Below are 111,641 nucleotides of genomic sequence, written 5' to 3'. Positions count from 1 at the left end.
CTCCAGAACGAAAATCCAGAGGCCGCAAGGGAAAGGCCGCCGCGCAACGACTCTGCCATGGCCGCAAACGTAGATTCGCAATCTCCGCCCCAGTGCACCGGCATGGTCTGGCCGCCGGCAGTTGCGGAACGGGCGAACACTACGGCTTCACCTTCGCCCAGTTCTTTCTTCAGCAGATCAAAGACCGCGCGGTTGTACAGCTGGGAGTAGTAGTTGTGCATCTTCTGCGGATCAGAGCCGTCGTGCCAGGCAACATCGGTGGGAATGCGCTCGCCGAAGTCCGTTTTGAAGGAGTCAACCCCCTGGTCCAGCAGCACCCGCAGCTTGTCCTGATACCAGCGCACCGCATCGGCGTTGGTGAAGTCCACAAGACCCATGCCCGCCTGCCACATGTCCCACTGCCACACCGAACCATCCGGACGCTTCACCAGGTAGCCCAGATCGGCACCCTCACGGAAGAGATGTGAACGTTGGGCGATGTAGGGGTTGATCCACACACAGACCTTGAGTCCACGATCATGCAGGCGTTGAAGCATTCCCTCAGGGTCAGGGAACGTGGCCGGATCCCAGATGAAGTCGCTCCAATGGAAGGAACGCATCCAATGGCTGTCAAAATGGAACACCGATAACGGAAGTTTCCGCTGCTCCATTCCGTCAATGAACGAGGTCACTGTTTTCTCGTCATAGTCCGTGGTGAATGACGTGGACAGCCACAAACCGTAGGACCATGCCGGGATTCGGGACGGCCGGCCCGTCAGTTCGGTGTACCGGCGGATGATGTCCTTGGGGGAGGGCCCATGGATGATGTAGTACTGCAGCCTCTGGCCCTCCACGCTGAACTGGGTCCTGGAGACCACCTCCGAGCCAACTTCGAACGAAACCAACTCCGGGTGGTTCACGAACACGCCATAGCCGTCATTGGTCATGAAGAATGGGACGTTCTTGTAGGCAAGATCGCTGGACGTTCCGCCATCCTCATTCCAGATATCCACGGATTGACCGTTCTTGACGAAGGCGCCGAAGCGCTCGCCCAATCCATAAATGTTGGTCCCAACACCCAGACTGAGTTGCTCATGGACGAAGGTCCGCCCCTGATCGTCCGTAATGACCCCTACACTTCTGGGCGTGGAACTGGTCAGTAAGCGGCCGTCGCCGAAGAAATCGACGCCCCAGTCCCCACGGGTGTTGATTGTGGCCGTGAGGCCTCCCGAGGTGATGTGCGCGGAGTCTTCATCGACCCGGAAGGTTGGTGCGGCGCCGTCGTGCTTGACCTCGAACCTGGGCCCCTTGTCCAAACCGCCTTGGAAATGCTCAATGGTCACCCCGATCACGTCGGGCATCGGGGCGTCGAAAGTGACGGTGATCTGGGGAAGGTTCAACGCGTCCCCGCGGGTGGCGATGCGCTTGGTAGGGGCGTAAACCGTCAAGGCATCTTCATTGACCACCACATCAGAGACGTCTTGCGGGCGCAGGGCGGAAAAGCCCTTGCGGTAGAGCCAATATCCGTCAGTGAATTTCATGGTGACTCAGTTTCCGTTCTTTTGTGGCGAGTGCGGGTTTTGGGTAGTCGGGCCGCATTTCAGGACCAGGACTCCGTAGGGAGGAAGCGTCAGTTCCGCCTCGTGGCTGGTGCCTGTGAGCATGTCTATGGAGGGTCCGTTGGCTCTCATGTGTTGGTTGAGTTCTATGTGGCGGCTCCCGTCCCCATGGTTGAGCAGGAAAAGGTAGTCGCCGCGCTGGACGAGTTCGACGTCGGCCGGCAGTTTCCCGGCCACCACAGAGGCGATTCCTGCATCCCGTAGCGCGCCCTCGACCACCACATCCACGGCGTCCTCGGGCAGGTCGGCTCCGGCATACCAGCTCCACCCCTTGCCGTGGTTGTTACGCACCACCGCCGGCTGGTCGGACAATGGGCCGGCGGCGAAGGACGCCACGGGTGAGGCGCTGCCTGAGTGGATGCGGAGGTCCTCGGACCAGCTGAGCGCCTCTGCGTCCATCGCGACGCCCTGGCCGAATGCCAGGCGCACCGGGCTGGCTAACGGGCGCCACTCTTCCCCTGTCACTCCCAGCAGGTCCGCGAGCACTGCCGGGTGGCGGCCGTTCCGAAGATGGCCGTTGGCATCGGCCACTCCACTAAAGGGACCTACGACGGCGGTGCCCCCCGCGCGTACCCACGCGTCCAGTGCTTCAGCGTCCTTTTCGGTCAGCAGGAACAGGCTCGGTGCCAGCACCAGATCGTAACGTCCCAGGCGGCTTGAGGGGTGGATGACTTCCACGCAGTGCCCGCGCCGGAGCAGGGGCCGGTAATACGCGAGCATCTGGTCCATGACACCCAGCCGGTTGCTGGGGCGGTCCGGTGATTCCGAAGCCCACCAACTGTCCCAGTCGAACAAGACTGCAATCCGGGCGTGAGCAGGGGTGCCTGCCAGAAGGCGAAGCTCTTGAAGGTCTGAACCCAGGGTACAAACTTCGCGGAACACCCTGGTGTCTGCTCCCGCAAGGGGAACCATGGCGGAGTGGAAGCGTTCGGCTCCGAAGGCGGACTGGCGGAATTGGAAGTAGCACACGGCATCGGAGCCCCGTGCGACAGCTGCCAGTGAGTCCACGCGGAGGGCGCCCGGGTCCTTGGGCACGTTGTGACCGCGCCAACTGACCGCCGAGGTTGCCGACTCCATCAGCATCCACGGCGCACCCCCGGCCAGGCCCCGGCAAAGATCGTGGGTGAGCGCTGCGGTTTCCCAAGATTGCGGCTCTGCCGGATCAACGTAGTGGTTGTTGCCAATGAAGTCTGTTTCCTGCGCAAAACGAAAGTAGTCAGCACCCCGGAAGAAGCCCATCAGGTTGGTGGTGACCGGCTGCTCGGCATGGTTTCGGATCACATCACGTTCCGCCACGAACAACTCGAGGAGAGCCTCTGAGGTGAACCGGTGGAAGTCGAGGACCTGGGTGGGATTATGCATGTACGGCGCGGCACGCGGCGGAAGGATCTCTTCCCAACTGCCGTAGCCCTGACTCCAGAAAGCCGTCCCCCACGCCGAGTTGACGGCGTCGAGGGATCCGTAGCGGCGCAGCAGCCATGACCTGAACGCCACGGCCGTTTCGTCGTCGTAACTGATTTGACCCAGCTCGTTGCCTACATGCCACATGGCGACGGCTGGGTGGGCCGCATAGCGCGCGGCGAGCCGGGAGGTGACGGCCAACGCCGCTGCACGGTATGCGGAGGATGACGGCGAAAACTGGTTCCTGGAGCCGTACCAGAGCGTGGTGCCGTCCGCGGCGGTGGGGAGCGAATCAGGGTGTTGGTGGCCCAGCCATGGGGGCGGGGAAGCGGTGGGTGTTGCCAGGCAAACACGGATTCCGTTGTCAGCCAGCAAGTCCAGGAGACGGTCCAGCCAGCCGAAGTTCCACTGCCCTTCTTCGGGCTGGAGCCGGGCCCAGCTGAACACCCCAACGGTCACTATGTTGATGCCTGCCCGCTTCATGAGGGCTATGTCTTCCGGCCAGGTCTCTTCCGGCCATTGTTCGGGGTTGTAGTCCGCGCCGAAGAGCAGGCCGGTCCCATCAGTCACGTTTTTCAGGCCGTGGCTACGGAGTTGCATTGTTTTCCTTGGTTAAATGGTGGCTATGGATAATCGAAGGGCTTCAACAAGTGCGACCATCACCGATGTCGCCCGGGAGGCCGGGGTATCCACCAGCACGGTGTCTTATGTGATGAGTGGTAAGCGGACTATTTCGAAAGAAACACGCGACGTCGTTGAGGCCGCCATGGCGCGGTTGAATTACAGTCCCCGGTCCAGCGCCCGGGCCTTGGCCTCAAGCCGGTCCAACGTTTTGGGATTGGTGGTTCCGCTCCGGCCGGACGTGAACGTTGGCGTGGTGATGCAGTTCGTGACCGCCGTGGTAACCACTGCCCGGACCTTCAACCAGGATGTCCTGCTGTTGACGCAGGACGACCCCGGAAGCATCGAACGAGTCACTTCGCAATCGATGGTGGACGGGTTGTTGATGATGGACATCGAAGCCCGCGATCCCCGTATTCCCGTCCTGGCCCGTTTGCAGAAGCCAGCGGTCCTGATCGGCATGCCGGACGAGCCGCGGGGGCTGAGCTGTGTGGACTTCGATTTCTCCGGCGCATCCCGGCTGGCGGTCCGCCATCTCTGGGACCTGGGGCACCGAAGCATCGCGTTCATCGGCTCACCGCCTGCCTCCCTGAAACGCCACGCCACGTATGCAGACCGCGCCTTGCAGGGGTTCACCGACGCCGCAAACAGTTTTGGCGCCACCGGCCGGGCCGTGGCATGTGAGGCGGATTCCCCGCAGCTGGCAGAGTCCCTGGACGCCATCTTCACCGGAAAACATCCGGCCACTGCGCTGGTGGTGCACAACGAGGCCCTGCTTCCCATGCTCCGGGAAGAGCTTTCACTCCGGGGCCTGGCCATTCCCAAGGACATCTCAGTGGTTGTCATTGCGCCGGCAGATGTAGCCAAAGCGGCAGCCCGCCCGTGGACCGCCGTATCCATTCCGGCCATGGACATTGGGCGGTCCGCAGTGGAAATGGTGATGGATCGGCTGAGCCGTGACAAGCCCGCAGAACTGAGGCTTATTGCGCCATCCTTGACGCCGGGCGAGACAACGGCCGAAGCTCCCTGAACCCCAGTCATCCCTTGACCGCACCGATCATGACGCCCTTGGTGAAGTGCTTCTGAACAAACGGATAAACAAGCAGGATCGGCACCATGGCCAGCACAATGACGGCCATTTGAAGTGCCGGCGAAGCAGCTGCGCCCTGTCCCACGTCGATCTGCCCAGGCACCGTCACGCCCTGAAGGACGTAGGAACGCAGCACCACCTGGAGCGGATTCATGGCGCTGTCGTTGATGTAGAGGACGGCGTTGAAGAAAGCGTTCCAATAGCCAACCCCATAGAAGAGGGCAATGACGGCGGTGACAGCTTTGGACATGGGCAGCACAATCTGCGTGAGCGTCCGCCAGTCGCTGGCGCCGTCCATGCGCGCGCTGTCCAGGATGCCGCGGTCAATGCCCATGAAGAACCCGCGGAGGATGATGATGTTGAAAACGGAGATACAGCTGGGCAGGATCAGCGCCCAGTATGTGTTGATCAGGCCCAGGCTGGACACCAGCAGATAGGCCGGAATGATTCCCGCGCTGAAGAACATGGTGATCAGCAGCGTGAACAGGATGGGTGTGTGTGCGAACGAGCCCGGACGCGACAACCCATAGGCGCACAGCACCGAAACCACCATGCTCAATGCCGTTCCCGTCGCTGTGACGCCCACACTGACCAGGACGGCCCTGGTGACCACCCCGCCGCTGAGGATCTGTTGATACGCGGCAAAGGTGATTTCCCCCGGGATCAACACCAAACCACCGGCTTGCGTGATGGTGGCCTGGGAAGAAACGCTGGTCAGCACAATGGTGTACAGGGGCCCCAGCACGGCCAGGACCACAGCGCCGAGGATCAGGAACTTCCCGGCCTTCGCCACTACGCCGGGTTCCTCCTCCCAGGCTGCGCGTTGGGAGGTGCTGTCCGGTTTTCTGGTATTTCTGACCAGGATGCTCATTTTGAATACACACCGCTCTCGCCAAATATGTGGGCGACTTTGTTTGCCGCAAGGATCAGGGCCAGGCTGATAACGCCTTTGATGAGGCCGGCCGCGGCTGCATAACTCCAATCGCCGTTCTGCACGCCGGTGTAGTAGACGAACGTGTCCAGTACCTCCGCTGCTTCGGCACCTACGGCGTCCCGTTGAAGGATGAGCTGCTCAAAGCCCACGGACAGGGAATCTCCCAGCCTCAGGATCAACAGCAGGACGATCACGCTTCGGAGCCCCGGCAGGGTGACGTGCCACATGCGCTTCCACGGGCCGGCGCCGTCCACTGCAGCCGCCTCGTATTGGGCGGGATCAATGGCGCTCAGCGCAGCGAGGAACACGATGATGCCCCACCCGGCGTCCTTCCAGATGGCTTGGGAGGTGATCAGGAAGAGAAAGGTATCCGGGTTGGTCATGACGTCAACGGCCTCCCAGCCGTTGGCGCGCAGGGACTGGTTCAACAGGCCGGCGCCGCCGAAGATTTGCTGGAATACCGAGACCACCAAAACCCACGAGAAGAAGTGTGGCAGGTACACCACGGCCTGGATGGCTGCGCGCAGCCTGGGGTTGATCAGCGAATTCAGCAGAATGGCCAGAGCGATGGGAATGGGAAAGAAGAAGACCAGCTGAAAGGCAGTGATGACCAGGGTGTTTTTGACGGCCATCCAGAAATCGGGATCGCCGAAGACCCTGGAGAAGTTATCCAGGCCAACCCATGGGCTGTCGGCGAAGCCTATGAAGGGGGAGTAATCCTGGAACGCCACCACGTTACCGAGCATGGGGAGGTAGGCGAATACGGCCAATAGGAGGACCGCGGGCAAGGCCATGAACACCAAGGACCGGTCGCGCTTGAATCGGGCCAGCCTGCCGGCCCGGGGTCGTCCGGACACCTGCTCCTGCAGGCGCTTGCCGGCCCGTGATTTCTTGTCGGCCCGTGATTTCTTGCCGGTCTGGGGTTCCCTGGCTGACCCGCTGCTGTGGGCTGCCGTTTTATCGCCTCCCGCTGAGGGCGAGGGTTTTTCGGTTTCGATAGTCATGGAGTGCCGTCCTAGGCCAGGAAGCCGGCGTAGAAGTCGCGCAGTTCGTCTCCACCCTTGCTCCGCCAGGAGGCCACTTCGCTGTCCAGGTCCTTAATGCTCTTGCGGCCCCGGACGATGTCTTTGGCGAGGTCGTTGAAGGGCTTACCCAATGAGGCGAACTTGGTGGGTTCCTCAATCTGCATACCGAAGAAAGCATCCTCCGTCACATGGGGTGCCTGGCGGGCCTCCCATCCGGACTGGGCTTCTACGAGTCCCGGGTACTGGACCATGGAATTGACGATCGGGCCCGCCACAAGGAAGGCGTAAGTACTGGTAACTTCCTGGCTTCCCTTTTCAGTCATTTTGGGGATGCCCTGGGAGTCCTTGGTGTAGTGCACGCCTTCCACGCCGCTGGTGATCAGCCGGTTTTCCTGTGTTCCAAAGGGGGCAGCAATGAAGTTGGCCAATGCGAGCAGCTCCTCCACCTTGGCGGGGTCATCGGTTTTCTTGATGAAGCTGAAGATTGCTGCCGGCTGGGCACGGAACAGGGTGGGCGCCCCGCCGTCGGGTGCGAAGTAGTCCATGGGGAGCATTTTGAAACCCGGGTTGGAGGGCAGGACCCGGGCCAGTGCTTCGTGCCAGCCACCTACGCCGTCCGATGCCATGAGCGATGCGCCGGACTCGAAGCGCTGCTTGGATTGCTGGGCGTTGCCGGCCACGGCGTCCGGGTGCACCGAACCGTCCGCGAAGAGCTTGGCAGTCCACTCCAACGCAGCGCGGTATTCGTCCGTTTCGAATTTGTTCTGGAGCTTTCCGTCCACTTGCTTCCATTTGGGAACCACTCCGTGAATGATCTGGGCGCCGTTCCACACGTCCTCCGAACCCCAGCGGTTCTTGGCGGGATCCGTCAGCTGCTTGGCCACCTTGAGGTAGTCGTCGGCAGACTTTGGCGGTTCCACTCCCAGCTGCTCGAAGATGTCTGCCCGGTAGAAGATGGCGTCGGAGATCAGGGCGCCGGGGTAGGGAAGTCCGTAGAGGCCGCCATCGAAGCAGCCCAGTTTCCACGAGGCGGTGGGGATGTTGGCAAGGTTGGGGTATTTCTTCACTTTGTCACCGGCCAGGAACTCTGACAGGTCGGTGAAGATGCCCTTGGCCGCCTGACCGAATCGCGGCGGCAGGTTCCAGGAGGGTATGACTACCCAATCCGGGACGTCTTTGGGCGAGGCGAGGACGGTTTGAATTTTGTCTGCATAACTATTGCCGTCGTTGACCTGGAAGTTGATGGTGGTTCCGAGCTCGGCATTCACGGCTTTGTAGTAGCTGTTCTCCGGCAGGGACGGCGGGATTGCCCACCATGCAGGTGTCATGGCTGTATAGGTGCCTCCCTTGCCGGGCGTGTCCTTCACGGACTTAACCAGGGTGGCCGGGAGCGTGGTAAATCCGGGGGTGGATCCCTTGACTGAGGGAATGTCCGGCTTCACCAGATCCAGCGGAATGTAGCTCGGGACCAGTTTGGCGACTGCCTCGGCCAGACCACCGGAAGTTGTGGCAAGGGGTGCGGACGCTCCCGGGCTGCAGGCTGTGAGGGCTGACGGTGCAGCTGCCAGAAATACCGCGCCGCCAAGGACGCCCAGGAAGGACCGGCGGTTGACGTTGATTGCCCCCGTTCCGCGAGGTGGTGCTTCCGTGCGTTTTTCCCGGAAAGTCTTAAACGGCGGCGTGTTGGAACCAAGCATGAAACACTCCTTTGTGATGAATTCATTGCAAGAACTGTCGAAACGCTTCGATTGCGTCCACCCTAGGCTATTCGCTGACTTTGACGCAATGGTTTGGGTGTTGCACATCACAGTGAGCTGATGGAACACTGAAGTTCGACGCCCATTCGTAGAAGCGATTCAACAGTCAATGACAGGACACTCTTCGTGACTAAAAGCCATGTCCAGGCAGTGCAACACCTGCTCCGCCTCCTGACGCTGGAGCAAAAGATCGCCATGCTCCATCAGCATGCCCCCGCGGTTCCCGAGCTTGCCCTGGCACCTTTCAGGACAGGCACCGAAGCTGCCCATGGTGTGGCGTGGCTTGGACCGGCAACCGTCTTCCCGCAGCCCGTAGGGTTGGCTGCAACATGGGACGAGGACCTCATCACCCGGGTGGGCGAAGCCATAGGGCGCGAGGTCAAGGCAAAAAAGGAAATGGACCCCAGCGTCAGCCTCAACGTGTGGGCCCCCGTGGTCAACCCGCTGCGACACCCGCTATGGGGGAGGAACGAGGAAGGCTTTTCCGAGGACCCGCACCTGACTGCCCGGTTTGCCAGCGCCTTTTGCGCAGGACTCAAAGGAGCCGATGCCGGGACCTGGTTGACGGTGCCCACCTTGAAGCATTTCCTTGGCTATAACAACGAGCACGATCGCAGCCTCACCTCCAGCAACCTCAGCGACAGGGTCCTGCACGAATACGAGTTGCCGGCATATCGGCAACCCATCGAGGACGGCGTAGCTGGAGCGGTAATGCTCTCCTATAACCTGGTCAACGGACGCCCGGCCCACGTCTCGGACCTGGTCAACAAGCATCTGCGGACATGGACCAACGGCGGCTCGGTGGTTGTGGTGAGTGACGCAGGTGCGCCCTCCGCACTCTTCCGCGCCGAGAAGTACTTTCCCGACGGCGCGTCCGCCTACGCTGCCGCGCTCAAGGCAGGGGTGGATAACTTCACTGACGACGGCGACAACCCGGGCCCGTCAGTGTCTTACCTTGAGGACGCCTTGGAACGGGGCCTGCTGACGGTGGATGACCTTGACCGAAGCGTGCTCAGGCTCCTCACGCTCCGCGCCAGGACGGGAGAATTCGGCGACCATCACGGCTCTTCTTCGACCAGCGCAGGGGAGAGCGATGCGGCTGCAACCGTGGCCCTGGCCCGCGAAGCTGCCCGGAAGTCCGTGGTCTTGCTGCGTAATCAGCCGGATCCCCACCTGCTCCCACTGGGGAACAACCCTGGATCCATTGCCGTCATTGGAACCTTGGGCCAGCGCGTCCTGAGTGACTGGTACAGCGGCACCTTGCAGAACGAGTGTGGCATAGCAGAGGCTCTTTCCCGGCGTTACCAGGACGTCATAGCTGAGGACGGCCTGGACGTTATAACCCTGCGAAGCGTCCGTACAGGCACCTACCTGGGGCTGCCGTCGCCGTCGGAAACCACCGACGACGACGGCGGCGTCCTGGTCGCGGACACAACCTCACCAGCTGTTGGGGAACACTTCACGCTGAAGGACTGGGGGAGCGGCGAGTTCAGTCTTCAGTCAAGTTTGACCGGGCGTTTTGTCGCAGCCGGCACCGACAACTACCTCAGGGCTTCGGCGGATCGAATCGGAGGGTGGGTGGTGCAGGAAACCTTCCGGCTGGTGCATTCCCACGACGGAACCGTTGCCATCCAGCACGTTGCCTCCTCCCAATGGGTGCGCGTCGAGTCAGGGACAGGGAGTTTGGTGCTGGCCTCCGGGGTGGAAGCCGCCGCTGATCGCTTTGTGGTCAGAACCATCAAATCCGGGCACCATGCAGCGCATGCTGCGGCCGCTTCATCAGATGTGGCAGTGGTAGTAGTAGGCAACGATCCCCACCTTGGCGGGAGGGAAACCCAGGATCGGGAATCCTTGGACCTGCCGCAGTCCGAGCAGGAACTCGTCAGGATCGTGCAGGATGCGAATCCCAAAACCATCCTGCTTGTTGTCTCCTCTTATCCCTATGCACTGGGTGATTTGGCCGATCTCCCCGCTATCGCCTGGACATCGCACGGGGGCCAGGAACTGGGTCCGGGGGTGGTGGACGTGCTCAGCGGAGACGCCGAACCCACGGGACGCCTCCCGCAAACGTGGTTCGCCCGGGACCGGGACCTGCCGGACATTCTTGACTACGACATCATCGGATCCGAATCCACGTACCTGTACACGCGTGCGGAGCCGCTCTATCCGCTGGGTCATGGCCTCGGCTATGGAGATGTCCAGTACACGAATGCCGTTGTCAGCAGCGACCCTGCCAGCAAAACCATCGGCGTGGACGTCACCCTCACCAACCAGGGAGATCGGGTGGCCCACGAGTTGGTGCAGGCCTACGCCTCAGCTCCCACCCATCAGGACCACTTTCCGCGGCGGCTTTTAGTTGCCCACCGGCGGGTTGAACTCGCTCCAGGTGCTCGCATAACGGCCACCCTGCGCATCCCTGTGGAACGTTTGGCCACGTTCAGTACCGTCGCGGAGGCCATGGTGGTGGAACCCGGGGAGTACCGGATCCTGGTGGGCTCTTCCGCCCAGAGGCTGCCAGTGAGCGTGGCCATTCAGGTCCCGGATCGCGGACAGCGTTCCCGGCGGATAGCAGGGACGTGGGTGCCGGCGCGGCTTTACGACACGAAATCAAACATTGACCTGGTGCCCTCTCAGCCCCTCTCGGGTACAGCGATCACTCCAGCAGATCCCTTCGAACCTGCATGGGCGGTTTACCGCAAGTGGGACGGCCTGCCAATAACTGCAGTCAACTGTGAGGTCTTGTCCGCCAGGACAGGGAAGGGCTTTGGTGACTGCAGCATCAGCGTGCAGACCTCCGGGCCAGCCGACACCTGGCTCGATCTTGGCCAGTGCCAACTGAAGGAGGGCTACAGCGGCGAGGTTGGAATCGACGTCGACCCCTCCGTTCTCCCGGCTTGGACCGCGAGCGGGACGCTTCGGCTGGTACTCAAAGGGGCCATAACCGTCCAGCAGTTACAGGTGACCTAAGCGCCGGGTGGATGAGAAGACGGTCAGGGTCCTACCTTGACCACGTATACCTCGACGGCGGCATCCCGGGGGAGCAGGTGCGTGCGGACCGCGCCGGCTACTTCGCGGGCCACGTTGGGTGCGGGGCGAAGGGTGCCCACACCAATCCGGGCCTTGACTTCGAGCGCATCTCCATCGCCGGTGACGGAGACCAAGGGAAGAATCTCCCCGGTCACGGCAGCCATGGCCGCACCCGCTATCGACTGCCATAAGGGCTGGGCCGGATATACGGCAGAAACTCCCTCCACTCCTTGGATGACACCGAGCAGTTCCTCCGCCACTGCGGGTGAAGCACCTGCGGATTGGATGCTCCCGGGTTCCAGATGTTCCGTCATGGCTGATCCTCCCGAGTGGTGGGTGCGGGGCTGGTGGGTGGAGAGGGAACCTGGTCTGCGGCCGAAGGCGGTTCCAGAACGTCCCTCACGGTGATGTTGATGGTCTCGATGTTTAGCTCCGTTTGGAAGGCGAGCGTCTGCGCCAACTCACGGCGCAGCTCTTCGGCACGTTCATCCAGGGGGTGTCCGTACACCACGGCTATCTCCACGTCCACGGTAATTCCGGCTCCTGGTGTGGTGACGTCGCCATGCAACCGGCACTTGCCGGCGGCCGTGCCAGGCAGGGCGTCAGCCACGGATCGGATGAGTGCTGAGATTGAACCCTCGGTTTCCCAAAGGGTGTCCTTCGGGTTCCCGGCCTGCAGGGGAATGCTCCTGCCTGGACGCAGCTCCAGCCGGAGGTTGTCCAGAATGGACTGCATCCAGTCGTCATGGCCCGAGCCTGCATCGGCCAGATCCGACGTCAGCAGTTCGCTGCCCAGTTGGGATAGCCGGCGCAACGATGCCAGGCCAGCTTGGCATTCAGGGCATGAGTGGAGATGGGCGGGATCTGCAATCTCTCCGGTGTCCAGATAAGTGCTTAGTTCGGCAAGGCTGTGCCCGCAGTCCAAGGAGTCTTCGGGGGTGTTCATCGCCATTCCTCCATCATGCGCGCAAGGGTGATCCGTGCCCGGGCCAAGCGGCCGCGGACACTGGCTTGGCTGATATTCAACGTCAGTGCGATCTCCTCGTAGCTCTGGTCATTGAATTCCTTAAGAACCCAACATCGCCGTTGTTCCTCGGGAAGCTTTGCGAGCGCCGCTTTTAGGGCCTCCACGCGGGAGGTGATAACTGCGCTGTGCTCGGGGTCCGCTGCCTGCGGCTTGGCGTCGTGTTCCACCTGGTTCTCCACGGCGTCGAGGCCTGCATGATTGCGGCGTCTCCGGAGGTGGTCGATGCTGCGGCTGCCGACAATCCTGAGCAACCATCCCTTGACTGCTGCGGGGTCGCGGAGGTTGTCCAGTTGCTTCCAGGCTTGGACGAGTGTTTCCTGCACGACGTCGTCGGCGTCGGCTTGTGAGCCGGTCAATCGCCGGGCCGTGGCCCGCATCAACGGGCCGTGGCGCCGCGCCAGTGCCTCGAAGGCTGCGGTGTCACCGTCTGCGGCCCGGCCGGCCAGCAGAGCATCGGGCACCAGATCCAATTGGTGCTGCGCTGCGGGTGAACCAGTCACGTTTTCTGCCTTCCCCATCTATGGTCGTCCAAGGTCTCGGTGGTCCTGATGATGCTCAGTGGCGGGACGGTCCCGCTGGCCAGCAGAACCGTCCCGGGCCGGAAGCTACTTTTTGGAGAAACCTTCTTTGAGCTTCTGCGCCGCATCCTTGATGTTCTCGGTGATATCGGCCGCAGCGTCTTTGACCTTTTCGCCTGCCTGCTGGATCTTGGCTTGTGCCTGATCGTGCTGCCCCTCGCGCTCCAGCGACTGATCGCCGGTGAGCTTTCCGGCGCCTTCCTTGGCTGCACCGAGGTGCTCGGTGGCTGCGTTGTTGATCTTGTCGTTGATTCCCATGGTGTTCCCTTTTCTTGTTGTGCACGGTCTCTGCTGAGTCGCGCGTGTTTTAGTGGAAATTCTGAGAGACGGTCACCGCGCGCGACGGGTTCCGGAAATCTGTGTGCGTGGGCCGCTGGTGATCCGGACCAGCGCGGGCAATGGATGTCCCAGCCAGGAGTCGGTGCTCCGGAGGAGGTGTTCCACCGTGTGCGTGAGCTCCCTGGGGGATGCCCCTTTGCGGGCCTCCAGGCGGATGTGGAGCGCGGTGCCACGGCGTGATTCCCAAGCGGAGACGGAGGTTGAGAGCACATCCTTGTTCCCGTTGAGGGCTTCCCGGATAGCGGTGGAGACCAGCCCGGCGTCAACAACAGTTCGTCCGGCGGTACCCTCGGATTGCTCGGCCAGGCGGGGTGTTTTGCCTCCGCCTTGGCTCGCCAGCCAGGCGACGCTGAGGACTGCGCCCACCAAGGGCAGGGCAACTCCCAGCACCAGCCACCAACTCCGAACGGGTTCGGGTAGAGGTGCCGTCCCGGCAAGGCTCCGGGCCTGGTCCCGCACTGAGGATGCCGTGGTGGTCCAGATGTCCGCCGCCGATGGGAGGGTACCGGTCGCGATGAGTGCGGCACCAATACCCAGCAACAGGATCCCCACGAGGGTCAGCAAAATCCGGTTGAGGCCCCGATGTGTGTTTCTCATTGCCCCACCGCTCCTTCCGTCAGAACCCGGACGCCGGATGTCATCCGGCGGTCCAATCCGTAGGCGGCCAGTTCGCCGTCGACCGCTTCCCGTACCCTGTCCACCGCGAGCGGTTGGCCCGACGTCGGACGCACTTGGACTCGCACTGAGCGTCCGCCCACGGTGGTGGTCGCCTGGCCCGGTGCAAGGCCGGCGGCGAGCCGAACCCGTCCGGAGACGGCTGCTGCGATGACGTCGTCGTCCACCACTACTGCTGCGCGGTCGCTTTCCAGGGAACGGCGGCGCCGACGGCCCCTCCCCACACCGAGTCCCAGGACGAGCAGCCCGAGCAATGCCACGCCGATGCCGGCCGCGATCAGGCCCGCCGGGACAGTCTTTCCCGGAAGTTCCTCCAGCCACCGCAGCATCTGGGCCGGGCTGGCGAGCAGGGGTTGATCCTTGAGTAACCACAGCACGGATTCGAGGCTCAGCCAGAGCGAGGCTGCCAGCAGGACAGAAGCCGTCAGGATGGAGGGCACGGCGCGGGAAGAGTGCGTTTCCCGGCGAACCAGGCGCCGGATGTGTGGATCCTTGCTCATGTCACTCTCCTTTCCTTGGGCACTTCCTGTTTCCCGCCGGTAAGGCGGATGTCCACCCGTCCGATCTCCAGTCCGGTGAGTTCGGTACCCCGGGACGTGATCTCAGCGCGGGCCTGCTGAGCCCGTTCGAAGATGGTGCCGCTACTGTTCCGCGGTTCCAAAAGTGGCTCGAGCCTCAACTTGATGGAGACGCTGACGCCGAGTTTGCCGGCGTCGTCCTCCAAAGCAGCGGTGACGTTGTCTTTGCCGACGCGGAAGGCCCGGGCGGTGACTGCTTCCACGGTTTGCCGGATCGCGTGATGGGTGATCCGGTTATGGCCCCGTGTTTCCTTGCCGTCAGGCCGCCTCGTGGGGGGACTCATGGTGGCGGATCTTGTCCCGTTCATGTGGATGAGCGCTTGCCCCGCAAGGCGTCCAGCACCCCGCGAAGGTCAAGCTTTCCTTCGGCTGCGCGGCCCAGCACTGCTCCGATTCCCATGAACAGTGCCGTGAGCAGCAGGCCCCAGAACCCGAAGGCGAGCCCCGCCACGGCCAGGATGGCGCCGATGGCTACGCCGGCGATAGTGGGGTTCATGACACCCTCGGTTCACGCTCGGAGTCCTCTACGTCTGCGTCGTCGGACGGCACGTGGATGTCAGTGATGGTGACGTTGACTTCCGTGACTTCCATGCCCACCAGGTCTTCGATCGCGGTGTAGACAGCGTCGCGTGCGTTGTCTGCGACTTCCTGAAGCGGATGGGGGTATTCGACCACCAGGGTCACGTCCACAGCCACCTGGGTCTGCCCCACTTCTACGCTGACGCCTTGGGTGAGGTCCTTCTGGCCCACCTTCTCGCGGAGATTGCCGATTGCCCTGGCTGCTCCACCGCCAAGGGCGTGTACGCCGGGAATTTCCTGGATGGCGATGCCCGCAATTTTTGCTACTACGCCGTCGGCGACGGTGGTGGCTCCGCGGCCGTCTTTACCCTTGTTGGGGGTGTCCAGCACGGGTGCCGGGGTCGCCTGGGAGTTCTTGGCGGGAACGTCTGCGGGGGTGTGCGTTTGGATCGTCAAGACGATCACTCCTTTCGGTTTGATGCGGTGCTTGTTGCGCCGTCATGAATAGGACGTGACGACTGGGGCATTCCTCACGGTTGATTTATGTGATGTGCATCACATGTCCGAAGGTCATCACTGGCTTATTTAGTTAGATTCCCATATAACTAGTTTGTCGAGACACATTCTTACACGGGAGGGCTCTAATGACTGCAGTACTTGTGAGTGAAGAACAGGGCGAGGCTCTCCCTACGGTGACCTCCGGGGCGCCAAGTGCCACCTCCAGTCCCTCAGTGAGGACCAGCCTGCTGGACGAAGTGTGGACGGCCTCCGCGCGGGTTGAGGGTCTTCAATGGGAGATGGACGAGGCGCGGGATTGCCTGGCTACGGCAATGCGTGCCGCCGCAGCGGCCGGTGCGGGCCTTCCGGATCTTGCCATCGCGGCGGGACTTGGTTTTGCCGATATAGAGCAGTTGCTGAACGAGCGCCTGGAGGAGTAGCCCTGCGGCCCTGTGCCCGGAAGATGCTGGATATGCCTTGAGTCTCCTCATGCAGTCCCGCTGGTGCGCTGGTGCGAAATCTTGAGGGAATCTTGAGATGACCCGGCGTCCTTCTTGAGGACCCCGTCCGATGGTTGAAACATCAGCCAATTAGCTGACGGGAACTTCCAGGAAGGACCACCGAAATGACTGACCAGATCTCCGCCAAGTCCGTAACTGCCGGCTCGGCTCACACGAAGTCCGAAGCACTTGCGGGCACGGCCGACACCGCTGGCCATGCCGCGGACGCCGCTGGTCAGGCCCGTGCGGTGGTGACCATCCGTGAGCAGTTCAATCCCCTTGGCGCGGGTCTCCGGAGCATCTGGCCGCAGTCGGTTGTTGGGTTCTAGGACACCACGGTTTGTGATTCGGGCAGGGACCTTTCCCTTGGAAGGTACCCTGCCCGACGTCGTTTAAGGGACCATGGAATCCAGTCCACTCAACAAGGAGGCTTGTCATCAAGGATGAGATGAGAAAGGCCGCCGACGTGGCCGAGGAAGCCGCTAATTCGCAGACTTTCGCAGCCGTTGCCCGCGCGGGATACGCCGTGAGCGGCCTGCTGCACGTCCTCATTGGCGTCATCGCAATCCAGCTCGCGGTGGGCCGCAGCGGCGAGGCCGACGTCAGCGGGGCAGTGACCGAGCTGGCCAACAAGCCAGCCGGACCCGTCCTGCTCTGGGCCTGCTTCGCGGCCTGTGCGGCGCTTGCTCTGTGGCAATTGGGAAACGCCATCCTTGGTTATCGGAACGTCTCGGACAACAAGCTGACCAAGAGGCTCTCTGCCCTTGGCCAGGCCTTGGTATTCGCCGCCTTGGCTGCCACCATCGTGTCCTTCGTGCTGGGGCAAGGCCAGAACAGCAGGGAGTCCAGCAGCGACTTCACCGCGACTCTCATGCAGGCGCCGTTCGGGGTATTCCTGCTCATTGCCCTTGGTGCAGGTATCGCCATTACCGGCATCGTGTTTGTGGTCAGGGGCTTCCGGAAGAAGTTCACCAAAGACCTTTCGCTGTCGTCCAAGCAGACGGTGCATAAGTTCCAACTCTGGGTTGGCGTGGTGGGCTACATCGCAAAAGGAATCGCTTTGTTCCTGGTTGGCCTGCTGGTGGTTATTGCCGCGGCCCGCGCCCAGCCCGAACAATCAACCGGGCTTGACGGCGGCCTGAAAGCCCTGAAGGAGCAGCCCTACGGGCCTTATCTGTTGGCTGCCGTGGCTCTGGGGCTCATTGCCTACGGTCTGTTTCTCATGGTCAAAGCGAGGACGCTGCGGACCTAGGGCTATCCGGGTTTAGGAGCTTGGGAGGCTGGGTACAGGGCACAGGAACCGTGTAGTGCAATCTGAAAAGGGGCAGAACCATGACGCAAGGTGATCCGAACCAGGCTGATAAGCCGCTAACCGACGGAAACCGCCTCTCCTCCGCACCATCGGACCCCCGCAGCGGGTACCACTCGGGCAAGTTCCCCCAGCAGGAACAGAAACAGCCCGGACTTACCAGACCGTTGGATCCGCAACCAGATCACGGCGAGAAAAGTTACGTGGGGCATGGGCGTCTCCAAGGCAAGATCGCGCTCATCACCGGCGGTGACTCGGGCATCGGCGCGGCAGTCGCCATCGCGTACGCCCGTGAAGGTGCCAACGTGGCTATCAGCTACCTGCCGGAGGAAGAAGAAGACGCGCAGTCGACGGCGGAATGGATCCGTGAGTGCGGCTCGCAGGTCCTGCTGCTGCCCGGCGACGCACGGGATGAAGGCTTCGCGGCGCAGATCGTGGAACGTACGGTGCAGGAGCTTGGCGGGCTCAATGTAGTGGTGTTGAACGCGGCGTACCAGAAGAACCGCGAAGGGCTGGAGACTATCCCCACCGAGGAGTTCGACCGCGTCTTCAAGACCAATCTGTATTCCCTCATCTGGACGGCACAGGCAGCCATTCCGCATCTTCGTCCAGGTGCCTCCATCATTGTCACGGCCTCGATACAGGCCTTCAACCCCTCCGCACAGTTGGTCGATTACGCCATGACCAAGGCAGCACAAGTAGCCTTCACCAAGGCCATGGCCGAGGAACTGGGACCCAAGGGTATCCGCGTCAATGCTGTGGCGCCGGGCCCCATCTGGACTCCGCTGATCCCAGCTACCGAATGGCCGGACAAACTGCCCACGTTCGGGCAGGACACGCCCCTGGGCCGGGCAGGCCAGCCGGCCGAGCTGGCACCGGCCTACGTGCTGCTGGCATCCGACGAAGGATCCTACATCTCAGGGGCGGTCCTTCCCGTCACGGGTGGCAAGGGGCTTTAACCCGCTTCTTCCCTTTCCACGGGGATCCACAACTGGCCGCGGCCGTGCGTGCCCCCGGGCCCCACTTGGACGCTGAGCATTTCGGGTCCCGGTGCCCACCTGTAAGGGTTGGCAGGAAACCATTCCGTTGCGGCGTCTGCCCACATGCCCTGCAGGACTTCCGGGAACTTTCCCTCAGCTTCAAAGACCACCCATAAGCCTGCCGGGACTTCAAGGGACTCGAAACCTTCCGGAGCCGCTTGGGTAGAGGCCACCGCGTGCCAGTAGTCCAGTTCGCTGCCCTCGGTGCGCTGTTCTTCGAGGTTGTCCGTTACGGACACAGGGCCGGCCGGATCCATATCAGCAAGCTCCAGCAAACGCTTGGTGACAGAAGGATCCACGCCGCGCTGGAATTCGATGATGGCGTTGTTGGGTCCTTCGTAGACCAGCGGTACGCGGGCTTTGAGGCCAATAAGGCGGAAAGCTTCTTTGTCTTCTATGCGGTGTTTCATGTCGGTGTTCCCTTCGACTCGGAGGTGGAACCTCAGTTGAGGCTGGGAATGGAGAACTGCGCCCGGAAGCCGTGCCTCGGAGGGGCTCAGTCCGTGCATGGCCTTGAAGGCACGGGCGAATGCTTCTGCCGATCCGTATCCGTAGCGAACGGACACGTCCAGGACCGTAAGGCCCTCCAGGATCTCCGCCGTGGCTGCGGTGAGGCGCCGCCTACGGATGTACTCAGAAACCGGCATGCCTGCCAGGGAGGAAAACATCCGTCTGAAGTGATACTCGGACGTCAAAGCGGCTTTGGCCAAAAACCGTACTTCGATGTCCGTGGTCAAGTCCTGCTCGATCAGCCCTATTGCCCGGTTCCAGCCGTGCATCATGTCCGGCACCCCGTCTCCCTCTTGCACCTGCCTCCATCCTTTCCTTCGACGCTACCCGCGTGTCCAGGCCGAGCGCCCAACAATCCGTGCCCGAAAATATCAGGTCCCGGGCAACGCAAGAGCCCGGAGACTGCAGCTGCAGTTCTCCGGGCTCTTGACTGTATTCAGATGTTACGGCCGACTGGAGCCTGACGCTTCTTCATCCGGTTCGGATGAGAAGGGCCGGTCCTTTGGGGTGTCTTCCGTGTTGTGCTCGTCGAGCTCTGCGTCCGCGGATGGGACCGTCTTCTCGGCGTAGTCGCCCTCGGTGTAATCACCGCCGGCGTCCTCCTTCAGCGTTTCCGGTGACGCGCCTGCGTCGCCGTAATCGCCCTCGACATACTGGCCGTCGAGTTCATCGCCGTTGGCGTCGTGGTTCTGGCTGTTAGCCATGGTGTGCCTTGCGGCCGGTGACCAGGCCGTAGATCAGCAGCACGATGATGGAGCCGCCGATGGCCAGGAGCCACGTGGTGAGGGAGAAGAATTCCTGCAGCCCGGTGCCGAAGATGAGGCTGCCGATCCAACCACCCAGGAGTGCGCCGACGACGCCCAACACGAGAGTGATGAGCCAGCCGCCACCCTGACGGCCGGGAAGAATAAGCTTAGCGATAGCGCCGGCCAAAAGACCGAGCAGAAGAAAACCAAAGAAACCCATTTTTGTTCCTACTTTCTTGTTGATGGAGATCCCATGAACATTATGAAGAGGTTCAGTTCATCGGGTGCCCTGTTCCAAAATGTAGGCACCAAATGCGGGCCCTGAAGGCCCTATGGAATGTGGGGAGTGGAACGAACTGCGCAACCCCGATGAAATTATGAATTACAGCGAACAAAGTACCCGCGCCGATGGGGTCGGACTGGGTGCTACATCAGCAACGCTAGCTGCTCCCGGGACTAGTAGCAAGTAACCTGACTATTAGCGCGCCCTTGCTTGCGGCCTCCAAACACCGGGGATTCGTGCTCCAGTGGCCCTTATGGGAGTCCATGAACCCCTTGGCAGTGCGCTGAACTTTCTCGCGCGACGGCTTCGGGTTTGCATCCGAATGCTCCTCCGGCCCTCGGCCCGCAGCCCCGGTCCTCAGGGTTTTCATCCATGGGGTTGTCATCCTGTCAGTTCTGTGGAATTCCAATGGTTGGCAAAGCAGTTGAATTTAATGCTCTATTTTGGCGGTCACAGTTAAGTCACCCCGCCATCAAATAAGCCGCCCCGCCGTCAAAGTGCAGGTGACAGGGTGCGGCGCGCGGGGCTAATGTCGATATACAAACACCTCGAAAGGAGTGATCGCTGTGAAAGGCAAAGCATTGTTCGCAGTTGGCGTGGCTGTCGGCTACGTGTGGGGATCGAAGTCCTGGCCGGAGGTGTACCGGCGGATCCGCGGAGGCACGGAGAAGGTCTGGAAGAACCCGGACGTGCAAGAGAACGTCCATCAAGCTACGGAAGCGGTCCAAGAGTCGGTTCCGGACATTCTGGACAACCTGTATGAGGCCGGCAAGAAGTTGATGGAAAAGGCCGAGACCATGTTCCCGGGCATTACTTCCCCCAAGTCGGGCCAGCACACGGACTCCACTTCCAGCAGCACGTCCACCGTTCCCACCATTAAGTCGGATGTCGTCTCTGATCCCGCCCTTGATGACACCACAGGAAGCGACTGGACCGGCGAGGGCGGCGCTGCACCGGAAGGGCCTGCCACCAACACGCCGCCCAAGTCTTAGCTGACGCGTTCCACCACAGTCAGGATCGCCTCGCCCAGTTCCTTGGGTTTGGTGAATTGCGGCCAGTGTCCCGTGGGGAGGTCGATGTACTCGACGTCATGGATCCTGGCGAGTTCCGCGGTGAAGGGGTGCCCGGCATCCATCCACTCCTTGAGGAGAGAGGACGGGAACTGGCAGGCAATGATGGTGGCCGGAACGTCGTAGCGCCGGACATCGCTCAGGTGTTGCTGGTCAAAGGCAACGCCTTTGGGCTCCGGTATGGCCCGCGCACGGAACGCTTCCTTAAGCTCGTCAGTTAGGTCAATCAGGTCTTCGTCTTCGAACAGTTCCCAAGGCGGCAGCGGGAGGTCGTCGCCGTCGTCGGGCAGTTCATCATTGATGACTCCGCCCTCACCGAGCGGTCCGCTGTCAACGTAAATGGCGTGGGCCACCCGGTCCGGGCGGGTGTCTGCCACGCCGTGGATGATGGCGCCTCCACCAGAATGGCCCACAAGGATGACTTTGCCGTCCAGAGAGTCCACCTTCGCCACCACGGAGTCAATGTGCGTGCGGAGGCCGATGCCCGCGCGTGAGGCATCCACCGACTCCAGCCCTGGCAGCGTCAGCGGATGAACCGTGTGGCCAGCTGCTTCCAGGGGCGGCGTCACCTCCTCCCACGACGATGCGTCCAACCAGAATCCGGGTACAAGGATGATGTCCATGCCGGTACCCTACGGGAGCCCACCGACAGTTTGTAGGCTTCCCCCAAACCCACCCTCACCCAACCAGGTCGCAGCAGAGCGCGTTGTGAGCGCTGAAAACGCGCTCTGCTGCTACTCGGTTGGGTGCGTACGGGGGGTTGACGAAGGTCACGTTCGCCGTCATAGTAATTCGTATACGATTTCGTACTTGATCGTATTCGAGGAAGAGGAGGCGCCGTGACATTGGAGTTTCGGACCCAGGAAGTCAGCCAGGACATGCTGGCCCGGACGCGCAAAGTCATTGCCGTCCACATCAACTACCCCAGCCGAGCCGCACAGCGCGGACGCACCCCTGAACAGCCGTCGTACTTCCTGAAGCCGTCGTCCTCGCTGGCGCTCGGCACCACTGAAGCTCCAGGCACGGTAGAGCGCCCGGCCGGTTGTGAACTGCTTGGCTATGAGGGTGAGATCGCGCTGGTGATCGGCAAGTCCGCCCGCCGCGTCAGTCTTGAGGACGCTTGGAGCCACGTCGAGTGGGTCACGGCGTCCAACGACCTCGGCGTGTACGACCTCCGTTACGCGGACAAGGGCTCCAATGTCCGCTCCAAAGGCGGCGACGGCTTCACTCCCGTTGGTCCCGCGCTGATCCCGGCCGACGCCGTTGACCCGGCCCAGTTGCGAATTCGCACCTGGCACAACGGGGACCTGGTCCAGGACGACACCACCGAGGACCTGCTCTTCCCGTTCGCGCAGCTCGTCGCGGACCTTTCCCAGCTGCTCACCCTGGAAGAGGGCGACATCATCCTCACCGGCACCCCCGCCGGAGCGTCCGTCGCCAAGCCAGGTGACGTCGTCGAAATTGAAGTCACCGGCGGTGACTTCAGCAGCGGCCGCCTGGCCACCAGAGTAACGGAAGGTACGACGCCGTTCGCGAACTTTGGTGCGCGGCCCAGGACTGATGACACCCAGCGGGAAGAGGCCTACGGATCGCGCGAAGCTGCCGGTTTGGCTCCTGCCGTTTCCGTGCTGACTCCGGCGCTGAAGGCGAAGCTGGAGTCCGTTGCTACGGCGACCCTTTCTTCCCAGCTCCGCAAGCGTGGACTGAACAATGTCAGCATCGACGGACTGCAGGCAACCCGTCCGGACCGCAAAGTGGTGGGCCTCGCCAGGACTCTCCGTTACGTTCCCAACCGCGAGGACCTGTTTACAACCCATGGCGGCGGATTCAACGCCCAGAAACGTGCCATCGATTCCGTGAACGAGGGCGAAGTCCTGGTCATGGAAGCCCGCGGCGAGAAGGGCACCGGCACCGTGGGGGACATCCTGGCGCTGCGGGCCCAGGTGCGCGGCGCCGCTGCGATCATCACTGACGGCGGCGTCCGCGACTACTCGGCCGTGGCTGACCTTGACATGCCTACTTACTTCGCCAACCCGCACCCGGCAGTGCTGGGCCGCCGCCACATTCCGTGGGACACGGACATCACCATCGCCTGCGGCGGCGCTACCGTGCAGCCGGGGGACATCATTGTGGCCGACTCGGACGGCATTCTGGTGATCCCGCCGGCCATCGCCGATGAACTTGCCGATGACTGCATTGCCCAGGAGAAGGAAGAAACCTTCATCTTCCAGATGGTGCAGGAAGGCAACAGCGTTGACGGGCTCTACCCCATGAACAAGGAATGGCAGGCACGCTTCCAGGAGTGGTCCGCTCGCCAGCAAACCGCGGAAGGAGCCCACGGTGCCTGAAACCGCCGTCGAGAGCGCCGCCGTCGAGAGTAAATCCCAGCAGGCGTATGCCGCCGTCAAGGAGCGGATCATCCAGGGCACCTACACGCCGGGGTACCGGCTAGTGCTCGCCAAGATCGCCGAGGACCTGGGGTTTAGCGTGGTTCCCGTGCGGGAAGCGATCCGCCGGCTGGAGGCCGAAGGGCTGGTGAAGTTCGAGCGGAACGTGGGCGCCACGGTCTCGGGCATTGATCCCACCGAGTACCTCTACACCATGCAGACGCTGAGCATCGTGGAAGGTGCGGCCACCGCGTTGTCCGCGCCACTGATCGATGCCATTGCCATAGAACGTGCGCGTGCGGTCAACGCCGAGATGCGCGAATGCCTGGAGCATTTTGATCCCGTCCGCTTCACCGCGCTGAACCAGGATTTCCACAGCGTCCTGTTTGAGCACTGCCCCAACCCGCACATCCTGGACCTCGTGCACCGGGGGTGGAACAGGCTGGCGTCCCTGCGATCGTCCACCTTCCGTTTTGTCCCCGGACGCGCCCAGGAATCGGTGCGCGAACACGAGGCACTCCTTCAGCTCATCGAGGGCGGAGCAGATGCCGACACCATCGAAAAAGCAGCCCGACAACACCGCGCCGCCACCTTGGACGCGTACCTCGCCACAGCAAAGAACCAGTAAGGACTTCAATGATGAGTACCTCTACAGAAACCATCAAGCACTACGTCCCCCAGGACCTGCCCACCCACATCCAGCACTTCATCAACGGTGAGTTCGTTGACTCGGTGTCCGGCAAGACCTTCGACGTCCTGGATCCGGTATCCAACGGCAACTACGCCACCGCTGCTGCCGGCCAAAAGGAAGACATCGACCTTGCTGTCGCCGCCGCCCGTGAAGCCTTCGTTAATGGGCCGTGGCCGAAGATGAAGCCCCGCGAGCGTGCACGGGTGTTGAACAAGATCGCCGATGCCGTGGAGGCGCAGGAAGCACGCCTCGCCGAACTTGAGACGTTCGATACCGGCTTGCCGATTACCCAGGCCAAGGGCCAGGCCCTCCGTGCGGCGGAGAACTTCCGCTTCTTCGCGGACCTGATCGTGGCCCAGTTCGACGACGCCATGAAGGTCCCGGGCTCACAAATTAACTACGTGAACCGGAAGCCGATCGGCGTCGCCGGCCTGATCACCCCGTGGAACACCCCGTTCATGCTGGAGTCCTGGAAGCTTGCCCCGGCCCTGGCCACGGGCAACACCGTGGTCCTGAAACCTGCCGAATTCACACCTTTGTCCGCGTCACTGTGGGCGCAGATTTTCAAGGACGCAGGCTTGCCTGACGGTGTGTTCAACCTGGTCAACGGCCTGGGTGAAGAAGCCGGCGATGCACTGGTGAAGCACCCGGATGTTCCGCTGATTTCCTTCACCGGTGAGACCACCACGGGCCAGACCATCTTCCGGAACGCGGCCGAAAACCTCAAGGGCCTGTCCATGGAGCTCGGTGGCAAGTCCCCGTGTGTCGTGTTCGCAGATGCAGACCTGGACGCAGCCATTGATTCCGCGCTCTTTGGGGTCTTCTCGCTCAACGGCGAGCGCTGCACCGCCGGCTCCCGCATCCTGGTGGAGCGGGCCATCTACGACGAATTCTGCGAGAAGTACGCCGCCCGGGCCAAGAAGATCGTGGTGGGCGATCCCCACGATCCCAAGACCCAGGTGGGCGCACTCGTCCACCCCGAGCACTACAACAAGGTGGCGTCCTACGTGGAGATCGGCAAGTCCGAAGGCCGGCTCCTGGCCGGTGGCGGCCGACCCGACCACCTCCCTGAAGGCAACTACATCGCACCCACGGTGTTTGCCGACGTCGCGCCTGACGCGCGGATCTTCCAAGAGGAAATCTTCGGTCCCGTCGTGGCCATCACGCCCTTCGAGAACGACGACGAAGCCCTCGCCTTGGCCAACAACACCAAGTACGGCCTGGCGGCCTATATCTGGACGCAGAACCTGACCCGGGCCCACAACTTCTCCCAGAACGTGGAAGCCGGCATGGTGTGGCTCAACAGCCACAATGTCCGCGATCTCCGCACCCCGTTCGGTGGCGTGAAGGCGTCCGGTCTGGGCCATGAGGGCGGCTACCGCTCCATCGATTTCTACACCGACCAGCAGGCCGTGCACATCACCCTCGGATCCGTGCACACCCCCAAATTCGGCGCCTAAACTCGGAGTTTTTGTACAGATAACGCCCCTAAAACCCGTTCTAAAGGGCCGTACCTGTACAAAAACTCCATCCACCTGACCCCTTTCAACGAAGAGAGAATCCCATGAGCAACTTCACCGGCCCCATCCCCACACCGTCGGTCCCCGCGCCGGACATTGTCCGCTGCGCCTACCTGGAACTCGTGGTCACTGACCTCGAGAAGTCCCGCGCGTTCTACGTGGACCTCCTGGGCCTGCACGTCACCGAAGAGGACGAGAACACCATCTACTTGCGCTCCTTCGAGGAGTTCATCCACCACAACCTGGTCCTTCGCAAGGGCCCCGTCGCCGCCGCTGCAGCGTTCGCGTACCGGGTGAAGTCCCCGGCCGAGGTGGACGCCGCCGAGGCATACTACCGCGAGCTGGGCTGCCGGGTGGAACGCCGCAAGGAAGGCTTCACCAAGGGCGTGGGCGACTCCGTCCGCGTGGAGGACCCGCTGGGTTTCCCGTACGAGTTCTTCTACGACGTGGAGCACGTGGAACGCCTCACCCAGCGCTACGACCTCTACTCCGCCGGTGAACTGGTCCGCTTGGACCACTTCAATCAGGTCACCCCGGACGTTCCGCGCGGCCGGGCCTATCTCGAGGATCTGGGCTTCCGCGTCTCTGAGGACATCAAAGATTCCGACGGCGTCACGTACGCCGCCTGGATGCACCGCAAGCAGACCGTGCACGACACCGCCCTGACCGGCGGCAACGGACCCCGCCTGCACCACATCGCGTTCTCCACGCACGAGAAACACAACATCATCCAGATCTGCGACAAGATGGGCGCCTTGCGCATCTCTGACAGGATCGAACGCGGCCCCGGGCGCCACGGCGTGTCCAACGCGTTCTACCTCTACATCCTGGACCCGGACGGCCACCGCGTGGAGATCTACACCCAGGACTACTACACCGGAGACCCGGACAACCCCACCGTCACGTGGGACGTCCACGACAACCAGCGCCGTGACTGGTGGGGGAACCCCGTGGTCCCGTCCTGGTACACGGAGGCCTCCCCGGTCCTGGACCTCGACGGAAACCCGCAGCCCATTATTGAACGCGAAGACAAGTCCGAAATGGCCGTCACCGTGGGCGCCGATGGCTTCTCCTACACCCGCGCCGACGCTGCCTCCGGCGAAGCTGCCGAGGGCTTCAAACTGGGAGCGCAGGTCTAAACCATGATGGACGCGAAGACGATCGAAGCCATTGCCGACGAGCTCCTCGAAGCCGGCCGTTCCCGTACGCCGGTTCCGCGGTTGACTGCCCGCTACCCCGATATGACGGTGGAGGACTCCTACGCCGTTCAGCAGCTCTGGATGCGGCGGAACGAAGAAGCAGGCCGCACGTTGGTGGGGCGGAAGATCGGCCTCACGTCCAAAGCCATGCAGGCCGCCACGGGCATCACCGAGCCTGATTACGGTGCCATTTTCGATGACATGGTCCTGGAAACCGGCTGCTCAGTGGAGTGGGACCAGTACACGCATCCGCGGGTTGAGGTGGAGTTGGCGTTTGTCCTCAAAGACGCGCTCAAAGGACCTGGCTGCACCATTTTCGACGTCCTCAACGCCACCGACTACGTGGTCCCGGCCCTCGAGATCCTGGACTCCAGGATCGAAATGGAGGGCCGGACCATCGTGGACACCATCTCGGACAACGCTGCGATGGGCGCCATGGTGGTGGGCGGCCGCCCGGTGCGGCCCGACGCCGTCGACCTCCGCTGGGTCTCCGCCATTCTGTACAAAAACCAGACCGTGGAAGAGACCGGAGTGGCCGCTGGAGTGCTCGATCACCCGGCCAACGGGGTCCACTGGCTGGCCAACAAAATTGCCGCGCACGGTGACTCGATGAAAGCCGGAGATATCATCCTGGCGGGCTCGTTTACACGTCCCCTATGGGTGTACAAAGGTGATACCGTGCACGCGGACTACGGACCGTTGGGAGTTGTGACATGTCACTTCAGCTGAGCCCCACCTTCTATTCGGCCCTCTCCGAAGCCGGCCGCCCGCTGGCCGGCATGTGGGTCTGTTCCGGCAGTCCGCTCGTGGCGGAGATCTGCGCGGGCTCCGGTTTGGACTGGCTGCTGATCGACGCCGAGCATAGCCCCAACGGGCTCGAATCCATCCTTGCGCAGCTCCACGCCGTCAGCGGGTACCCGCCGCAGGTCATGGTCAGGCCACCCGTCAACGACACCGTGATCATCAAGCAATACCTGGACCTCGGTGTGCAGAACCTGCTGATCCCCATGGTGAACTCGGCCTTCGAGGCAGCCACCGCAGTGGCCGCGGTAAGGTACCCGCCACTCGGGGTGCGGGGAGTCGGCTCGGCTCTGGCCCGCGCATCACGCTGGAACCGGGTCCCGGACTACTTGGCCAACGCCTCCGAGTCCATCAGCCTCACTGTCCAGATCGAATCCGAGGCTGCGGCGTCGGCCGTCGAGGAGATTCTGGCCGTCGACGGTGTTGACGGAATCTTCCTGGGCCCCTCGGACCTAGCAGCCTCCATGGGCTTGCTGGGACAGCAGGAAAATCCCCTGGTGAGGGCCGTCGTCGAGCATTGCCTTGAAGCCGCAAAAGCGGCAAGTAAGCCCGCCGGCGTGAACGCCTTCAACGAATCAACCGCCCGGGCCTATCTCGACGCCGGTGCCTCCTTTGTGCTGGTCGGCGCCGATGTTGCGGTGCTGGCCCGCGCGTCTGAGGGGTTCGCCTCAACGTTCATCCCCGTGTCCGAGACCGCGGAGCGCGACAGCTACTGACTCAGTTGGGTGCGGGCGGGGTGGGCTTCCGCGCCATGTACCACTCGGTGAATTCGCGGGCGCGTCCGTCCTCGGCGAAGCGGATGACCCACAGGTTGTCGTAGGTGGGATCCCCGTTCAGGTACGTGGTCAGGCCTTGGACGAAAGCCGTGTCGCCGTCCTGGCCCAGAAGGTTCCACTCGAACGTCCAGTCCTCGGGCTTGTCGCCGGCGTCAGCCCACGCTTTGACGATCTCTTCGTGGCCCTTCCATGGTTTGTCCGTGTTGGGTTTGTCGTAGTAGACGGCATCCTCGGTGAAGAGTGCCCGGACGTCCTCGGGCTCATTCGAGGTCCACGCGCGTTCGTACTTGTCCATCCAGGAGTTCACGTCGTTGGTCATCTACCCGTTCTACCCTCCGGGGCCGGTGGGTTCAACGGTGAGGGCCAGGGAACTCAGGCCGGCCGGGCGATCCCCCGCGTTGACCGGCGGATGTGGTCCGGAGTGAGGCCGGTCAGTGAGGCGAGCTCCAGGTCGTCGCAGACTCGATTGCGGAGGGCCATCACAATGAGGGCCTCGCGTCGTTCGGTGATCTGGTCCCGATGACATTCGGCGGCCCTGAGTTCGTCGCTCTTCTGCTTTAAGTCGGACAAGTGTACGTTGCGGGGGATCCCGCTCGGGTGGAGATCGTCATAAGCCAAAGCGATGGTTCGGACCGCCTTCATGTTCTCCCCTGTAGCCGCCGAAACAGTGGCGATGGTGAGCCCATCCTCAATGGCCTGCGCAATCAGCTCGTTCCTGGCAGCGGCCAGGGTACGAATGGCGCTCGTTGCGTGGGACAGCAGCTGCCGATGCGCTCCGAGGGCATGCACCAACTTGGCGTGATCACTGTGATCCGTGGTCTGCGGACGCTGGGCCTTGGCCCGGTAGGTGTACCGTCCGGTGGCTGACCTGGCTTGGTGCGAAACTGCGGGCCCTGACTCTTGTTGGGTTGTCATTGGCTCCCTTTCAGTTTCGGAACAGCACTTCTGACCCCTCGAATCTAGGCAGTGTTCACCGGTCCAAGGAAATACCAATACCGCGTGAACCCATAAGCAAAGTGCATGGAAGAGGTGCCTCAGGGTGCGTTCATACGCATTCTGTGCGCCGAATGGGTTCTGAAACCCCATAAAGAGACCCGCGTCATAAGAGCCCCTTATAGATCCACGCACATTAGGTCTTATCCACAGGCCGCGCGAATCCTTAGTCTCGAAAAAGGGGATGCGCGAATCCGTGCGTCCTGAGTCCCACATTCCTGGAGGAGACATGTCGCACTACCTGCCGGCGTCGAGGGTCACCCGCATCAAGTCCTCAGCGAGCGTCGCCGCGGCCGCCCGTGTCCGCGAACTCAAAGCCGAAGGCATCCCGATCATCGACCTGACGGTCGGCGAGCCGGACTTCGATACCCCGGACCACATCAAGGCAGCCGCCATCGACGCGATCAACAATGGAGAGACCAAGTACACCTCCGTGACCGGTACGCCGGAGCTGCAGACCGCCATCCTGCGGAAGATCGAGGGCCACACCGGTCACCACTATGAGCGGAACCGGCTGACCATTGGCGGCGGGGCCAAGCAGGTCCTGTACGTCGCACTGATGGCATCGCTCAATGAGGGCGACGAGGTGATTGTTCCCGCGCCATACTGGGTTTCCTACCCGGACATGGTCCTTGCCAACGACGGCACCCCGGTGATCGTCGCCTGCGGGGAAGACACAGGCTTTAAGCTCACTCCGGCCGCGCTGGCGAAGGCCATCACCCCCAAGACCAAGTGGCTCATCCTCAACGCCCCGTCCAACCCGACCGGTGCCGTCTACACCCGCGAGGAACTGCAGGCACTCGGCGCGGTCCTCGAAGAAAACCCGCACGTCTTCATCCTCACCGATGAGATTTACGACGAAATCCACTTTGGCGACGGCCGCGTGACCAGCCTGGTCACCGCCGCCCCGGCGCTCAAAGACCGCATCCTGCTGGTCAACGGTGTTTCCAAGGCGTACGCAATGACCGGCTGGCGACTCGGGTACGGTGTGGGACCGGCGCCCCTGATTGCGGCCATGAACAAGCTGCAGTCCCAGACGTCGTCGTGCCCGTCGTCCATCAGCCAAGCCGCCGCGGTGGCGGCGCTGAACGGCGACCAATCGTTCGTCCGCGACAGCGTGGAGGTGTACCGCAAGCGCCGGGACGCCGCCGTCGAGGGCCTCAACGCCATCAACGGGCTGTCCGTTGCGCCGGCGGAAGGCGCCTTCTACGCGTACGTGAACTGCAGTGGAGTGATCGGCAAGACTACCCAGTCCGGGTCCGTCATCGAGAACGACCAGGACTTCACCCTGTACCTGTTGGACACCGCCCGCGTGGCTGTCATCCAGGGTTCGGCCTACGGACTCGGCCCGTACTTCCGGATCTCCTTTGCCACCTCGCTGGAGACCATCAACGCGGGCGTGGACTCCATCCGCGATGCCGTCAACGCCCTCAACTAGAAGGAACCCGAAAATGATCCACGTCAAGACCAAATTCGAGCGCCCCGACGCAGACGTCGTCAGCCGCCTCGCGGCCTTTTCCTCAGCAACGATCCACGAAGCCCAAGGCCGCCGCGGCGCTCTGAGCTCCAAGATCAAGCCGATCGACCGCTCCATGTCCTTCTGCGGCCCGGCCGTGACTGTCGCCTGCGCTCCGCAGGACAACCTCATGCTCCAAGTTGCCATTCACTATGCGCAGGCCGGCGACGTGGTCTTGGTCGGCGCGCAGGAAATGGCTGAAGCCGGCACGTTCGGCGATGTCCTGGGCAACGCCATGAAAGCCAAGGGCATTGCCGGGATGGTCACCGACTCCGGCGTCCGCGACACCCAGGACCTGATCGAACTCGGCCTGCCCGTCTTCTCCGGCAGCGTCAGCATCAAGGGCACGGTCAAGGAAACCCTCGGGCCCATCAACCACCCCATCGTTTTCGGCGACGAAATCATCTATCCGGGCGACATCCTCCGCGGCGACGCTGACGGTGTTGTGGTGGTCCGCCGCGAGGAAGCCGAGGAAGTCATCGCCCTGTCCCAGGCGCGCGACGACCACGAGCGCGAACTCATCAAGCTGTACCACGACGGCGGCAACACCATCGAGCTGTGCGGCCTCACGGAGAAGCTCAAGGAAAAGGGCCTCCTGGTCGAAGACTGATCGCTGTTCCGGGGGCCGGTCGCACGTCTTGGAAAGACGCTGCGGCCGGCCCCTTTGGTGTGCTGTTTTGACGGCAGACCGTCTGCGTTCAGGCACAGAAAAGGCGCCCTGCGGTGGCAGGACGCCTTGGATGGTGCAGCTGAGAAGGTGATGCACGACGACGGGTGGCCGGGTTGTGTGGCTGCGCCTGCCGGGGCTATTGGCTCAGTCCAGTCCGGAGTGTCCTGGACGGGTGTCCACCAAGTGCCATTCGATGCTGTTTCCTGCGTGCGTGGGCATCAGGCTTCCTTCAAAGACGAACAGCGGCTCGCCGATCCCTCCGATTGGACGCCAAAAACCATTCCGCGGGCAATGGAATCCGGTCCGTGCGCTGACTGTTCCGCGGGTTGGATTCGATACCCATCCGGCTGTGCTGATCTTTTTCACCGTTGTTTCCTTTGAGCGTGCCCGCGGAATCCGTGAGCTGGTTTCGAATTGTTTGCTAATTCGATACTAGGAAATTAAAACGGTCTTGAATAAGACCAAAGCCGTCTGTCCGGATAAGGCTTTGTTATGGATGGGCCGGCAGTTGCACGGGGTCTGTCCCGTACTTGTTGATCAGTTGTTGATGCAGCATCTCTTTGACCACCAGCAACACGGCAGAGGCGGCCTCGGACAGGGGCTCGTGGTCCGGGGTGCAGAGGGCGATCTTGCTCTGCAGGCCGGGTTCCACGATCCGCAGCACCTTGAAGTCCTGGTCCGGGAAGAGCGCATCCGCGGCAGACTTGGGCAATACCGTGCCGCCGAGGTTGGCGCGGATGAGCCGGGTGAGGGAGGGGACGGATTCCACTTCGCCCACCAGCTTCAAGGGTAGATCTTGTTCTGCCAGGCCTTTCTCTATGAGCTGGCGCAGGGTGTGGTTCTTTTCCGGGAGGAACAGTCCCACGGTGCTGGCTTCGGCAAGGGTGATGGTGTCCTTGCCGTGGTTGATGTCCACATCAGGGTGCACTACCAGGTGAAGGTCTTCCACAATCATGGTGGTGAATTGAACCCCCCGGATCTTCCCGGGCTCGTAGATCAGTGCCATGTCCAAGCGGCCGTTCTTGATGGCCTCACTCAAAACGCCGCCGAAGATCTCCGTCAGATGGACCACGATGTCCGGGTAGCGCCGCCCGACTTCGCTGATGATCTGGGGCGTCAGGCTGGAGGCCATGCTGTACGGGGCGATCGCAATGGAGACGCGGCCTGAGGGTGCCGCTCCGGAGGAGGCGACGTCCTGCCTGGCCTGCTCCACAAGCCGCAGGATCGACTGCGCGTGGCGGTAAAGCGTGTGCCCGGCCGCGGTGGGTTCCACGCCTTGTTTGCTACGGATCAGCAGGCGCTGCTTGAGGTCGTTCTCCAGCGCCGATACCTGCTGGCTCAAGGCCGGCTGGGCCACGTGCAGAGCGGCCGCCGCTTTGGTGATGCTGCCTGAGTCAACGATCTGCACGAAGTATGAGAGCTTGCGCGTATCCATCGGTCTGCCTTCCTGGAGAGCCACGTCCCCGGGTGGCATGCGTTAGGGGAATTCTATCCGGGCACCTGTGGGACCCAAGCCACAGTACAGGGTGGTGCAGGTCATAACGGAGAGCTATCACGGGATAGCTATTAGGTCTTTGTGCAACGAGGTTGGCGGGTGCGAGACTTTTGGAAAGAACTTCAGCCGACGCTTTGGGATTCCAACAGCGTTTGGCATTTACCGGAAATTCAACTCAATACTCTGAGGATAATTTGTGAATTCCCGGAATCCGAAGGCAAACCATGGAAAGAGAACCACGTGAACCCGACAATTGATCTTGTAGCGGATCTTGGAGAGGGATTTGGCGCCTATACCATTGGCGACGATTCCGAACTCCTGGACATCGTTTCAAGCGCCAATATCGCGTGCGGGTTCCATGCCGGTGACCCGGACATCATGGCTGCCACTGTTGCTGAATGCGTTCGCCTCGGAGTAGGCATCGGGGCTCATCCGAGCTTCCCGGACCTGCGTGGCTTCGGTCGACGCGACATGGGCCTCACTGCCACCGAAGTTCAAAACGATGTCCTGTACCAACTGGGCGCCCTGAACGGTTTCGCGTCTTTCCACGGCACCAAGGTCACGCACCTCGCTCCGCACGGCCGGCTCGGCAACCTCGTCGCTGTCCGCGCCGACTACGCCCAAGCTGTGGCTGAGGCCGCGGCCCGCGTGGACAACGAGCTGATCGTGGTGGCCCAGGAAGGCGAACTGGCCGTTGCTGCACGCAATGCCGGGTTGGACGTTGCCATCGTTGGCATCGTGGACCGGGCCTACCAGGAAGACGGCACGTTGGTTCCCCGCAGCCAGTCCGGTGCTGTGCTGCATGATCCCGCAGAGATCGTGGACCGCACGCTTCGTATGGTGATTGACGGCCGGATCCGCTGCGCCAACGGCGTGGACATGGACATCGACGTCAACACCGTCCTCCTTCACGGAGACAACCCCGGCGCTGTTGAGCTGGCGCGCCGAATCCGCTCCGAACTCATCTCCGCCGGTGTCACCATCGCACCGCTGGCCGAGGTCATGGATGCCAAGAGGAAGGCGGCCTGACATGTCCGTTCTTGCAGCGGCCCCTACCGAGATCTACGAATCCGGAGACTCCGCACTGCGTGTTGTCGCGATCTCCGAAGCTAGCGAACACAACTGGCTGACCGTCCACGGTCTGGCCGATTGGCTGGAAAACTGCGGCGCCGAAGGGCTGCATGGCGCAGTTCCCACCTATGACTCCGTGCTGGTTGAGTTTGATCCCATCCTCGTTTCTGCCCGCCAGGTGCGGGCGTTCGTCAAGCTGGGCCTCCTGGAACTCGGACGCTCCGCCGGGTCTTCGACCGCCCCGCGGGAGTTCGACGTTCCCGTGGTTTACGGAGGGGAATTCGGCCCGGACTTGGAGCGCGTCGCCCAGCACCAGGGAATCTCCGTGGACGAGGTCATCCGCCTCCACACCGACAAGACCTACACCGTTCGCTGCCTGGGTGCGCCTGCAGGCTCGCCCATGATGGACGGCCCAGCATTCCCCAAGCCCGTGCCGCGGCTCAAGGACCCCCGGCTCAGCGTCCCCGCTGGAGCCGTGGCAGTTGCGGGTCGCCAGGCGGTCATCGCTCCGGCGGTGGCTCCGGGAGGCTGGTGTGTCATTGGACAGACCCCGTTGTCGGTCCTGAACATCCGCCGCGAACCGTTGGTGCCTTACAAACCCGGCGACATCCTGCGGTTCCGGCAGATACGGGCCGAGGATTTCAACGACTTCGTGGGCATGGAGCTGGAACCGATGGAATTGGAGCCCCTGCCGTGAGCGGCGAGATCCTGATCCAGCAGCCCGGCAGCTCCGTCGTCACAGACCTCGGCAGGACCCGCGGCCCCCGCTTCGGCCTTCCCGTCAACGGCGCACTGGACCAGTACTCGGCCCGTGCCGCCAACATCCTGGCAGGCAACCTGGACAACCACCCCCTGGTGGAGATCACGGCTCTCGACTTCCGGATGAAAGCCACCACAGACATCCTGATCGCCGTCACCGGCGCTCCGCTCACCCTCACGGTTGGTGGCCGCCCGTCCAGCCAGTGGGAACCCGTCTCGGTCCGTGCAGGTGAAACAGTGTCCATCCGCGGAATCCACAGCGGCCTCCGCGCGTACCTGGCGATCCACGGCTCCATCGAGGCAGAAACCCTACTGGGCAGTGTAGCTCCGGACACCGTGGTGGGCTTCGGACTGCAACTCAAGGAAGGCACCCGCCTCCTGACCCGCAGGAGCGTTGGCCCCGTTCGTCAGCCGTACTTTGATCTTCCGCTCTTCCGGCTGGGCCTTGACCGGCCCCGCATGGACTCAGACTTGTTGGTCGATGTGACCGACGGGCCGGACGTCGCCGAGTTCGGCGCATCCGGTGAACTGCTCTTTACCTCGGAATACGCCGTCAGCGGCCGCAGCAACCACATCGGTTTGCGGCTCGGCGGGGAACTTCCGGAAAGAACCTCAAGCGGCGAAGTCCTTTCCCGCGGAGTGCCAGTGGGCGCCGTCGAGGTTCCTTCAAGGGAAGAGCTGCTGGTACTGCACCGGGGACGTGGCGTCACCGCCGGTTATCCCGTCCTCGCAGTAGTCACCAGCACCGGACTGGATGTCCTGGCCCAAGCAAGGCCAGGGGACAAAGTCCGTTTTCGGAAAACCACAGTGGCAGAAGCAACTGCCGCCCACAGGCGCTCGCGGGCCCACCTTGAAACCCTCCGCGAATCCGTCAACACCGTCTTCGGACTCCTCGGCATCGGATGCCGTCCCCAGTGGCAGGACCTACCAGTTGCGGCATGCAGCTAATAACCCTGTCGTCAGACCAGTAGGCGTTGCTACGCTCATCTCAGTAAGGAAAAGTCATGACCGCAAGCACCAACGCTGCGCCAGTGCAGCATGAGCGGCTCACCAGCCGCCAAACCCGCAAGGTTGTCACCGCAGGTTGTGTTGGCATCTTCGTGGAACTGTACGACAACGGCATTTTCGCCTTCATGGCGGGAACGCTGGCGCTCGTCTTCCTGGCCCCGGGCAACCCGGACAACGCACTGCTCTTCGTGTTCGCCGGCTACGCGGTCTCGTTCTTCGTTCGTCCGCTCGGCGCTGTGGTGTGCGGCTACCTCGGAGACCGGATCGGCAGGCAAAAGCTACTGGTCTTTGTCATCCTCCTGATCAGTGTTGCCACCGCCGGCATTGGCCTGCTTCCCCCTTATGCGGCCATCGGCGTCGCGGCCCCCATCCTGCTGGTCCTCCTGCGACTTCTCCAGGGCTTCTCCGTGGGTGGTGAAGCTGCCGGCGCCATGACCTTCCTCGCCGAGCACGCCCCTGAAGGCAAGCGCGGCATCATCACCTCCTACGCACAGATCGCCTCTTTCGCAGCACTGCTCACCGGTACTTTGGTGGCCTACTCCATGTCGCCGTGGCTCACCCAGGCAGCGATCGACGGCGGCGGCTTCGGTTCGTTCGCATGGCGCATCCCGTTCCTGGTGGCCATCCCCATGGGCATTATCGGCTGGTACATCCGCAAGGCCATCAGCGATACCCCCAACTTCGAGAAGCTGAAGGAAGAGGGCGGCCTCTCCAAGAACCCGCTCAAGGAAGCTTTCCAGTCCAAAGAACACCGCCGTGCCATGCTCCTGGCCCTCTTCATCCCGCTGATGAACGGCTCCGGCTACTACGTTCTGTTCTCCTACATGCCCACGTTCCTCAAGGGCAAGCAGCTGAACTTCACCATCGGCGAAGCCCTCCTGGTCACCGCGTGCAGCCTGGTGGTCATCTGCATCGCCATCCCGTTCATGGGAGCCCTGTCCGACCGCGTCGGTCGCAAGAAGGTCATCGCCGGTTCCGCGATCGCCATGGCAGTCCTCGGCATTCCGTCCTACGCCCTGATTGCCACCGGTCAAATGGGCTTGGCCATCCTGGGCGCCTGCATCATGGCCATCGTCTTTGCCGGGCACACCGCAGTCATCCACATTCTGATCGTTGAACTGTTCCCCACCCGTGTCCGCTACTCCGCTTACGGCCTCGGCTACAACATCTCCTCGGCCCTCTTCGGCGGCACCGCCCCGCTGCTCATGACCTGGCTCATCGGCAGCACCGGCAACATCTACATGCCGGCCTTCTACGCAGTCATCACGGCGCTCGGCACGCTCATCGCGGTCAGCACGGTCAAGGACCGCGCCCACGAGCCATTGCGCGACGCCTAGCCTTCACCAATTTCCGGCAAGTGCGCCGGGTTTCACAGCCCGGCGCACTCTGCCCACCGATTCCCCACCTTTGGAGAACACCATGTCTTTTTCTGACTACACCACCGCCCTCGTCACCGGAGCGTCAACCGGTATGGGTGCAGCCATTGCCGAGCGCCTCGCCAAGCGCGGACTGACAGTTCACGCCGTGGCGCGCAACGAGGAACGCCTTGCCGAGTTGGCCGACCGAACCGGAGCCATCCCGCACGTAGTGGACCTGACCGACACAGCCGCGTTGGCCGCCGTCGTGAATGACCTCAAGGTGGACGTCCTGGTGAACTGCGCCGGGGTTTCCCGGCCGGGCAACATCCTGGACTCGTCCGAAGAGGATATTGACGAGCTGGTGGACGTGAACCTCCGCGGCCTGCTGCAGCTCACCCGACTGGTCCTGCCGGGCATGGTGGAGCGCGACCTGGGCCATGTCATCAACATCAGCTCGATCGCAGGCGTCTACAACTTCTACGGCCACACGGTTTACCACGCCACCAAAGCAGCCGTGCACCAGATCTCCCGCCAGCTCCGGAACGACACCGTCGGCAAGCGCATCCGTGTCACCGAAATCTGCCCGGGCCGCGTGGAAACCGAGATCTTTGGACGCAATATGGGCGGCACTCCGGAGGCCATGGAAGAGGCCTGGCAGACCTACTACGAGGGCTACGAGTCGCTGACCACGGACGACATCGTCAATGCCTTGGACTACGCCATCGAAACGCCGCGTCACGTGAACGTGGGCATGCTCGAACTCATGCCGACGTTCCAAGTCCCCGGCGGGCTAACGTTCGACCGGCGCTAACGCGCCCCACAAGTTCCGGTGGCACACACTCCCGTCACCGGATATATAGGCTGGCGGCCGCGTTAATCGCGGCCGCCAGCACCCCGTATAAGGATGTTTACTACTCGAAAGCCACAGTCGATGAGAAGGGCACTGTGCCTCGCTGACCGGAAAGACTGGGATGCCGAGGACTTCGATAACCTCGACGAACACTGGCAGGAGCCACGTAGGCAGCAGTTGGTCTGCCTGGCATGCGGGGGAAAGGCAATGTTCCGCTCGGCAGGGGCTGGCCGGAAGGCGACCTTCAGTGCACGGCATACCGCCGACTGCTGCCTGAACTCCCGCACATGGACCGTTTTCCGGTACCTGCAGTGATGTTCCGTTACCTGCAGTGATAAAGCGCCCGACGGCGCGTGGTTCAGTCTTCGTCGAGCGTTTCCGTCAGGTGGTGCGTGGGGATGCGGTCGCGGTCATACGTGATTTCCGTGTAGCCGTGCGGTTGCGGGCGGCCATCGGGCCCAAGATTCACGAAGACGATTTCCTCGATGGTCAGGATTGCTTCGCGGGTGATCATATTGCGGACCTCGGCGCGCATGGTCAAGGACGTGCGGCCGAAGCGCTTCGCGGTCAACCCCATCTCCACCAGATCACCCTGGACCGCGGAACTGACGAAGTTGATCTCGGATATGTACTTGGTGACGGCGCGGCCATTGCCCAATTGGAGAATGGCGTAGATCGCGGCCTCTTCATCGATCCACTTCAGCAGGCTGCCACCAAAGAGTGTGCCGTTGGCATTGAGGTCCTCGGGCCGCACCCATTTGCGGGTGCGGAAGGTGATGTCTGCTTTTTCCATAATCCGAGATTATCGAACTGGCGCAACCTTCGCTTGATATTGTGCCTGAACTCTCAGCCGTCCCCTCCGTTAGGCCATCGCCGTGTGGGAGGCGCTGTGTGAGTCGATTCGCTTCGAATAGCAATACGACCCGCTGGCACCGACGTACGGGCCGAAGTTCGGCACGGCGGCAAAGCCTGCGCTCTCGTAGAAGCTTCTGCCGTCCGATTGCGCTGATCCTGCCTCAGCTGCGATCACCGTGAACCCGTGGGAATGAGCCTGTGCCTCGAGCGCGGCGAGAATGGAGCTCGCCACTCCGGAGCCGCGGGCATACGGGACCACATAGAGCCGCTTGATCTCGGCGGTGTTCTCATCCAGCATTCTCAAACCGCCGCATCCCAGAGGCTGGCCCGAGCATTTTTCGTAAGCCACCACAAAAACTGCTGTGTCTGCTTCCGTTGGCGGTGGCCCAGGCTCATGGTCCGTGGTGCCGAACCTCGCGTCGAGTTCTGCCTGCTGTGCGGCGCGGAGGTCTGCGCCCACGGGATTCGCCCAAGTTACCTGCCGGATGTTGAGCCGTGGGTTTGTCTGCATCTGTGCCTCTTTTCGCCGGGGTTCGGGGAGGTGTCTATGCGTACTAAGCCTAGGGAGCTGCGGTTACCGCGGTGTTTCCTGCGCGTAAGGGGTGGGAGAATTGCGGGACTTTCTTGCGTTGTGAGGCCCGCTCTGCGCCCTTATGGGTGGTTTTACCGAGCAGAGCAGGCCCCGCAGCGTGCAGAGTAGGGCCCGCAGCGTGCAGAGCAGGCCCCGCAGCGTGCAAGGCGGCCGGTGCGCCGGCACGGGCTGTACGGAATCAGGGGTGAAGTGCCTCGCCCGTCGGGTCCTCCGCGGTGTGGTCTGCCAGCGCCGTGCCTCCGCCAGGGATTTGGTCCCAATGAAGCACCCGCCATCCGCTTTCCGGGTCCCCTTCCAACGCAACGATCCCAGTGTTGGGGAGTTGATGCGTTTCGGCGAACACGGTGTCGATGTCTGTCGCCCGACGGCCCGCCCAGCAACGGATAGCAGCACCGTGGCTGACGATTGCCGCCGTCGAATGTCCTGCGGCCGCAACCTGCTGGACTGAAGCGTCAAATCTGGCAAAGAAGTCGTGTCCGTCAGAAGCCCCGGGCATGCGCACATCCAAGTGGCCATCCGTCCACGCAAAGACGGTGCTCATGTAACGGCGGTGAGATTCGTGGTCGGTCTTCTTTTCAAGTGAGCCCGCCTCGATCTCATGGACTCCGTCCAGGATTGCCGGCTCCAATCCGATAGCTTTCGCCAGGGGAGCGACGGTCCGCTGAGTGCGCAGCAGGGTGGAGGTGTACAGGGCTTCGATTGCTTCATGGGCCAGAGCCTTCGGCAGGGCGGACGCCTGGCGCTCACCGAGCTTGGTCAGCCCGGGGCCCGGGAACGCAGTGTCCAACTGGCCTGCGACGTTGCCGGGTGTCTGTCCGTGCCTGATCAACAGGAGCTTCATGGGTGCTCCGCTCCTTCCGATGTAACAGTTTCGGCCTTGCTCGCCTCCCGCGCTCCTGCCCGGTTACTCCCAGCCAACCAGCCGGCTGAGCACCGGAATAGCCCGACACGCCGTGTCTCAGGGCCCCCGCTGAGCTGCTGGTAGCAGCAACCGGGATGGAACGCGCTTCTGTTCACCAGCCTAATCGCCGATCGCTGGATAAGCCGACGGCGGGCCGAGGCACCCAGCCCCGGCCCGCCGTCGTCGAGCGTTCTGTACTACAACAGATGATCCTTACTGAAGGTGGTCCACCAGTTTGTCCGCGATGCCCGTGTACTTGCCCGGGGTCAGCGCGAGCAGGCGGGCTTCGGCGTCAGCGGAGAGGCCGAGACCCTGCACGAATTCCTGCATGCGGGCGCCGTCCACACGCTGTCCGCGGGTAAGGTCCTTGAGGCGCTCGTAAGGGTTTTCCATGCCTTCGACGCCGGCAATTGCCTCGGCCCGCATGACCATCTGAATGGCTTCGCCAAGGACTTCCCAGTTGGTGTCGAGATCGCCCGCGAGGACCTCTTCTGCGACGTCGAGGGCCTTCAAACCCTTGGCCACATTGGAGATGGCGAGCAACGAGTGGCCGAATGCGACGCCGATGTTCCGCTGCGACGAGGAGTCCGTAAGGTCGCGCTGCCAGCGGGAGGTCACCAGGGTGGCCCCCAAAGTGTCCAAGAGCCCGTTGGAGATTTCCAGGTTGGCTTCGGCGTTCTCGAAGCGGATCGGGTTCACCTTGTGCGGCATGGTGGAGGAGCCGGTGGCCCCGGCAACCGGAATCTGACGGAAGTAGCCGATGGAGATGTAGCTCCAGATGTCCGTGCAAACGTTGTGCAGGATGCGGTTGAAGCGCGCGATGTCCGCGTACAGCTCAGCCTGCCAGTCGTGGCTCTCGATCTGCGTCGTGAGCGGGTTCCACGTGAGGCCCAGGCCTTCCACGAACGTCTTGGCGACCGCTTCCCAGTCAGCGCTGGGAACTGAAGCCACGTGGGCTGCGTACGTTCCGGTGGCGCCGTTGATCTTGCCGAGGTACTCAGTCTTGGCGATGCGCGCCAACTGGCGGTTCAAACGGTGAGCAATGACAGCAAGTTCCTTGCCCAAGGTGGTGGGCGTGGCTGGCTGGCCGTGGGTGCGGGACAGCATGGGCACGGAGCGGTTTGCCTCGGCCATGGCCTCGATCTGCTTCACCAGGGCGGTGGCGTTGGGCAGCCACACATCCTCCACCGCACCCTTGATTCCCACAGCGTAGGAAAGGTTGTTGATGTCCTCGGACGTGCAACCGAAGTGCACCATGGCGGTGAGGTTCTCGATGCCGATTGCCCCTAGGCGGCGGCCGATGTAGTACTCAACAGCTTTGACGTCGTGGACGGTGACGGCTTCTATTTCCGCGAGTTCGTTGACGGACGCAGCGTTGAATTCGGTAACGATGGCACGCAACTGGGCCACCTGCTGGTCAGACAGAGGCCCGGCGCCGGGCAGAACGGACTGGCTGGTCAGGTGGATGAGCCACTCGACTTCGACGTGAACGCGATCGCGGTTAAGCGCGGCCTCGGACAAGTAATCCACGAGGGGCGCGACGGCGGCACGGTAGCGCCCGTCGAGGGCGCCAAGGGCGAGGGGTTCGGAAGCGAGAGACACGCGGAGGGATTCAGCCATGATGCCTATTCTTTCATGTTCCGCGAGGGGTCATGCAGACCATGACGAGGCTATGTGGACGGCCGTTCAGGTTATCCACATAAGCGACAAAGCAACTTCCGGTGGGTTCTGCTGCTCCGTAGCGTCGACCTTATCGATCAGCAGAACAATCAATGGAGTACACAGACAATGAGCGTCGGCTTGATGCCTGCACCCAACCCGCCCACATTTGATCCCTTGCAGTGCGCTTCCCGAAGCCATGAAGTACAGAGGTTGGCCTGGCGAATGCAATCGTGCGTGGACCAAGTGGACGTGGTCCTTGCGTCGCTGCGCAGAGCCCAGGTAGACGACTGGCTTTCCCCTGCCGGGCGGGCATACAGGACAACCCTTGCCTTGCATGCTTCAGCGCTGATGCGAGCACGTGAGTCTCTGGAGGCCGCAGTGGCGGTGGTGCTCAGGCACTCTCAGAACGTCTCCGTCTCCAGCGAACGGGGGCCGTAATGGCAGATTCAGCTCCCGTCGGGGCCGGCGCAGCGCCGCAGCCCACCCCTCCGGCCAACGATGGAATCCTCAGTATCAGGGGAGGTGTGGGCGGAATGTCTTTTCAGCTCGAAGAACTCCTCCGCGGCGCGGGAACGCTCGATGGACTGGTTCAACAACTAGTGGGTATAGAAAACGAGGCCCGCCAGGTCCAAGACGGCCTGGAACCCTTTCTGTACGACTCCTATGAAACAGGCTGCAAAGCCCTTAATGCAGTGGCCGAGAGCCGCAAGGAAGTGGGAAGAGTCCGGCAGGAACTGGTGGAGGTCAGCGCAAGTGTGCGGGCAAGCCACCGGGATTATGTGGAAGGGGAAGCCAAAAACGTCCTGCCGCTGCTCCCGAACCTTAGCGAGATAAAGCCGGCCTGGCCGCCTACCCGGGATATGAGCAACTATCTGGCCTCAGGTCTTCTTCCATTCTGGACGACTCCAGGGGGCGTCGTTCACCAGATCCTTGAGGTGCCCCGGCTTTCGGACATGCGACCAAGACCCGTCAGCATCGAAAAGATGGACGAATCGGTCGAGGATATGGAACCGTCCATGGCGGAAAGCCTTCGTCGTCTCGAGAGACTCCATGCCCGCAACGACGGTGAGATTGAGATTATCTGCCTCGACAACAGCGGCTCGCCTTCTTGGATGGTACTGATCCCGGGCACCCAACCTCATTCACCCAGCTCCAACCCCTTCGACACGCAGGGAATTGGCGAAGCACTGGGATACGACTCTGAAGAAGTTGTCTCTGCCGTTGGCCAGGCACTCCGTGAAGCCGGAGCTGAGGCGGGCGATCAAGTGGTGGCAGTAGGACATAGCCAAGGAGGTCTCCACGCCATGAATCTCAGCCAAAACAGGGCGTTCCTCGAAGAATTCGACCTTAAGTATGTGCTCACGGCCGGATCTCCCGTGGGAGGCATCACCCCCGAGCCCGGTATCAGCTCACTGCATTTGGAACATACCCAAGACTGGGTTCCTGGAGCCGAAGGCCGAGTTAACGTCGACACAAAAGACCGGGTGACGGTGACGCTGACAAATGAGGTCAAAACTCCGGACGGGCAGGATCCCGGCATCGGCCCCGGACATTCCCAGGAGAACTATGCTGCAGGAGCTGCGCTGGTGACCGCGAGCCATGACGAGTCACTGGCAGCCTCGACTGCAGCGTTTGTTGGTGTTGTGGGCGTGGGCGGCGTTGCCAAGGTGACTCGGTTCAAGCTGGAAAGAGCTCCGCTTCCGGTCCAACCGCCGTCTCCACACCCTCCCTCGCCACCTACCATCCAGAAGACTAAGCAGGGAGCTGCAACAAGGTAGGGCTCGTACGGACGTGTCCGGATGGGGAAGTGTTAGCGCTTCTTGGCACCCGGAATAAGGCCCGCCACCATGGAAATGATGCTGATGATGATGGAGGCAAGGATTGCTGTCCAGAAGAAGGAGTCAATAGTGAGGTGCACGGGCGTGAAGGTACTCAGCCATGCCGTCAGGTACAGCATGGCTGCATTGATCACGATAGTGAACAGACCCAGCGTCAGGATGGTCACCGGAAGGGACAACAGCCTGACCAAGGGGCGGACGAAGGCGTTCACCACTCCGAAGATCAGGCCGATGAACAGGTACGCCAGGATGATGCCGGCGGTGTCTGCGCCCTGGGTGAGTCCGGCGTTGGCCGCGGCCGATTCCGTGGCGCTGGTGGAGATGTCCATGCCTTGCAGGAGCCAGGTTGCAACCCACAAGGCAAGCCCGTTGATCAAGACACGAATGATGAATGAACCCATGGACCCATGCTTTCACACGCTGCTGTTAAAGAGCTCGGTGTCAGCCATGGGTGGGCAAGTAGGCTTGAAGCCATGACTACTACTGACAACGTACCGGAGGGCGTAATCCCTCGTCCGGTCGTGGACAGGCTCCCCAAATATGCAGCTGGTAAACCACCTGCTGCGATTGCGGGCCTCACCAGCTATAAATTGTCGTCCAACGAAAACCCTCTGCCTCCGATTCCTGCAGTGTTGCAGGCAATCGCAGATCAGACCGATATCAATCGCTATCCGGACCCGCTGGCCACAAAGCTGCGTAACGCCTTGGCTGACTTCCTTGATGTTCCGGCTGACGATGTTGTCACGGGCGCCGGCAGCCTGGGGGCACTGAACCAAATCCTGGGCACCTTTGCAGGGCAGAATGACGACGGTAAGCAGGACGAGGTGATTTACGCCTGGCGCTCCTTCGAGGCGTACCCCATCTGCGTCGGCCTCGCCGGGGCAGCAAGTGTCCAAATTCCGCTGCTGCCAGACGGGCGCCACGACCTCCAAACCATGGCTGCCGCAGTAACCGTCCGCACCAAGGTCATCCTCCTGTGTACGCCGAACAACCCTACTGGTCCCATCCTTACGGCCGAGGAAACGGAACGCTTCATCCAGGCGGTGCCGCCCAATGTGGTGGTTGTCATCGATGAGGCGTACCAGGAGTTCGTCCGGGATGCGGAGGCTGTGGACGGCATCAAGCTCTACCGTAAATACCCCAATGTGGTGGTTCTGAGGACCTTCTCCAAAGCGCACGGACTGGCTGGCCTGCGCGTTGGCTACAGTGTCTCCGGTCCCTTGCTGACCCAGCATCTCCGGGTGACGGCCACTCCGTTCGCCGTTTCCCAGATTGCGGAGCGAGCTGCCGTTACGTCCATCGAGAATTTCGATCAGGTTGTGGAAAGGGTACAAAGCCTGGTGGATGAACGGGATCGCGTGACGGCTGGCCTGAGGGAACTCGGTTGGTTTGTTCCAGAGGCTCAAGGCAACTTTGTTTGGTTGAATCTTGGGGAGCACAGCGCGGAGTTTGCTGCTTTGGCGGCGGAACAGGCCCTGTCAGTCCGTGCCTTTGGAAACGAGGGTGTACGAGTCAGCATTGGCGAGGTGGAAGCCAACACCCGCTTCTTGGATCTCTGTGCAGGTTATACAAAGGCTCCGCAAGGTTCCTAGCGGTTAACAAATGCGCCAACGCTACTTACTGCCGATAAAGTAAGGGACGAAAGCCAAAGTATATGCCCGTTCCGGAATGCATTCCGGAACGGGCATATATCCCAGCGACAGACATTGCCCGGCGCCTCGCCACGGCAAGCAAGGAGACGGAATGGGCTCGACACAACTGCCCCCCGGGACGGAAGAAACTCTCGCGGCAACCACCGCGGCAGCAGCCGCGCCAGGCGAACCAGTGGAAATGGTGCAGTTGCTCGGACCTGACGGGACATTGGGATCCGATCCCGTCTTTTCGGACTACGCCAAGCGGATTGACCCCGAGAAACTCCGTGTCTTCTACACAGACATGGCAAGGATCCGACGCTTTGACCAGGAAGCCACGGCACTGCAGCGTCAGGGTGAGCTTGCCTTGTGGGTACCGCTGACCGGTCAGGAGGCCGCGCAGATCGGTTCGGCCCACGCAAGCCAGTCGCAGGACTACATTTTCCCCACCTACCGCGAACACGGCGTCGCCCTGGTCCGCAACGTGGACCTTGCCGAACTACTCAAGCAGTTCCGTGGCGTCTCCAACGGCGGCTGGGATCCCCGGGAGAACAACTTCCACCTGTACACCTTGGTCCTCGCAGCTCAAACACTCCACGCAGTTGGCTATGCCATGGGCATCCAGAGAGACCAGAAGCTCGCTGCGGCTACAGATTCCGCGGACCCCAATGCAGCGGTTATCGCCTACTTCGGTGATGGCGCAAGCTCTGAAGGCGACGTCCACGAGTCCATGGTCTTCGCTGCGTCGTACAACGCTCCTGTGGTGTTTTTCTGCCAGAACAACCACTGGGCCATTTCGGTGCCCACAGAGGTCCAGACCAAGGTTCCGTTGGCCAACCGTGCCAAGGGCTACGGTTTCCCGGGAATCAGGGTGGACGGAAACGATGTCATCGCCGTCCACGCTGTTACCGAGTGGGCTCTCGAGCATGCCCGCGAGGGCCGGGGCCCTGTGCTCATTGAGGCCTACACCTACCGGGTAGGTGCACACACCACTGCCGATGACCCCACGAAGTACCGGGAATCCGCGGAAGAAGCTGCCTGGCGCGAAAAGGATCCGCTGGACCGCTTGGAGAAGTACCTGCGCACCGAAGGCCTGGCGGACGAAGCGTTCTTCGACCAAGTAAAGGCCGACGGCGATGAACTCGCCAAGTACGTCCGCAGCACAACACATGGCCTCGAGGTCCCGGACATCCGCGATGCTTTCGCCAGCGTGTACGCCGAACAACACCCGCTGATTGCGGAAGAACTTGCTTGGTTCGAGGAATACTCGGCCGGCTTTGAGAGCGACCAGGAGGCAGCTAACTGATGGCAACAATGACCATTGCGAAGGCCATCAATGAGGGTCTCCGGGCATCGCTGACGAACAACCCCAAGTCCTTGCTGATGGGCGAGGACATCGGTCACCTGGGCGGTGTTTACCGTGTCACCGATGGCTTGATCAAAGAGTTCGGCGACGAACGCGTCGTGGACACCCCGTTGGCTGAATCGGGCATCGTCGGCACTGCCATTGGCTTGGCGCTGCGCGGATACTCGCCGGTCTGCGAGATCCAGTTCGACGGCTTCGTCTACCCGGCTTTTAACCAGATCACCACCCAGCTGGCCAAGATCCACGCGCGCAGCCTCGGGAAGTTGACCGTTCCTGTGGTCATCCGCATCCCGTACGGCGGCGGCATCGGCTCCATCGAGCATCACTCCGAGTCTCCCGAGGCGCTCTTCGCGCACACTGCCGGCCTACGCATCATTTCGCCTTCAAACGCCCACGATGCGTACTGGATGATCCAGAAGGCCATTGAATGCCAGGACCCCGTGATCTTCTTCGAACCCAAGCGCCGTTACTGGCTCAAGGGTGAGGTTGATGTAGAGGACGCCGGGCTGTCCGAGGACCCCTTTAAAGCCCACGTAGTCCGCGAAGGCACGAATGCAACCATCGTGGCCTATGGCCCGCTGGTGCCAGTGGCTCTGGCGGCGGCGAACGCTGCCACGGAGGACGGGCGGAGCATTGAAGTCATCGATCTCCGTTCCATCTCACCTCTGGACTTCGACACTGTGGAAGCGTCGGTAAAGAAGACTGGCCGGTTGATCGTAGCCCACGAGGCCCCCACGTTCGGTGGCATCGGCGGAGAGATCGCTGCCCGCATCAGTGAACGGGCATTCCTGCACCTGGAGGCACCGGTCATCCGAGTCGGTGGATTCCACATGCCGTACCCCGTCGCCAAGGTGGAAGAGGACTACTTGCCGGACATCGACAAAATCCTTGAGGCGCTCGACCGCTCCTTCTCTTACTAGAACCGCCGGTTCCACCAGGACCGCCTGTTCACCGCCGTCCTACTAACCGCCCTGATCCAGCCCGGCTTCGCTGCCGGGTAACCGGAAAACGAGGACCACTGTGACTGTAAAGAAATTCAACCTGCCGGACGTTGGCGAAGGTCTGACCGAGGCCGAGGTAGTGGCTTGGAAGGTCAAGCCGGGTGACGTCGTTGCCATCAACGACGTCCTGTGCGAGATCGAGACCGCCAAGTCCCTCGTCGAGCTCCCCTCGCCTTTTGCGGGTACTGTCACCGAGCTGCTGGTTGAGGAAGGCATCACGGTTGAGGTGGGCACGGCGATCATCGCTGTATCGGAAGGACAGGACGGGGACGCTGCACCGGTAACGCCGGCTGCTCCGGAGGCCCCCGTCGTCGAGACGCCCCTTTACGGCAAGCTGCCTACCGACGACGGCGATGACAACCGTCCGGCCGGCGGGCCGTTGGTCGGTTCCGGCCCCAAGGCCGACGCCGTCAAGCGACGTGCGCGCAAACGCCCAGCCGGGTCAGTGGTTGAGGCAGCCACCATCGCCGAGAGCGCGGAGGGCACCGTACAGGACCATCAGGCAGCCGTTGAAGCCAAAGCAGCCGAAGCTTCGGTTGCACACCGCACGACGGCGGCCTCCGCCGTGGTCGCGGCAGAATCCCGTACAGCGGAATCCCGTACACCGGAGCCCCGGACGCCGGCCAAACCCGAAGCGCCGCAGGCCGCGGCCTCCCGCGGTGCCGCTATCGGCGGAACCATCAGCGGCTTGGTCAACAAGGTCCTGGCAAAGCCTCCCGTACGCAAATTCGCGCGGGATCTGGGAATCGATCTCGCAGATGTGGTGGCTACCGGCCAACGCGGCGAAGTGACCCGCGAGGACCTGGTGAGCTACCAGGCCCAACGCGACGCCGAGCTTGACCAGGCCGATAGCTTCTGGGGGGCTTCCAAGAAACCGCAGGACCAGCGTGTAGAGCGGATGCCGGTCAAGGGCGTACGCAAGGCGACCGCCAAGGCCATGGTGGATTCGGCTTTCTCGGCTCCGCACGTCAGCATTTTCGTGGATGTGGATGCCAGCCGGACTATGGAGTTCGTCAAGCGGCTAAAGGTCTCCCGCGACTTTGAAGGTATCAAGGTGTCGCCGCTGCTTATCCTGGCCAAAGCAGTGATTTGGGCCGCGGCACGAAACCCCAGCGTCAACGCGACCTGGGTGGACAACGTCGACGGTAAAGGTGGTGCGGAAATCCAGGTGAAGCACTACATGAACCTGGGCATTGCCGCCGCGACTCCTCGGGGCCTCATGGTCCCCAACATCAAGGACGCCCAGGATCTGTCCCTCAAGGAACTGGCCCTGGCCCTTAACGAACTGGCGACCAAAGCGAGGGCAGGGAAGACCCAGCCGGCTGAGATGCAGGGTGGAAGTCTGACCATCACCAACATCGGCGCACTCGGCATTGATACAGGAACTCCCATTATCAACCCCGGCGAAGTAGCCATCATTGCGTTCGGAACCATCAAGCAGAAGCCCTGGGTCCTGGACGGCGAGGTCATTCCCCGCTGGATCACCACGCTCGGGGGTTCCTTCGACCACCGCGTAGTAGACGGTGATTTGTCCGCACGCTTCATGGCGGACGTAGCCTCCATACTCGAAGAACCGGCGCTTCTGCTTGACTGACGAGAAAGCCCGTACCGGAGCCGGGACAACAGCGGGCGCCGGGGCAACACTGGAGGAAACCGGCCACGGACAGCTTCACGTGGTGACTGGGCCGTTGCGCAAGGTGGCCCGCGTGCTGACGGAAGTTTTCCAGCCACCGGTTGTCGTGTTCGTTCTTCTGATGATCAGCCCTGCTACGGAACCCGGGTTCCCAGGGACCATGTGGTTCGGGCTGCTCGCGGCGATGTTCGTCTGCGTCTTGCCCTTGGCCTATGTCCTGGTGATGGTGAAGCTGGGCAGGATCACAGACCACCATGTCAGCGACCGCCGTCAACGGCCCGCGTTGCTTCTGATGACGCTTGTTTCCGTGCTGGTTGGGTTGCTGGTGCTGCACTTGCTTAACGGCCCTGTGGGAGTCACGGTGATGATCATCGCGCTCATAGGGGGCATCGGTGTTCTGGCCGTTGTCAGTGCGTTCTGGAAAATGAGTGGTCACGCCTCGGCCCTGGCGGCCGCAGTGGTGATCGCCATCCTCATGTTTGGGCCGGCTTGGCTCCCTTTGCTGCTCCTCGTGCCGGCTGTTGGCTGGTCACGGCTGGTTTTGCGGGCCCACACCCTAGCGCAGGTCATTGCAGGCTCCTTGTTTGGAGGCATTGTGATCGCCGGCCTGTGGTGGCTGTTGCGGGAGTGGATGCTCTAGCCGCAGCACCTCGTAGCCGCAGCACCTTCAGGCGTGCGGTGCCCTCAACCGTCGAGGGTCACGGCTCCACCGCCCCGCACCACCCGCAGTGGAGCGGGCCGGTCTACTACGAGTTCCGGGATGGAGTTCGCAGCAAATTCGAGCCGATCAGGGGATGATGAACCGGTGAAGCTCCTTACCGCAGCGGATCCAACAAGCTCGGCCCCAGCTGAGCTGGCAAGCCGGAAGCAACGCTCCAACTCGGCATCGGTGGATGCTCCTGTGCGGTACCCCAGCAGGTGTGCGCGATCCAGCATGCTGCCGGTGCCGAACGGTGACCAGGCATCGCGGACTCCGTCTGATCCGACGGCAACCTTGACCCCATGCTTTTCCAAGAGGTCAAGGTCAGGTACGGGGTCTGCTCCCAGGGCGCAGGTAGCCATCCAGATTCCGGCCTCGGCCATGGCGTCCAAGGTAAAGCCCAGGGCGGGTTGTGAGGCATCGCAGAGTGCAAAGCCGTGCCCGCTGGTGACTCTGCCCTGCATGCCTTCGATTACGGTGCGTTTGGCGATGAGACGCAGCTGCGCCAACCCTTCTGCGCCGACGTCGTGCAGGTGGATGTCAAGATCCCTGCCGTGTTTGTTCGCCAGCGCGTAGATGACATCCAGATGTCCATGCAGGTCGCCATCCACTGACTCCGGGTCTATGCCTCCCACAAGGTCAGCCCCGTCCGCCAAGGAGGCCTCCATGAGATCGAGCGTGCCGGGGTTGCTCAGCAGTCCGAACTGCGGGAAGGCGACCACCTGAACGTCCAGGAACGGAGCTAAACGCTCAGCGGCTGCACGGACACCGTGGATGTTCCTGAGGCCAATTTGCGGGGCAACGTCCACGTGGGCCCGCATTGCCATGGTTCCGTTGAGCACAGCATGGCTCATGAGGGCAAAAGCCCGGTCCTCGACGCTGTCTTGGAACTCGAGCTGTGCCTTCAGATCGTTCCCTATGAGATCCGTCAGCGTGTGCGCCGGTGAACGGGATAGCCAGCCGGAGCCCCATGTGGTTTTGTCGGGGTGGATATGCGCGTCAACAAAACCCGGCGTGAACAGCAAACCCCGCCCTGGAGAGGGCTCATCCTTGCTGCCGGTCGATGGCGTTTGTGTCATCATTCGCGTCCTCTCGTTTCCTCATTTAGGTATACCAAAATTCGCTAAAGGAAAGAAGACCGCACCAAAGAGGCTACAAATTTCGCAGAGAAGTCGGTACAGAACCAAGTCGCTGGCTTCTCTGGGATACCAAAGCTGTACATGGGCTCATGAGCGATCTACTCTAATGAACAACATTCATTTATGTGACCTGGATCGCATCAAGGAGAACCATGACCATCACTGGAAAAAACGCAACGGATGGACCGCAGTCGGCCCCTACGCTCAAGCGTGTTCTGGGCCTACCGTCGCTCATCGCTTTTGGGTTGACATCAATGGGCATCCTGTCCGTGGTGGCGGTCTATGGGGCTGGGACGGAGATCAGTGACGGGCATTTACCGGCCGCATACATCGCTGCACTGGTGGCGATGCTGTTCACCGCGCATAGCTATGGCCAGATGGCCAGGCGCGTCCCCGTTACTGGTGGTGCGTACGCCTACGCCTCGCGGGCTTTCGGCAGCCCGGTCGGATTCCTGGTGGGTTGGGCCATGATGCTGGACTATTTGTTCCTGCCGATGGTGAACTTCCTGCTGTTCGGCTTGTATCTCAATAGCCTGGTGCCCGTCATACCGCCGCAGCTCGCTGTCCTGATTTGCCTGATGGTGGTGGGGCTCTTCAGCGTGATCGGTGTTGCTTGGATCAAGAAGATGAACATCGTGGTGGTGGCGGCCTCGGTCCTTGTGATTCTGGTGTTCCTCGTCCTGGCAGTGGTCAATGCCCCGGATGTGTCCTTCCACAGTCTTACCCGGCCGCTGACTCCGGGGGAAGGTGGGGTCGCACCGGTGATGGCGGCTGCTGCCATTGTGGCCTTTGCCTTCCTGGGATTCGATGGCGTTTCCACGCTCTCCGAAGAGTCTCGGAATCCCCAACGCGATGTGCCGCGGGGCATCGTCCTGTCCACGCTTTGTGCCGGCTTGGGCTACACCGTGTTTTCCGTGGCCGGTAGTCTGATCGCTCCCGAGTGGAGATCCATCATGAACCTCGACGCCGCGGGGACCGAACTCATGCAGCGCGCAGGAGGGGATGTGCTCATGGTGGTTTTCGTGATCGTGAACCTTTGCGGTTTGGTTCTGTGCGGGACTGCTGCCCAGATGAGCGTTAGCCGGGTTATCTATGCCATGGGAAGGGACAGGATTCTGCCCGTGGCCTTGGCGAGGCTGCACCCGCGCTTCCGGACGCCCTACTTCGCAGCGGTGCTTGTCACTGCGGTGTCTTTGATTGCCCTTGTCATCACGCTGGAACAGGCGGTGTACATGATCAACTTCGGGGCTCTGGTCGCCTTCGCCGTGGTGAACCTGGCAACCATCAAGGTGGTCTTTTTCGACCTGCGGAAGCGGGGAGCAGCGGGGATTGTGCGCAATCTGGTCATGCCGGTGCTGGGTTTTGCCTTCATCGCCTGGCTATGGACTTCGCTGGCCTGGTTCACGTACCTGCTGGGCGCCGCGTGGCTTGCAGTCGGAGCCGTTATTTTCCTGCTGCGCAGGCGGAAGTCCGGAGGGCAGGTAGCTCTCACGTTCGACGACGGCATGGTCGCCGCGGCTGCGGTCCCGGCGGGACCTAAGCCCGGGGAACGCGAGGGCGCTAGAACGCCGGGTAACTGACCAGCAGCGCCTGAAGTTCCGTCGTCGACATGTGGTTTGCCATTTCAACACTGATGCCCATGGCGACAGCGGCCACGGTCACCATGGCGACGCACGCCAGGGACAGGAAGCGCCAATCTTTGCGGAAGACGCTGCCGAATGTTTCGGGCATCTCAAGGCTGGGGGAGATCATGTTGGGGGCGCTGTCCCAGGAGCCGTCGTCGAGCATGGCGATGATGCGATCGTTGCCCCGGTCGTAGCGCATGGTGCTGATGTGGTTGCCGTGGCGGGCAAGCAGGATGTCGTGTCCCACGCGCTGGCGCGGCTGCAAAGTAAGCAAAAGATGATCCCCTGAAGTCAGTAAGTGGAGGTGGCACGCGCCATTGGGGGCATCTCGATTTTATAACGATGACGTTGTGGATCCTGCTTAAAGGGCGCCAAAGGCCGGGTGAGACTCCCCACCCGGCCGCGTGATTCAGCTCGCTTTACGGCTGGTCGGTTTTGGCGATGTAGACATCGCAGGGTGCTGTGTGTGCCACGGTGTTGGCTACGCTTCCAAGCACGCGGCCCAAGCCCTGCATGCGACGATTACCCACCACAATCAGGCGGGCCTCATGCACTTCAGCTTCCTTGACCAAAGCTTCCCCGGGCTTGCCGCGGGCTGCAGAGTAGGTGATCTCAAGGCGGTCGTCAGCCAGACGCTCGGCTACTGCGCGGGCCACAGCTTCGGCCTCGGCGGCATCGGAGACGATCCACTTGTCCGTGCCGATCTCAACAACCTCTGTCCGGTTGCTGTCGAAGGCACTCACCACGCGAAGGCTGGCTCCGAGGCCGATCGCCAACTGCTGGGCGGCCTGCGCTGCCCTCATTGCGGTCTCGCTGCCGTCTACTCCTACAATCACAACTCCGGTCATTGCGGTGCTCCTTCATTGGTAGCTTCAATGGCTTCCGCCAGGACGGGGGCCAATCGGCGGACGCCTTCGGCTATCGTATCCGGCGGCACGGCGCTGAATGCGAGGCGGAGTTTGTTGGACGGCCCGTCGGCTGGTGAGAAGGCTGCGCCGGGGATGAAGACTACGCCGGCGTCGATCGCCTTTCCGAGCAGGGGATAGGTGTCTACGCCTTCAGGCAGGGTGACCCAGACGAAAAAGCCGCCATCCGGGCGGGTCCAGGTGAGTCCGGCCGGCATGTACTCCTGGAGCGCGGACAGGAGTGCCTTGCAGCGCTCTGCATAGAGGGCCCGGTAGGTGTCGATCTGACCTTGCCAGTCGTACTCGCGGAGATATGCCGAGACGAGCATCTGGTTCAGTGGCGGCGGGCAGAGCGTCACTGCCTCGGAGGCCAGGTAGAAGCGCCGCTGCAAGTGTGCGGGAACAAGCGCCCAGCCAATGCGGAGTCCAGGAGCGAAGATCTTGGAGAACGAGCCGAGGTAGATGATGTCGTCCGGGTTGGCGGCCCGCATGGGGGCGATCGCGTGGCCGTCGAACCGCAGCAGTCCATAGGGGTTGTCCTCGAGGACAATAATATTCGCAGTGCGGCATATATCGACGATCCGCTGCCTGCGCTCCTCGGCCAGGGTAATGCCGGAGGGGTTGTTGAAATTGGGGATCGTGTAGAGGAACTTGATGTTCTTGCCCTCTGACTGGAGTGCCGCGATCCTGGCCTCAAGCAGTTCCGGTACCAGGCCGTCGTCGTCCATTTCGATCGGTTCCACCTGAACCTGGTACGCCTCGAACGTGTTCAGGGCGCCTACATATGTGGGGTTCTCCACCAACACAACATCGCCGGGGTTGCAGAAGACCTTGGTGGCAACGTCCTGAGCCGACTGGGATCCCGCGGTGATAACGATGTTGTCGGGGTGGGCGTCGGTGATTCCTTCAGCGGCCATGATGGTGCAGATCTGCTGGCGGAGTTCTTCGGTGCCTTGGCCGCCGCCGTACTGCAGGGCGGTCATTCCCTCCTCCGCGATAATGCGGGCGGCGGTCTGGCCGAGCTTTTCCAGCGGCAGCGACTGCAAGTAGGGGTTGCCGCCAGCAAGGGAGACAAGGCCTGGTTGCATGGAAATGTCGAAGACGTCCCGGACAGCGGACTGTTTGATGTTGGCGGCCCGCGCGGAGAACAGTTCCTCGTGCGGGTGAGAGGCCGTGGCGGCCCGCTCAATGGCGTCGATGGCTTCAGCGGGCAGCGTTGCGCCGGCATCCAATGTTTCGTGGGTCACAGTCTCAGGATACTCCCCGATGTTGCTAATGAGGCAACATATGTTTTCGTAAGCTTTTACTTTCTCAGGTCACGCTTTACGCGGGGATCGGGAAAGGCTGGAATGTAGCTATGACAGCGCACCGGGGATCCGTGACCAAAGCCGAACACTTCCATAAGCTCCACGACGCCGGGCCCGCCCCCTTGGTGTTGGTGAACGTCTGGGATGCCGCGTCCGCCAGGGTTGTGGAGGAGGCAGGTGCGACGGCGATTGCCACCTCGAGTTCAGCCGTTTCCTGGAGCCTGGGGTTCCGCGACGGGGACCACGTGCCGTGGGGTTTGGCCATGGCAGCACTGGGGCGCATCGCGGGGTCAACCCGATTGCCGGTTTCGGCCGACATCGAGACGGGCTACGGGCGAACCGATGACGAACTCCGGGCGACCGTCCACGCCGTCCTGGACGCGGGTGCAGTGGGAATCAACATCGAGGATTCAGCAACCGAGCCGCTCACTGACATCGACGAGCAATCGCGCCGGATCGCGTTGATCCGCCTGGTCGCTGACGAGCGCGGCATTCCGTTGTTCATCAATGCCCGCACGGACACGTACCTGTCAGGCGAGTTCCCGGACACCGCCTACGAGGAGACCCTGCGGCGTGCCGAGGCCTACCTCACGGCGGGTGCGGACGGAATCTTCGTTCCCGGCGTGGTGGATCTGCATGTCCTCCACGAGCTGTCCAACCGGATTCCCGCCCCGCTCAACGCACTTGCGGGAGTCGGTGCGCCGTCGCCTCTGGAACTGCACGACGCCGGCGTTCGGCGCGTCAGCATCGGTGGCAACACCGCCAAAGCGGCGTACGCCCAGGTAGCCCGCGTTGCGAAGGAGATCCTCGGCGATGGCAACTGGGCCGGGCTCTCAGGCACGCGCAGCCATGATGAGATGGATTCGCTCTTCGCCCCGGGGCCCAAATACAGCCTGTGACCTTTCGCTGCACCGGGAACCGTATGAGGCACGACGGCGGCACGCGGCTTTAATGTCAGACCTCGCCACTAGCGTGGGTCACGGAAGACGAGGGGAGAATCCATGGCACGGCGCAGTGTGCAGTTCTGGCGGATCGAACAGCTGAACGGTGACGAGCTCAGCCGTCCGTTTCCGGCCCGCCGTGTGGCCGAGGTATTGAAGAAGGCCCAGGATACGGGGACGGACAGGCACTTCACGAGCATCGACGGCACGGTGTTGCTCGCACAGGCCGCCGCATCATCACCGTTTCCCGTGCTGCTGCTGGACCGGGTAAGGGACACCAACCTGCCGAGTGTCGGCGATGCTCTTGGCCGCCGCAAGCCCCTGCCTTTGGCTCCCGGTGACCACCTGCTGGAGACCACGTACTTTGCCTTCCTGAAGCGCAATGTCATCGCGGTGCTGACCAGCGGTAACGGACCACGTGCGTCCAGGCTGGGCGAGTACCTCGAAGGAATGCTGGGACTTGAGCCCAGCCTGGTGCCGGTAGTCCGCGAGGACATCGAGGAAATCCTGACCCGGCTGGAGGTGAGCCGTTTCGAGTTCGCGCTTCCTGCTGAACGTTTGTCCGGAAAGCTCATGGAGGGCGAATGGGCGGACGTCCTGGACAGCGCTTCCCGTCTCATGAATCAGGGCACGTTCCGGATTTCCTTGAGCGTTGGCAGGTCCGGCAAGGCCGAGGACAAGCAGCGGATTCGGGAGCGGATCCAACAACTGATCCACCTTTTTCGCAGGGCCGGATCCGTGGAGCATTTCGACTACGTGGTGGCTGAGGGCAAGGACTCCCTGACTGGGGACCGTGAAGTGGTGGACCTTCTCAAGGAGCGGTTCATCTCGCACATCGAAGTGGACCCGGACGTCTTCAACGATCCTCAAAAATCCACCGCAGAAGCAATCGTTATCCTCAACAAACAAGCCAGGGACAACGAGGCGTTTTTCGCCAGGACTTTGCCGGACATCAAGGGCTCAGCTGATTCGGGTATGGTGCCGGACATCGTTGCGGGTGGAATGGCCACTGTCCGGGCGGCACTGGCGGCCGCGGAGAGCGCTGAAAGGGCCGGGCAAGTAGCTGGAAAGGCCGGGCAAGTAGCTGAAAGGGCCCGTCAAGTAGCTGGAAAGGCAGGCAAGGCGGCCGGAGAGGCGGATCAGTCAGCAGGGGAGAGCCAAGGTGGTGGCGACCATGAGCTTGTACGAGGTTGACGTCCAGCGGAACGGGCGCCGCAGGACTCTGTGGCGTTGGTTTCTCCTGCATCCCGGTGCTGACTTCGCTTGGGCTGCGCTTGCCGTGATCATCTGGCTGGCAATATCGCTGCTTGCGCGTCAACCGCTGATGCTGGAGAGCGTGGACCCTGGGGCCCGGCGAACACTGTTCCAGACACTCGCCACCCTGGCCGGGGCCACGGCGGGGCTGACTCTCACCAGCGTGTCCATGTTGATCAACGTGTTGGGAAAGAAAGCTGCACCAGGTCAGCGGGAACTTCCCTTGGAGAAGCTGTCCGCCACACACCGGCGCCAGATCGGCGAGGTGTTCCTTTTTGCCATCCCTGGTTTGGGCTTGCTGGTGGTTGCCGCCCTGGTCACGGTGGTTCTGGAGGGAGACTCCGTTACGGGACTGTGGATCCCGGAGGCTCTGGCTTTCCTGCTGGCGTTCGCTTCCGTCCTGGCGCTTCTTCGCGTGGGGTGGGCGCTACGGAGGGTGTTGGCAATCGCCACGGCGTGAAGCTCCAAGCCCCGCCAGCCCGCTATCACGTTGCGAGCCCGCTATCACGTTGCGAGCCCGCTATCACGTTGCCGGGCGACAACGGAACAGCGGCTTCACAACGGGTTGCGGGGCCACCGGCAGCCCGTCATCACCGCACGCTCAGCGCCTCTGTCAGTGTTCGGCCGTTCACGTAGATCTCGGCACGTGAAGCGCCGCTGGCCTGCACTATGGTCTGCGTCAGTTGCGCCTGGATGCGCGGGATGTCGCACACACCCCCGGGCCGCAGTGATCCGCTGAGGTTCACCACCACCGTGGCCCCGTTCATGTAGCCGGAGAGATAGCGCAGCGACGAATTGGCCAGTGCGTCGTAGAGGGCTGCATCGCTATCCACTGGCATTCCGGCTTCCAGGAGCCGGCCGAGGGCAACGGACAGCGGATCGCCGGGTACGGCAACGCCCCTGACGGGTACCAGGCTGTCGTTGCAGCCGAACCGCACGCCCCGGGCGCCGCCGTCGTCAATTGCCACGTAGTAGACCGCCGGCCCGGTGGTGTCAGCATCCACGGGGATGACGGTGGGCGTAGCTGTTGGTTCAGGCGCGCTGGTGCCTGGCTGGGGTGAGGGCTCGACGACGGCGGTCGGCTGGGTCGGTGGGGCCTCGGAAGGAGTGATCGAGGGCGCGGGAGTGGGTGTTGCCGGCGAGGGTGGAGCGGCAGGGACGGCAAGGGAGGGAGTCCCGGACTGTGCAGGGGGAGGAGCAGGTGGGGCAGGAACTGACGCAGCGGGCGCGGATGCCGTGGGCGCGGTGCTGGGTGATGGGGAGCGTGGGGTGACCGAAACCGTCGGTAAGGGGGTGGGACCGGCAGCTGGGGTAGGTGCGGTAGTGCAGCCAGCCACCCACAGACCGAAGATGAGGCAGGCAGCGGTGATCGCCGTCGTGCTTTTTGTTCCCCGTCCGGCATGCATGACAGCCCCGCGCTCCTGTCCATCCACCTGTACTTCCAACGGTAGGACGGGATGGCCGAACACAACATGCCGTTCCGGTGACGGTTCGGACAAGAGTTGATCACGTCCGCCGAGGCAGGCCGCTGGAACGCGAATGCCCCCGCTCCGCGGCTAGCGGAACGGGGGCATCAAAAGCGGGGGATCAGGCTGCTGCTTCTTCTTCTTCCTGAACGGCGGTCAGGGGCTCGAAGATGGCCTTGATCTGCTCTACAACCTCGGCGTCGTCCTTCGGGTGCAGTTCAGCGAAACGGATCATGGAACCCGGTACTGCAAGCTTGACGTCCTCAAGTACCTTGGCGCCGGCGATCCCGGCGGCCTTGCGGGCCTCATCCTGCGCCCACACGCCACCGAACTGGCCAAAAGCGGTTCCGACGACGGCGGTCGGCTTGCCGGAGAGGGCGCCGGCACCGAACGGGCGGGACAGCCAGTCAATGGCGTTCTTCAGGGAGGCGGGCATAGTGCCGTTGTGCTCGGGGGTGACCAGCAGGATGGTGTCGGCGTCGGCTGCTGCAGCGCGGAGGGCGGCGGCTTCGGCGGGGACCTGGCCTTCGACGTCGATGTCTTCGTTGTAGAAGGGGATGGTGCCCAGCGAGCCGTGAATTTGCACGTCAACGTTCTCGGGTGCGTTCAGCTGGATGGCTTCGGCGAGCTTCTTGTTGTGGGAATCGGCGCGCAGGCTGCCGACGAGGGTAAGAACTGTGCTCTTGGACATGGTGTCTCCTTGTGTCTGGCCGGTGCCTTGCGGGTCCGACCTGCATTGTGTGGGCTTTGTGGCCTTCATCGATACTAAACGGACCATGGTCCGCTTTCTATTCCCGGGGTCTAGAATATTTCTGTGAGCTCGATCCCCATGAGGCCGGACGTGCCCCTAGGTGCGCCCCACGAGCGCAGCGACGCAGCGAGAAATCGCGAGCGCCTCCTCAACGCTGCCCGGGATCTGGTGGCCGAGTTTGGTGCCGAAGCGCTGACCATGGATGCGCTCGCTTGCAAGGCTAAGGTGGGCAAGGGGACTGTGTTCCGCCGGTTTGGCAGCCGCGCCGGGCTGATGATGACGCTGCTGAGTGACTCGGAGTCTGAATTCCAGGCTGGTTTCATGTTCGGCCCACCCCCTCTGGGTCCCGGGGCGTCACCGAAGGATCGTTTGGTGGCGTTCGGCGAGGGACGGATCTATTTCGTCTTGGAAAACGGCGAACTCCTGAAGGCCGCCGGGGCTACAACCCGCAACAGGTTCGATGTTCCCGCGACCAAACTTTCGCATCGACATATGGAGGTCCTGCTGCGGGAGGCGGGAATCGCGGATCCTTGGGTGATGGCGATGTCCCTGACGTACGCTCTGGACCCTGAGCGAATCGTGGACGACGTCCGCGTCCGGGGCATTTCACCCACCCGGCTTGCGGATTCCTGGCGTGAGCTGATCACGCGGCTCCTGCGCGCGGCCTAAACAGCCAAGGGCCGGCGAATATGCCCATGGGGCACTCCTACCCGCTCCTCGGTGAGCCCATAAGTACCCCTGGGGTCCTAAACATGACGCAACCTGCACATAACAATCTGGCTGCAGCCGCGAAACTGGACACCGTGAAGCAAAACGTGAAGCAGTTATTGTGGTAGTTTCCTCTTGAATGTGACGCATGCCATACAGGGCTGGTGATCACTGAAGGGGCGTGGGGACCCAACCACCCGCTGCGCAACTTCGCAGCTGACGCCGGCCACAGCCGGGAACCGCGGAAGGACGAGCTTTGAGTTTTGCCACGATTCGGGGCAGCCACCCGACATGCTGAAATATCTGATGAAGCGGTCGGGAATCTACCTGATCATGATCTTCCTGACCACGAGTGCGGGGTATTTCCTGGCGGTCTCGTCGCTGAAGCCCGCAGTTCTGGAGCAGGAGAAAATCCCGCGGCCAACTCCCGAACAGGTAGCGGCGTCCTTCAGGGGACTCGGTCTTGATCCGGAGTTGAACCCGTGGGAACGGTACATTCAATGGCTCTGGGGCATTGTCACCCGCTGGGACTGGGGCCGCAGCCCCAACGGCGCGTTCGTCAACGCCGAGTTCGCCGACCGCGTGTTGGTCTCCACCCGGCTGTTCATCGCCTCGATCATCCTGACCTTGGTGATCGGCGTCGCCCTCGGTGTCTATTCCGCCGCACGCCAGTACAAGTTCCAGGATCGCGTCATCACGTCCTACAGCTACCTTGTCCACATCCTCCCCGCGCCCATCGCCTACTTCCTGGTGCAGCTCGGGGCCATCGGCATCAACGAGGCCGTCGGGGAGCGCATCTTCTTCGTGACAGGAATTTCGACGCCGGGAATCGACCCCGGTTGGCCCGCTTTCGTTGACATGGTGGCCCACTATGCCGTGCCCACCTTCGCGATGACCGTCTTTGGTTGGGCTGGCTACCAGATCGCCCAGCGGCAGTACCTGTTGGACAACGTCAATGCCGACTTTGTCCGCACCGCCCGGGCCAAAGGACTCACCCGCAACCAGGCCATCAGGAAGCACGCGCTGCGCGTGTCCTTCATCCCGGTTGCCCAGAGCATCGCGTTCACCATCCCCGCAATCTTCACCGGCGGCTTCTTCGCCGAGGCCATCTTCGCCTGGCCAGGAATCGGCCTCTGGAGCATCCAGGCCATCAGCCTGCAGGACGTCAACGTGGCCACGGCCACCTTGGCCTACGGGTCAGTGATCTTCGCGATCGGCGCCATCCTTGCTGACTTCGCCACCACACTGGTCGATCCACGAGTGAGGGTCCAGTAATGACAAACATCATTGATCCCGTTGCGGAAATCGACGAATCCCGGGTTGGCGACCAGGACGTCGTCATTGGCAAGTCCCGAATCATCTTCCGCCGCTTCATGCGGAACCGGACCGCCGTCGCCGGCTTGTTCATTTTCCTCGCGTTGTTCCTTTTCTCGATCTTTGGCGGGTTCCTCACCTCATGGGACAAGGACACCATTGATCCGTTGAACATTGGCATGCCGCCGTCGCCGGACCACTTGCTCGGCACCACGCAGGCCGGTATAGACCTCATGGCGCTCATTGTCGATGGCACCCGGACGTCCATTCTCATCGGTCTGATCGTGGGCGGCTTATCTGTCCTGATCTCCGCCGTGTACGGCTGCACCATGGCGTTCTTCGGCGGCAAGGTGGACGCCACCATGCTGTTCATCCTCGAAGCGCTCATCATGATGCCCGCCATTCTGGTGGTGGCAGTGGCAACCAGCGGCAGCGGTGGGCTGAAGGACCTGCCCAGCTGGCTCCTGCTGGTGGTCGTGCTCCTGTTTTTCAGCTGGATGGGAACCGCCCGCCTGGTGCGCTCGCTGTCCATGTCCCTCATGCAGCGCGATTACGTCAAAGCCGCCAAATACATGGGTGTCCCCTCCCGACGCATCGTGTGGCGCCACCTTGTCCCCAACATCGGCTCGCTGCTGGTCCTCGACTTCACCCGTGGCATCACCGGCGCCATCCTGGCCGAAGTCGCGTTCTCCTTCATCGGGATCGGCATCAAACTCCCTGATGTCAGCCTCGGTGTCCTGATCGGGCAAGCCACGGGGCAGGTGTCCTCCTTCCCGTGGATGTTCTGGGTTCCGCTGACCGTCATGTTCCTGCTGACAGGCTCGCTGGCCATGATGAACGACGGACTCCGTGACGCCTTCGATCCCAGCTCCAGTTCAATTGGCCGGGCGAAGCAGGCCAAGCCCCAGACTGCGAAGAAGACCACCAAATGAGCACCAACATCACTCCCGCCGAACGCCTCCGCGACGCCGGACTCTACGCCCCCGGTGACGCCGTCCTCAGCGTCCGCGACCTGAACGTCCGGTTCAACTCTGAGAATGGCGTAGTCCACGCAGTCCGCGGCGTGGATTTCGACCTCATGCCCGGCAAGACCCTGGGCATTGTGGGCGAGTCCGGTTCCGGCAAGTCAGTCACGTCCATGGCCATCATGGGGCTGCTCCCTGAAACCGCTGACATCACCGGCTCCGTCCGCTACAAGGGCAAGGAACTCCTGGGCCTCAGCGACAAAGCCATGTGCAAGCACCGTGGCAGCGACATCGCCATGGTCTTCCAGGACCCGCTGTCCTCGCTCACTCCCGTTTACACGGTGGGTAACCAGATCATCGAGGCACTGACGGTCCACAACCCCACCATGAGCAAGCAGGCCAAAGAAGCCCGCGCCGTCGACCTTTTGCGGATGGTGGGCATCCCAAGCCCCAAGGACCGGCTCAAAGCATTCCCGCACGAATTTTCCGGCGGCATGCGCCAGCGCGTCATGATCGCCATCGCCATCGCCAACGATCCTCGCGTACTTATAGCGGATGAACCCACGACGGCGTTGGACGTCACCATCCAGGCGCAGGTGCTGGAAGTCCTGCACACCGCGCAGGAGGAAACCGGCGCCGCCGTCGTCATGATCACGCACGACCTCGGCGTCGTAGCCGGCATGGCCGACGACATCATGGTCATGTATGCCGGCAAGCCCGTGGAAACCGGAACTGTGGAGGACATCTACTACAACCCCCGGATGCCGTACACGCTCGGCTTGCTGGGTGCCGTCCCGCGCGTGGACACCGCCACCAAGCAGTCGCTGGTTCCTATCGAAGGAACGCCGCCCAACCTCGCATTGCCAGTGACCGGGTGCTCATTCGCCGCCCGCTGCCCCTTGGTCAGCGACGCCTGCCTGCACGGTGAGCCGGAGCTGTTCCCGGTGCCGGGCACGGAAGGCCAGACGCTGGGGCACAAGGCTGCGTGCATCAAGTCCAATGAACTCTCCGGCAACGCTGACGCTCACAAGATTTTCCACGCGCCGCCCAAGCCGGTGTCAAAGTTCGACGGCGTCGCCCGCGCCGAGCGCGCAAAGGTCCTGGAACTCAAGGACGTGAAGAAGCACTTCCCGCTGCTCAAGGGTGCCTTGATCAAGCGACGGATCGGCACGGTCAAGGCCGTGGACGGCCTGAGCTTCGACATCCGCGAAGGCGAGTGCGTCTCCATTGTGGGGGAGTCCGGCTGCGGCAAGACCACCACGCTCCTGGAAATCATGGAGTTCCACCCTGACCAGGTGGGCGAAGTGGTGATCGGCGGCGTCAGCAACAAGGCAGCAACCAACCACAAGACCACCATGGCCATGCGCAAAGAAATGCAGATGGTCTTCCAAGACCCCACGGGCGCCCTGGATCCGCGCTTCACGGTGTACGAGGTCCTGGCCGAACCGCTGGAAAACCTGGGCATGCCCAAGGCCGCCATCAAGAAACGCATCATGGAACTCATGAAGCTGGTGGGCCTGCAACCTGACCATGTGAACCGCTTTCCCAACCAGTTCTCCGGAGGCCAGCGCCAGCGCATCGGCATTGCCCGGGCACTGGCGGTCAACCCCAAGCTCGTGGTCCTGGACGAACCGGTTTCTGCCTTGGACGTCTCCGTCCAGGCCGGCGTGATCAACCTGTTGGACAAGCTCCGGGCAGAGCTGGGCCTGAGCTACCTGATGGTGGCGCATGACCTCTCGGTGGTCCGGCACATTTCAGACCGTGTGGCCGTGATGTACCTCGGCAAGATTGTGGAAACCGGAGACGTGGACGACGTCTTCGACAACCCGCGCCACCCCTACACCCGGGCCCTGCTCTCTGCGATCCCGGTGCCGGACCCTTCCCTGGAACGCACCCGCGAACGCATCATCCTGCAGGGTGACCTTCCCAGCCCGCTTGATGCTCCCAAGGGATGCAACTTCGCCACCCGGTGTCCCGTGTTTGCCGCCCTCCCTGCCGCAAAGCAGGAAAAGTGCCTTACTCTGGAGCCGCCACTGGCTTCGGAAAAGGAAGGCACACAGGACTTCGCCTGCTTCTTCCCGGACGGAGAGATAGATGCCGACATGCTGGTGGTGCATGCCTGACGACATATGAAGCATTGAAGAATCCCTGGTCTCAATTCGCACAAGATATTTCAGTCGTAAACATGAAGGGCAAACCATGAAGAAATACACGACGATCGGTGGCGTAGCGCTCGCAGCAACGCTCATGCTGACCGCTTGCGGCGGGGGAACGCCGTCGGGTCCGGCCTCGCAGAAGGCCGAAGAGAGCGGCGGCGACATCAGCAAGCTGATCAGCGTCAACGCCAAGGAAGCCAAAGACCTGGAGCAGGGTGGCACCGTCACCTTGGCTGTAGGCAGCATTGGTCCCGACTTCAACGGGTTCTCCAATGTGGGCAACAGTGCCGACAACTCCGCGCTGATGACGCCTATCAACACCGCGTCCATCAACAGCGGTGGCATCGGCGGTTGCTGGAAGCTGGACTTCGACGGCAAGGCAGAGCCCAACAAGGACTTCTGCGAAGAGGTCAAGAGCGAAGTCAAGGACGGCAAGCAGACCGTCACCATCAAGATCAACGACAAAGCGACGTGGAACGATGGAACCCCCATCGACGTCAAGACCTTTGAGAACACCTGGAAGATGCTCCGCGGTGAGGACAAGTCCATCGACATCGTGAGCGCCGGTGCTTACGCTTTTGTGGACTCCGTCAAAGCAGGGGCCAACGACAAAGAAGTCATTGTCACCACCACCCAGCCCGTCTTCCCGCTGGAAGGCCTGTTCTTCGGCCTGATCCACCCGGCCATCAACACCCCGGAAATCTTCAACACCGGATTTGCCGGCAACATGCATCCCGAATGGATGGCAGGACCGTTCAAGGTGGAGAACTACGACACCACGGCCAAGACCGTCACCATGGTTCCCAACGACAAATGGTGGGGCCAGAAGCCGGTTCTGGAAAAGGTCATCTGGCGTCAGATGGAACCCAGCGCAACCATTGCCGCTTTCAAGAACGGTGAAATCGATGCGGCCAACGGCCGCACACTGGGCCGCTACAAGCAGCTCGAAGGCACCACCAACTCCGAGGTCCGCCGCGGTCAGCGCCTGTTTGCTGGTGGACTGAACCTGAACGCCAAGCGGCCGGCACTGACCGACGTCGCAGTCCGTAAGGCGATCTTCACAGCCGTAGACCGCAAAGCTATCCGCGATGTGCGCTTCAACGGCCTGAACTGGTCCGAAGAAAGCTCGGGATCCATGATGCTCATGCCGTTCTCCGAGTACTACCAGGACAACTACCCCGTGAAGGACACCGGCGCGGAAGCTGCCAAGAAGGTCCTGACCGACGCTGGCTACACGGCCAACGACAAGGGCATCATGGCCAAGGACGGCACTCCTGTCTCCTTCAAGATCACCAACTTCGGTGATGACCCCACCACGGCTGCCACCTCGCAGACCCTGCAGAAGCAGCTTCAGGCTGCAGGCATGGATGTTGCCATCGACCAGCGCGGTGACGCTGACTTCGGCAAGGTAATTGGTAGCCGCGAGTTCGATGTGACCATCTCCGGTTACACCGTAGGCCCGGACGCCACCGACGCCGTGAAGCAGTACTACGACTCCGCCACCAACGAAAACGGCCTGGGCGACGCTGAGCTCGACGCTGAAATCAAGCGACTTGCAACCATCGCTGATGACAAAGAGCGCAACAAGGCCGCCATGGAAGTAGAGAAGAAGCACATGGAGAAGTACTTCTCCATGGGTACCGTCCTGAACGGCCCGGAGATCCAGTTCGTGCGCACGGGCCTGGCCAACTACGGCCCGTCCCTGTTCAAGAGCCTCTCCAACGTTCCGGACTGGACCACCATCGGCTGGGAAAAGGGCGCTAAGAAGTAGGCTCCCCGCAGCTGTAGTTTGACCAGCTGTAGTTTCCTGAAGGCCGGGAACTTCCCTCAACCTGAATCGGGTTCGGGGAGGTCCCCGGCCTTCGCCATGCCCACCCTCTCTCACTTCCCTCGTGCTTTAGCCGGACCCTCTCTCACTTCCCTCGTGCTTTAGCCGGACCCTCTCTCACCCGGTGATAGAGGGTTGGCGTAAAAGGGCTATTACGTGAGAGAGGATCGGTAGCCTAGGCACATGACTTCCCAGCCGATACGTACCGCCGTTGCAGGTTTTGGCCTTTCGGGCAGCGTCTTCCATGCGCCCTTCATCGCGAGCAACCCTGCTTATGAGCTCGCAGTTATTTCAACCTCGGACGCCGGAAGGCAGGCCAAAGCGAAAGAGCGGTACCCGGAAACGCGCATCGTCAGTTCCCCACAGGACATCCTGGCTCTCGCGGACCAACTGGACCTGGTGGTCCTGGGCACTCCGCCCGCCACCCATTTCCCACTCGCGAAAGCTGCGCTGGAAGCCGGGCTCGACGTCGTCGTTGATAAACCGTTCACGGTGCGCAGCGCCGAGGGTGAGGAACTGATCCGACTGGCTGGGAAACTGGGCCGTGTCCTCACCGTCTACCAAAACCGGCGATGGGATGGTGACTCGCTCACCGTGAAGAAACTGCTCGACGCCGGGACGCTGGGAACCGTGACCCGGTTCGAGGTGGGCATGGAGCGCTGGGCACCGGAAATCGCCAAGGCTTGGAAGGCCAGCGCCACGGCCGAAGACGGTGGCGGTGTCCTGTTTGACCTCGGCACGCACGTGCTCGATCTCGCTCTTCGATTCCTGGGACCGGCCACTGTCACCTTCGCAGAGATCACGGCGCGTCGTCCTCAGGAAAGCGCCGACGACGACGTGTTCCTGGCTCTCCGGCACGAGTCAGGGGTGATCAGCCATGTCACCCTCAACCTCAACAGCCATCTCCATGGCCCACGCTTTCGCATCCTCGGCACAGAGGGCGGCTACGTAAAGTTCGGCACCGATCCGCAGGAGCCGTACCTGCTGGGTGGCGGGCTGCCGACGGATGCGGAGTACGGCGTCGAAGCTCCCCAAAACCACGGCACGCTGGAGGGAGACGGGCAGCGCACCGCTATCCCCACGGAGCGCGGTGCATACCCTGAGTTTTACCGGATCCTCGCCGAAAAGCTCGACGACGGCGGCTCAGCATCCGCGCTTCCGTTACCTGTGGATCCGGCGGACTCGGTTGAGGTGCTGAAGCTGATCGAGCAGGCTAGGACGCTGGCGTAATGTCAGCGCTGGCGACCAACGAATAGATGGCCTTCAGGTCCTCGCCTTCACTGGGCTGGCAGCTGCCAGTCAGCTGGACGATATCCGAAGCGGCGTCCTGATGGACCACCGTCACGGCGGTGAACTGGGTCAGTGAGCCCGCTTGCGGGTGTGTATAACGTGCCTCGCGTACGTACCAGTCCCTTCCGTTGATCACTACCGGTTCTGTGCCCAGCAGGACGGCGTCCGGCAAAGCGTCCAAGAACGAGTCAACGGACGCAGCGATGTCCTGCAGCTGGTAGCCAGGCAATCGACGGGACACGGAGATGACCACGTTTGGCGTGTAGCGGCCTTCGGATGCAGGAGCCATCAAGGCGCCCACGGCGTCGGGGACCACCTGATGGGTCCACCCGGCTGGCGGGCTGAGTTTGATGGTGGGGTAGGCGGGGAAAGCTGTGGACGGGAATACCTGCTGCGACATGGGAGCCTTTCCGGCAGTGGACTGGAGTGAGGAATGTCAGTTGTTCAGGAAATCAACGAATCCGGTGACGGAATCCACCAACCCCTTGGGGCTGAGGGTGATCTGGCCACCCGCACCCAGGCCCAGTTCCGCGGTGAGCTTGGCGCCCGCGCCCAGAGTGAGCCCGTCCTCGTCAACGGATGCCGTGAAGAAGTGACCCTCGCCCGCTCCGGCGGCGACCGTTGCGTTGAGAGTTACGGTTTGGCCCAAAACTTCTACATACCGGCTTCCAGTCAGTTCCGCTCCGGCACCTGCGCTGAAGGCTGTCCCGGTGGTCTCGCGGCCCTTGACGCTGACCTCGCCTTCGCCGGCGCTTGCCCAGGCTCCGGCCCGCAATTCTCCGCCCTGACCCACGGAGAACAAGCCGCCGGCGAACTCGGTCTTGTTATCTATGGTGACCTTTTGACCGGCAAAGCCTTCCCCACCCGCGGAAAACAGGAACGGGCTGCTGGCATTGGCGTGTGCGCTGGCCTCCACTCCTGTCATCATTCGCGTGGTGGAGGTGTCGGTCACCCAGCCGTCAAAGAAATCGGATCGTACGGTGGTCACGTTCTCTGCGCCTGCGAATGCTTCGCCGTTGGCGTGGGCGTTCGGCAGTCCGAACCCGAACGGCACACTGGCCCCGTACTCGCCTTCGGCGCGCGCGCCCACAAACGTTTCGTTGGTAACTGTCGTCTTGACCGGACCGAACTCAGAGCCTGCCTTCCAGGTCATCTCACCTCCGGTGGAAGCCTCGCCGGAGCCGCCAACGTCGATGCCGGCCGGACCTATGGAACCGTGCGTTTCGCCCGACGCTTTACTGTCGAAGGAGCCGCTGCCTTCCACCGTGACCGGGCCGTAGGTAGTGGGATCAAAAGTGAACTCCAGCGGCCCGGGTGCTGTCCTCCCCGTCCCTGCTGAGGGTCCTCCCTTGGATCCCCCGGGACCGCCCGTGGAGGCTTGTTCCTGCTGGTCTGCGTTGAGTTTTAGGGCGCGGGCGTTGGTCCGCAGACATGTGGCTGCTGCTCCCAACCGTCCGCGGAGATCGCTCTGCCACCTGCTCCGGAACTGGTCGGCGTCATTTCCCTGCCAGTACGAACCTGCCTGGATCATGGCTGTGAGCTGCTGTTGAAGACTTGTGATCTTCTCAGCCTCGGCGTCCATGACAGCGGACAAACGCCGGAGATCCCCGACATCAGCGCCTACCAGTCCCTGCCCCATCAGATTCTCAGCCCCATCACGTATCCCCTGAACGTAGTGCCATGTCAATCGCCGGGCGTCCAAAGGTGCCGGGCGGTTTCTTGAGCATAGTTGGCCCCAGCGTGCCCGGCCATGGGGACATCTAGCCAGTGTGGAAAAGGAGCGTTATGTGGATAAGTAGCAGCACGGCCAAGAAGCAGTATCCGAGCTCTTGAAAAAGAATTTCGGACAAGGCGTAACCTCACCGGCGTCGCGAGCGATGTAAGGGGTGTGCGGGCCACGTCCGCACGCTGATCATCCGGTCGCGACCCAACCGCGGCCGGGGCAATCCCAAAATCGTTTGTCGGAGGGTTTCATGTCCTTGTTCACTGTCCTTGCCACCAGCAAAGTCGCCGCGGGCGTCCTGGCTGCCGGAGCTGTAGCTGCCGGTGGAACCGGCGTCGCTGCGTTCAATGGCGCACTTCCCACTGATATTCAGCAGTCCGCCCACGACCTCGTTGGAGCACCGGCCCCGGTGGCCGGGAAGACCGTCGCAGCAGCCGAAGCTGCAGCAGCCGACGCTACCGAAACCGCCAAGTCTCAGGCCACTGACGCCGTCGAGACCGCGAAGGCAACGGCAACCGAGGCCGCCGAAGCCGGCCAGGCCAAGGCTGCCGACGCAGTGTCCGATGCCAAAGCTGCGGCAGAAGATGCCACCTCTCCGGAGGCTTTCGGTCTCTGCACCGCTTTCCTCAACGGCGGCCTGGAGTCCGACACGAAGGTTCCGGGCTTCGAGTCCTTGACCATCGCTGCCGGCGGCGAAGCCAAGGTGGAGGCGCATTGCGAGTCCGTGGTGGAAGCCGGTAAGGCCGCCGGCCTGAAGGCTGACGGTTCGGCAAAGGCTGAGGCTGACGTCGACGCCGCCGTTACGTCCGAACTGCCTGCAACCCCTGCCGTGCCGGCTGTCCCCGCAGTGCCGGGCGTTCCCGCCGCGCCGGCTGTTCCTGCCGTTCCCGCGACTCCTGAGCTGCCCACTCAGCTTCCCTCCGAGGTCCCGGCTGTTCCGGGCGCACCCCTCGATTCTGTCCGCTAAGCAAGCAGCGGTTACGGTTTAAGGGCGGGGCTCCTTGGCTTAGGACAAGGAGCCCCGCTACGTAGTGTGGTGTGGGACGGAGGCATCCACGGGTGCTAGACCCTTTGGCTGATGAATACGTGCAGGCGGATCAGGATGATCCCGCCCTGCTCTTCACGGCTGCCTACAACAACTTCGCCGGACCGGTTTTTGGCTATCTCAGGGCACGCGGCGTGGACGACCCCGAAGCCGTGACGCAGGACGTATTCCTGGCCCTGTATCCCAAGCTGGATTCGATCCGTGGAGGGCTTCAGGGTGCCAAGACGTTGCTGTTCACCATCGCGCACGCGCGGATGGTTGACCACTATCGCAAGCGGGAACGAACGCCCGATTCCACGCCATATGAAGTGGACCTGGACGCGCGCCGGTCACCATCGGCCGAAGACCAGGCTTTTGGACGAGTCGCCGGCCTGGGAGTCACCGAGATTTTGGATGATCTTCCCGACGATTATCGGGAGGTCCTGGCACTTCGGGTCGTCGCAGATGTTTCGGTGGAAGATACGGCGGCCATCATGGGCAAGTCCCAGGGATCCGTCAAACAACTGCAGCGCAGGGCATTGGGTGCACTGAAGAAGCGTGCACTACTAAGGAACGGCACATCATGAGCGAACAATTCACGCCTCGCGGACGCCGCGACCAGCAGGCCATCGACCATTTGCTGGCCGACTCCGGCCTCTCCGGCGACGCAGCCCTCCGCACGGAACTTCTGGAGCTCCGTTCACTGGCTGGCACTGCCCCTTTGCCGTCCGACGCAGTCCGCGCGCTCATGGTCAGCAGCCCAGCCGCCACAGAACGGCTCGCTGTCACCGAACAGCCCTCGACGGCGGAGGGACCGTTCGCGTCGTCGGGTGCACCCACGGCGGTACTCGCCACCGTTGCGCCGGAGCCCCAGCCCGGGTTCGCTCCTGTGGACGAACTCGCTGCACGTCGTCGTAAGAAGCGCCGCGCCGCCATCGCGGGCCTTGCCGTTGCCGTGTCCTTGGCAGGCGGGGCTACCGCTGCCGTCGCATCGGAGGGCGGCCTGCCGGGCGCTTTCCAGCATCTTGGAGCAGCAATCGGTTCGGTGGTGTCACAACTGAACCCGGGTTCGGGCAGCGCTCCCCAACCCGATGCGCCCGCTGGCACCACCCCCGAGCAGCAGGTGCCTGCTCCGGACGTGCCGCAGCAAGGTTCTGCCACTGTCCAACCCCAGCCTGCTCCGTCGGCACCCGTCAGTCCTGTTGTTCCCGAACCCCAGCCGCAGCCCGGGGGCGAACCATCGCAACGCACCCCCAGCGCGCCGTCGCACCAGGAGCCCGGAAACGGCGTCATCCCCACGCCGCCGGTGTTGCCCGTGACCCCGCCGGAGATCGACCCCTCCACGATCGATCCCTCAAAGCTTGGCCCCTCGGGTGTTCCTGTGCCGGTTCCATCGCAGCTGATTCCGTCCCTCCCGTCGAGGCCCTAACCGCAAATCTGTTCTCGGCCCGCTGTTCCGTTGTTGGGCCTCAACGGAACAGCGGCCTCGGCACGTAGTTGTCCACATAGGATGCATCATCGATGGTTGTCGGCCGCCCCTGCACCAAAAATGGGTAGATGCAATCACCAAAGCTTGATGCCCTTCTCGCTGAGCATTGGCCGTCCACCCTTGTTGCCTCAACCCCCGAGCTTGCGGCCACGGGCCTGGGGGACCGCGCGCTGACCGCAGGAGTGCGTTCGGGGAAGCTCCTGAGGCTAGGCGCGGTGCCTATGTCCGGACAGTTGACTGGCGTCGTCGCAAGCCCTGGGAACGGGAGATACTCCGTATTCAGGCCCATGCGTGCAGCACGTCGGGCCAAGCAACGTACAGCCACCTGAGTGCTGCCCGGCTCCATGGGTGCCTTGACTGGGAAGGTGGCCCTCAAGTGCATGTCACCACGCCATTCTCTCCTGCCCAGGCAAGTTCGGGTGCGGATGTGGTTGCCCACGGTGGGCCGTTGAACCCGGAAGAAATCACGGAAGTGCCCGCGCCGTGGGGAGGCCGGGTCAGAGTCACGAGCCTTGAACGGACAGTGATCGACTGTGCGAGAACGTTGGCTTTCGAAGCAGCCGTGGTTATCGCGGACCAGGCCCTCAGGCGGGGTGCTGATCCGGGAATCCTGCAACATTTTCCGGACAGCGGCAGGATCACGCGGGGTGCGCGGCGGCTGCGTCAGGTTCTCGCCGCAATGGATAAGAGATCCGAGTCAGTGGGGGAGACACGCACTCGCCTGCTTCTCCACAAGCTGGGCATCCAGGAGCCTGTGCTGCAGCTTGAGGTGGAGACACCCATCGGAACTTTTCGCGCTGAAACGTCGGAAGCCCGCTGTTCCGTTGCTGGGCAGCAACGGAACAGCGGGCCAGGGACGTGTTTCTGTCGCCGCGAAGGCTTCGCTATGCGGTGACCAGGCTGTGCCAGTCCGTTACCAGCGGCAGGTTGTGTGCCTCGGAAACGGAGTGGTGTGCCACGTGGCCTGCGGCGATGTTGAGGCCGGCAGCCAATGCGGGGTCGCGGTCGAAAGCGGCCTTGACGCCCAGGTTGGCCAGTGCCACGGCGTAGCGCAGGGTGACGTTGGTCAGTGCGTACGTGGAGGTGTTCGGAACGGCGCCAGGCATGTTGGCAACGCAGTAGAAGATCGAGTTGTGGACCTTGTACGTCGGTTCCTGGTGGGTGGTGGGGTGCGTGTCCTCGAAGCAGCCGCCCTGGTCAACGGCGATGTCCACAAGAACCGAGCCCGGCTTCATGCGGGCAACGAGGTCGTTGGTGACCAGCTTGGGTGCCTTGGCGCCGGGGATCAGGACGGAGCCGATCACGAGATCTGCGTCGATGACTGACTTCTCGATCTCGTAGGCGTTGGAGGCAACGGTCTTCAGGCGGCCCTGGTAGAGGGCGTCGAGTTCGCGCAGCCGGTTGATGTTGATGTCCATGATGGTGACATCAGCACCGAGGCCCAGCGCCATGGCTGCGGCGTTGGTTCCCGCAACGCCGGCGCCGAGGACAACAACCTTGGCCGGGCGCACACCCGGTACGCCGCCCAGGAGTACACCCTTGCCACCGGCCGGAGCCATGAGGGAGGAAGCGCCGACCACTACGGACAGGCGACCTGCGACCTCGGACATCGGGGCGAGCAGCGGAAGCGTGCGGCCCTCCTGAACGGTTTCGTAGGCAATGGCCGTGACGCCGGAGTTGATGAGCTCGGCGGTGAGCTCGGGCTCTGCGGCGAGGTGGAGGTAGGTGAAGAGGATGAGGCCCTTGCGGAAGCGGTGGTACTCGGCCGCGATGGGTTCTTTGACCTTCATGACCATGTCTGCGCGGGCCCAGACATCGTCGGCTTCGTTGACGATTTCTGCGCCGGCGATCGAGTATTCCTCGTCGGTGATGCCCGAGCCGAGGCCTGCGCCGCGCTCAACCAGAACGGAGTGTCCGTGGGTGCGGAACTCGTGGACGCCGGCAGCCGTGATGGCTACGCGGAACTCGTTGTTCTTGATTTCTTTGGGGACACCGATGATCATCTGTGGGCTCCATCGTTAGCGGCCTCTTCGGCCGAAAAATGTGTTGCGGGCTGTGATTCCAGAATAAATCCGGCTGTGAGGCAGGCGACATGGAGTCGGAGCAGCCCGCACAGGAAAACCCTGTGGATACAAGGATCTTTGCCAAGCAAGCTCGACATTTGTCGAGCACTGAAGCGTCAAGTGTCGCCTGCTGTTGGTACGCTTTTCCGATGCAGCAGGACGTGGAACAGATCGTTGAACGGGTGGCTTTGAAGCTGGGCCGCGGGCTCTCCCTGGAAGACCTCGACGGCGTTCTCCTCGCCTACAGCTCCAACCAGTCCCACGCCGACCGCGTCCGCGTGAACTTCCTCCTGAGCAAGCGGGTACCCAGCGACGTCAGCGCATGGCAGCTTGCTCACGGCATTGCCACGGCGGTGCGACCCGTGGTGGTTCCAGCCAACGACGAACTGGGCATGTTGGGCCGCGTCTGTGTCCCCTTGCTGGTGCGCGGTTTCCGCGTGGGGTACTTGTGGGTGCAGCTTGACCTTGAAGAACAGAGCGCGACGGCGATACTCGCCGAACTGCCAGGCGTGCGGGACGAGCTGGACCTGCTGGCGGGCTTGCTCCTTGATTCCAACACGGCTGAATCGGAGTTCCGGCGACGGCGTGAACAGGAGTTTCTCTCAGCCTGCGGCGGCGAATCCAACGCTGTGGCCACCGTCGCGGGTTGGAAGGAAATCCAGGGCCGCGGTCCGTGGCAGCTGGTGACTATCCTCGACCCCGATGGCGCGAGGTCCGACGTCGATCCCATTGCAGCTACCCTGACGCATCGATCTGCCGCGCTGCAGTCCACCATTGGCGTGAACGCCGCGTTGTTCAGCGCCGGAACGGAGACGCATTCCGTTGTGTTGTTCCGCGAGTCGGGCGGCCGGGCGGACCATGCCCAGGTTTTGGTGCACTATCAACTGGAGCTCGCCAAACGCGCGGGCCGCAAAGTGGACAGGGTAATCCTGGGGATCAGCGAACCATTCCAAGTTATCCGGCAGCTGTCCGGTGCTTACCGGCAAGCGAAGGTTGCTGCCCAAGCGGCCGCAGTAGACCTCCCTTTGGGTGAGCTCGTGGACAGCCGAACTGTTGGCGTGTACCAGCTGTTCGATCGTTTGGTAGCACCGGGCGGTTGGGATGACACGGGATCTGTGCATTTCAGGGCACTCGAGGACCACGACAAAAACGGCGAACTCCTGCCCGTCCTTGAATTGCTCTATGACAATGACGGCTCGGTTCAGGACGTCGCCGCCAAACTTCATCTCCACAGGAGCAGCATCTACAACAGGCTCGGCCGGATCCGCCAGCTCATCGGTGCTGATCCGTTGAGTGGCGCGATCCGGCTCGAGTTACATGCGGCCCTGAAGGCCAGGCGTTGGGCAGTACGGCCACGGATCTGAGCCTGCTTCCCCTTGTAAGTACGAAGTATGCGGTGTTGGCTTACGAGCGCCGCAAACGCTGGCAGCTCCAGCGCCCCATCCGCCGACGGAACGTGGCGGTCCGGCTGCTGCTGCAGTACCGGCTATGCCACCCCGCATGGGTGGACGTACGGGGCACGCGGGTGCTCAACCGAATACCTTCTGGGCGGCATCGAGGATGTCCTGAAGTGCCGATTCACTGGGCTGCGGTGCTGAGGCAGCGGTCGGCTTGCCCGGTTTCGGCTTGGACGTCGGCGTTGCAGTATCCGTCGGCGTTGCAGTATCCGTCGGCGTTGGAGTCGGTGTGGGAGTCGCAGTTCCTGTGGGAGTCGGGGTCGGTGTGGGAGTGCCCGTTGGCGTCGGCGCAGGCGGTGTAGTGATGGTGTCCGAGGGCGGCACATCGCTCGGCGCGGGGGCCGGCTGGGTGGGTGCCGGGCTGGTGGCGCCAGGAACTGCCGGGACTGCGGACGAGCCCGCTGACGGAACCCATACCGGGTCCGCGAGCGAAACCTGTGGGGTGGGAGTCGACGACGGCGACACCGCCCCGGGTGCCTCCGCGATCGTCGCGGGCTGGCCGGCCTCGGAGGAAGCCGTTGCCCCTGATGCTGTGGATGGCGTGGAGGCCGAAGGTGATGACGCCGTGGTGTAGGAAGCCTTGGGCCCGGGGGATGCCGAACCCGAGGTGCGGCCTTCGCCCCCGCTGGCTTCCTGCGACGGGGTTTCCTGGCCGAAGAACGGAAGTTCAAGGGCTGGCCCCAAAGCGCCGGCTGTCAGCACGAGGCCAAGGGCCCCCGCCACCACGGCCATGCGCTGGCTCATGTGTTTGACCGAAGCTGCCTTGCGCAGGGCGGCCTGTGGTTCACGGCTGAACGGTTCGCGGCCGAACGAGGATGTGGCGCCAAAACCGGACTTGGTGGTGGGCGCAGCGGCCGGCTTTCGAACGTCCCGGCGGCTTGCCAGTGATGCCGAGGCTGTAGCAGCTGCGGCCACCTGAGCTGGAGACTTGCCGCGCGGGGACTCAGCGTCCTTGCGCGGGGACTCCGTGGGTTCCGGCGTGCGCGCGGACTCATCGCGGGCAGTGACTACGGGAATGGCCGCAGTTGCGGGTTCCGGCGTTGCAGGCTGCACTACTGGAATAGCCGTGGTGGCGGGTTCCTGGCTGGCCGGCGGAACGATGGGGATGGCTGCGGTAGGAGGTCCCGGTGTGGTGGACTTCGGAGCTGCCGCCGATTCCTCGGGCGCGAGTACGGCCCGGGCAGCACGCTCGCGCTCGGCTGCGCGGATTTCCGCACGCGTGGTGGGTTTCACCGCGGCGGGCATGGCCGCAGTGGCGGGTTCCGGCGTCGTGCTTGACGTTCCGCTGACGGCGGCGGAATCTGCCGGCGCGTTGTCAAGGAATCCGCTGGGTTGGGCCCGACGGCGTCCGGTTGGCTTGGTGCGCTCGCCTTCAGTCTGGGCGCGGCGCGGCTGATCCATGGTTGGGGACATGGTGGTTGCCTCTCAACGCCTTCGAGGTTAGCTGTCGGGTTCGGACGAGGCCGTCCGGCCGCGCAAGGCGGCTTCACCCCAAGGGCTTGTGGGTAACAAGCCCGGGAACCTGGGTCCCCCGTCTCTGCCGCGGGTCTGGCGGATCCCGGATTGCGGCAGAGCTCGGCGTCAATCCGGAAGCGGCCCAGCGGAGATATGGGTCGCCCTACGACGGTACATGAGCCGGAAAGTAAAGTCACATTAATGTAACGGGCGGTAGTTCAGCCTAAGCGGTAGGCTTCTAGCGCTTAGGCTTCGGGGCCGGTGCTGGGCAGCAGGCATCGGACGGCTCGACCAAGATATCCCTGGCCAACACTAGCTTCGGCGCGCACCGGCGGGTAGACATTGTCTATGGACCTGCCTGTGATGCCACCCGTCTCGCCCATGCTCGCCAAATCCGTTCCGACCATCCCCGATGTTGGGCACTATGAGCCCAAATGGGACGGCTTCCGGACCATCGTCTTCAAGGACGGCGACGAGATCGTCCTGGGCAGCCGCAACGAGAAGCCCATGACCCGCTACTTCCCCGAGGTGGTGGATGCCCTCAGGAAGAACCTGCCGGACAAATGCGTGATTGACGGCGAAATCGTCCTGATCGAGGGTGGCCGGCTCGAATTCGAGGTGCTCCAGCAGCGGATCCACCCCGCCGACAGCCGCGTCCGTATGCTTGCTGAGAAGACCCCGGCGTCCATGATTGCGTTCGACATCCTCGCGCTAGGCGATCAGAACCTCATGGACAAGCCGTTCTCCGAGCGCCGGGCCATCTTGGAACGTGCGCTCGCCGAGGCCGAGCCGCCTGTGTATGTGACTCCTGCGGTGACTGATCTGGAACGGGCACAGGAGTGGTTCGTACAACTGGAGGGCGCGGGCCTGGATGGTGTGCTGTCCAAACCACTGGATGGGGCGTACCTCCCGAACAAGCGGGTGATGTTCAAGACCAAACACGAGCGCACGGCCGATTGCGTGGTGGCTGGGTTCCGCTGGCACAAGACCGCGAAAGTAGTGGGCTCCATGCTGCTTGGCCTGCACGACGACACCGGCCGGCTACATCACGTGGGAGTAGTGGCATCGTTTCCCATGGCCAAGCGCGAGGCCTTGGTGGCTGAGCTTGAGCCGTATCAGATTGAACTCGACCAACACCCGTGGGGCGAATGGGCCAGGCAGGACGAGGCTGCCGGGGGTTCACGCATGCCGGGCGCCCAAAGCCGCTGGAGCGGGGGCAAGGACTTCTCCTTCGTGCCCCTGCGCCCCGAGCTCGTGATCGAAGTGAAGTACGACTACATGGAGGGGGACAGGTTTCGGCACACCACGCAGTTCCGCAGGTGGCGGCCGGACAGGACCCCCGGGAGCTGCACGTACGCGCAGCTGGAAGAGCCCGCTGAGTACGATCTCGGGGAGATCCTGAAGCTACCGAACACCTAGGGCGTTGCCAACCCGCTGTTACGTCGCTGGCCAGCAACGAAACAGCGGGTTAGCAACGTAACAGCGAGGCTTGCAGCGTAGTTACTCGTGGTGGCCTTGGTCGCTGCTCATGCTGCCTTCGGCCGGCGGGGTTTCTCCCGGAGGAACTCCACCGCCGGGCTCCAATCCTGTGACGTTGCCGTCCAGGGGGTCCGGGTTGGCGGAGGCTGCAGGATCCTCGTCCTCGTCCTGGCGCATATCGGGATCTTCGTGGATGCTGTCGGCATCGGAGGTCGTGTCATAGGATCCTGTGGCGAAGGGTCCTGTGGCGCCGGTGGCGCCGAAGCCCTGGGTCTCTTCAGTTGAGTCTTTGTCAGTCACGATCAGCCCTTTCGTAAGCAAACTTACTAATGCGCTTGCTCCGCCAGCCTAGCCGGGACGCGGCTACCCGACAAGCGGCACCCACGCCAGGTGCCGGCGTCGTACGTCAGCGCTTAGCGGTGCGGAGTGGTAGCGGTGACGAAGCTCCGGATGGCATCCGCCACAGCCTTGGGACGCATGTGCTGCGCCACGTGCCCGACGCCCGGAATCTCCACCAAGCGACCCTGTACCACTGTCCTGGACAACCGCAGTGACCAATCCGGGCCCGCCACCTGGTCGCGGCTACCGCGCAGGACCAGCAACGGTACCTGGATGCCGGCCAGCCTTTTCTCCGTGGGGTATTTCATCATCACCGGCAGCTCGGTGAGGTACCAGCGGGGGCCGCAGCGGAAGTAGTCGGACATGACGATCGCGTTGGACGTGGGACTCTCGCGGAGTATTCCGTCGAGGGTCAGGGCCAGCGACTGCCGCCACACATTTTTATGCCGTGAATCCACCACGGGACCCATCAGTACTAACTGCTTGACCTGCTCGGGGGCGCGCAGGGCCGCCTCGATGGCAAATTGCGTACCCATCGAATGCCCCACCAACACGTAGGAGTCGATGCCACACGACGCGAGTGTATCGGCAATGAACGCGCCGTAGTCCTCCACCGAGAGCTGGCGCCCGGGCTTGGGCGTCCCGCCAAAACCGGGCAGGTCCAGCGAGTACGTCGGTGCGCTCGCCGCGAGAACAGCATGCAACCGCGCCAGGTATCTATGCGACACCCCGATCCCGTGAATCAAGATGTACGCGGGTTCGCTCCCCGGCTCTGCGCCCGGCTCCGGCGCAGGCGAGCCCTCGGTCCAATGGATCCTGCCGGTCAGGCCCAGGGCCTGGACGTCGGCAGAAAGCAGTCCTTTTGTGTCCCCTGGCATCTTCACTCGTTTCCCAACCGTTGCAGGAACACCGGAGCTCCGGGTCCGCTCACTTCATCGCTCCCGATCGGCCGCCCTGACACCGCAAGCAGTAATGCGCTGAGTACGGTGGCCCCGTGCTGGGCGGGGTAGTCGCGGCGGATGCCGGAGCACAGGGACGGCGTCTGCCATTGCGCTGGCTCAAGCGGTTCGAGGTCTTGGATCAGCGCACGACGCTCCTGGTGCACCACGGGCCAAACGGTCGAAGGGGAGCTTTTTGCCATACCGCTATTGAACAGCATGCTGGTGATGTGGGTTGGCTAGCTCTGGGAATCGGTGGAGACGTCATCTTCCGCTGCCGCTTGGGCCTGCTGCTTTTTCTTCTGCGTTGCCAGCCATTCAATGATGGCGGCCTGCCGGATGCGACGATGCGTTCCCCGGTACTCCACCGGGATTTCGCCGCGATCGGTCATGTTGCGCAGATAGGTGTGGGAGATGCCGGCAAGCTCAGCGGCTTGTGAGGTGGTGAGCATTTCCTCCACGCTGCTCACCGTCACCGTTTCGCCACGGCTCAGCCTGGCGAGGAGGTCGACGACGGCGTCCCTCGCCTCGGTGGGCAGGCGGTGGACCGTGCCATCTACGAACACGGTGATGTCATCGCTGTCTTGGAGGGAGCGTGCCAGATTCCGGGCGTCATCGGCGGGCAAGCCAGGAGTGACGCGGGGAGCTATCAATGCCATGGCAGAAGCCTAGCGCGTGGCTCACGTTGAACCGTCGCACACCGCGTCCAGCATCCATTGAGACGGATCGCTGCACCTTAGACGACTCCTATCGTCTAAGGTGCAGCGAATCGTCGTATCGGCCAGCCCGGCGAGCAGCTACTCCGCGTCCAAGTCCGTCTCCAGCAGCTTGACCAGTGCGTCCAGCGCGGCGTCGGCTCCGTCCCCCTCGGCCCGCAGCACCACTACGTCACCCTTGGCAGCGCCGAGCGTCATGAGCGAAAGGATGCTCGCGGCGTCGAGCGCGTCATCGGCGGGTTCGCCTTGCATGGCAATGGTGACCTCCACGGGCTGCTCGCCGGCTGCCTCGGCGAACAAGGCGGCGGGACGGGCGTGCAGTCCGGAGCGGCTGGCGATGGTGGCTGTGCGTTCGGGCATGGATTTCTCCTAAAAGTCGGAAGCGAAAAGTTAGAGGCCGAGCTCTTCGAGCACGGGGAGTTTGGCGCGGACCCAGTCGCGGGCCTCAAGAGCGCTCGGAGCAGACAAAGCGAGCCGGGCCAGTTCCTGCGCCTGCTCCAGTGTCACCGTTTTCAGCACGGTCCCGACGGCGGGCAGGGAGCGCGCGGTCATGGACAGTGTGGTGACACCCAGCCCGGTCAGTACGACGGCGAGGGCAGGGTCGGCGGCAGCCTCACCGCAGACGCCCACGGGCTTGGGGTCGCCTTCGCGGCCGGAGCTTTCCTGCGCCGCACCTTCAACGGTGAGCTGCACGAGCCGGAGCACGGCAGGCTGCCACGGGGTGTTGAGTTCCGCGAGGGGGCCGAGCTGGCGGTCGGCGGCCATGGCGTACTGGGTGAGGTCGTTGGTTCCGAGGGACGCGAACCCGACTTCGCGCAGCACGGTGGCGGCGGTCAGCGCAGCGGAGGGGACCTCCACCATCACGCCTGGGGTCTGGATTCCGGCAGCAGCGCAGAGGGAGGCGAAGCGGCCGGCTTCCGCGGCGGTGGAGATCATGGGGGCCATGACCCACACGTCGGCGTCGGATTCCGAAGCTGCCCGGGCAATGGCCTCGAGCTGGCGCTCCAGGACGCCTGGTGTGGTGAAGTCGGTGCGGTAGCCGCGAACACCCAGTGCAGGGTTGGGTTCGGTGGCATCCGTGAGGAAGGGGAGTGGCTTGTCGGCGCCGGCGTCGAGCGTGCGCAGGACAACTTTCTTGCCCGGGAACGCGTCAAAAACGGCCTTGTAAGCCGCGGCCTGCTCCTCCACGGAGGGCTCGGTGTCTCGTTCAAGGAAGCAGAATTCGGTGCGGAACAAGCCAACACCCTGGGCGCCCAAAGCGGCAGCTGCCACGGCGTCCTTGGCTCCGCCGACGTTGGCGAGGAGCGGCACCAGGTGGCCGTCCGCCGTCGTGCCGTTTCCGTCAAACTCCGCAAGTGTCGCGGAGGTCTCGGCCCAGGCAGTCGCCGCGGCGCGTTGCTCATCAGAGGGCGATACGGCCACGAAGCCAGCTGCGCCGTCTACGTAAACCTCGGAACCGTCGGCCACGGAGTCAACGCCATGTGCAGCCACCACGGCGGGCAGGCCGAGTGAGCGCGCAATGATGGCCGTGTGGGACTGCGGGCCGCCGCCCGAGGTCACCAGAGCAAGGACCACGGCGGGATTCAGTGTTGCGGTGTCCGCCGGTGCGAGGTCCTCGGCCACCAGGATGAAGGGCGTGTCCGAGGCGGGAATACCCGGTGCGGGGACGCCGCGGAGTTCGGCAACGATGCGGGCGCGCACGTCCAGGACGTCGGTGGCGCGCTCGGCCATGTAGCCGCCCAGGTTGTGCAGCATTTCGGAGACGGAAGCGCCGGCTTCCCAGATGGCGCGCTCGGCCGAGGAGCCGGCATTGATCAGCTTCGCGGCAGACTTCAGGAGCATGGTGTCCTTGGCCATCAAGGCAGTGGCCTCGAGGACGGCTTTGCCGTCGCCGGAAGCACTGTCCGCGCGTCCCTTGAGTTCGTCATGCACCGCCTGCGCAGCCGCTTTCAAACCCGCGACGGCGTCTTCCGGACTAACGTCCGCTGCCAAACGCTCTCCCGACGGCGGTTCGCTCACCGGCTTGGGCATCTGGCGGACGGAACCAATGATGCGGCCAGGGCTTACCCCTACTCCTTGGAAATTCTGCACTGAATCCTCTGTTCCTGCTTGTTGGTTCAGGCCCGCCGGCGACGGCACCGGGAGCCTCGAAAACTAGCCTACAAAATTCCTTTGTGAGCCACTTCATATAGCAACGCTATAGGTGCTAGGGTAGCGGTTATGAGTTTCGATGACCAGCTTCCGCCCAAAATTCGGTTGCTTCGCGCAGCTGCCGAATTGCTGGCGAATTCGGAGGGGTCAGCGGTCTCAACGCGCCAGATCACCAAGCTTGCCGGGGTCACGGCGCCAACGCTCTACCACCACTTTGGCGACAAGGAAGGCCTGTTCGACGCCGTCGTATCGGCCGGATTTGAAGAGTATGTGGCGGGGGAGCGGGATTTTGCACCGTCCGGGGAGCCCTTGGAAGACGTCCGGAGGATGTGGGACAACCACGTCCAGTTCGGGCTGAGCCAACCCCATCTGTATTTGGTGATGTTCGGCAATATCAGACCGGAAAGCCGGCCGGCAATCGTGGCCGATGCTGAAGCGCTTCTGGAAGAAATGCTGAACAAGGCCGCTATCGCCGGTCAGATCAACGTGCCGCCCCGCGAGGCGGCACGCAGCATTCTGGCCGCCAACGTGGGCGTCACGCTCATGCTGATCGCAGAACCGGTGGAAGAACGGAACCTCGAGCTCTCAACGATGACCCGGGACTCCATGATTTTCGCCGTCTCCACGGACACCGCCCGTGGCGCCGCAGCGGACGACTCCGGTAAGTCGTCCGTGGTTGTTGCGGCAATCGCCCTGAATGCGGCACTGCAGGCCTCACATTCGGACCAACTTTCCAGCTCTGAATTGAAGCTGTTCCTTGAGTGGCTTCACCGCATTTCCAGCAGCTCCTAAGGCTGTTCTCTCTCGATCTATATCGACTGACCCCGCGCCGCAGCGGGACACACGTTAGGAATTCACATGGCAACAGAGACCGTTGCGAAGCCCCGCACCAGCGCCCGCGTTGGTGTCCAAAAGTTCGGAACATTCCTGTCCGGCATGATCATGCCCAACATTGGCGCCTTCATCGCCTGGGGCCTCATCACTGCCCTGTTCATTGAGAAGGGTTGGATTCCCGTAGCCGAGTTGGGCGGCTTCGGAACCAATGCCGAAGGCGAACCCAACGGCGGCATCGTCGGCCCGATGGTCACGTACCTGCTTCCAATCCTGATCGCCTACACCGGCGGCCGGATGGTCTATGACGTCCGAGGCGGCGTGGTGGGCGCCATTGCCACCATGGGCGTGATCGCGGGTACAGACTCTCCCATGTTCATCGGTGCCATGATCATGGGCCCGCTGGGTGCCTGGACCATGAAGCAGATCGACCGGCTCTGGGACGGCAAGATCCGTCCGGGCTTTGAGATGCTGGTCAACAACTTCTCCGCCGGTATTTGGGGCGCAGTGTTGGCGCTGGGCGGTTTCTACGGCCTTTCCTATGTTGTTAAGTGGTTCACGGACCGTGCTGGCGAGGTTGTGGAGTTCCTGGTCAATAACGGCCTGTTGCCGCTGACCAGCATTTTCATCGAGCCCGCCAAGGTCCTGTTCCTCAACAACGCCATCAACCACGGCGTGCTTACTCCGCTGGGTATTCAGCAGTCGCTGGAACAGGGCAAGTCCATCCTGTTCCTGCTCGAAGCCAACCCCGGCCCGGGCCTCGGCATCCTGCTGGCCTACATGTTCTTCGGCCGCGGTGCAGCCAGGGCTTCGGCTCCCGGCGCAGCAATCATTCACTTCCTCGGTGGTATTCACGAGATCTACTTCCCATACGTGCTCATGAAGCCCATCCTGATCCTCGCTGCGATCGGTGGCGGCATGACGGGCATTGCCACTATGGCCGTCACCAATTCCGGCCTCGTGGCTCCGGCTGCCCCGGGTTCGATCATTGCCGTGTTGGCACAGACATCCCGTGACAGCTATGTGGGCGTCATCCTGGCGGTTGTTTTGGCGACGGCCGTGTCCTTCCTCATCGCTGCGGTCATCCTGCGCACGTCCAAGAACAAGGGCGAGGACGACCTTTCCGCAGCCACGTCCCGTATGGAAGCCATGAAGGGCAAGAAGAGCTCCGTCTCCTCTGCACTTGTTGGTGACCGCGCAGACGCCCAGCCGGGCACTGTCCTCACCCGCCCGGTCCAGAACATCGTGTTCGCTTGCGACGCCGGCATGGGTTCCAGCGCCATGGGTGCCTCGGTCCTGCGCAACAAGATCAAGGCGGCCGGCTTCCCGGACGTCAAGGTCACCAACTCGGCCATCGCCAACCTCAACGACAACTACGACGTTGTGGTCACGCACCAGGACCTCACCGAACGTGCCCAGCCGAGGACGGCCAGCGCCGTTCACTACTCGGTGGACAACTTCATGAACAGCCCCAAGTACGACGAAATCGTGGACCTGGTCCGGAGCAGCAACAGCGAAGGTGCGGCATCTGAAACAGGCGTAACGCCCGACTCAGGCACGACGACGGAGCCCGGCGCCGGCGTACAGCCCGCCGCAGCTGCCACAACAGCAGCCCCCGCCCATGGTGCGCATGCCGCTGAGCCGGCCCCCGCCGCAGGCGGTAAAGCAACAGACGGTCAACCCGTTGAAGGTAAAGGTGTCCTGCTCCGCGAAAGCGTGGTCCTGAACGGAACTGCGACTGACCGGGACGCCGCGATCGATGAAGCCGGAAAGCTCCTGCTGGATCGCGGTGCCGTGGATGTCAGCTACGTCCACGCCATGCACGAGCGCGAGGAATCCGTGTCCACGTACATGGGCAGCTTCCTGGCGATCCCGCACGGCACCAACGATGCCAAGGAACACATCAACCACTCGGCAGTGTCCATCATCCGCTACCCGGAGGGCATCGACTGGGGCGGCAAGCAAGTGAAGTTTGTGGTGGGCGTGGCCGGTATCAATAACGAGCACCTCCACATCCTGTCCTCGATCGCCAAGATCTTCACCAACAAGGCGCAGGTTGCCCAGTTGGAGGAAGCCACCACGGTTGATGAAGTGTTGGAGCTGTTCGGAAAGGTCAACGCATAGTGAAGGCAGTTCATTTTGGGGCAGGCAACATCGGGCGTGGTTTCGTGGGGCTGCTGCTCCACGAGGCCGGCTATGAGGTGGTGTTCGCGGACGTAGCGGACGCCCTGATCAGCCAGCTCGCCGACGCAAGCAGCTACGACGTGCACGAGGTTGGTGAAAACCCAGCGGTCAAGACCGTCTCCGGCTTCCGTGCCCTCAACTCCGCCTCGCAGGAAGCCGCTGTTGTTGAGGAAATTTCGACGGCGGATGTGGTCACCACTGCGGTGGGGCCACACATCCTGAAGTTCGTGGCACCAGTAATCGCCCGAGGGCTGGCGGCCCGTCCCGCGGACTTGCCGGCCCTCCAAGTGATGGCTTGCGAGAATGCCATCAACGCCACGGACCTCCTGCACACGGAGATCCAGGCTGCCTGGGACGAATCCGCGGGTGACTTGGGGGCAGTCGCGGTCTTTGCCAACACGGCCGTGGACCGCATCGTCCCCAATCAGGCGGCGGGACAAGGCCTGGACGTCACGGTGGAGACCTTCTACGAGTGGGTCATTGACCGTACGCCGTTTGGAGACAACGCCCCGAAGATTCCCGGAGCTACCTTCGTGGACGAGCTGGGGCCGTACATCGAACGCAAGCTGTTCACGGTGAACACCGGCCACGCTTCTGCTGCGTACTTCGGCTACGCAGCAGGGCTTGAGAAGATCTCCGATGCCATGGCGGATCCGGCTGTGGCAGCGAAGGTCCGGGCGGTGCTGGAGGAAACCAAGGAACTGCTGGTGGCCAAGCATGGGTTTGTGGAGGCTGAGCAGGAAGCCTATGTGCAGAAGATCCTGTCCCGCTTCACCAACCCACACCTGCCGGATACCGTGAACCGCGTGGGCCGGGCGCCTCTGCGGAAGCTCAGCCGCCACGAGCGATTCGTTGGCCCGGCGGCGGAGTTGGCCGAACGCGGTGTCACACCGGTGGCATTGCTTGAGGCGATGTCCGCAGCCCTCCGTTTCGACGACGGCAACGACGACGAAGCGGTGGAACTGGCAAAGCTTCTGTCCGAGCTGGACGCAGCGACCGCCGTCGAGCGCATCACGGAACTGACGCCGCCGCACCCGCTCTTCGCCGCCGTCCAGAAGCTTGTGGAGGACCAGCAGGCCGAAGCGTAAGTTTAACCACCGATCGTCATAGAGGCTCTCCAGCGGGAGAAAAACCAGTGAGATAGCTCACTTTTACCCGCTGGAGGGCCTTTCGGCTTTGAAGTTAGCCTCACCTAACTAATAGAGTCAAAGCGCAATTAGGCAACACATCTATGACTTATTAGTGAGTGGAGTACTGGCGTGAAGAAGAGGCTGTCGAGCTACATTGGGGCACTGGCTGCAGGGGCTGCCTTGCTGACTGTTACGGCTTGTGGGGGCGGGGCAACGGCGTCTTCGCAATCCGAGGAAGCCAGCACCATTACCATCGAGCACGCCCAGGGCTCCACGTCCAACGTTCCCGTGAACCCGGAGAAGGTGGTCACGTTCGATCTGGGCGTTCTGGACACCATGAACGCGCTCGGCGTCGAGCCCACCGGTGTTCCCGAGGCCAGCTACCCGGAAGCGTTGAAGAAGTTCTCCGACGCCAAGTACGCCAAGGTCGGCTCCCTCAAGGAACCCGATTTCGAAGCCGTCAGCTCCGCAGCTCCGGACCTCATCATCGTCTCCGGCCGCACCGCCGGCGCTTACAAAGAACTGAGCAAGATCGCCCCCACCATTGATCTCTCCGTGGACGCCGCAAAGCCCATGGAAAGCTTCAAGGCCCAGACAGAGAAGCTCGGCAAGATCTTCAAGAAGGAAGACGAAGTTGCTTCCAAGCTCGCTGAAGTAGACAAGGTTGTCGCGGACACCAAGACCAAGGCAGCTACCGCCGGCAAGGGCCTGATCGTCCTGACCTCCGGCGGCGAAGTCACAGCGTACGGCGCGGGCTCTCGCTTTGGCATCATCCACGACGTCCTGGGCGTTCCGACGGCCGCTGAGGTCAAGGCTGAAGGCTCCCACGGCGAGGCCGTTTCCTTTGAGTACATCAAGGAAACCAACCCGGACATCCTCTACGTCATCAACCGCGACACCGCCATCGGCACCGCCGGTTCCACGGCAAACCCGATCCTGGACAACGAGCTCGTCAAGTCCACCAACGCCGCCAAGAACAACAAGATCGTCAACCTCGATCCCGCCGGCTGGTACATCGTGGGCTATGGACTGAACAACGTCCAAGCCATGGTCACAGCAGTGGCCGACTCCGTCGCCTAGCCCTTAACTGAAGTGACAATCACAGCCGTGCGCCCCACGGCACCAGCAAGCCGCAACCGGGCTGGCGAGACCGCCCGCCTGGTAGCGGCTGCTGCCGTGGTGCTGGTGATCGCCGTTGGCAGCATCTTCGTAGGGGTCAGTGACGTCTCACTGCCCGCGTTGCTGGCAAACGACGCCGGCGCTTGGGAAATCTTTTGGGTTTCGCGGGTGCCGCGCACCGTGGCTGTGGTCCTGGCCGGGATGGCTGTTGCCGTTGCCGGGTTGATCATGCAGCTCATGGCCCGGAACCGCTTTGTGGAGCCCTCCACCGTGGGAACGGTTGAATCCGCAACGCTCGGAATCCTGGTAGTCACCGTGCTGGCTCCGGACTCTCCAATTCTCACCAAGATGGTGGTGGCTTCTGTGTTCGCGATCCTCGGCACAGCGTTGTTTCTGGCCATCCTGCGGCGGCTCCCGGCCCGCAACACCCTCCTCATTCCCTTGGTGGGCATCATGTTGGGCGGCATTATTGCGGCAGTTACCACGTTCTTTGCCTACCGCTTTGATCTCCTGCAGACACTCAGCAACTGGATGATCGGCGATTTCTCCGGTGTTCTCCGTGGCCGGTACGAGCTGCTGTGGATTGTTGCTGTTCTTGTCCTGGTGGGCCTCTTCGCCGCCGATCGCTTCACGGTGGCAGGCATGGGCCAGGACTTCACCACCAACCTTGGCCTGAACTACGCCCGCACCATGCGGCTTGGCCTAATGATCGTCTCCCTGATCTCCGCCGTGGTGGTCACCACGGTTGGAGCTGTGCCCTTCCTGGGACTCGTGGTCCCCAACATCGTGTCCCTGCTGTTCGGAGACAACCTCCGCCGGGCCGTTCCGTGGACCGCGTTGTTCGGTGCTGCCTTCGTGCTGGTTTGCGACATCATCGGCCGGACCATCAGGTTCCCCTACGAGGTGCCGGTTGGCATGGTCATGTCCGTGCTCGGCGCCATCCTGTTCCTCTTCCTGCTCCTGAGGAAACGCAATGCCTGAAACGCCTGTGACCCCGGCGACGGCCTCCCATATCCGTCCAATGCCCGACGGCGTCAGGCCGGGTCCGCGGCCATGGTCGCCGTCGCGCTGGCGTGATGCCGTCCGAAGCACCCCGCCGGGACTGGTGATCGCCGTATTGGCGATTGCCGCCGTCGTGCTGGTTGCTGTTTTCCTGACAATCGACCTCAAAGGGAACATCGCGTACGTCCTGCCGCGTCGGGTCATCAAGGTCTCCGCGATGCTGCTGGTGGCCGTCGCGGTGGGCGTGTCCACGCTGCTGTTCCAGACAGTGACGGCGAACCGGATCCTGACGCCGTCCATTATGGGCTTCGATTCGCTGTACATTCTGGTGCAGACCGGCTTGGCTTTCGTGGCCGGAGCTGCAACGCTGGCCACGGCGCCGTCCACGCTCAAGTTCGGGGTGGAGATCCTGCTGATGATGGGGTTCAGCGCCATCCTGTACCGGTGGATGTTCACAGGTGCCACGCGATCGCTGCACCTGCTGTTGCTGGTGGGGATTGTGCTGGGGACCTTGTTCCGGGGGTTCTCCTCGCTGCTTCAGCGGCTCATGGAACCCAGCGAATTCATCATCCTGCAGGATTTGTTCTTCGCCAGCTTCAACAACGTTGACCCGGGTTTGCTGGGTGTTTCTGCTGTACTGGTCGCTCTGGTCTGCGTTGGCGTCTGGCGCATGCGGCACACACTGGACGTCCTGGCGCTGGGCCGCGAAGTAGCCATCAACGTGGGCGTCGACCACAAGCCAGTGGTGATGCGCGTGCTGCTGGCATGCTCCCTGCTGGTGGCTATTTCCACGGCGTTGGTGGGTCCGGTGACATTCTTCGGGCTCCTGGTGGTCAGCCTGGGCTACCAACTATGCCGCGGTTTCCGGCACGCCTGGCTTCTCCCGATCGTGGTCCTCCTCGGTGCCATTGCCCTGGTGGGTGGCCAGTTGCTGCTGGAACGCGTGTTCGGGTTCGCCACTGCCTTGAGCGTGATTATCGAATTCACCGGAGGCATTCTTTTCCTCTATTTGTTGCTGAAAGGCTCACTGAAATGATCGGTATCCGTCCATGATTACCGTCCGCAATGTGACCAAGCGCTACGGCGGCACCACTGTGCTGGACGATGTCAGCTGCCAAATCCCCCGCGGCGGCATCACGTCCATCATCGGCCCCAACGGCGCCGGCAAGTCCACGCTGCTCTCTTTGATCAGCCGCCTGCAGCCCATGGACGCAGGGGGAGTATCCGTTGCCGGGCTGGATGTGACGGCCACTCCCAGCAAGGAACTGGCCAAGACCATGGCCATCCTCCGGCAGGAAAACCACCTGACCATGCGATTGACCGTGCGTGATCTGGTGGCGTTCGGGCGCTTTCCGCACAGTGGTGGGCGGCCAACAGTTGAGGACCTTGAGCACGTTGAAGAGGCCATCCGGCAGCTGGACCTGGCCTCCATGGCGGACAAGTTCGTTGATGAGCTCTCCGGTGGTCAGCGCCAGCGCGCCTACATTGCCATGGTCCTGGCGCAGGACACGGAATACCTGTTGCTCGACGAGCCGCTCAACAACCTGGACATGAAGCACTCGGTGGAAATGATGCGGCTTTTGCGTCGTTTGGCTGACGAGCTCGGAAAGACCATCGTGCTGGTGGTCCACGACATCAACTTCGCATCCTGCTATTCGGACACCATCCTGGCAATGAAGAACGGCCGTCTCATCCATCAGGGCACGCCCGCAGACATCATGCGCGCCGGAATGCTGTACGACGTCTACGACATCGATATCCGCATAGAGGAAATCGACGGCAACCGAATCGGCGTGTACTTCGCCTGACACTCCCTTTCCCATGCCGGAGTTATCAACATATGTCCCCGGTCAGCAATCTCTTCGTCACGTTTGCGATACCTCCCCCACTAGATAGGAGAAGAGAGCGAACGCTCACTTTCCAAACCCCGAGCTTCCTTGCCCTGTGCACCGCTGTGTGTGCACCAGGGTTGGGAGGCCGGGACTAGCAAGGGAGCTATAGATGTCCGCAGTACAGTCACGGGGTCGTTTCGGCCGGCGGCAAAAATCGCCGGGTTCGAGGGAGGACTCCACAGTCAAGCCTCGGATACCCCCGTCACGGAGACGCTCTGTGATGCGGATTCCGGCGGCAGCACTGGCCGCAGTGGTCAGTGCGGGTTCGCTGATGCTGGGCGTTTCCCCGGCCATGGCAGCGGCAGGGGATTTCACCATCTCACTGACCGCCCCGGAAACGGTCCCGCTGAGCCAGAATTACAACTACACTGCAACCGTTGATTTCGAGGGCGTCGACGCCTCCCATCCGGCAACCGGTGTAACCATGACCACAACACTCCCGGAGGGCACCACCTTCGCGGGGCTCCCTACCGGTAGCTCTTCACCAGTTTTGAGCCACAGCTACGATCCCGCTACCCGAGTACTGAGCATGATCCTCGACGAAACCACTGAGGATCTTGTCAGCATTGTGTACACGGTGTCTCAGGTGGACAACGGGCGCAAGTACGAGGGCTTTCCGCTGAGCACGGAAATGACCGGTACCGGAGGACCAGGCGGGGAAGTATCATCCGGTCCGGTGACGTCACTGGTCACTGGTCCCCATGATTACCGTGCGCAGAAGACGGCCACCACCATCACCGGCTCCACCCATCGCGAGGTGACCTACCGGTTTAATGTGTGCTCGGAGGAAAGCTACTTGAGTTTCTCCGCCTACGCGCAGAAACTCACTGACGTCTTGCCTGCCGGTGCCGTGTTCGCCTCGGCCTCTACCGGCCTGGGCACATGGGACACGAGTGCATGGCCCACAGCTACGTGGACCAGCACCGAACAATACGACCACACCGGATACTGCCTGGACCGAAGCAACACGGGCATTTGGCTGACCGTCCGGTACCCGGAGGATGTAGCTGGTTGGGAAGACGGCCAGCGGCCTCCGGTCAACACCGCCACGTTGGAGACAACAGACGCCAACGGTGTGGTCAGGGCAGGCGTACCCGCTACTGCACAGGGCCCTGCATTCAGTCCGGCAGGTGGCGTGACAACGGCCATCGAGAAATCTTCAGGAGGCCAGACCTCCGCCGGCATGATCGCCAGAAGCACCTACGTTAATGCCTCCTACCTCGGGCCCCGGGACAGCCCCAAGGCCGAGGACCTCGTAGTCACCGATAGCGGTACCGCCGGCGGCCCGTCGGAGGAGTGGTTTCACCACAACGATGTCACCGCTATCAACGTGGCCTTCAGCCCCGTTTTGGCTACCGATGATCTTCCTTACCGCGTTGAGTACCAGACTGATTATTCTGACGCTTGGCAGACCTTTACACCTGCCCAGCCTTCCACCAGTACCAATCTGGCGCTGACCGTGCAGAACACTGGTTCCAGCAGCTGGGAGACGTTCAATGGGAACAATACGCTCGATCTGCCGCCGGGCTCCGTCCTGACAGGGTGGCGCATCTCCGTTGCACCTGGCGCCGAGACGGTGTCCGTTGGCTCGGAAATGCGAATCACAGTTGCAAGCGTGCCAATCTTCCGGGACATCACCGATGGTGTGGTCGCCGTGAATAGTCCTGCCGGCATTCCGCCAGGACCCGTGAACAACACGGCCACCCTCAAGGCCGGGGACCTGACGGGCGAGGCTTCTGACGTCTTTACTCCGGTGGATTCTGTCTACCTGACCACCAACGTCTCAGCTCCCTCGGTCCTGAGCGTGGGCGACACCGGCACTATCAGGGCCGGTATCGTCAACCAAAACCCGTCGGAAACCTACAAGGACGCCTCGATGTCCGTGGTGCTTCCCTGCGGCGTCCAGTACGATCCCACCAAGGCCATCACACCCATCACCGACCTCTCGGTGGGAGTGGAGCCCATCCCTGCTATCGGCAACGGTGTGAAGGTGGATTCCACCTCGCGGGTGGTTGATGCAGAAGGATGCGAACTGCAGGTCATTACCTTCGCCTTCGATCACATCACTCCCATGCGGGATCCGAAGGAAGCTTCTGACCGCAAGGTTGAGAACACGGGGTGGCAGTACGACATTCCCGTCACGGTCCTCGCCAAGGCCTACCAGCCCACCACCTCCTCGGTTCAGGTCGAATCGTATGCCTCCACAGCAGACCCACGGTTCATCGGAGTTGCTGACGGCGGCACAGCCGAACAGACGGTACCGATGATTGGCTACGCCCCCTTCTTCAGCGAAGACATCTACAATTTCGATGCCGCACGGGCAAGTGTCGCCAAAGATATTGGTCGTGTATCGATCAATATTGCCGGTGGTTTGCTGCTGGATAAGTTGTCCGGAACCTCGGCAACGGGTCCGTGGTCCTTGGCCACCACCGTAGGCGAGGACGCGTTCTGGCAGGTCTACGTCAGCAACGTCCTGCCAAACCCGGTGACTGGCGCCACCTTCTTCGACCGTTTGCCGGCGGTGGCAACGGGCGACGATTTCGATGTGGTCCTTTCGGGCGCCGTAACGGGCGCACCGGCGGGGGCAAGGATCGAATATTCCACAGATGCAACGGATGCCACCTCGGGCAACTGGTCCACTGATCCCCTCAACGCCACTGCCTTCCGGATGTTCGTTGACGTCCTGGCATCCGGGGATGACTTCACCTTGGTGGTTCCCACCAAGGTGGCAGGAGATCCCGGCTTCGGGGCGAAAGCAAGCAACGTACTCCTCGCAACAGGAACGTATAACGGGGAAGCGGTCCAGTTCGCTACTAACGAGGCAGCTGTGAATGTGGCCGGAACTCCTGGGCTCGGAATCGTGAAGAAAACCAACGGGACCGTCTACTCTTCAGCTCCCGGTGCAATAGTGGCTAACGGTTCAGATGTGTCATGGACCTACGAGGTCACCAACACGGGCAATACGCCGCTTTCAAACGTAGCCGTCTCGGATGCCTTCTCCGCAGGGGATGGCAGCACGGGTACGTTGATACCCACCTCGAGCGATACAGGCGCACTGGCCCCCGGAGACACCCGTGTCTTCACCGCTCAGGATGCCGCCGTGGCAGGTCAGTACCACAACACAGCCACTGCCACTGCCACGGCAACGGACGCAGCAGGGACCCCTTTGGCGCAGCAGCCCGCTCCAGTCACCGCTGAATCCTGGTACCTCAGCGGCAACACCGGTTTGTCTGTTGTGAAGACCACCAATGGCGAGGATGTTAAAGCTGCTCCGGGGCCGCAGGTGGTTCCCGGCAGCGAGGTGAAGTGGACGTACACCGTGAAGAACACCGGCGACTTTGTCCTGAAGGATGTCCTGGTTGTTGATAAGGACAGCGCTGGCAGGGAGGTGTTCTCCGGGACAGTTCCCCTGTTGGCGCCGGGTGCTTCTGTGGTGTTGTCGGCTCAGGGCGAGGCTATTGAGGGCCAGTACAAGAACACTGTGACGGCATCGGCGGAGAACCCCCTTGGCGGTTCTGACCTGAGTGCTGCTGATGACTCGTACTACTTCGGTGCTCTCCCCGGCTTGACGGTGGACAAGCTCGTCTCAACTACCCAAGAAGGGCCTTGGAGCGAGGCTGTCACCATCAACCCGGCTGAGACGGTCTTCTGGCAGCTCAGCGTGACCAACACCGGCAACACGGTACTCACGGATGTCCGATTCGACGACCCCGCGCTCGGGGCCATCGAGCCAGTTGCCACTCTCGCACCCGGGCAAACGGTCAGCCGGGTCATTGCCCAGAGCAATGTCACAGAGTCCTACGTCAACGTCGTGGTTGCTTCTGCAACGGTGCCCGGCGGAGGAGAGGCCACGGGGAGTGACTCAAGCGAGGTCACAGTGAAGCCGGTGGTGGATGTTCCTCCCGCCGCGTCAGCCACTGTGCCTCCCGCCGCAGCGTCCACCCCGCCGCCCGCCGCGACGACGGGCGACCTTCCTGACACCGGCGCAACCGGTGTCATGATCGGACTCTGGGGCGCTGCAGGGCTTCTGGTTGCTGGAGGCCTGGCACTGGTTGGCAGCCGTCGGCGAAGGAGCGCCTAACGCAGGGCATAAGGTGAAATAGAACAGCGACGTCGGCACTCAAGTCAGGGTGCCGACGTCGCTGTTTCTGTCCTAAGAGTTAGCGCGTTGCCGCGGTTTCGGTTTCCACCATCGCCTTCCACTCAGCCACGCGGGCCTGGTGCAGGGGTGATTTCCGAACAACCGCGTAGGCCACACCAAGGATGGCGAACCAGATGGGCGTCACCAGCAGGGCGGTGAGCGTGTCCGGCTGAGTGGTCAGCGCCCAGACGAGGAACGCGAAGAAGGCGAACACCACCCACACCATGGGGATTCCGCCGGGCATCTTGAACGATGAGGCCGCGTGCTGTTCGGGGCGGCGTTTACGGTACACGAGGTAACTGGCCAGGATGATCGACCAAACGAACATGAAGCAGACTGCGGACACGGTGGTCACCATGTCGAACGCCACGCCAACGTCCTTGCCCGCGTACAGGAGCGCGACGCCGGCCAGCAGCAGGACGCAGGACAGGAACAGTGCGTTCTGGGGTACTTTGCGGCTGGAAAGGCGGCCGAAGAGCTTGGGTGCGTCGCCATCGTTGGCCAGGCCGTAGACCATACGGGATGTTGAGTAGATTCCCGAGTTGGCGGAGGACATGGCCGAGGTGAGGACCACGAGGTTGACCACGGTAGCTGCCATTCCCAGGCCTGCCAGGGAGAACATGGCAATGAACGGGCTCTGGCCGGCTTTGAACTCGGTCCACGGGGTGACGGACATGAGGATGATCAGGGCACCTACGTAGAAGAGCATGACGCGCAGGGGGATCGCGTTGATGGCGCGGGGGAGGTTGTGCTCAGGGTTCTTGGTTTCGGCGGCGGCCGTACCCACCAGCTCGATGCCCACGAACGCGAACACGGCGATTTGGAAGCCAGCCACGAAGCCCATGAATTCCTTGGGGAAGAACCCGCCGTGGCTCCAGAGATTGGTGAAGCTCGCGGTTCCTGCGTTGGATTGGAAACCGGTGAAGATCATCACCAGGCCCACAACGATCAGTGCCACGATGGCGATGATCTTGATGAGCGCGAACCAGAACTCGGTCTCGCCGAAGGCCTTCACGGTGGGCAGGTTCAGGAGAAGCAGAATGATGATGGTGGCCAGGCCCGGGATCCAGAGTTGGATTCCCGGCCAAAGCTCGTCGGCGTATCCCGCAATAGCGATGACGTCTGCCACACCGGTGACTACCCAGCAGAACCAGTAGGTCCAGCCTGTGAAGAAGCCGGCCCACGGTCCAAGAAGGTCGCCCGCGAAGTCGCTGAAGGATTTGTAGTTCAGGTTGGACAGCAGCAGCTGGCCCATGGCGCGCATGACGAAGAAGAGCATGAAGCCGATGATCATGTACACGAAGATCACGGAGGGGCCGGCGACGGAGATGGTCTTACCGGAGCCCATGAAGAGGCCGGTCCCAATGGCGCCGCCGATGGCCAGGAGCTGGATGTGGCGGTTGCTCAGGGAGCGCGACAGGTGTGGCTCGCTGTCCCTGCTGGAGGCGTGAAGCTTCCCTTGTGTTGTCTGGTCGGACATTAGTTCAAGAACCCTTCGAAGGACCCGCCACAATGGTGACGGCCGTTACAAATCTGTTCGATAAAGCTATAGCTAATGTCTGACCAATGGCGAATCGGTCTGCATGGCGAAAGCTCCTCCCATGACATGGAGGAGCTCTGGCCGTTATAGGAACGTGGTGGGAACCTAGGCGATCTGGCGCTTGTAGGCGGCTGTGGCAAAGGCGTAGGAGACCACGAGGATCCCCAGACACCAGGCCAGCGCTACCCATATGTCCCCACCTACCGGACGCTGCGCGAACAGATCCTGGATGGTATTCACAATGGACGTCACTGGCTGGTTTTCGGCGAACCAGCGGACCGGGCCCGGCATGGTCTCCGTAGGGACGAAGGCGGAGCTGATGAACGGTAGGAAGATCAGCGGGTAGGAGAACCCGCCCGCGCCGTCAACGGACTTCGCCGAGAGGCCCGCGATGATTGCGATCCAGGTCAGCGCCAACGTGAAGAGCGCCAGGATACCCGCCACGGCCAACCAATCCAGGATGTTGGCGGAGCTGCGGAATCCCATGAGAAGTGCCACCAGCACGATGATCACCAGCGACAGTCCGTTGGCCGCCAAGGATGTCAGGACGTGCGCCCAGAGAACCGATGAGCGTGCGATCGGCATGGACTGGAACCGCTCAAAGATCCCGCTCTGCATGTCCGTGAACAGGCGGACTGCCGTGTAGGCGATGCCGGAGGCGATCGCGATCAACATGATGCCTGGGAGCAGGTAGTTCACGTAGTTCTCAGTGTCGGTCCTGATGGCTCCGCCGAAAACGTAGACGAAAAGCAGCATGAGGGCGATCGGTGTGATTGCTGTGGTGATGATGGTATCCACGCTGCGGAAAATGTGCCGCATGGAACGGCCCAGCAGAACAGAAGTGTCTGCGAAGAAGTGGGTGTTCATGACCTGTCCTTTACTGACTCGTTGCCACTGGCCCCAGCGTTGCCGCTACCCACCAGAGCCAGGAAGATGTCCTCCAGGCTCGGTTGCTTTTCTACGTATTCGATCTTGGCCGGCGGCAGCAATTGCTTGAGCTCGGCGAGGGTGCCGTTGGCGATGATGCGTCCCTCATGCAGGATGGCAATCCGGTCTGCCAGTTGTTCAGCCTCATCGAGGTACTGCGTGGTGAGCAGGACTGTGGTGCCTTGGTTGGCGAGGTTCTTGACGATGTCCCACACCTCAAGGCGGGCTTCAGGGTCCAGGCCGGTGGTGGGCTCGTCCAGGAAAATCGGCGTGGGGTTGCCGATCAGGCTCATCGCTATGTCCAATCGACGACGCATGCCGCCGGAATAGGTAGCTACTTTGCGGGACCCGGCTTCCGTGAGGCTGAACTGCGCCAGCAACTCGTCCGCGATCTGTCCCGGGTTCTTCAGGTGGCGCAGCTTAGCCACCAGGACCAGGTTCTCCTTCCCGGACAGGACCTCGTCCACCGCCGCAAACTGCCCGGTCAGGCTGATGGACTGCCTTACCTGTTGTGATTCGGTGGCTACATCAAAACCTTCGACGGCGGCAGAGCCGGCATCCGCTTTGAGCAGGGTGGACAGGATCTTCACCATGGTGGTCTTGCCCGCTCCGTTGGATCCCAGCAGTGCAAAGATGCTGCCGGGGGCCACCTCAAATTCCACACCCCTGAGTACGTGGAGGTCCTTGTATGACTTCTCGATGCCCTCTACGCGGATTGCTGCAGTGGTCATGATTCCGCCTCCCTGGCTTCATCAATCGCCTTGTTCAGGCGCTCGCGTTCTTTGTCGATCCATCGTTTTCCGCCGTAGGCCTGGGCGAAGCTCTCTGCGAACTCGATGGGGTCATCACCCACGATGTCGCTGACGGGGGTGCCGTCCACTGCGGCTCGTTCCCATAGGTCGGCCAGGTCCGTGAACATCTGCACCATGGTGTCGCCTTGCGTGACACCGCCGTAGTACATCAGATAGCGGTTGAAGGCGGTGGCCACAGCGAGGTAGGGCTCGGGCAAGGCGTCCAGCCGTGCCTTGGCTTGCTTGTACTGCTTTTTCTGTTCGAGCGATCCGGTGACCAGCTCGATCCATTTTGCTGCCATGCTATTTTCCTTCCTTGCGGAGCTGTTCCAGCCGTTCGGACAAGAAGCTCCAGGTGTTCCAGAATTCGTTCAGTTCTTTTTTGCCCTGGGTGTTGAGCGTGTACACCTTGCGGGGCGGCCCTTTTTCGGACGGCCTCTTCTCCACGTCCACCAGGCCCTTTTGTTCGATCCGGACCAGCAGTGCGTACACGGTGCCCTCAGCGATCTCGGTGAAGCCTTGCTCTCGGAGCAGCGTGGTGATTTCGTATCCATACGCCGCCTTCCCGGTCAGGAGGGCCAGGACGATTCCCTCCAATGTGCCTTTGAGCATCTCTGTCATTTGCTTGCCCATCGGACACCTCCTTCACTACTCAGTATTACTAGCTACCACTACATAGTAGAACTAAGTACCGGTACTTAGCAACACTGAGTTCCGAAGAATATCTACCGGAGTGGCATGCTGGGTTGGTGACTACTCAATCCGGTTCCGTGCCCGCCCTGCTGACTGCCGCCGTCGAGTATGGGACCTTCACCCTTCGGCGCGCCCGCAGGGGTGACCTCCCGCGCATCCTCGCGCTGCTCGCGGATGACCAGTTGGGTGCCACGCGCGAAAATGCGGACGATTTAGCGCCCTACGAGCGGGCTTTTGACGCGATCGACGCCGACCCGGCGCACCTTTTGGTGGTGGGCGAACTCGACGGTGATGTTGTTGCAACGTTCCAGCTCAGCTATATCCCCGGCTTGTCGCGCCGGGGATCCTGGCGCGCGCAAATCGAGGCGGTCCGGGTCTCCAGCGCGCTGCGGGGTCAGGGGGTTGGCGCGTTGATGATTCAGTGGGCTGTTGATCAGGCCCGGGAGCGCGGCTGCTCTCTGGTGCAGCTCACCACGGATAAGTCCCGCGTGGGGGCCCATCGCTTCTATGAGCGCTTGGGGTTTGTTGCGAGCCATGAGGGTATGAAGCTCACACTCTAAGAGCCTCACCTGCCCTATTCTTTGACATTTAGGTACCCTAACTATTAGGGTACCTAAATATGAACACCTTTGATCCCCGGCTATTGGATCTCGCCCAGGACTTCCGTGAGTCACTTCGGCTCGGCGTGTACATGTTCCGCCGCCTCGATCCCGAAGGCGAGCTAACCGCCGCGCAGCTCAGCCTGCTGTCCATGATTTCCGACGGCGGCCTCCGAGTGGGCGACATCGCCAAGAACCTGGGGATCAAAGTCCCGAGCGCCACGGAGCAGATCATCAAGCTCGAGCGCGCCTCACTGGTTACACGCCAGCCTGACCCGGACGATTCCCGGGCCGTCCAGGTGGTCATCACCGAAGCCGGGACCGCCGCCGTCGAGTCCGCCAATCAGCGGCGCAATGCCATGGTGGCCGAACTACTGCAAGGTCTCAGTAACCAGGAGATCGAGCAGCTCGCCTCAGCGTTGCCCGTGATCGCCAAGCTCAACAGCTCGTTCCAGAACTAACCAGATAAGCACCGACAAGGAGCCATTGAATGTCACGCCAGTTGGCTGACGCTTCAGCAAGCGCCGAAACAACCATCGAAACCACCCTTGAAGCCGAGAAAGCTTCATTTCTCAAACAGCCCAAAGCGGTGTGGGCCACGGCGCTCGCGGCCGTTTTCGCGTTCATGGGCATCGGGCTCGTGGACCCTATTCTCCCCGCGATTGCAAAGAATCTCGAGGCGTCCACCAGTGAAGTCTCGTTGCTGTTCACCAGCTATTTCCTGGTGACCGCAATCGCCATGTTGATCAGCGGATTCGTGTCCTCCAGGATCGGTGGAAAGAAGACGCTGCTCATCGGCTTGGCGATCATCGTGGTGTTCGCGTCGTTGTCCGGCCTCGCCGGCAGCGTTGAGCAGCTGGTGGGATTCCGGGCGGGGTGGGGCCTCGGTAATGCGTTGTTCGTGGCCACGGCACTAGCGGTGATCGTAGGTGTGGCCAGCGGAGGAACCGGCACTGCCATCATCCTTTACGAAGCAGCACTCGGTCTGGGTATCTCCCTTGGCCCGTTGCTGGGCGCCCTCCTGGGTGGCTGGCAGTGGCGAGCTCCGTTCTTCGGCACCGCAGTCCTCATGGCCGCGGCCTTCATTGCGTTGCTGGCGTTGCTTCCCAAAACACCCGCTCCCGCTAAAAAGTCCCGCCTGAGGGATCCGCTCCTTGCGCTCGGCCACAAGGGTCTCCGCACCACCGCAGCCAGCGCACTGTTCTACAACTACGGCTTCTTCACCATCCTTGCCTTCACGCCGTTCATCCTGGGTATGGACGCCTACGGAATCGGGGGAGTGTTCTTCGGCTGGGGCGTTGCTGTTGCGGTCTTCTCGGTGTTTGTCGCCCCTGTACTCCAGAAGCGCTTCGGCGCCGTCAAGGTCCTCACCGGTACGCTGGCCGTCCTCATGCTCGACCTGATCGGCCTGGGACTGGCAGCCGGGCACTCGGTGACTGCCGTCGTCGTGCTTGTCATCGTGGCCGGTGCCCTGCTGGGCATCAACAACACGGTCTATACGGAACTGGCCATGGGCGTTTCTGATTCCCCGCGTCCCGTTGCGTCCGCCGGTTACAACTTTGTGCGCTGGATGGGCGGCGCGCTGGCCCCGTTCGCGGCCGCCCAGCTGGGCGAGCACTTCGGCCCGCAAGTACCGTTCTTCGCCGGAGCGGTGGCCATGGCTATCGCCATCCTCGTTGCTTTCGGAGGACGCGGCTACCTGAAATCTCACGAGCCCCACTTGGTGTAGCGGTCCCGAAACCACAGAAAGCCCGGCGGTTTCCGCCGGGCTTTCTTGTGTCGTGTGCTCTATTTCGTGTCGTCCGAGGTGACCGGCAGGGGAGCCACCGGTGCGCCTTTGGGAACGAACAGCGTTTCAGCCTGTTCCAAGGACATGCCGTTGGTCTCCGGAACCTTGAACATCACAAAGAAGAACGACGCCGCCGCGAATGCCGCGTACATGGCGTAAGTCAGTGGCAGCGAACCTGCCGCCATGATGGGGAAGCTGAGCGTGATGGCAAAATTGGCGATCCACTGCGCCGCTGCGGCCAGACCGAGGGCCCGGGCGCGGATGCGGGACGGGAAGATCTCGCCCAGCAGCACCCAGACGAGCGGCCCCCACGAGGCACCGAAGCTGATCACAAAAATGTTCGCCGCTACCAGGGCTACCGGTCCCCACGCGCCCGGGAGGCTGATCTCGGAGCCCGTACCCACGGCGGACGAGAACGCCATTGCCATGACGCCGAGGGATACAGCCATGCCAACGGAACCGGTGAGCAGGATGGGGCGGCGGCCGATGCGATCCACCAATGCGATGGCAACCAAAGTCACCAGGATGTTGGTGACGGAGGTGGCCACGGAGATTGTCAGTGAGTCCTTCTCCTGGAACCCGACGGCCTTCCACAACGTGGTGGAGTAGTAGAAGATCACGTTGATGCCAACGAACTGCTGCAGGACGGAGAGGATGATGCCGATCCACACCACTGGCAGAAGGCCGAATCTGTTGCCGCGGAGGGACCCCTTCCTGGTGGAGAGCTTCTCCTCCTGAATGGACTCGCGGATCTCGCGGATGTGGCGCTCGATGTCGTCGCCCGGGATGATGTTGTTGAAGATACTGCGGGCCTGGTCTTCCTTGCCGTTCAGTACCAGGAAATGCGGGGACTCGGGCAGGCGGAATGCGATCCAGCCGTACACTGCGGCAGGCACGGCGCAAGCGATGAACATCCACCGCCAGGCTTCAATGCCAAACCACAGCGTGCCATCTGCGCCGCCGGCCGAGTTGGCCAGCACGGCATCGGAGAGAAGGGCCGCGAAAATGCCGGTGGTAATGGCGAGCTGCTGGAGGGAAGCCAAACGGCCACGTACGTGCCGGGGGGAAATTTCGGAGATATACGCAGGGGCAATAACGGAGGCAAGTCCAATGCCCAAACCGCCTACCAATCGCCAGAGGATGAGGTCCCACACACCAAAGGCAAGGCCCGTTCCCACCGCGCTCACCAGGAAGAGCAGCGCACCGATCTTCATGGCAGGTATACGGCCGTAGCGGTCGGCGATCTTGCCGGCAAAGTAGGCCCCGGCGGCACAGCCCAGCAGGGCAACGGCAACGGCGAAGCCTGTGACCGCTTCCGTCATGACGAACTCGTCCGCCATCGCATCCACGGCGCCATTGACCACGGAGGAATCGAAGCCGAAGAGGAAACCGCCCACCGCGCCGGCGACGGCCAGGCCGATCACCTTCCGTGAAACTGGGGGCGCGCCTTCGGTGCTGGAACTGGACATGGGTCTCCCTTAGGGAATGGGGGTTTGGAAGCGATGTGCGGGACGTCGTCGGCTGTCCGACGGGGACGCCGGTGCACTCGCGCTACACAGTGTGGCACGTCATATCGCTCCAGTTCCAGTCAAGTGACGGAGGCGACATGTATTCACGTAGTTAACGCATCATGTTGCTTCCGCACAGCTGGGAGTTGACTGGGTGGACGCTCCCTGGTTGCTGTGGCGGCAAAAGCGGGTTCATGGCTCAACTAGTTGAACACAAAGCACGGCAGGCCGTCCGAAGACTGCCTGCCGTGCTTGTGGTGCGTGACGTAGTACCTGACGCGCAAATCTAGTGCGCGGGAACGGACTCTTTGGCTGCCGCCTTGGGGTCCGTGAGCTTCTTGTTCGGCAACGCGAAGCTGATCAGGAAGGCAACGAGCATGAGCCCGGCAGCAGTAAGCATCACGATGTCGATCGCCTGGGCGAAGCCCTCGGTGATCGGCCTGGTGAGCGTGCTGTTTGCCGTGTGGAGCCAGCTGGTGTCGTTCAGGGACTCGTTGTTGGCGCCGTTCTTGAAGAAGTCGAAGAGCTTGGCGTTGGCGGGATCCGACGCCACGGCAGGGTCCTGCATGACCGCCTGATAGTCCGGGGTAGCGGCGGCAGTTTTCATGCCGTCGGCGATCTTGTCAGCCGCAGTGCTAAAGAGCATGGAGATGAAGACTGCCGTGCCCACTGCACCACCCATGGAACGGAAGAATGCGGCTGTTGAGGTGCCCACGCCCATATCCTTCGGCGGGACCGAAACCTGCATGGCAAGCGTGAGCGGCTGCATGCAGAAACCCAGTCCGACGCCGAAGAACACGGCGATCAGGCCGGGAACCCAGAGGCCGGTATCGACGCCGAGGACCAGGCCCATTACGGTGGCGGCAGCCGCAAGGATAGCCGTACCCATGATGGGGAAGACCCGGTAGACGCCTGATGAGGAGATGGTTCGGCCGGCGGAGATGGAGCCGAAGAGGATGCCCACAGTGAACGTGATCATCATCAGGCCGGCCTCGGTAGGAGTAAGCCCCTTCACGAGCTGCAGGTACATGGGCAGCATGGCGATGGCGCCGAACATACCAATGCCGATGATGAAGTTCAGCAGCGAGGACAATCCGAAAGTGGTGTTCTTGAAAAGACGCAGCGGGATCAAGGCGTAGTCTCCGGCGCGCTTCTCAGCCAGAAGGAAGGCGACGATGCCGATGACGCCAAGCCCATAGCAGAGCCAGGATGCGCCCGAGGCCCAACCCCAGGTGCGGCCCTGCTCTGCAACCAGCAGCAGCGGAACAATCGCAAGGGTGATCGCGGCTGCACCCCAGTAGTCGATCTTTTGCTTCACGTGCCGGGCCGGGAGGTGCAGGTACATGAAGACCACAACAAGGGCGGCGAGCCCAATGGGGAGGTTGATGAAGAAGACCCAGCGCCAGCCTTCAAAGCCCAGGATGTTGGCCGAGCCGGCGAACGCGCCGCCAATGACCGGACCGAGCACGGAAGAAATACCGAACACAGACATGAAGTAGCCCTGGTACTTTGCCCTGTCCTTCAGCGCCACAATGTCGCCGATGATGGTCAGCGCCAAGGCCAGCAAACCGCCGGCGCCCAGGCCTTGGATACCGCGCGCAATGGCAAGCTCGGTCATGGAATGGACGGATCCTGCGTAGAGGGAACCGATCAGGAAGATCACGATGGCCACGAGGTAGAGGGGGCGGCGGCCAAAGATGTCGCTGAGCTTGCCGTACAGCGGGGTGCTCACGGTGGAGGTGATGAGGTACGCCGTGGTGGCCCACGCCTGGAGGGACAGGCCATCGAGGTCGTTGGCGATGGTGTAAATGGAGGTGGACACGATGGTCTGATCCAGCGAGGACAGGAACATGCCGAGCATGAGCCCCACCATGACCGTGAGGGTCTGACGATGCGTCAGGACCTCTCCGGCGGCCCGTACAGGCGCAGTTTTGGACATTTCTTCTCCAGAGGTGGCAGAAAAGTGGATTAAGCAGGATAGTTGCTTTCAGTAACTATCTTACAGGCCGGTTGATTCCCGACGGGATAATATTTCTTCCACTTTCCCTCTAAGTCGGCAGCCCGGTGAGGGTCAGCGCTCGATCAGAATGCCGTCCGGATCGCAGAAGATCATCACGCCTGGCTGGATACGGACGCGATCGATGACCAGCTGGACATCCACTTCGCCCACACCTGTCTTGGCGCTCTTCTTCGGGTTACTGCCGAGTGCCTTGACGCCCAGGGGTAAGCGGGCGATCGCCTCGCGGTCTCGAATGGCACCGTTGATCACTACGCCAGCCCAGCCATTGGCCACAGCGCTTTCCGCAATCATGTCTCCCATGAGTGCTGTCCTCAGTGACCCTTGTCCATCGATGACCAGAACGGCGCCGTCGCCGGGTGTATTGAGGATGGTCTTGACCAGGGCGTTGTCCTCGAAGCAGCGGATGGTGCGGACAGGGCCGCTGAAATGCGTGCGCCCGCCCAGGTTGTGAAACTGGATGGCGATGGACTCGAGTTCCTCGCCGCGATCGTCGTAGAGATCGGCGGTATTTACTTGCTCACTCACAGTGCTGCTCCTCTATCGGTTTGAGGCCACACTAACCCCTGGTTCAGTGCTGCGGCAGGAGTTGTTTCGGCCTATGTGGATAAAAGACCCGACGGCGGTTCAGTGTGGCCGCGTCGCGCTAGGCTGAATCCAAACATTCAAAGAGGGGGAACCTGCTATGAGCTTGTCCGATCTGCCGGGACCGGTGCCGGACCCAGCCGTAGTCCGTGGAGGTACCGCTACGGCGCTGGCCGAGCCGGTCAGCCGTGTGCGACCCCTGTGGGTTACGGGCGTGGTGCTGGTTAACCTGGGCATCAATGCAGCGTTCTTTGGACCCCTCCAGGTTCTTCTTGCGCAACAAGCGGCGTACTTCGACGAGGATGAAAAGAAAGCCATTCTGGCCTTGGTAACGGGCTGCGGCGCGGCCGTTTCCATGGTGGCGAACCCGCTCTTCGGGGCCTTCAGCGACCGCACGACGTCCAGGTTTGGTCGCCGCGTTCCCTGGGTACTGATGGGCGCCATCCTTGGAGCTGCTGCGCTTATTGCTTTGGCCGGTGCTCCCAACGTTGCAGCCATGACTTTGCTGTGGTGCCTGGTGCAGGCCGGAGCCAACGCCATGTACGCGGCTATCTTCGCTGCTATCCCGGACAGAGTGCCCGTACCGCAGCGGGGAACCGTAGGCGGATTGGCAGCCATGGGTCAGACCGTGGGTATCCTCGTTGGCGCAGTAATCGCTGCTGTCGTAGCTGGGAACTTCGCCGCCGGATACTGGGTCTGCGCCGCGGCGCTGCTGGCCGGCGTCGTTCTGTATCTATTCAAGAGCGACGATCAGCCACTGTCGCCTAGCGAGCGTCCCCCGTTCAAAATGGCTGAATTCCTCAAAGGCTTTTGGGTTTCGCCCAAGCGCTACCCGGATTTCGCTTGGGCGTGGTTGACCAGGTTCTTGGTAAGCACGGGAAATCACATGGTTACTATCTACCTGCTCTATTTCCTGACGGATGCTGTCCGCTTGAAGGAGGTCAATGGCATTGACCCCGAGTTCGGGGTGCTGGTCGTTACCGGCCTTTATGCCGTCGCCGTCATCATTACCAGCGTCGTGGGTGGCCGGATGAGCGACAGGACGGGCAAGCGAAAGCCCTTGGTCATTGCCTCATCCGTCGTCATCGCCGTAGCCTCACTGATTCTCGCTTTTTCCCCGACATGGACAGGGGCGATTACGGGCGCAGTGGTTCTCGGGATCGGGTTCGGTGCCTACTTGGCCGTGGACTTCGCACTCATCACTCAGGTACTACCCAAAGCACTTGACCGGGGAAGGGACCTGGGGGTTATCAATATCGCAAACTCAATGCCGCAGGTGCTGGCTCCAGGTATCGCTTTTCTCTTCGTTGACTATTGGGGCGGCTACGTCTCGCTGTACGTAGCCGCCGCAGTCATTGGGCTCTTGGGCGCCGTGTTCGTGGTGAAGATCAAGAGCGTGGACTAGTCCTAAAAGACGTAGTTTATGACGTTCCAGCCACTTCCGACTACCGGCTGCCCCTTCCATTTGAAGCCGTAGATGCCCCAGCTGCTGAAGCCTGAAGGGTCGGCGAGGTACATCGTCAGCAGGCCGTTGGGGCTGATGCCATAGACGTCGTTGTAGCCATCTCCGTTGAAGTCACCGGCAATCCCGAAACGACTAAGCGCCTCCCAGCCCCTGCCAATGGTTCCGTCAAAGGCGTCGGGGCTACCGTAATCGAAGAAGAAGCCGTTGCGCTGCGATGAACGGGCCTGCAAGTCGCCAAAGCGGGTGCGCGCGAGGACCACGGCTTCGGATGTGCCATAGAAATGCCCGGCCCCTGCAGCATCTAGTCCCTGCCAGCTCGTAGTGACCTTGCTCGGCGTGAGCCAACCACCCTGCCCGTTGCCGGGGTAGAGGAAGACATTGCCTGAACCATCCTGGGCAAGGATGTCGTTGGTGCCATCACCGTTGAAGTCACCGGGTGCGATCAGATTGACGAACCCCTGCCATCCCTGACCAATCTGGAAGGCCTGTTTCCAAGCCCCTGCGCCGTTTCCTTGGTAAAGGAAGAGCCGTCCGTAGCCGTCGCGGCCCATGACGTCTACGGTTCCATCGCCGTCAAAGTCGCCCGGTGAAACCAAGAGGTTGTAAATGTGCCAGCCGTTGCCGATCACTTGCGGCGCTCGCCAATTGCCTCGTCCATCGGTGGGGTAGAGGAGCAAGCGGCCCGCGTTGTCCCGGGCGAACAGATCGAAGGTGCCGTCGCCGTCGAAACCCTTCGATCTAGGGGCTGCTTCTACGGGAAGCCCCTGGATGGATTCTTTGCTAGGCACCGCATCTTTTGTGAAGGAGGCCGTGGTGTCCACCGCTTCTTCAGCGGCGGAAGCAGGGACGGCCGAGACCAAGAGGCAAGTGGCTAAAGCCGGGGCCGTAATGAGTGCAAGCAGTCGGCGTGGACTGCGGCGGCGCGCAGGCGCGCGAAGGGCAGAGTTAAAGCCCAAGGATTCCCCCAAAATAAGGCGGCACAGAGTTGGCCGAAGAGATCAATTGGGATGACACTACCGCCTGCTGGCCAGCTGGCATATAGCGGTCCGAATATTGCGACGCCGTGGATGGATGGCGAACACACACCAATTCGATGGTTCCCTGCTCACGGTGCCGTTCGCAACAGCGTAAGCGCCAAGGAACCCTCGAAATGGTGGCTTGAGGCTAGAACAGGTCCGTGAAACCGCCCCAACCCCAGCCGACAACTTCAGCGCCGGCCCAGCCGGCCCTGCCGTTGCCGTAGTAGGCGCGCAGTTGGCCGGAGCCATCCACAGCAAAGACGTCGAGGCTGCCGTCGGCGTTGATGTCGCCGGCGCTGCCGATCTTGCTCATGCCGTTCCAGCCCTGGCCAACTACGGTCATGCCGTTCCAGCCGCCGGCACCGTTGCCGCTGTAGAGCCTCAGGTAACCGGCAGAATCGCGAGCCAGGACGTCAACGTTGGTGTCGCCGTCGAAGTCGCCGGGGGTGATGAGCGCGTTCAGGGAGTTCCAGCCTTGCCCCGCCACGGACCGGGGCAGCCATCCGCCGGCACCATCGCCGGGGTAAAGGTAGAGAACCCCGTTGGCGTCGCGGGCCAGGACATCGTTGGTGCCGTCGCTGTTGAAGTCTCCGGGAGAGACCAGCGAAGTGAAGATGTTCCACCCGGTCCCGACCCTCCGGGGGCCGCTCCAGCCGCCTGAGCCGTCACCGCTGTACAGGTAGAGGCCGCCTGCTGAGTCCCTGCCCAGGACGTCGTTGATGCCGTCGCCGTCGAAGTCACCGGGGGAGAGCACTGTGGGGAAAATATTCCAGCCTGCACCGACCGTCTTCGCCGGTTCCCAGGAGTTCTGGACCCGCGGGTACATCAGCAGCGCGCCATCGGATCGGCGGGCCAGGAGCTCGAACGCCCCGCGGCCAGTGAACCCGTTGGGCCGGTTGGACGCAGAAATCGGAGCGGTTTCCTCGCTGGCGACTTCCATGCCTTCACAGGGATAGTTGGCCACCAGGTGCGCGGCGATGGTTTTGCCGCGGTCTTCTTCAGTGAGGGCATAGTCGGGCCATGTGGGGTGGTCCGTTGCTACTTCACCATCGCGCGTCCAATAGATGCGTGTGTCCGGGCCGGCAGCAGCGCCGCAGCCCTTGTACGCGTAGGGGTCCCAGGTGACCGTGAGGGTGGAACCAACGTATGGCGCGCCCGTGATCACCGGCGGTTCGGGGTCCATGGTGGCCATGGCGGGGGCGGGGGCCAGAACAACTGCTGCAAAGATCGCAGCCCCTATTCCGGCTATAGCCCGGCGCACGCCGGACGTAGGGCGTGATGAAGCAAACATTGTGTCCTCCCCAGACTTTATGGGGTTAATGGTACCGCGACTGGGATCTTCCTAGAAGATTGCTGTGAACCACCCGAATCCGGCGCCCACCGCTTCGGAACCTTTCCACCCCGTCTTGCCGTCGCTGTAGTACGCAAGCAGCCGGCCCTGCTGGTCCACTCCGTAGACGTCGGGGAAGCCGTCACCGTTGAAGTCACCGGCACCGCCAACATATTTGAGGGCGTTCCATCCGACGCCGATCATCCAGGACCGCGACCAGCCTCCTGAGCCATTGCCGCCGTAGAAGAACAGATAGCCGCTGCGGTCACGTGCCAGGATGTCCACATTTCCGTCGCCATTGAAGTCGCCGGGCGTCACCAGTGCGTCCATGACGTTCCAGCCGGTCCCGACGGCGGTTCGCGCCAACCAGCCGCCGGCACCATTGCCCGGGTAGAGATAGAGGGCGCCGCCGGGTTCTCGCGCGAGGACATCGTTATGGCCGTCGCCGTTGAAGTCTCCCGGACCGACGATGGAGTCAAACACGTTCCATCCGTTACCGATGTGCCTGGCCGGCTTCCATCCGCCTGCGCCGTCCCCGCTGAAGAGGTAGAGCCCCCCGACGGAGTCGCGCACTATCACGTCGTTTTTGCCGTCACCGTCGAAGTCGCCTGGGGAAAACGCCGTGTTGAAGATATTGAAGCCGTAACCCACGGTTCGGGCTGGATCCCATGCGCTGCCATTTCGCCCGTAGAGCACCAGCGAGCCATCGCTGGCGCGGGTGAGGAGTTCAAAGCTGCGACCAGTGAAACCTGCAGCCCTGTTCGCGGCTCCCACGGGCTTGGTTTCGTTACTGTGCAGCGATTCTCCGCCGCAGGCCGTGGTGCTGGCTGTCACGTGCGCGGCCATGCGGGCGCCGGTGTCGTCCTGCTCCAGCGTGTAGCTGCGTGTTGTTTCCCCGGCCACCAGAAAGCCGTCCCGGGTCCAGTAGATCGTGAAATCGGGGCCTTTGCCGCCCCCGCATCCGTAGAACGTGTACGGGCCGATGTCCGCGGTCAGCTTCTTGCCGACGAATGCTTGACCGTTGACTATGGGGTCCGGCCCGTTGCTGGGCGCGGCCGACGCCGGCAGGGGGCTAAGTGCCATTGCCGCAACAGTGGCGGTCACCAGCGCTGCTGCCATCCGGCGTCGTAATTTCCCCATGTGTGTGTTCCTCCCGAGTGGCTTCAAAACCTGCATGAAGTGTATGTCTGCCGGGTGGATAGACGGGAAAGGCATGGCTCATGGAAGTAGATCGAGCTCTCAGGAAACGGTCATTTTGCTCCCGTATCATTGATGCGATCGGCCAGCCGTGGTCCTGGACCCAGCCGGCCGTTTCCTTGTCAGCCTGCCAAGAGATCGCCGGAAATGCCCGCAACAAACTCACTGGAACCCTACTCCCTTGACCTGACCACGGGGCTGCCCCGTATGGCTGCCGCGCCCACCACACCGCGGCAGCAGTTGCGCTATGCCCGCATTCTCAAGACGGCCGAAGGCTTCGCCCAACGGCAGTTCGATACGTTGAGCCTTTCTGACGTGGCGGCCCGGGCTGACATTCCGCTCGGTACGCTCTACCGTTACTTCCCCTCCACAGCCCACCTGATGCTGGCCGTCTATCGGCAACAGTTGAGGGAACTCCGCGACGGCGTCCGGCTGCGGGAAGGTAAAGGCCATGCCCTCGCGGGTTTGATGATGGAGATCTTTCACTTGCGGGTTATGCAACCGGGTATTGAGCACTGCCTCATCCGTCCTGCGGGCAAGGATGACGACACGGCGCAGCTGCTGCGCGAGATCGATGCCCTGTCCGAAGAAGTGGTCGGTTCGTTGAGCAAGGACCAGGGGAAGGACACGGTGAAGGCCCGCATCCTGCTGCACCTGGTGAGTGGCTTGGTGCAGGCGGTCCGCTGCCGGAGGTTGTCCCTGTTTGAGGCGGAGAAGGACCTGAAGAAAGCGTGCACGCTGCTCTCTGGTGAATGAGAAATGGACCGCTGGTCTAGACCGATGCGGCCCCGGAACACGCTTTTTGGCGTGAGGTAGCTCACAATTTGGCGTGGTTGAACGTTTTACTCTTGAATCGTCTCTGTTGGTATTGAATCTTGTACCCTCAACGTGTCCCTAGGCTGGAATCACCGAAGCGGCTAGCAGCCCCCTATCTGCAGAAGCAATGCCGGACCAGTCACCCTTGGCCCGCACCAGCAGTTCTGTTCCTGCCCGAATCATGC

General features: G+C 62.3%; 109 protein-coding genes and 1 riboswitch (1 of these 110 cut by a window edge). Of the genes, 55 read left to right on the top strand and 54 right to left on the bottom strand.

Annotated features, from left to right (window positions below):
* On the bottom strand, positions 1–1,520 hold the 5' portion of the coding sequence (gene yicI / locus ACZ5J0_RS18700; RefSeq protein ID WP_464093772.1) for an alpha-xylosidase. 658 nt of this gene lie to the left of the window's left edge; 1,520 of the gene's 2,178 nt are visible here — the first part of the coding sequence; its start codon is at positions 1,518–1,520; its stop codon lies beyond the left edge, outside the window.
* Between the two features lie 6 nt (positions 1,521–1,526).
* A complete protein-coding gene (locus ACZ5J0_RS18695; RefSeq protein ID WP_464093771.1) occupies positions 1,527–3,599 on the bottom strand; it encodes a beta-galactosidase in 2,073 nt (690 codons plus the stop codon).
* 25 nt (positions 3,600–3,624) lie between these two features.
* Here ACZ5J0_RS18695 and ACZ5J0_RS18690 point away from each other — a divergent pair, with 25 nt between their 5' ends.
* Positions 3,625–4,650 (top strand): LacI family DNA-binding transcriptional regulator, encoded by a 1,026-nt coding sequence (locus ACZ5J0_RS18690; RefSeq protein ID WP_142937518.1) that lies wholly within the window; start codon positions 3,625–3,627, stop codon positions 4,648–4,650.
* 7 nt (positions 4,651–4,657) lie between these two features.
* On the opposite strand, the gene ACZ5J0_RS18685 is transcribed toward ACZ5J0_RS18690, so the two are convergent.
* The 3 genes from ACZ5J0_RS18685 to ACZ5J0_RS18675 are packed head-to-tail and all read right to left on the bottom strand — an operon-like array spanning position 4,658 to position 8,366.
* Positions 4,658–5,581, bottom strand: a complete 924-nt coding sequence (locus tag ACZ5J0_RS18685) for a carbohydrate ABC transporter permease (protein ID WP_166842521.1) — start codon at positions 5,579–5,581, stop codon at positions 4,658–4,660.
* A complete protein-coding gene (locus ACZ5J0_RS18680; RefSeq protein ID WP_464093770.1) occupies positions 5,578–6,648 on the bottom strand; it encodes an ABC transporter permease in 1,071 nt (356 codons plus the stop codon). Before ACZ5J0_RS18680 ends, ACZ5J0_RS18685 begins: the two co-directional genes overlap by 4 nt.
* An 11-nt stretch (positions 6,649–6,659) precedes the next feature.
* The gene (locus ACZ5J0_RS18675; RefSeq protein ID WP_464093769.1) at positions 6,660–8,366 is read right to left on the bottom strand and encodes an extracellular solute-binding protein; all 1,707 of its coding nucleotides are present in this window, start codon (positions 8,364–8,366) and stop codon (positions 6,660–6,662) included.
* A 186-nt stretch (positions 8,367–8,552) separates the two neighbouring features.
* Between ACZ5J0_RS18675 and ACZ5J0_RS18670 the strand changes: the two genes are divergently transcribed.
* Complete coding sequence (locus ACZ5J0_RS18670; protein WP_464093768.1) at positions 8,553–11,393, top strand: beta-glucosidase; 2,841 nt, start codon at positions 8,553–8,555, stop codon at positions 11,391–11,393.
* 23 nt (positions 11,394–11,416) lie between these two features.
* Here the strand turns inward: ACZ5J0_RS18670 and ACZ5J0_RS18665 are convergent, their stop codons facing one another.
* The 9 genes from ACZ5J0_RS18665 to ACZ5J0_RS18625 form a co-directional block, all read right to left on the bottom strand.
* Positions 11,417–11,767, bottom strand: a complete 351-nt coding sequence (locus ACZ5J0_RS18665; protein WP_223941184.1) for a hypothetical protein — start codon at positions 11,765–11,767, stop codon at positions 11,417–11,419.
* A complete protein-coding gene (locus tag ACZ5J0_RS18660) occupies positions 11,764–12,399 on the bottom strand; it encodes an Asp23/Gls24 family envelope stress response protein (protein ID WP_142937521.1) in 636 nt (211 codons plus the stop codon). The genes ACZ5J0_RS18665 and ACZ5J0_RS18660 overlap by 4 nt, the downstream gene beginning before the upstream one ends.
* Positions 12,396–12,980 carry an RNA polymerase sigma factor gene (locus ACZ5J0_RS18655; RefSeq protein ID WP_238703312.1) on the bottom strand — a complete coding sequence of 195 codons (585 nt, stop codon included), beginning with the start codon at positions 12,978–12,980 and terminating at the stop codon, positions 12,396–12,398. Before ACZ5J0_RS18655 ends, ACZ5J0_RS18660 begins: the two co-directional genes overlap by 4 nt.
* 105 nt (positions 12,981–13,085) lie before the next feature.
* Positions 13,086–13,316, bottom strand: coding sequence for a CsbD family protein (locus tag ACZ5J0_RS18650; RefSeq protein WP_142937523.1), 231 nt, complete (start codon positions 13,314–13,316; stop codon positions 13,086–13,088).
* Positions 13,317–13,388: 72 nt separating this feature from the next.
* Positions 13,389–13,994: a hypothetical protein gene (locus tag ACZ5J0_RS18645; RefSeq protein WP_223941183.1), complete on the bottom strand. Its 606-nt coding sequence runs from the start codon at positions 13,992–13,994 to the stop codon at positions 13,389–13,391.
* Positions 13,991–14,572 carry a hypothetical protein gene (locus ACZ5J0_RS18640; protein WP_223941182.1) on the bottom strand — a complete coding sequence of 194 codons (582 nt, stop codon included), beginning with the start codon at positions 14,570–14,572 and terminating at the stop codon, positions 13,991–13,993. Before ACZ5J0_RS18640 ends, ACZ5J0_RS18645 begins: the two co-directional genes overlap by 4 nt.
* Positions 14,569–14,934: a hypothetical protein gene (locus tag ACZ5J0_RS18635; protein WP_223941181.1), complete on the bottom strand. Its 366-nt coding sequence runs from the start codon at positions 14,932–14,934 to the stop codon at positions 14,569–14,571. Before ACZ5J0_RS18635 ends, ACZ5J0_RS18640 begins: the two co-directional genes overlap by 4 nt.
* A gap of 20 nt (positions 14,935–14,954) precedes the next feature.
* Positions 14,955–15,146 carry a DUF2273 domain-containing protein gene (locus ACZ5J0_RS18630; protein ID WP_142937527.1) on the bottom strand — a complete coding sequence of 64 codons (192 nt, stop codon included), beginning with the start codon at positions 15,144–15,146 and terminating at the stop codon, positions 14,955–14,957.
* Complete coding sequence (locus ACZ5J0_RS18625) at positions 15,143–15,625, bottom strand: Asp23/Gls24 family envelope stress response protein (RefSeq protein WP_142937528.1); 483 nt, start codon at positions 15,623–15,625, stop codon at positions 15,143–15,145. Before ACZ5J0_RS18625 ends, ACZ5J0_RS18630 begins: the two co-directional genes overlap by 4 nt.
* A 188-nt stretch (positions 15,626–15,813) precedes the next feature.
* Between ACZ5J0_RS18625 and ACZ5J0_RS18620 the strand changes: the two genes are divergently transcribed.
* The 4 genes from ACZ5J0_RS18620 to ACZ5J0_RS18605 all read left to right on the top strand — a co-directional run bounded on the left by ACZ5J0_RS18620 (position 15,814) and on the right by ACZ5J0_RS18605 (position 18,435).
* Positions 15,814–16,107, top strand: coding sequence for a hypothetical protein (locus tag ACZ5J0_RS18620; protein ID WP_142937529.1), 294 nt, complete (start codon positions 15,814–15,816; stop codon positions 16,105–16,107).
* Between the two features lie 185 nt (positions 16,108–16,292).
* A complete protein-coding gene (locus ACZ5J0_RS18615; protein WP_166842516.1) occupies positions 16,293–16,496 on the top strand; it encodes a hypothetical protein in 204 nt (67 codons plus the stop codon).
* Between the two features lie 119 nt (positions 16,497–16,615).
* Positions 16,616–17,419 carry a DUF1206 domain-containing protein gene (locus ACZ5J0_RS18610; RefSeq protein WP_464093767.1) on the top strand — a complete coding sequence of 268 codons (804 nt, stop codon included), beginning with the start codon at positions 16,616–16,618 and terminating at the stop codon, positions 17,417–17,419.
* Positions 17,420–17,499: 80 nt separating this feature from the next.
* Positions 17,500–18,435 (top strand): SDR family oxidoreductase, encoded by a 936-nt coding sequence (locus ACZ5J0_RS18605; protein WP_464093766.1) that lies wholly within the window; start codon positions 17,500–17,502, stop codon positions 18,433–18,435.
* Here ACZ5J0_RS18605 and ACZ5J0_RS18600 read toward each other — a convergent pair.
* The 3 genes from ACZ5J0_RS18600 to ACZ5J0_RS18590 all read right to left on the bottom strand — a co-directional run bounded on the left by ACZ5J0_RS18600 (position 18,432) and on the right by ACZ5J0_RS18590 (position 19,992).
* The gene (locus ACZ5J0_RS18600) at positions 18,432–19,325 is read right to left on the bottom strand and encodes an AraC family transcriptional regulator (protein WP_250821442.1); all 894 of its coding nucleotides are present in this window, start codon (positions 19,323–19,325) and stop codon (positions 18,432–18,434) included. The two genes, ACZ5J0_RS18605 and ACZ5J0_RS18600, sit on opposite strands and share 4 nt — an antisense overlap.
* A gap of 144 nt (positions 19,326–19,469) precedes the next feature.
* Positions 19,470–19,730, bottom strand: a complete 261-nt coding sequence (locus ACZ5J0_RS18595; protein ID WP_142937533.1) for a hypothetical protein — start codon at positions 19,728–19,730, stop codon at positions 19,470–19,472.
* The gene (locus ACZ5J0_RS18590; RefSeq protein WP_142937534.1) at positions 19,723–19,992 is read right to left on the bottom strand and encodes a GlsB/YeaQ/YmgE family stress response membrane protein; all 270 of its coding nucleotides are present in this window, start codon (positions 19,990–19,992) and stop codon (positions 19,723–19,725) included. The genes ACZ5J0_RS18595 and ACZ5J0_RS18590 overlap by 8 nt, the downstream gene beginning before the upstream one ends.
* Before the next feature lie 629 nt (positions 19,993–20,621).
* On the opposite strand from ACZ5J0_RS18590, the gene ACZ5J0_RS18585 reads away from it, so the two are divergent.
* Positions 20,622–21,047: a hypothetical protein gene (locus ACZ5J0_RS18585; RefSeq protein ID WP_464093765.1), complete on the top strand. Its 426-nt coding sequence runs from the start codon at positions 20,622–20,624 to the stop codon at positions 21,045–21,047.
* Here the strand turns inward: ACZ5J0_RS18585 and ACZ5J0_RS18580 are convergent.
* Positions 21,044–21,748 (bottom strand): alpha/beta fold hydrolase, encoded by a 705-nt coding sequence (locus ACZ5J0_RS18580; RefSeq protein WP_166842512.1) that lies wholly within the window; start codon positions 21,746–21,748, stop codon positions 21,044–21,046. The two genes, ACZ5J0_RS18585 and ACZ5J0_RS18580, sit on opposite strands and share 4 nt — an antisense overlap.
* A 255-nt stretch (positions 21,749–22,003) precedes the next feature.
* Here ACZ5J0_RS18580 and ACZ5J0_RS18575 point away from each other — a divergent pair, with 255 nt between their 5' ends.
* From ACZ5J0_RS18575 to ACZ5J0_RS18550, 6 genes are all read left to right on the top strand, one after another.
* A complete protein-coding gene (locus tag ACZ5J0_RS18575; protein WP_464094751.1) occupies positions 22,004–23,473 on the top strand; it encodes a fumarylacetoacetate hydrolase family protein in 1,470 nt (489 codons plus the stop codon).
* Positions 23,466–24,140, top strand: coding sequence for a GntR family transcriptional regulator (locus tag ACZ5J0_RS18570; RefSeq protein ID WP_223941175.1), 675 nt, complete (start codon positions 23,466–23,468; stop codon positions 24,138–24,140). Before ACZ5J0_RS18575 ends, ACZ5J0_RS18570 begins: the two co-directional genes overlap by 8 nt.
* Positions 24,141–24,151: 11 nt before the next feature.
* Positions 24,152–25,663, top strand: coding sequence for a 5-carboxymethyl-2-hydroxymuconate semialdehyde dehydrogenase (hpaE, locus tag ACZ5J0_RS18565; protein ID WP_464093764.1), 1,512 nt, complete (start codon positions 24,152–24,154; stop codon positions 25,661–25,663).
* Between the two features lie 104 nt (positions 25,664–25,767).
* Entirely contained in the window at positions 25,768–26,862 is a 1,095-nt protein-coding gene (hpaD, locus tag ACZ5J0_RS18560) for a 3,4-dihydroxyphenylacetate 2,3-dioxygenase (protein ID WP_166842509.1), read from the top strand.
* A gap of 3 nt (positions 26,863–26,865) precedes the next feature.
* Positions 26,866–27,651, top strand: coding sequence for a 2-oxo-hept-4-ene-1,7-dioate hydratase (hpaH, locus tag ACZ5J0_RS18555; RefSeq protein ID WP_142937541.1), 786 nt, complete (start codon positions 26,866–26,868; stop codon positions 27,649–27,651).
* Positions 27,636–28,439, top strand: coding sequence for an HpcH/HpaI aldolase family protein (locus tag ACZ5J0_RS18550; protein WP_464093763.1), 804 nt, complete (start codon positions 27,636–27,638; stop codon positions 28,437–28,439). The genes hpaH and ACZ5J0_RS18550 overlap by 16 nt, the downstream gene beginning before the upstream one ends.
* A 1-nt stretch (position 28,440) precedes the next feature.
* Here the strand turns inward: ACZ5J0_RS18550 and ACZ5J0_RS18545 are convergent, their stop codons facing one another.
* On the bottom strand, positions 28,441–28,818 hold the full coding sequence (locus ACZ5J0_RS18545; protein WP_250821447.1) for a nuclear transport factor 2 family protein: 378 nt from the start codon (positions 28,816–28,818) through the stop codon (positions 28,441–28,443).
* 53 nt (positions 28,819–28,871) lie between these two features.
* Positions 28,872–29,414 (bottom strand): hypothetical protein, encoded by a 543-nt coding sequence (locus ACZ5J0_RS18540; protein WP_250821448.1) that lies wholly within the window; start codon positions 29,412–29,414, stop codon positions 28,872–28,874.
* Positions 29,415–29,721: 307 nt separating this feature from the next.
* Here ACZ5J0_RS18540 and ACZ5J0_RS18535 point away from each other — a divergent pair, with 307 nt between their 5' ends.
* Positions 29,722–30,930, top strand: a complete 1,209-nt coding sequence (locus ACZ5J0_RS18535) for an aspartate transaminase (protein ID WP_464093762.1) — start codon at positions 29,722–29,724, stop codon at positions 30,928–30,930.
* Positions 30,931–30,943: 13 nt separating this feature from the next.
* Positions 30,944–31,618, top strand: coding sequence for a 4-carboxy-4-hydroxy-2-oxoadipate aldolase/oxaloacetate decarboxylase (locus ACZ5J0_RS18530; protein WP_024818583.1), 675 nt, complete (start codon positions 30,944–30,946; stop codon positions 31,616–31,618).
* 204 nt (positions 31,619–31,822) lie between these two features.
* On the opposite strand, the gene ACZ5J0_RS18525 is transcribed toward ACZ5J0_RS18530, so the two are convergent.
* The gene (locus ACZ5J0_RS18525; protein WP_024818582.1) at positions 31,823–32,044 is read right to left on the bottom strand and encodes a hypothetical protein; all 222 of its coding nucleotides are present in this window, start codon (positions 32,042–32,044) and stop codon (positions 31,823–31,825) included.
* A gap of 124 nt (positions 32,045–32,168) precedes the next feature.
* Positions 32,169–33,113, bottom strand: coding sequence for a LysR substrate-binding domain-containing protein (locus tag ACZ5J0_RS18520; protein ID WP_250821450.1), 945 nt, complete (start codon positions 33,111–33,113; stop codon positions 32,169–32,171).
* 300 nt (positions 33,114–33,413) lie between these two features.
* On the opposite strand from ACZ5J0_RS18520, the gene ACZ5J0_RS18515 reads away from it, so the two are divergent.
* From ACZ5J0_RS18515 to ACZ5J0_RS18495, 5 genes are all read left to right on the top strand, one after another.
* Complete coding sequence (locus ACZ5J0_RS18515) at positions 33,414–34,202, top strand: LamB/YcsF family protein (protein WP_464093761.1); 789 nt, start codon at positions 33,414–33,416, stop codon at positions 34,200–34,202.
* 1 nt (position 34,203) lies between these two features.
* A complete protein-coding gene (locus tag ACZ5J0_RS18510; protein ID WP_250821452.1) occupies positions 34,204–34,941 on the top strand; it encodes a 5-oxoprolinase subunit B family protein in 738 nt (245 codons plus the stop codon).
* A complete protein-coding gene (locus ACZ5J0_RS18505; protein WP_250821453.1) occupies positions 34,938–35,951 on the top strand; it encodes a 5-oxoprolinase subunit C family protein in 1,014 nt (337 codons plus the stop codon). Before ACZ5J0_RS18510 ends, ACZ5J0_RS18505 begins: the two co-directional genes overlap by 4 nt.
* Positions 35,952–36,007: 56 nt before the next feature.
* Entirely contained in the window at positions 36,008–37,348 is a 1,341-nt protein-coding gene (locus tag ACZ5J0_RS18500) for an MFS transporter (protein WP_105692593.1), read from the top strand.
* Positions 37,349–37,430: 82 nt separating this feature from the next.
* The gene (locus tag ACZ5J0_RS18495; protein ID WP_024818576.1) at positions 37,431–38,180 is read left to right on the top strand and encodes an SDR family oxidoreductase; all 750 of its coding nucleotides are present in this window, start codon (positions 37,431–37,433) and stop codon (positions 38,178–38,180) included.
* Between the two features lie 397 nt (positions 38,181–38,577).
* Here ACZ5J0_RS18495 and ACZ5J0_RS18490 read toward each other — a convergent pair whose 3' ends face one another.
* The 4 genes from ACZ5J0_RS18490 to purB form a co-directional block, all read right to left on the bottom strand.
* Positions 38,578–39,012: an acyl-CoA thioesterase gene (locus ACZ5J0_RS18490; protein ID WP_011776502.1), complete on the bottom strand. Its 435-nt coding sequence runs from the start codon at positions 39,010–39,012 to the stop codon at positions 38,578–38,580.
* A gap of 69 nt (positions 39,013–39,081) precedes the next feature.
* Positions 39,082–39,585 carry a GNAT family N-acetyltransferase gene (locus tag ACZ5J0_RS18485; protein ID WP_024818574.1) on the bottom strand — a complete coding sequence of 168 codons (504 nt, stop codon included), beginning with the start codon at positions 39,583–39,585 and terminating at the stop codon, positions 39,082–39,084.
* Positions 39,586–39,844: 259 nt separating this feature from the next.
* Positions 39,845–40,507, bottom strand: a complete 663-nt coding sequence (locus tag ACZ5J0_RS18480) for a histidine phosphatase family protein (protein WP_223941172.1) — start codon at positions 40,505–40,507, stop codon at positions 39,845–39,847.
* Positions 40,508–40,780: 273 nt separating this feature from the next.
* Positions 40,781–42,187, bottom strand: coding sequence for an adenylosuccinate lyase (gene purB, locus ACZ5J0_RS18475; RefSeq protein WP_142937547.1), 1,407 nt, complete (start codon positions 42,185–42,187; stop codon positions 40,781–40,783).
* Between the two features lie 479 nt (positions 42,188–42,666).
* Here purB and ACZ5J0_RS18470 point away from each other — a divergent pair, with 479 nt between their 5' ends.
* Entirely contained in the window at positions 42,667–44,007 is a 1,341-nt protein-coding gene (locus tag ACZ5J0_RS18470) for an alpha/beta fold hydrolase (RefSeq protein WP_223941170.1), read from the top strand.
* Positions 44,008–44,039: 32 nt separating this feature from the next.
* On the opposite strand, the gene ACZ5J0_RS18465 is transcribed toward ACZ5J0_RS18470, so the two are convergent.
* Entirely contained in the window at positions 44,040–44,468 is a 429-nt protein-coding gene (locus tag ACZ5J0_RS18465) for a phage holin family protein (protein WP_142937549.1), read from the bottom strand.
* A gap of 72 nt (positions 44,469–44,540) precedes the next feature.
* Between ACZ5J0_RS18465 and ACZ5J0_RS18460 the strand changes: the two genes are divergently transcribed.
* From ACZ5J0_RS18460 to ACZ5J0_RS18440, 5 genes are all read left to right on the top strand, one after another.
* Positions 44,541–45,659 carry a histidinol-phosphate transaminase gene (locus ACZ5J0_RS18460; protein WP_223941169.1) on the top strand — a complete coding sequence of 373 codons (1,119 nt, stop codon included), beginning with the start codon at positions 44,541–44,543 and terminating at the stop codon, positions 45,657–45,659.
* Positions 45,660–45,810: 151 nt separating this feature from the next.
* Entirely contained in the window at positions 45,811–47,004 is a 1,194-nt protein-coding gene (gene pdhA / locus ACZ5J0_RS18455; RefSeq protein ID WP_142937551.1) for a pyruvate dehydrogenase (acetyl-transferring) E1 component subunit alpha, read from the top strand.
* Positions 47,004–47,984 (top strand): alpha-ketoacid dehydrogenase subunit beta, encoded by a 981-nt coding sequence (locus tag ACZ5J0_RS18450; RefSeq protein ID WP_142937552.1) that lies wholly within the window; start codon positions 47,004–47,006, stop codon positions 47,982–47,984. The genes pdhA and ACZ5J0_RS18450 overlap by 1 nt, the downstream gene beginning before the upstream one ends.
* Before the next feature lie 100 nt (positions 47,985–48,084).
* The gene (locus ACZ5J0_RS18445; RefSeq protein WP_166842504.1) at positions 48,085–49,659 is read left to right on the top strand and encodes a dihydrolipoamide acetyltransferase family protein; all 1,575 of its coding nucleotides are present in this window, start codon (positions 48,085–48,087) and stop codon (positions 49,657–49,659) included.
* Between the two features lie 82 nt (positions 49,660–49,741).
* Entirely contained in the window at positions 49,742–50,338 is a 597-nt protein-coding gene (locus ACZ5J0_RS18440) for a phosphatase PAP2 family protein (RefSeq protein ID WP_464094750.1), read from the top strand.
* 44 nt (positions 50,339–50,382) lie between these two features.
* Here the strand turns inward: ACZ5J0_RS18440 and ACZ5J0_RS18435 are convergent, their stop codons facing one another.
* Positions 50,383–51,480 (bottom strand): amidohydrolase family protein, encoded by a 1,098-nt coding sequence (locus ACZ5J0_RS18435; RefSeq protein ID WP_464093760.1) that lies wholly within the window; start codon positions 51,478–51,480, stop codon positions 50,383–50,385.
* A gap of 209 nt (positions 51,481–51,689) precedes the next feature.
* Here ACZ5J0_RS18435 and ACZ5J0_RS18430 point away from each other — a divergent pair, with 209 nt between their 5' ends.
* Positions 51,690–53,117 carry an APC family permease gene (locus ACZ5J0_RS18430; protein WP_464093759.1) on the top strand — a complete coding sequence of 476 codons (1,428 nt, stop codon included), beginning with the start codon at positions 51,690–51,692 and terminating at the stop codon, positions 53,115–53,117.
* On the opposite strand, the gene ACZ5J0_RS18425 is transcribed toward ACZ5J0_RS18430, so the two are convergent.
* From ACZ5J0_RS18425 to ACZ5J0_RS18415, 3 genes are all read right to left on the bottom strand, one after another.
* Entirely contained in the window at positions 53,098–53,409 is a 312-nt protein-coding gene (locus ACZ5J0_RS18425; RefSeq protein ID WP_142937623.1) for a hypothetical protein, read from the bottom strand. The genes ACZ5J0_RS18430 and ACZ5J0_RS18425 overlap by 20 nt on opposite strands.
* Positions 53,410–53,581: 172 nt before the next feature.
* A complete protein-coding gene (locus tag ACZ5J0_RS18420; RefSeq protein ID WP_464093758.1) occupies positions 53,582–54,010 on the bottom strand; it encodes a universal stress protein in 429 nt (142 codons plus the stop codon).
* A complete protein-coding gene (locus tag ACZ5J0_RS18415; RefSeq protein WP_464093757.1) occupies positions 54,007–55,314 on the bottom strand; it encodes an aminotransferase-like domain-containing protein in 1,308 nt (435 codons plus the stop codon). Before ACZ5J0_RS18415 ends, ACZ5J0_RS18420 begins: the two co-directional genes overlap by 4 nt.
* A gap of 110 nt (positions 55,315–55,424) precedes the next feature.
* On the opposite strand from ACZ5J0_RS18415, the gene ACZ5J0_RS18410 reads away from it, so the two are divergent.
* The 3 genes from ACZ5J0_RS18410 (at position 55,425) to ACZ5J0_RS18400 (ending at position 58,029) form a co-directional block, all read left to right on the top strand.
* On the top strand, positions 55,425–56,273 hold the full coding sequence (locus ACZ5J0_RS18410) for an isocitrate lyase/PEP mutase family protein (RefSeq protein WP_464093756.1): 849 nt from the start codon (positions 55,425–55,427) through the stop codon (positions 56,271–56,273).
* Between the two features lie 102 nt (positions 56,274–56,375).
* A complete protein-coding gene (locus ACZ5J0_RS18405) occupies positions 56,376–57,509 on the top strand; it encodes a hypothetical protein (protein ID WP_464093755.1) in 1,134 nt (377 codons plus the stop codon).
* Positions 57,490–58,029 carry a hypothetical protein gene (locus tag ACZ5J0_RS18400; RefSeq protein ID WP_142937560.1) on the top strand — a complete coding sequence of 180 codons (540 nt, stop codon included), beginning with the start codon at positions 57,490–57,492 and terminating at the stop codon, positions 58,027–58,029. Before ACZ5J0_RS18405 ends, ACZ5J0_RS18400 begins: the two co-directional genes overlap by 20 nt.
* A gap of 130 nt (positions 58,030–58,159) precedes the next feature.
* Here the strand turns inward: ACZ5J0_RS18400 and ACZ5J0_RS18395 are convergent, their stop codons facing one another.
* Positions 58,160–59,002 carry a GerMN domain-containing protein gene (locus ACZ5J0_RS18395; RefSeq protein ID WP_464097208.1) on the bottom strand — a complete coding sequence of 281 codons (843 nt, stop codon included), beginning with the start codon at positions 59,000–59,002 and terminating at the stop codon, positions 58,160–58,162.
* 154 nt (positions 59,003–59,156) lie between these two features.
* The gene (locus tag ACZ5J0_RS18390) at positions 59,157–59,726 is read right to left on the bottom strand and encodes an NAD(P)H-dependent oxidoreductase (protein WP_142937561.1); all 570 of its coding nucleotides are present in this window, start codon (positions 59,724–59,726) and stop codon (positions 59,157–59,159) included.
* Between the two features lie 123 nt (positions 59,727–59,849).
* Here ACZ5J0_RS18390 and ACZ5J0_RS18385 point away from each other — a divergent pair, with 123 nt between their 5' ends.
* The 6 genes from ACZ5J0_RS18385 to ACZ5J0_RS18360 all read left to right on the top strand — a co-directional run bounded on the left by ACZ5J0_RS18385 (position 59,850) and on the right by ACZ5J0_RS18360 (position 67,987).
* Positions 59,850–60,455 (top strand): TetR/AcrR family transcriptional regulator, encoded by a 606-nt coding sequence (locus tag ACZ5J0_RS18385; RefSeq protein ID WP_464093753.1) that lies wholly within the window; start codon positions 59,850–59,852, stop codon positions 60,453–60,455.
* Between the two features lie 330 nt (positions 60,456–60,785).
* Positions 60,786–61,769 carry an ABC transporter permease gene (locus ACZ5J0_RS18380; protein WP_142937562.1) on the top strand — a complete coding sequence of 328 codons (984 nt, stop codon included), beginning with the start codon at positions 60,786–60,788 and terminating at the stop codon, positions 61,767–61,769.
* Entirely contained in the window at positions 61,769–62,740 is a 972-nt protein-coding gene (locus ACZ5J0_RS18375) for an ABC transporter permease (protein WP_464093752.1), read from the top strand. The genes ACZ5J0_RS18380 and ACZ5J0_RS18375 overlap by 1 nt, the downstream gene beginning before the upstream one ends.
* Positions 62,737–64,896, top strand: a complete 2,160-nt coding sequence (locus tag ACZ5J0_RS18370; protein WP_464093751.1) for a dipeptide ABC transporter ATP-binding protein — start codon at positions 62,737–62,739, stop codon at positions 64,894–64,896. Before ACZ5J0_RS18375 ends, ACZ5J0_RS18370 begins: the two co-directional genes overlap by 4 nt.
* A 76-nt stretch (positions 64,897–64,972) precedes the next feature.
* Positions 64,973–66,700, top strand: a complete 1,728-nt coding sequence (locus ACZ5J0_RS18365; protein WP_142937565.1) for an ABC transporter family substrate-binding protein — start codon at positions 64,973–64,975, stop codon at positions 66,698–66,700.
* Positions 66,701–66,940: 240 nt separating this feature from the next.
* Positions 66,941–67,987, top strand: coding sequence for a Gfo/Idh/MocA family protein (locus ACZ5J0_RS18360; RefSeq protein ID WP_142937566.1), 1,047 nt, complete (start codon positions 66,941–66,943; stop codon positions 67,985–67,987).
* Here the strand turns inward: ACZ5J0_RS18360 and ACZ5J0_RS18355 are convergent.
* Both ACZ5J0_RS18355 and ACZ5J0_RS18350 read right to left on the bottom strand, forming a co-directional pair.
* Positions 67,971–68,447 (bottom strand): hypothetical protein, encoded by a 477-nt coding sequence (locus ACZ5J0_RS18355; protein ID WP_142937567.1) that lies wholly within the window; start codon positions 68,445–68,447, stop codon positions 67,971–67,973. The genes ACZ5J0_RS18360 and ACZ5J0_RS18355 overlap by 17 nt on opposite strands.
* Before the next feature lie 36 nt (positions 68,448–68,483).
* Positions 68,484–69,686: a WXG100 family type VII secretion target gene (locus ACZ5J0_RS18350; protein ID WP_166842499.1), complete on the bottom strand. Its 1,203-nt coding sequence runs from the start codon at positions 69,684–69,686 to the stop codon at positions 68,484–68,486.
* 334 nt (positions 69,687–70,020) lie between these two features.
* Here ACZ5J0_RS18350 and ACZ5J0_RS18345 point away from each other — a divergent pair, with 334 nt between their 5' ends.
* From ACZ5J0_RS18345 to ACZ5J0_RS18330, 4 genes are all read left to right on the top strand, one after another.
* Positions 70,021–70,737, top strand: a complete 717-nt coding sequence (locus ACZ5J0_RS18345; RefSeq protein ID WP_142937569.1) for a hypothetical protein — start codon at positions 70,021–70,023, stop codon at positions 70,735–70,737.
* A 92-nt stretch (positions 70,738–70,829) separates the two neighbouring features.
* On the top strand, positions 70,830–71,381 hold the full coding sequence (locus ACZ5J0_RS18340) for an RNA polymerase sigma factor (RefSeq protein WP_464093750.1): 552 nt from the start codon (positions 70,830–70,832) through the stop codon (positions 71,379–71,381).
* The gene (locus ACZ5J0_RS18335; protein WP_464093749.1) at positions 71,378–72,223 is read left to right on the top strand and encodes a hypothetical protein; all 846 of its coding nucleotides are present in this window, start codon (positions 71,378–71,380) and stop codon (positions 72,221–72,223) included. The genes ACZ5J0_RS18340 and ACZ5J0_RS18335 overlap by 4 nt, the downstream gene beginning before the upstream one ends.
* 128 nt (positions 72,224–72,351) lie before the next feature.
* Positions 72,352–72,612: a hypothetical protein gene (locus ACZ5J0_RS18330; protein ID WP_464093748.1), complete on the top strand. Its 261-nt coding sequence runs from the start codon at positions 72,352–72,354 to the stop codon at positions 72,610–72,612.
* Positions 72,613–73,167: 555 nt separating this feature from the next.
* Here the strand turns inward: ACZ5J0_RS18330 and ald are convergent.
* Positions 73,168–74,286, bottom strand: coding sequence for an alanine dehydrogenase (gene ald, locus ACZ5J0_RS18325; RefSeq protein ID WP_142937573.1), 1,119 nt, complete (start codon positions 74,284–74,286; stop codon positions 73,168–73,170).
* A gap of 209 nt (positions 74,287–74,495) precedes the next feature.
* Here ald and ACZ5J0_RS18320 point away from each other — a divergent pair, with 209 nt between their 5' ends.
* Positions 74,496–75,710, top strand: coding sequence for a PucR family transcriptional regulator (locus tag ACZ5J0_RS18320; RefSeq protein WP_464093747.1), 1,215 nt, complete (start codon positions 74,496–74,498; stop codon positions 75,708–75,710).
* Positions 75,711–75,875: 165 nt separating this feature from the next.
* Here ACZ5J0_RS18320 and ACZ5J0_RS18315 read toward each other — a convergent pair whose 3' ends face one another.
* Positions 75,876–77,216, bottom strand: coding sequence for a DNA polymerase III subunit gamma/tau domain-containing protein (locus tag ACZ5J0_RS18315; protein WP_464093746.1), 1,341 nt, complete (start codon positions 77,214–77,216; stop codon positions 75,876–75,878).
* Positions 77,217–77,218: 2 nt separating this feature from the next.
* Positions 77,219–77,367: riboswitch (cyclic di-AMP (ydaO/yuaA leader) on the bottom strand.
* 239 nt (positions 77,368–77,606) lie between these two features.
* Between ACZ5J0_RS18315 and ACZ5J0_RS18310 the strand changes: the two genes are divergently transcribed.
* A complete protein-coding gene (locus ACZ5J0_RS18310) occupies positions 77,607–78,677 on the top strand; it encodes an ATP-dependent DNA ligase (protein ID WP_464093745.1) in 1,071 nt (356 codons plus the stop codon).
* An 81-nt stretch (positions 78,678–78,758) separates the two neighbouring features.
* On the opposite strand, the gene ACZ5J0_RS18305 is transcribed toward ACZ5J0_RS18310, so the two are convergent.
* From ACZ5J0_RS18305 to ptsP, 6 genes are all read right to left on the bottom strand, one after another.
* Positions 78,759–79,037 carry a DUF6480 family protein gene (locus ACZ5J0_RS18305; RefSeq protein ID WP_250821559.1) on the bottom strand — a complete coding sequence of 93 codons (279 nt, stop codon included), beginning with the start codon at positions 79,035–79,037 and terminating at the stop codon, positions 78,759–78,761.
* A gap of 113 nt (positions 79,038–79,150) precedes the next feature.
* Entirely contained in the window at positions 79,151–79,954 is an 804-nt protein-coding gene (locus ACZ5J0_RS18300; RefSeq protein ID WP_464093744.1) for an alpha/beta fold hydrolase, read from the bottom strand.
* 2 nt (positions 79,955–79,956) lie between these two features.
* Positions 79,957–80,217, bottom strand: coding sequence for a maleylpyruvate isomerase mycothiol-dependent enzyme family protein (locus ACZ5J0_RS18295; protein WP_223941158.1), 261 nt, complete (start codon positions 80,215–80,217; stop codon positions 79,957–79,959).
* Positions 80,218–80,253: 36 nt separating this feature from the next.
* Positions 80,254–80,673, bottom strand: a complete 420-nt coding sequence (locus tag ACZ5J0_RS18290; RefSeq protein WP_142937580.1) for a helix-turn-helix domain-containing protein — start codon at positions 80,671–80,673, stop codon at positions 80,254–80,256.
* 138 nt (positions 80,674–80,811) lie between these two features.
* Positions 80,812–81,090: an HPr family phosphocarrier protein gene (locus ACZ5J0_RS18285; RefSeq protein WP_089596564.1), complete on the bottom strand. Its 279-nt coding sequence runs from the start codon at positions 81,088–81,090 to the stop codon at positions 80,812–80,814.
* Between the two features lie 30 nt (positions 81,091–81,120).
* Positions 81,121–82,821, bottom strand: coding sequence for a phosphoenolpyruvate--protein phosphotransferase (gene ptsP, locus ACZ5J0_RS18280; RefSeq protein WP_464093743.1), 1,701 nt, complete (start codon positions 82,819–82,821; stop codon positions 81,121–81,123).
* A gap of 129 nt (positions 82,822–82,950) precedes the next feature.
* Here ptsP and ACZ5J0_RS18275 point away from each other — a divergent pair, with 129 nt between their 5' ends.
* The 8 genes from ACZ5J0_RS18275 to ACZ5J0_RS18240 all read left to right on the top strand — a co-directional run bounded on the left by ACZ5J0_RS18275 (position 82,951) and on the right by ACZ5J0_RS18240 (position 95,120).
* Complete coding sequence (locus tag ACZ5J0_RS18275; protein WP_142937582.1) at positions 82,951–83,673, top strand: TetR/AcrR family transcriptional regulator; 723 nt, start codon at positions 82,951–82,953, stop codon at positions 83,671–83,673.
* 66 nt (positions 83,674–83,739) lie between these two features.
* Positions 83,740–85,836, top strand: a complete 2,097-nt coding sequence (locus tag ACZ5J0_RS18270) for a PTS mannitol transporter subunit IICBA (RefSeq protein ID WP_464093742.1) — start codon at positions 83,740–83,742, stop codon at positions 85,834–85,836.
* Entirely contained in the window at positions 85,836–86,984 is a 1,149-nt protein-coding gene (locus tag ACZ5J0_RS18265; protein WP_464093741.1) for a mannitol-1-phosphate 5-dehydrogenase, read from the top strand. The genes ACZ5J0_RS18270 and ACZ5J0_RS18265 overlap by 1 nt, the downstream gene beginning before the upstream one ends.
* A gap of 171 nt (positions 86,985–87,155) precedes the next feature.
* Complete coding sequence (locus ACZ5J0_RS18260) at positions 87,156–88,106, top strand: siderophore ABC transporter substrate-binding protein (protein WP_464093740.1); 951 nt, start codon at positions 87,156–87,158, stop codon at positions 88,104–88,106.
* A 12-nt stretch (positions 88,107–88,118) separates the two neighbouring features.
* On the top strand, positions 88,119–89,126 hold the full coding sequence (locus ACZ5J0_RS18255; RefSeq protein WP_142937586.1) for an ABC transporter permease: 1,008 nt from the start codon (positions 88,119–88,121) through the stop codon (positions 89,124–89,126).
* A complete protein-coding gene (locus ACZ5J0_RS18250) occupies positions 89,119–90,183 on the top strand; it encodes an iron chelate uptake ABC transporter family permease subunit (RefSeq protein ID WP_464093739.1) in 1,065 nt (354 codons plus the stop codon). The genes ACZ5J0_RS18255 and ACZ5J0_RS18250 overlap by 8 nt, the downstream gene beginning before the upstream one ends.
* Positions 90,184–90,196: 13 nt before the next feature.
* Entirely contained in the window at positions 90,197–90,955 is a 759-nt protein-coding gene (locus tag ACZ5J0_RS18245; RefSeq protein WP_142937587.1) for an iron ABC transporter ATP-binding protein, read from the top strand.
* Positions 90,956–91,259: 304 nt separating this feature from the next.
* Positions 91,260–95,120, top strand: coding sequence for a DUF7507 domain-containing protein (locus ACZ5J0_RS18240; RefSeq protein WP_464094749.1), 3,861 nt, complete (start codon positions 91,260–91,262; stop codon positions 95,118–95,120).
* A gap of 79 nt (positions 95,121–95,199) precedes the next feature.
* Here ACZ5J0_RS18240 and cycA read toward each other — a convergent pair whose 3' ends face one another.
* The 5 genes from cycA to ACZ5J0_RS18215 form a co-directional block, all read right to left on the bottom strand.
* Positions 95,200–96,660, bottom strand: a complete 1,461-nt coding sequence (cycA, locus tag ACZ5J0_RS18235) for a D-serine/D-alanine/glycine transporter (protein WP_187697086.1) — start codon at positions 96,658–96,660, stop codon at positions 95,200–95,202.
* 165 nt (positions 96,661–96,825) lie between these two features.
* A complete protein-coding gene (locus tag ACZ5J0_RS18230; RefSeq protein ID WP_464093738.1) occupies positions 96,826–97,587 on the bottom strand; it encodes an ABC transporter permease in 762 nt (253 codons plus the stop codon).
* Positions 97,584–98,378 carry an ABC transporter ATP-binding protein gene (locus ACZ5J0_RS18225; RefSeq protein WP_464093737.1) on the bottom strand — a complete coding sequence of 265 codons (795 nt, stop codon included), beginning with the start codon at positions 98,376–98,378 and terminating at the stop codon, positions 97,584–97,586. The genes ACZ5J0_RS18230 and ACZ5J0_RS18225 overlap by 4 nt, the downstream gene beginning before the upstream one ends.
* Positions 98,375–98,740, bottom strand: a complete 366-nt coding sequence (locus ACZ5J0_RS18220) for a DUF1048 domain-containing protein (protein WP_464093736.1) — start codon at positions 98,738–98,740, stop codon at positions 98,375–98,377. Before ACZ5J0_RS18220 ends, ACZ5J0_RS18225 begins: the two co-directional genes overlap by 4 nt.
* Position 98,741: 1 nt before the next feature.
* Positions 98,742–99,071 carry a PadR family transcriptional regulator gene (locus ACZ5J0_RS18215; protein WP_011776451.1) on the bottom strand — a complete coding sequence of 110 codons (330 nt, stop codon included), beginning with the start codon at positions 99,069–99,071 and terminating at the stop codon, positions 98,742–98,744.
* Between the two features lie 113 nt (positions 99,072–99,184).
* Between ACZ5J0_RS18215 and ACZ5J0_RS18210 the strand changes: the two genes are divergently transcribed.
* Genes ACZ5J0_RS18210 through ACZ5J0_RS18200 form a run of 3 tightly spaced genes read left to right on the top strand, consistent with a single transcriptional unit; the run spans position 99,185 to position 101,459 of the window.
* A complete protein-coding gene (locus ACZ5J0_RS18210; protein WP_464093735.1) occupies positions 99,185–99,691 on the top strand; it encodes an N-acetyltransferase family protein in 507 nt (168 codons plus the stop codon).
* Between the two features lie 59 nt (positions 99,692–99,750).
* Positions 99,751–100,191 (top strand): MarR family winged helix-turn-helix transcriptional regulator, encoded by a 441-nt coding sequence (locus tag ACZ5J0_RS18205; protein WP_464093734.1) that lies wholly within the window; start codon positions 99,751–99,753, stop codon positions 100,189–100,191.
* Positions 100,192–100,220: 29 nt separating this feature from the next.
* The gene (locus ACZ5J0_RS18200; protein ID WP_142937596.1) at positions 100,221–101,459 is read left to right on the top strand and encodes an MFS transporter; all 1,239 of its coding nucleotides are present in this window, start codon (positions 100,221–100,223) and stop codon (positions 101,457–101,459) included.
* A gap of 59 nt (positions 101,460–101,518) precedes the next feature.
* Here the strand turns inward: ACZ5J0_RS18200 and ACZ5J0_RS18195 are convergent, their stop codons facing one another.
* The 3 genes from ACZ5J0_RS18195 to rraA form a co-directional block, all read right to left on the bottom strand.
* Positions 101,519–102,988, bottom strand: coding sequence for a sugar porter family MFS transporter (locus ACZ5J0_RS18195; RefSeq protein ID WP_142937597.1), 1,470 nt, complete (start codon positions 102,986–102,988; stop codon positions 101,519–101,521).
* A gap of 325 nt (positions 102,989–103,313) precedes the next feature.
* Complete coding sequence (locus tag ACZ5J0_RS18190) at positions 103,314–104,966, bottom strand: MDR family MFS transporter (protein WP_142937598.1); 1,653 nt, start codon at positions 104,964–104,966, stop codon at positions 103,314–103,316.
* A gap of 132 nt (positions 104,967–105,098) precedes the next feature.
* On the bottom strand, positions 105,099–105,572 hold the full coding sequence (gene rraA / locus ACZ5J0_RS18185; RefSeq protein ID WP_011776445.1) for a ribonuclease E activity regulator RraA: 474 nt from the start codon (positions 105,570–105,572) through the stop codon (positions 105,099–105,101).
* A 157-nt stretch (positions 105,573–105,729) separates the two neighbouring features.
* Between rraA and ACZ5J0_RS18180 the strand changes: the two genes are divergently transcribed.
* A complete protein-coding gene (locus ACZ5J0_RS18180; RefSeq protein WP_142937599.1) occupies positions 105,730–107,034 on the top strand; it encodes an MFS transporter in 1,305 nt (434 codons plus the stop codon).
* A gap of 2 nt (positions 107,035–107,036) precedes the next feature.
* Here ACZ5J0_RS18180 and ACZ5J0_RS18175 read toward each other — a convergent pair whose 3' ends face one another.
* From ACZ5J0_RS18175 to ACZ5J0_RS18165, 3 genes are all read right to left on the bottom strand, one after another.
* The gene (locus ACZ5J0_RS18175) at positions 107,037–107,882 is read right to left on the bottom strand and encodes an FG-GAP repeat domain-containing protein (protein WP_464093733.1); all 846 of its coding nucleotides are present in this window, start codon (positions 107,880–107,882) and stop codon (positions 107,037–107,039) included.
* A 376-nt stretch (positions 107,883–108,258) separates the two neighbouring features.
* Positions 108,259–109,404, bottom strand: coding sequence for an FG-GAP-like repeat-containing protein (locus ACZ5J0_RS18170; protein WP_464097207.1), 1,146 nt, complete (start codon positions 109,402–109,404; stop codon positions 108,259–108,261).
* A 51-nt stretch (positions 109,405–109,455) separates the two neighbouring features.
* Positions 109,456–110,583: an FG-GAP repeat domain-containing protein gene (locus ACZ5J0_RS18165; RefSeq protein WP_464093732.1), complete on the bottom strand. Its 1,128-nt coding sequence runs from the start codon at positions 110,581–110,583 to the stop codon at positions 109,456–109,458.
* Between the two features lie 204 nt (positions 110,584–110,787).
* On the opposite strand from ACZ5J0_RS18165, the gene ACZ5J0_RS18160 reads away from it, so the two are divergent.
* Positions 110,788–111,396 carry a TetR/AcrR family transcriptional regulator gene (locus tag ACZ5J0_RS18160; RefSeq protein WP_043806405.1) on the top strand — a complete coding sequence of 203 codons (609 nt, stop codon included), beginning with the start codon at positions 110,788–110,790 and terminating at the stop codon, positions 111,394–111,396.
* The last annotated feature ends 245 nt before the right edge of the window (positions 111,397–111,641 follow it).

Source organism: Arthrobacter sp. DualSoilB13 (assembly GCF_055389195.1).
This window is presented reverse-complemented; position numbering and strand designations above follow the sequence as displayed.

Bases quoted from the DNA above. Each gene is read 5' to 3' on its own strand.
- ACZ5J0_RS18695 (WP_464093771.1), bottom strand. From the start codon at position 3,599: ATGCAACTCCGTAGCCACGGCCTGAAAAACGTGACTGATGGGACCGGC.
- ACZ5J0_RS18690 (WP_142937518.1), top strand. From the start codon at position 3,625: ATGGATAATCGAAGGGCTTCAACAAGTGCGACCATCACCGATGTCGCC.
- ACZ5J0_RS18685 (WP_166842521.1), bottom strand. From the start codon at position 5,581: ATGAGCATCCTGGTCAGAAATACCAGAAAACCGGACAGCACCTCCCAA.
- ACZ5J0_RS18680 (WP_464093770.1), bottom strand. From the start codon at position 6,648: ATGACTATCGAAACCGAAAAACCCTCGCCCTCAGCGGGAGGCGATAAA.
- ACZ5J0_RS18675 (WP_464093769.1), bottom strand. From the start codon at position 8,366: ATGCTTGGTTCCAACACGCCGCCGTTTAAGACTTTCCGGGAAAAACGC.
- ACZ5J0_RS18665 (WP_223941184.1), bottom strand. From the start codon at position 11,767: ATGACGGAACATCTGGAACCCGGGAGCATCCAATCCGCAGGTGCTTCA.
- ACZ5J0_RS18660 (WP_142937521.1), bottom strand. From the start codon at position 12,399: ATGAACACCCCCGAAGACTCCTTGGACTGCGGGCACAGCCTTGCCGAA.
- ACZ5J0_RS18650 (WP_142937523.1), bottom strand. From the start codon at position 13,316: ATGGGAATCAACGACAAGATCAACAACGCAGCCACCGAGCACCTCGGT.
- ACZ5J0_RS18645 (WP_223941183.1), bottom strand. From the start codon at position 13,994: ATGAGAAACACACATCGGGGCCTCAACCGGATTTTGCTGACCCTCGTG.
- ACZ5J0_RS18640 (WP_223941182.1), bottom strand. From the start codon at position 14,572: ATGAGCAAGGATCCACACATCCGGCGCCTGGTTCGCCGGGAAACGCAC.
- ACZ5J0_RS18635 (WP_223941181.1), bottom strand. From the start codon at position 14,934: ATGAGTCCCCCCACGAGGCGGCCTGACGGCAAGGAAACACGGGGCCAT.
- ACZ5J0_RS18630 (WP_142937527.1), bottom strand. From the start codon at position 15,146: ATGAACCCCACTATCGCCGGCGTAGCCATCGGCGCCATCCTGGCCGTG.
- ACZ5J0_RS18620 (WP_142937529.1), top strand. From the start codon at position 15,814: ATGACTGCAGTACTTGTGAGTGAAGAACAGGGCGAGGCTCTCCCTACG.
- ACZ5J0_RS18615 (WP_166842516.1), top strand. From the start codon at position 16,293: ATGACTGACCAGATCTCCGCCAAGTCCGTAACTGCCGGCTCGGCTCAC.
- ACZ5J0_RS18610 (WP_464093767.1), top strand. From the start codon at position 16,616: ATGAGAAAGGCCGCCGACGTGGCCGAGGAAGCCGCTAATTCGCAGACT.
- ACZ5J0_RS18605 (WP_464093766.1), top strand. From the start codon at position 17,500: ATGACGCAAGGTGATCCGAACCAGGCTGATAAGCCGCTAACCGACGGA.
- ACZ5J0_RS18595 (WP_142937533.1), bottom strand. From the start codon at position 19,730: ATGGCTAACAGCCAGAACCACGACGCCAACGGCGATGAACTCGACGGC.
- ACZ5J0_RS18590 (WP_142937534.1), bottom strand. From the start codon at position 19,992: ATGGGTTTCTTTGGTTTTCTTCTGCTCGGTCTTTTGGCCGGCGCTATC.
- ACZ5J0_RS18580 (WP_166842512.1), bottom strand. From the start codon at position 21,748: ATGGACATCATCCTTGTACCCGGATTCTGGTTGGACGCATCGTCGTGG.
- ACZ5J0_RS18575 (WP_464094751.1), top strand. From the start codon at position 22,004: ATGCTGGCCCGGACGCGCAAAGTCATTGCCGTCCACATCAACTACCCC.
- hpaE (WP_464093764.1), top strand. From the start codon at position 24,152: ATGAGTACCTCTACAGAAACCATCAAGCACTACGTCCCCCAGGACCTG.
- hpaD (WP_166842509.1), top strand. From the start codon at position 25,768: ATGAGCAACTTCACCGGCCCCATCCCCACACCGTCGGTCCCCGCGCCG.
- hpaH (WP_142937541.1), top strand. From the start codon at position 26,866: ATGATGGACGCGAAGACGATCGAAGCCATTGCCGACGAGCTCCTCGAA.
- ACZ5J0_RS18550 (WP_464093763.1), top strand. From the start codon at position 27,636: ATGTCACTTCAGCTGAGCCCCACCTTCTATTCGGCCCTCTCCGAAGCC.
- ACZ5J0_RS18545 (WP_250821447.1), bottom strand. From the start codon at position 28,818: ATGACCAACGACGTGAACTCCTGGATGGACAAGTACGAACGCGCGTGG.
- ACZ5J0_RS18540 (WP_250821448.1), bottom strand. From the start codon at position 29,414: ATGACAACCCAACAAGAGTCAGGGCCCGCAGTTTCGCACCAAGCCAGG.
- ACZ5J0_RS18535 (WP_464093762.1), top strand. From the start codon at position 29,722: ATGTCGCACTACCTGCCGGCGTCGAGGGTCACCCGCATCAAGTCCTCA.
- ACZ5J0_RS18530 (WP_024818583.1), top strand. From the start codon at position 30,944: ATGATCCACGTCAAGACCAAATTCGAGCGCCCCGACGCAGACGTCGTC.
- ACZ5J0_RS18520 (WP_250821450.1), bottom strand. From the start codon at position 33,113: ATGGATACGCGCAAGCTCTCATACTTCGTGCAGATCGTTGACTCAGGC.
- ACZ5J0_RS18510 (WP_250821452.1), top strand. From the start codon at position 34,204: ATGTCCGTTCTTGCAGCGGCCCCTACCGAGATCTACGAATCCGGAGAC.
- ACZ5J0_RS18500 (WP_105692593.1), top strand. From the start codon at position 36,008: ATGACCGCAAGCACCAACGCTGCGCCAGTGCAGCATGAGCGGCTCACC.
- ACZ5J0_RS18495 (WP_024818576.1), top strand. From the start codon at position 37,431: ATGTCTTTTTCTGACTACACCACCGCCCTCGTCACCGGAGCGTCAACC.
- ACZ5J0_RS18490 (WP_011776502.1), bottom strand. From the start codon at position 39,012: ATGGAAAAAGCAGACATCACCTTCCGCACCCGCAAATGGGTGCGGCCC.
- ACZ5J0_RS18485 (WP_024818574.1), bottom strand. From the start codon at position 39,585: ATGCAGACAAACCCACGGCTCAACATCCGGCAGGTAACTTGGGCGAAT.
- ACZ5J0_RS18480 (WP_223941172.1), bottom strand. From the start codon at position 40,507: ATGAAGCTCCTGTTGATCAGGCACGGACAGACACCCGGCAACGTCGCA.
- purB (WP_142937547.1), bottom strand. From the start codon at position 42,187: ATGGCTGAATCCCTCCGCGTGTCTCTCGCTTCCGAACCCCTCGCCCTT.
- ACZ5J0_RS18470 (WP_223941170.1), top strand. From the start codon at position 42,667: ATGGCAGATTCAGCTCCCGTCGGGGCCGGCGCAGCGCCGCAGCCCACC.
- ACZ5J0_RS18465 (WP_142937549.1), bottom strand. From the start codon at position 44,468: ATGGGTTCATTCATCATTCGTGTCTTGATCAACGGGCTTGCCTTGTGG.
- ACZ5J0_RS18460 (WP_223941169.1), top strand. From the start codon at position 44,541: ATGACTACTACTGACAACGTACCGGAGGGCGTAATCCCTCGTCCGGTC.
- pdhA (WP_142937551.1), top strand. From the start codon at position 45,811: ATGGGCTCGACACAACTGCCCCCCGGGACGGAAGAAACTCTCGCGGCA.
- ACZ5J0_RS18450 (WP_142937552.1), top strand. From the start codon at position 47,004: ATGGCAACAATGACCATTGCGAAGGCCATCAATGAGGGTCTCCGGGCA.
- ACZ5J0_RS18435 (WP_464093760.1), bottom strand. From the start codon at position 51,480: ATGATGACACAAACGCCATCGACCGGCAGCAAGGATGAGCCCTCTCCA.
- ACZ5J0_RS18430 (WP_464093759.1), top strand. From the start codon at position 51,690: ATGACCATCACTGGAAAAAACGCAACGGATGGACCGCAGTCGGCCCCT.
- ACZ5J0_RS18420 (WP_464093758.1), bottom strand. From the start codon at position 54,010: ATGACCGGAGTTGTGATTGTAGGAGTAGACGGCAGCGAGACCGCAATG.
- ACZ5J0_RS18410 (WP_464093756.1), top strand. From the start codon at position 55,425: ATGACAGCGCACCGGGGATCCGTGACCAAAGCCGAACACTTCCATAAG.
- ACZ5J0_RS18405 (WP_464093755.1), top strand. From the start codon at position 56,376: ATGGCACGGCGCAGTGTGCAGTTCTGGCGGATCGAACAGCTGAACGGT.
- ACZ5J0_RS18400 (WP_142937560.1), top strand. From the start codon at position 57,490: ATGAGCTTGTACGAGGTTGACGTCCAGCGGAACGGGCGCCGCAGGACT.
- ACZ5J0_RS18390 (WP_142937561.1), bottom strand. From the start codon at position 59,726: ATGTCCAAGAGCACAGTTCTTACCCTCGTCGGCAGCCTGCGCGCCGAT.
- ACZ5J0_RS18380 (WP_142937562.1), top strand. From the start codon at position 60,786: ATGCTGAAATATCTGATGAAGCGGTCGGGAATCTACCTGATCATGATC.
- ACZ5J0_RS18375 (WP_464093752.1), top strand. From the start codon at position 61,769: ATGACAAACATCATTGATCCCGTTGCGGAAATCGACGAATCCCGGGTT.
- ACZ5J0_RS18370 (WP_464093751.1), top strand. From the start codon at position 62,737: ATGAGCACCAACATCACTCCCGCCGAACGCCTCCGCGACGCCGGACTC.
- ACZ5J0_RS18365 (WP_142937565.1), top strand. From the start codon at position 64,973: ATGAAGAAATACACGACGATCGGTGGCGTAGCGCTCGCAGCAACGCTC.
- ACZ5J0_RS18360 (WP_142937566.1), top strand. From the start codon at position 66,941: ATGACTTCCCAGCCGATACGTACCGCCGTTGCAGGTTTTGGCCTTTCG.
- ACZ5J0_RS18355 (WP_142937567.1), bottom strand. From the start codon at position 68,447: ATGTCGCAGCAGGTATTCCCGTCCACAGCTTTCCCCGCCTACCCCACC.
- ACZ5J0_RS18350 (WP_166842499.1), bottom strand. From the start codon at position 69,686: ATGGGGCAGGGACTGGTAGGCGCTGATGTCGGGGATCTCCGGCGTTTG.
- ACZ5J0_RS18345 (WP_142937569.1), top strand. From the start codon at position 70,021: ATGTCCTTGTTCACTGTCCTTGCCACCAGCAAAGTCGCCGCGGGCGTC.
- ACZ5J0_RS18335 (WP_464093749.1), top strand. From the start codon at position 71,378: ATGAGCGAACAATTCACGCCTCGCGGACGCCGCGACCAGCAGGCCATC.
- ACZ5J0_RS18330 (WP_464093748.1), top strand. From the start codon at position 72,352: ATGCAATCACCAAAGCTTGATGCCCTTCTCGCTGAGCATTGGCCGTCC.
- ald (WP_142937573.1), bottom strand. From the start codon at position 74,286: ATGATCATCGGTGTCCCCAAAGAAATCAAGAACAACGAGTTCCGCGTA.
- ACZ5J0_RS18320 (WP_464093747.1), top strand. From the start codon at position 74,496: ATGCAGCAGGACGTGGAACAGATCGTTGAACGGGTGGCTTTGAAGCTG.
- ACZ5J0_RS18315 (WP_464093746.1), bottom strand. From the start codon at position 77,216: ATGTCCCCAACCATGGATCAGCCGCGCCGCGCCCAGACTGAAGGCGAG.
- ACZ5J0_RS18310 (WP_464093745.1), top strand. From the start codon at position 77,607: ATGGACCTGCCTGTGATGCCACCCGTCTCGCCCATGCTCGCCAAATCC.
- ACZ5J0_RS18300 (WP_464093744.1), bottom strand. From the start codon at position 79,954: ATGCCAGGGGACACAAAAGGACTGCTTTCTGCCGACGTCCAGGCCCTG.
- ACZ5J0_RS18295 (WP_223941158.1), bottom strand. From the start codon at position 80,217: ATGGCAAAAAGCTCCCCTTCGACCGTTTGGCCCGTGGTGCACCAGGAG.
- ACZ5J0_RS18290 (WP_142937580.1), bottom strand. From the start codon at position 80,673: ATGGCATTGATAGCTCCCCGCGTCACTCCTGGCTTGCCCGCCGATGAC.
- ACZ5J0_RS18285 (WP_089596564.1), bottom strand. From the start codon at position 81,090: ATGCCCGAACGCACAGCCACCATCGCCAGCCGCTCCGGACTGCACGCC.
- ACZ5J0_RS18275 (WP_142937582.1), top strand. From the start codon at position 82,951: ATGAGTTTCGATGACCAGCTTCCGCCCAAAATTCGGTTGCTTCGCGCA.
- ACZ5J0_RS18270 (WP_464093742.1), top strand. From the start codon at position 83,740: ATGGCAACAGAGACCGTTGCGAAGCCCCGCACCAGCGCCCGCGTTGGT.
- ACZ5J0_RS18250 (WP_464093739.1), top strand. From the start codon at position 89,119: ATGCCTGAAACGCCTGTGACCCCGGCGACGGCCTCCCATATCCGTCCA.
- ACZ5J0_RS18245 (WP_142937587.1), top strand. From the start codon at position 90,197: ATGATTACCGTCCGCAATGTGACCAAGCGCTACGGCGGCACCACTGTG.
- ACZ5J0_RS18240 (WP_464094749.1), top strand. From the start codon at position 91,260: ATGCGGATTCCGGCGGCAGCACTGGCCGCAGTGGTCAGTGCGGGTTCG.
- cycA (WP_187697086.1), bottom strand. From the start codon at position 96,660: ATGTCCGACCAGACAACACAAGGGAAGCTTCACGCCTCCAGCAGGGAC.
- ACZ5J0_RS18230 (WP_464093738.1), bottom strand. From the start codon at position 97,587: ATGAACACCCACTTCTTCGCAGACACTTCTGTTCTGCTGGGCCGTTCC.
- ACZ5J0_RS18225 (WP_464093737.1), bottom strand. From the start codon at position 98,378: ATGACCACTGCAGCAATCCGCGTAGAGGGCATCGAGAAGTCATACAAG.
- ACZ5J0_RS18220 (WP_464093736.1), bottom strand. From the start codon at position 98,740: ATGGCAGCAAAATGGATCGAGCTGGTCACCGGATCGCTCGAACAGAAA.
- ACZ5J0_RS18215 (WP_011776451.1), bottom strand. From the start codon at position 99,071: ATGGGCAAGCAAATGACAGAGATGCTCAAAGGCACATTGGAGGGAATC.
- ACZ5J0_RS18205 (WP_464093734.1), top strand. From the start codon at position 99,751: ATGAACACCTTTGATCCCCGGCTATTGGATCTCGCCCAGGACTTCCGT.
- ACZ5J0_RS18200 (WP_142937596.1), top strand. From the start codon at position 100,221: ATGTCACGCCAGTTGGCTGACGCTTCAGCAAGCGCCGAAACAACCATC.
- ACZ5J0_RS18195 (WP_142937597.1), bottom strand. From the start codon at position 102,988: ATGTCCAGTTCCAGCACCGAAGGCGCGCCCCCAGTTTCACGGAAGGTG.
- ACZ5J0_RS18190 (WP_142937598.1), bottom strand. From the start codon at position 104,966: ATGTCCAAAACTGCGCCTGTACGGGCCGCCGGAGAGGTCCTGACGCAT.
- ACZ5J0_RS18180 (WP_142937599.1), top strand. From the start codon at position 105,730: ATGAGCTTGTCCGATCTGCCGGGACCGGTGCCGGACCCAGCCGTAGTC.
- ACZ5J0_RS18170 (WP_464097207.1), bottom strand. From the start codon at position 109,404: ATGTTTGCTTCATCACGCCCTACGTCCGGCGTGCGCCGGGCTATAGCC.
- ACZ5J0_RS18165 (WP_464093732.1), bottom strand. From the start codon at position 110,583: ATGGGGAAATTACGACGCCGGATGGCAGCAGCGCTGGTGACCGCCACT.
- ACZ5J0_RS18160 (WP_043806405.1), top strand. From the start codon at position 110,788: ATGCCCGCAACAAACTCACTGGAACCCTACTCCCTTGACCTGACCACG.